The 115,343-nt window shown below is 61.1% G+C and carries 99 protein-coding genes and 1 other annotated feature (2 of these 100 cut by a window edge); of the genes, 53 read left to right on the forward strand and 46 right to left on the reverse strand.

All coding sequences use genetic code 11. The features are described 5' to 3' along the window. The 5 genes from OC537_RS05805 to OC537_RS05825 form a co-directional block, all read right to left on the reverse strand. Positions 1 to 218, reverse strand: partial view of a DUF6236 family protein gene (locus OC537_RS05805; protein ID WP_262110201.1) — the 5' portion only. It extends 646 nt beyond the left edge of the window; 218 of the gene's 864 nt are visible here — the first part of the coding sequence; it begins with the start codon at positions 216 to 218; its stop codon lies off the left edge, out of view. 403 nt (positions 219 to 621) lie between these two features. After that, entirely contained in the window at positions 622 to 1,851 is a 1,230-nt protein-coding gene (locus tag OC537_RS05810; RefSeq protein ID WP_262110203.1) for an MFS transporter, read from the reverse strand. A 64-nt stretch (positions 1,852 to 1,915) separates the two neighbouring features. Then, positions 1,916 to 2,683, reverse strand: coding sequence for an ABC transporter ATP-binding protein (locus OC537_RS05815; RefSeq protein WP_234566932.1), 768 nt, complete (start codon positions 2,681 to 2,683; stop codon positions 1,916 to 1,918). Further along, the gene (locus OC537_RS05820) at positions 2,676 to 3,728 is read right to left on the reverse strand and encodes a FecCD family ABC transporter permease (RefSeq protein ID WP_139746157.1); all 1,053 of its coding nucleotides are present in this window, start codon (positions 3,726 to 3,728) and stop codon (positions 2,676 to 2,678) included. Before OC537_RS05820 ends, OC537_RS05815 begins: the two co-directional genes overlap by 8 nt. A gap of 119 nt (positions 3,729 to 3,847) precedes the next feature. Continuing rightward, positions 3,848 to 4,954: an ABC transporter substrate-binding protein gene (locus tag OC537_RS05825; protein WP_262110211.1), complete on the reverse strand. Its 1,107-nt coding sequence runs from the start codon at positions 4,952 to 4,954 to the stop codon at positions 3,848 to 3,850. A 550-nt stretch (positions 4,955 to 5,504) separates the two neighbouring features. Here OC537_RS05825 and OC537_RS05830 point away from each other — a divergent pair. After that, a complete protein-coding gene (locus OC537_RS05830) occupies positions 5,505 to 8,723 on the forward strand; it encodes an ExeM/NucH family extracellular endonuclease (protein ID WP_262110213.1) in 3,219 nt (1,072 codons plus the stop codon). Between the two features lie 147 nt (positions 8,724 to 8,870). On the opposite strand, the gene OC537_RS05835 is transcribed toward OC537_RS05830, so the two are convergent. Beyond that, the gene (locus OC537_RS05835; RefSeq protein WP_216822100.1) at positions 8,871 to 9,398 is read right to left on the reverse strand and encodes a glycine zipper 2TM domain-containing protein; all 528 of its coding nucleotides are present in this window, start codon (positions 9,396 to 9,398) and stop codon (positions 8,871 to 8,873) included. A 350-nt stretch (positions 9,399 to 9,748) separates the two neighbouring features. Between OC537_RS05835 and OC537_RS05840 the strand changes: the two genes are divergently transcribed. The 4 genes from OC537_RS05840 to OC537_RS05855 all read left to right on the forward strand — a co-directional run bounded on the left by OC537_RS05840 (position 9,749) and on the right by OC537_RS05855 (position 13,505). Continuing rightward, a complete protein-coding gene (locus tag OC537_RS05840; protein ID WP_262110217.1) occupies positions 9,749 to 11,371 on the forward strand; it encodes an acyl-CoA synthetase in 1,623 nt (540 codons plus the stop codon). Between the two features lie 177 nt (positions 11,372 to 11,548). Further along, positions 11,549 to 12,136, forward strand: a complete 588-nt coding sequence (locus tag OC537_RS05845) for a TetR/AcrR family transcriptional regulator (RefSeq protein WP_262110219.1) — start codon at positions 11,549 to 11,551, stop codon at positions 12,134 to 12,136. A gap of 101 nt (positions 12,137 to 12,237) precedes the next feature. Continuing rightward, positions 12,238 to 12,864 (forward strand): CatA-like O-acetyltransferase, encoded by a 627-nt coding sequence (locus tag OC537_RS05850; RefSeq protein ID WP_262110221.1) that lies wholly within the window; start codon positions 12,238 to 12,240, stop codon positions 12,862 to 12,864. A gap of 2 nt (positions 12,865 to 12,866) precedes the next feature. Next, positions 12,867 to 13,505, forward strand: a complete 639-nt coding sequence (locus OC537_RS05855) for a pentapeptide repeat-containing protein (RefSeq protein ID WP_163154908.1) — start codon at positions 12,867 to 12,869, stop codon at positions 13,503 to 13,505. A 352-nt stretch (positions 13,506 to 13,857) separates the two neighbouring features. On the opposite strand, the gene OC537_RS05860 is transcribed toward OC537_RS05855, so the two are convergent. The 13 genes from OC537_RS05860 to hisG all read right to left on the reverse strand — a co-directional run bounded on the left by OC537_RS05860 (position 13,858) and on the right by hisG (position 29,566). Beyond that, positions 13,858 to 14,157 carry a hypothetical protein gene (locus OC537_RS05860; RefSeq protein WP_139746331.1) on the reverse strand — a complete coding sequence of 100 codons (300 nt, stop codon included), beginning with the start codon at positions 14,155 to 14,157 and terminating at the stop codon, positions 13,858 to 13,860. Positions 14,158 to 14,264: 107 nt separating this feature from the next. Next, on the reverse strand, positions 14,265 to 14,555 hold the full coding sequence (locus tag OC537_RS05865) for a hypothetical protein (RefSeq protein ID WP_262110228.1): 291 nt from the start codon (positions 14,553 to 14,555) through the stop codon (positions 14,265 to 14,267). Positions 14,556 to 14,779: 224 nt separating this feature from the next. Further along, the gene (hisIE, locus tag OC537_RS05870; RefSeq protein ID WP_163154902.1) at positions 14,780 to 15,409 is read right to left on the reverse strand and encodes a bifunctional phosphoribosyl-AMP cyclohydrolase/phosphoribosyl-ATP diphosphatase HisIE; all 630 of its coding nucleotides are present in this window, start codon (positions 15,407 to 15,409) and stop codon (positions 14,780 to 14,782) included. Further along, a complete protein-coding gene (gene hisF, locus OC537_RS05875; protein ID WP_163154900.1) occupies positions 15,402 to 16,175 on the reverse strand; it encodes an imidazole glycerol phosphate synthase subunit HisF in 774 nt (257 codons plus the stop codon). The genes hisIE and hisF overlap by 8 nt, the downstream gene beginning before the upstream one ends. Before the next feature lie 176 nt (positions 16,176 to 16,351). Further along, the gene (locus tag OC537_RS05880) at positions 16,352 to 20,320 is read right to left on the reverse strand and encodes a PAS domain S-box protein (RefSeq protein ID WP_262110235.1); all 3,969 of its coding nucleotides are present in this window, start codon (positions 20,318 to 20,320) and stop codon (positions 16,352 to 16,354) included. Continuing rightward, positions 20,317 to 22,476, reverse strand: coding sequence for a PAS domain S-box protein (locus tag OC537_RS05885; RefSeq protein WP_262110237.1), 2,160 nt, complete (start codon positions 22,474 to 22,476; stop codon positions 20,317 to 20,319). Before OC537_RS05885 ends, OC537_RS05880 begins: the two co-directional genes overlap by 4 nt. Beyond that, positions 22,469 to 23,578, reverse strand: a complete 1,110-nt coding sequence (locus OC537_RS05890; RefSeq protein WP_106886828.1) for a two-component system response regulator — start codon at positions 23,576 to 23,578, stop codon at positions 22,469 to 22,471. The genes OC537_RS05885 and OC537_RS05890 overlap by 8 nt, the downstream gene beginning before the upstream one ends. Positions 23,579 to 23,731: 153 nt before the next feature. Further along, entirely contained in the window at positions 23,732 to 24,466 is a 735-nt protein-coding gene (gene hisA / locus OC537_RS05895) for a 1-(5-phosphoribosyl)-5-[(5-phosphoribosylamino)methylideneamino]imidazole-4-carboxamide isomerase (protein WP_139745477.1), read from the reverse strand. Between the two features lie 5 nt (positions 24,467 to 24,471). After that, a complete protein-coding gene (hisH, locus tag OC537_RS05900) occupies positions 24,472 to 25,104 on the reverse strand; it encodes an imidazole glycerol phosphate synthase subunit HisH (protein ID WP_262110242.1) in 633 nt (210 codons plus the stop codon). Then, positions 25,104 to 26,237: a bifunctional histidinol-phosphatase/imidazoleglycerol-phosphate dehydratase HisB gene (gene hisB, locus OC537_RS05905; RefSeq protein WP_163149335.1), complete on the reverse strand. Its 1,134-nt coding sequence runs from the start codon at positions 26,235 to 26,237 to the stop codon at positions 25,104 to 25,106. Before hisB ends, hisH begins: the two co-directional genes overlap by 1 nt. A 12-nt stretch (positions 26,238 to 26,249) precedes the next feature. After that, positions 26,250 to 27,350: a histidinol-phosphate transaminase gene (hisC, locus tag OC537_RS05910; protein WP_262110246.1), complete on the reverse strand. Its 1,101-nt coding sequence runs from the start codon at positions 27,348 to 27,350 to the stop codon at positions 26,250 to 26,252. Beyond that, the gene (gene hisD, locus OC537_RS05915) at positions 27,347 to 28,657 is read right to left on the reverse strand and encodes a histidinol dehydrogenase (protein ID WP_262110248.1); all 1,311 of its coding nucleotides are present in this window, start codon (positions 28,655 to 28,657) and stop codon (positions 27,347 to 27,349) included. Before hisD ends, hisC begins: the two co-directional genes overlap by 4 nt. Before the next feature lie 12 nt (positions 28,658 to 28,669). Then, on the reverse strand, positions 28,670 to 29,566 hold the full coding sequence (hisG, locus tag OC537_RS05920; RefSeq protein ID WP_106886822.1) for an ATP phosphoribosyltransferase: 897 nt from the start codon (positions 29,564 to 29,566) through the stop codon (positions 28,670 to 28,672). 28 nt (positions 29,567 to 29,594) lie between these two features. Then, positions 29,595 to 29,719, reverse strand: a sequence feature (His leader region). Positions 29,720 to 29,904: 185 nt separating this feature from the next. Between hisG and OC537_RS05925 the strand changes: the two genes are divergently transcribed. The 7 genes from OC537_RS05925 (at position 29,905) to rnd (ending at position 37,494) form a co-directional block, all read left to right on the forward strand. Beyond that, positions 29,905 to 30,150 carry a hypothetical protein gene (locus tag OC537_RS05925; protein ID WP_262110251.1) on the forward strand — a complete coding sequence of 82 codons (246 nt, stop codon included), beginning with the start codon at positions 29,905 to 29,907 and terminating at the stop codon, positions 30,148 to 30,150. Positions 30,151 to 30,216: 66 nt separating this feature from the next. Beyond that, the gene (locus OC537_RS05930) at positions 30,217 to 32,127 is read left to right on the forward strand and encodes an ATP-dependent DNA helicase (RefSeq protein WP_262110253.1); all 1,911 of its coding nucleotides are present in this window, start codon (positions 30,217 to 30,219) and stop codon (positions 32,125 to 32,127) included. A gap of 151 nt (positions 32,128 to 32,278) precedes the next feature. Continuing rightward, positions 32,279 to 32,980, forward strand: coding sequence for a tRNA (adenosine(37)-N6)-threonylcarbamoyltransferase complex dimerization subunit type 1 TsaB (tsaB, locus tag OC537_RS05935; protein WP_171276141.1), 702 nt, complete (start codon positions 32,279 to 32,281; stop codon positions 32,978 to 32,980). 67 nt (positions 32,981 to 33,047) lie between these two features. Next, positions 33,048 to 33,566 carry a Slp family lipoprotein gene (locus OC537_RS05940; protein WP_139745484.1) on the forward strand — a complete coding sequence of 173 codons (519 nt, stop codon included), beginning with the start codon at positions 33,048 to 33,050 and terminating at the stop codon, positions 33,564 to 33,566. After that, the gene (locus tag OC537_RS05945) at positions 33,566 to 34,408 is read left to right on the forward strand and encodes an alpha/beta fold hydrolase (protein ID WP_262110259.1); all 843 of its coding nucleotides are present in this window, start codon (positions 33,566 to 33,568) and stop codon (positions 34,406 to 34,408) included. The genes OC537_RS05940 and OC537_RS05945 overlap by 1 nt, the downstream gene beginning before the upstream one ends. A gap of 196 nt (positions 34,409 to 34,604) precedes the next feature. Continuing rightward, the gene (gene fadD / locus OC537_RS05950) at positions 34,605 to 36,281 is read left to right on the forward strand and encodes a long-chain-fatty-acid--CoA ligase FadD (protein ID WP_316044147.1); all 1,677 of its coding nucleotides are present in this window, start codon (positions 34,605 to 34,607) and stop codon (positions 36,279 to 36,281) included. A gap of 100 nt (positions 36,282 to 36,381) precedes the next feature. Beyond that, positions 36,382 to 37,494 carry a ribonuclease D gene (gene rnd, locus OC537_RS05955; protein WP_262110263.1) on the forward strand — a complete coding sequence of 371 codons (1,113 nt, stop codon included), beginning with the start codon at positions 36,382 to 36,384 and terminating at the stop codon, positions 37,492 to 37,494. Between the two features lie 179 nt (positions 37,495 to 37,673). On the opposite strand, the gene OC537_RS05960 is transcribed toward rnd, so the two are convergent. From OC537_RS05960 to dusC, 4 genes are all read right to left on the reverse strand, one after another. Continuing rightward, positions 37,674 to 38,042 carry a TraR/DksA family transcriptional regulator gene (locus OC537_RS05960; protein ID WP_111910584.1) on the reverse strand — a complete coding sequence of 123 codons (369 nt, stop codon included), beginning with the start codon at positions 38,040 to 38,042 and terminating at the stop codon, positions 37,674 to 37,676. Positions 38,043 to 38,123: 81 nt separating this feature from the next. Beyond that, positions 38,124 to 39,089: a DMT family transporter gene (locus tag OC537_RS05965; RefSeq protein WP_262110265.1), complete on the reverse strand. Its 966-nt coding sequence runs from the start codon at positions 39,087 to 39,089 to the stop codon at positions 38,124 to 38,126. 75 nt (positions 39,090 to 39,164) lie between these two features. After that, on the reverse strand, positions 39,165 to 39,992 hold the full coding sequence (locus OC537_RS05970; protein ID WP_262110267.1) for an AraC family transcriptional regulator: 828 nt from the start codon (positions 39,990 to 39,992) through the stop codon (positions 39,165 to 39,167). A gap of 56 nt (positions 39,993 to 40,048) precedes the next feature. Further along, positions 40,049 to 40,993, reverse strand: a complete 945-nt coding sequence (dusC, locus tag OC537_RS05975; protein ID WP_106886814.1) for a tRNA dihydrouridine(16) synthase DusC — start codon at positions 40,991 to 40,993, stop codon at positions 40,049 to 40,051. Between the two features lie 177 nt (positions 40,994 to 41,170). On the opposite strand from dusC, the gene OC537_RS05980 reads away from it, so the two are divergent. The 4 genes from OC537_RS05980 to OC537_RS05995 all read left to right on the forward strand — a co-directional run bounded on the left by OC537_RS05980 (position 41,171) and on the right by OC537_RS05995 (position 45,373). Further along, entirely contained in the window at positions 41,171 to 41,548 is a 378-nt protein-coding gene (locus OC537_RS05980; RefSeq protein ID WP_163136720.1) for a YbaN family protein, read from the forward strand. Between the two features lie 132 nt (positions 41,549 to 41,680). After that, complete coding sequence (apt, locus tag OC537_RS05985) at positions 41,681 to 42,226, forward strand: adenine phosphoribosyltransferase (protein ID WP_042650168.1); 546 nt, start codon at positions 41,681 to 41,683, stop codon at positions 42,224 to 42,226. Positions 42,227 to 42,399: 173 nt separating this feature from the next. Next, the gene (gene dnaX, locus OC537_RS05990) at positions 42,400 to 44,913 is read left to right on the forward strand and encodes a DNA polymerase III subunit gamma/tau (RefSeq protein ID WP_262110272.1); all 2,514 of its coding nucleotides are present in this window, start codon (positions 42,400 to 42,402) and stop codon (positions 44,911 to 44,913) included. A gap of 130 nt (positions 44,914 to 45,043) precedes the next feature. Next, positions 45,044 to 45,373, forward strand: a complete 330-nt coding sequence (locus OC537_RS05995) for a YbaB/EbfC family nucleoid-associated protein (protein ID WP_011706069.1) — start codon at positions 45,044 to 45,046, stop codon at positions 45,371 to 45,373. Between the two features lie 122 nt (positions 45,374 to 45,495). Here the strand turns inward: OC537_RS05995 and ycaC are convergent, their stop codons facing one another. Beyond that, entirely contained in the window at positions 45,496 to 46,122 is a 627-nt protein-coding gene (ycaC, locus tag OC537_RS06000; RefSeq protein WP_111910588.1) for an isochorismate family cysteine hydrolase YcaC, read from the reverse strand. 176 nt (positions 46,123 to 46,298) lie between these two features. Then, entirely contained in the window at positions 46,299 to 47,165 is an 867-nt protein-coding gene (locus OC537_RS06005) for a pirin family protein (RefSeq protein ID WP_262110276.1), read from the reverse strand. Positions 47,166 to 47,262: 97 nt separating this feature from the next. Between OC537_RS06005 and OC537_RS06010 the strand changes: the two genes are divergently transcribed. Beyond that, a complete protein-coding gene (locus tag OC537_RS06010) occupies positions 47,263 to 48,153 on the forward strand; it encodes a LysR family transcriptional regulator (RefSeq protein ID WP_262110278.1) in 891 nt (296 codons plus the stop codon). Between the two features lie 85 nt (positions 48,154 to 48,238). On the opposite strand, the gene OC537_RS06015 is transcribed toward OC537_RS06010, so the two are convergent. After that, a complete protein-coding gene (locus OC537_RS06015; RefSeq protein ID WP_262110280.1) occupies positions 48,239 to 49,561 on the reverse strand; it encodes a YjiH family protein in 1,323 nt (440 codons plus the stop codon). 450 nt (positions 49,562 to 50,011) lie between these two features. Here OC537_RS06015 and OC537_RS06020 point away from each other — a divergent pair, with 450 nt between their 5' ends. The 5 genes from OC537_RS06020 to rplY all read left to right on the forward strand — a co-directional run bounded on the left by OC537_RS06020 (position 50,012) and on the right by rplY (position 57,026). After that, a complete protein-coding gene (locus tag OC537_RS06020) occupies positions 50,012 to 51,082 on the forward strand; it encodes a helix-turn-helix transcriptional regulator (protein ID WP_316044144.1) in 1,071 nt (356 codons plus the stop codon). An 82-nt stretch (positions 51,083 to 51,164) separates the two neighbouring features. Further along, the gene (locus tag OC537_RS06025) at positions 51,165 to 51,587 is read left to right on the forward strand and encodes a CBS domain-containing protein (protein ID WP_106886806.1); all 423 of its coding nucleotides are present in this window, start codon (positions 51,165 to 51,167) and stop codon (positions 51,585 to 51,587) included. 176 nt (positions 51,588 to 51,763) lie between these two features. Beyond that, complete coding sequence (gene hrpA, locus OC537_RS06030; RefSeq protein ID WP_262110285.1) at positions 51,764 to 55,663, forward strand: ATP-dependent RNA helicase HrpA; 3,900 nt, start codon at positions 51,764 to 51,766, stop codon at positions 55,661 to 55,663. Between the two features lie 69 nt (positions 55,664 to 55,732). Further along, positions 55,733 to 56,575, forward strand: a complete 843-nt coding sequence (locus OC537_RS06035; protein ID WP_262110287.1) for a hypothetical protein — start codon at positions 55,733 to 55,735, stop codon at positions 56,573 to 56,575. Positions 56,576 to 56,738: 163 nt separating this feature from the next. After that, entirely contained in the window at positions 56,739 to 57,026 is a 288-nt protein-coding gene (gene rplY / locus OC537_RS06040) for a 50S ribosomal protein L25 (RefSeq protein WP_025326956.1), read from the forward strand. A 118-nt stretch (positions 57,027 to 57,144) separates the two neighbouring features. On the opposite strand, the gene OC537_RS06045 is transcribed toward rplY, so the two are convergent. Genes OC537_RS06045 through selD form a run of 3 tightly spaced genes read right to left on the reverse strand, consistent with a single transcriptional unit; the run spans position 57,145 to position 60,003 of the window. Continuing rightward, positions 57,145 to 57,789 (reverse strand): MBL fold metallo-hydrolase, encoded by a 645-nt coding sequence (locus OC537_RS06045; RefSeq protein ID WP_262110290.1) that lies wholly within the window; start codon positions 57,787 to 57,789, stop codon positions 57,145 to 57,147. Continuing rightward, positions 57,783 to 58,913 carry a tRNA 2-selenouridine(34) synthase MnmH gene (gene mnmH / locus OC537_RS06050; RefSeq protein WP_262110292.1) on the reverse strand — a complete coding sequence of 377 codons (1,131 nt, stop codon included), beginning with the start codon at positions 58,911 to 58,913 and terminating at the stop codon, positions 57,783 to 57,785. Before mnmH ends, OC537_RS06045 begins: the two co-directional genes overlap by 7 nt. A 52-nt stretch (positions 58,914 to 58,965) precedes the next feature. After that, the gene (gene selD, locus OC537_RS06055) at positions 58,966 to 60,003 is read right to left on the reverse strand and encodes a selenide, water dikinase SelD (protein WP_262110295.1); all 1,038 of its coding nucleotides are present in this window, start codon (positions 60,001 to 60,003) and stop codon (positions 58,966 to 58,968) included. 335 nt (positions 60,004 to 60,338) lie between these two features. Here selD and OC537_RS06060 point away from each other — a divergent pair, with 335 nt between their 5' ends. The 3 genes from OC537_RS06060 to OC537_RS06070 all read left to right on the forward strand — a co-directional run bounded on the left by OC537_RS06060 (position 60,339) and on the right by OC537_RS06070 (position 63,690). Then, positions 60,339 to 60,983, forward strand: a complete 645-nt coding sequence (locus tag OC537_RS06060) for a glutathione S-transferase family protein (protein ID WP_262110297.1) — start codon at positions 60,339 to 60,341, stop codon at positions 60,981 to 60,983. Between the two features lie 197 nt (positions 60,984 to 61,180). Then, positions 61,181 to 63,157: an alkyl/aryl-sulfatase gene (locus OC537_RS06065; protein ID WP_262110299.1), complete on the forward strand. Its 1,977-nt coding sequence runs from the start codon at positions 61,181 to 61,183 to the stop codon at positions 63,155 to 63,157. Between the two features lie 131 nt (positions 63,158 to 63,288). Then, a complete protein-coding gene (locus tag OC537_RS06070) occupies positions 63,289 to 63,690 on the forward strand; it encodes a hypothetical protein (RefSeq protein ID WP_244463656.1) in 402 nt (133 codons plus the stop codon). A gap of 85 nt (positions 63,691 to 63,775) precedes the next feature. Here the strand turns inward: OC537_RS06070 and OC537_RS06075 are convergent, their stop codons facing one another. Next, the gene (locus OC537_RS06075; protein ID WP_139434534.1) at positions 63,776 to 64,969 is read right to left on the reverse strand and encodes a class I SAM-dependent methyltransferase; all 1,194 of its coding nucleotides are present in this window, start codon (positions 64,967 to 64,969) and stop codon (positions 63,776 to 63,778) included. Positions 64,970 to 65,256: 287 nt separating this feature from the next. Between OC537_RS06075 and OC537_RS06080 the strand changes: the two genes are divergently transcribed. Continuing rightward, positions 65,257 to 66,789: a flagellin gene (locus OC537_RS06080; protein ID WP_106886798.1), complete on the forward strand. Its 1,533-nt coding sequence runs from the start codon at positions 65,257 to 65,259 to the stop codon at positions 66,787 to 66,789. Between the two features lie 322 nt (positions 66,790 to 67,111). Here the strand turns inward: OC537_RS06080 and OC537_RS06085 are convergent, their stop codons facing one another. Continuing rightward, on the reverse strand, positions 67,112 to 68,542 hold the full coding sequence (locus OC537_RS06085; RefSeq protein WP_106886797.1) for a methyl-accepting chemotaxis protein: 1,431 nt from the start codon (positions 68,540 to 68,542) through the stop codon (positions 67,112 to 67,114). An 85-nt stretch (positions 68,543 to 68,627) separates the two neighbouring features. Between OC537_RS06085 and OC537_RS06090 the strand changes: the two genes are divergently transcribed. Together OC537_RS06090 and OC537_RS06095 are read left to right on the forward strand one after the other, a co-directional pair. Beyond that, positions 68,628 to 68,900 carry an acylphosphatase gene (locus tag OC537_RS06090; protein ID WP_262110307.1) on the forward strand — a complete coding sequence of 91 codons (273 nt, stop codon included), beginning with the start codon at positions 68,628 to 68,630 and terminating at the stop codon, positions 68,898 to 68,900. A gap of 19 nt (positions 68,901 to 68,919) precedes the next feature. Next, on the forward strand, positions 68,920 to 69,660 hold the full coding sequence (locus OC537_RS06095) for a CHAD domain-containing protein (RefSeq protein WP_262110309.1): 741 nt from the start codon (positions 68,920 to 68,922) through the stop codon (positions 69,658 to 69,660). A 63-nt stretch (positions 69,661 to 69,723) separates the two neighbouring features. Here the strand turns inward: OC537_RS06095 and metG are convergent, their stop codons facing one another. Then, on the reverse strand, positions 69,724 to 71,757 hold the full coding sequence (metG, locus tag OC537_RS06100; RefSeq protein WP_262110311.1) for a methionine--tRNA ligase: 2,034 nt from the start codon (positions 71,755 to 71,757) through the stop codon (positions 69,724 to 69,726). 185 nt (positions 71,758 to 71,942) lie between these two features. Between metG and apbC the strand changes: the two genes are divergently transcribed. The 4 genes from apbC (at position 71,943) to OC537_RS06120 (ending at position 76,245) form a co-directional block, all read left to right on the forward strand. After that, positions 71,943 to 73,025 carry an iron-sulfur cluster carrier protein ApbC gene (apbC, locus tag OC537_RS06105; RefSeq protein WP_106886793.1) on the forward strand — a complete coding sequence of 361 codons (1,083 nt, stop codon included), beginning with the start codon at positions 71,943 to 71,945 and terminating at the stop codon, positions 73,023 to 73,025. Positions 73,026 to 73,133: 108 nt separating this feature from the next. Continuing rightward, entirely contained in the window at positions 73,134 to 73,778 is a 645-nt protein-coding gene (udk, locus tag OC537_RS06110) for a uridine kinase (protein ID WP_025326970.1), read from the forward strand. A gap of 63 nt (positions 73,779 to 73,841) precedes the next feature. Beyond that, the gene (dcd, locus tag OC537_RS06115) at positions 73,842 to 74,423 is read left to right on the forward strand and encodes a dCTP deaminase (protein WP_025326971.1); all 582 of its coding nucleotides are present in this window, start codon (positions 73,842 to 73,844) and stop codon (positions 74,421 to 74,423) included. Positions 74,424 to 74,772: 349 nt separating this feature from the next. Continuing rightward, a complete protein-coding gene (locus OC537_RS06120) occupies positions 74,773 to 76,245 on the forward strand; it encodes an inorganic phosphate transporter (protein WP_106886792.1) in 1,473 nt (490 codons plus the stop codon). A 664-nt stretch (positions 76,246 to 76,909) separates the two neighbouring features. On the opposite strand, the gene rne is transcribed toward OC537_RS06120, so the two are convergent. Then, on the reverse strand, positions 76,910 to 80,080 hold the full coding sequence (rne, locus tag OC537_RS06125; RefSeq protein WP_262110319.1) for a ribonuclease E: 3,171 nt from the start codon (positions 80,078 to 80,080) through the stop codon (positions 76,910 to 76,912). A gap of 413 nt (positions 80,081 to 80,493) precedes the next feature. Between rne and rluC the strand changes: the two genes are divergently transcribed. Continuing rightward, positions 80,494 to 81,438, forward strand: coding sequence for a 23S rRNA pseudouridine(955/2504/2580) synthase RluC (rluC, locus tag OC537_RS06130; RefSeq protein ID WP_202619452.1), 945 nt, complete (start codon positions 80,494 to 80,496; stop codon positions 81,436 to 81,438). A gap of 129 nt (positions 81,439 to 81,567) precedes the next feature. On the opposite strand, the gene OC537_RS06135 is transcribed toward rluC, so the two are convergent. Further along, the gene (locus OC537_RS06135; protein WP_262110323.1) at positions 81,568 to 82,149 is read right to left on the reverse strand and encodes a Maf family protein; all 582 of its coding nucleotides are present in this window, start codon (positions 82,147 to 82,149) and stop codon (positions 81,568 to 81,570) included. 163 nt (positions 82,150 to 82,312) lie between these two features. Here OC537_RS06135 and OC537_RS06140 point away from each other — a divergent pair, with 163 nt between their 5' ends. The 16 genes from OC537_RS06140 to OC537_RS06215 all read left to right on the forward strand — a co-directional run bounded on the left by OC537_RS06140 (position 82,313) and on the right by OC537_RS06215 (position 95,495). Continuing rightward, the gene (locus OC537_RS06140; RefSeq protein ID WP_262110325.1) at positions 82,313 to 82,966 is read left to right on the forward strand and encodes an START domain-containing protein; all 654 of its coding nucleotides are present in this window, start codon (positions 82,313 to 82,315) and stop codon (positions 82,964 to 82,966) included. A 288-nt stretch (positions 82,967 to 83,254) separates the two neighbouring features. Then, on the forward strand, positions 83,255 to 83,776 hold the full coding sequence (gene yceD / locus OC537_RS06145; protein ID WP_025326977.1) for a 23S rRNA accumulation protein YceD: 522 nt from the start codon (positions 83,255 to 83,257) through the stop codon (positions 83,774 to 83,776). Between the two features lie 20 nt (positions 83,777 to 83,796). Beyond that, positions 83,797 to 83,964 (forward strand): 50S ribosomal protein L32, encoded by a 168-nt coding sequence (gene rpmF, locus OC537_RS06150; protein ID WP_005300935.1) that lies wholly within the window; start codon positions 83,797 to 83,799, stop codon positions 83,962 to 83,964. A 9-nt stretch (positions 83,965 to 83,973) separates the two neighbouring features. Further along, positions 83,974 to 84,993 carry a phosphate acyltransferase PlsX gene (gene plsX, locus OC537_RS06155; protein ID WP_262110565.1) on the forward strand — a complete coding sequence of 340 codons (1,020 nt, stop codon included), beginning with the start codon at positions 83,974 to 83,976 and terminating at the stop codon, positions 84,991 to 84,993. Positions 84,994 to 84,999: 6 nt separating this feature from the next. Next, positions 85,000 to 85,959, forward strand: coding sequence for a beta-ketoacyl-ACP synthase III (locus tag OC537_RS06160; protein ID WP_005329561.1), 960 nt, complete (start codon positions 85,000 to 85,002; stop codon positions 85,957 to 85,959). Between the two features lie 67 nt (positions 85,960 to 86,026). Then, positions 86,027 to 86,962: an ACP S-malonyltransferase gene (gene fabD, locus OC537_RS06165; protein WP_234678126.1), complete on the forward strand. Its 936-nt coding sequence runs from the start codon at positions 86,027 to 86,029 to the stop codon at positions 86,960 to 86,962. Between the two features lie 13 nt (positions 86,963 to 86,975). Next, positions 86,976 to 87,710 carry a 3-oxoacyl-ACP reductase FabG gene (fabG, locus tag OC537_RS06170; protein ID WP_025326981.1) on the forward strand — a complete coding sequence of 245 codons (735 nt, stop codon included), beginning with the start codon at positions 86,976 to 86,978 and terminating at the stop codon, positions 87,708 to 87,710. A 157-nt stretch (positions 87,711 to 87,867) separates the two neighbouring features. Beyond that, positions 87,868 to 88,104, forward strand: a complete 237-nt coding sequence (gene acpP, locus OC537_RS06175; protein ID WP_005300909.1) for an acyl carrier protein — start codon at positions 87,868 to 87,870, stop codon at positions 88,102 to 88,104. Positions 88,105 to 88,186: 82 nt separating this feature from the next. Next, entirely contained in the window at positions 88,187 to 89,428 is a 1,242-nt protein-coding gene (gene fabF, locus OC537_RS06180; RefSeq protein WP_262110336.1) for a beta-ketoacyl-ACP synthase II, read from the forward strand. Positions 89,429 to 89,495: 67 nt separating this feature from the next. Continuing rightward, complete coding sequence (gene pabC, locus OC537_RS06185; RefSeq protein ID WP_262110339.1) at positions 89,496 to 90,302, forward strand: aminodeoxychorismate lyase; 807 nt, start codon at positions 89,496 to 89,498, stop codon at positions 90,300 to 90,302. After that, the gene (gene mltG, locus OC537_RS06190; protein ID WP_162520022.1) at positions 90,292 to 91,293 is read left to right on the forward strand and encodes an endolytic transglycosylase MltG; all 1,002 of its coding nucleotides are present in this window, start codon (positions 90,292 to 90,294) and stop codon (positions 91,291 to 91,293) included. The genes pabC and mltG overlap by 11 nt, the downstream gene beginning before the upstream one ends. Continuing rightward, on the forward strand, positions 91,293 to 91,934 hold the full coding sequence (tmk, locus tag OC537_RS06195) for a dTMP kinase (protein ID WP_262110342.1): 642 nt from the start codon (positions 91,293 to 91,295) through the stop codon (positions 91,932 to 91,934). Before mltG ends, tmk begins: the two co-directional genes overlap by 1 nt. Beyond that, positions 91,919 to 92,866, forward strand: coding sequence for a DNA polymerase III subunit delta' (gene holB, locus OC537_RS06200; protein WP_106886785.1), 948 nt, complete (start codon positions 91,919 to 91,921; stop codon positions 92,864 to 92,866). The genes tmk and holB overlap by 16 nt, the downstream gene beginning before the upstream one ends. Before the next feature lie 18 nt (positions 92,867 to 92,884). Next, entirely contained in the window at positions 92,885 to 93,664 is a 780-nt protein-coding gene (locus OC537_RS06205; protein ID WP_262110344.1) for a TatD family hydrolase, read from the forward strand. Between the two features lie 287 nt (positions 93,665 to 93,951). Then, positions 93,952 to 94,980 carry a site-specific integrase gene (locus OC537_RS06210; RefSeq protein WP_262110346.1) on the forward strand — a complete coding sequence of 343 codons (1,029 nt, stop codon included), beginning with the start codon at positions 93,952 to 93,954 and terminating at the stop codon, positions 94,978 to 94,980. A gap of 227 nt (positions 94,981 to 95,207) precedes the next feature. Beyond that, positions 95,208 to 95,495 carry a RepB family protein gene (locus OC537_RS06215; protein WP_262110349.1) on the forward strand — a complete coding sequence of 96 codons (288 nt, stop codon included), beginning with the start codon at positions 95,208 to 95,210 and terminating at the stop codon, positions 95,493 to 95,495. Between the two features lie 221 nt (positions 95,496 to 95,716). On the opposite strand, the gene rsmF is transcribed toward OC537_RS06215, so the two are convergent. The 4 genes from rsmF to OC537_RS06235 all read right to left on the reverse strand — a co-directional run bounded on the left by rsmF (position 95,717) and on the right by OC537_RS06235 (position 101,114). Continuing rightward, positions 95,717 to 97,147, reverse strand: a complete 1,431-nt coding sequence (gene rsmF / locus OC537_RS06220; RefSeq protein ID WP_262110353.1) for a 16S rRNA (cytosine(1407)-C(5))-methyltransferase RsmF — start codon at positions 97,145 to 97,147, stop codon at positions 95,717 to 95,719. 128 nt (positions 97,148 to 97,275) lie between these two features. Then, positions 97,276 to 99,828, reverse strand: coding sequence for an MlaD family protein (locus tag OC537_RS06225; protein WP_262110355.1), 2,553 nt, complete (start codon positions 99,826 to 99,828; stop codon positions 97,276 to 97,278). 55 nt (positions 99,829 to 99,883) lie between these two features. Beyond that, positions 99,884 to 100,492, reverse strand: a complete 609-nt coding sequence (locus OC537_RS06230; protein ID WP_025326992.1) for a paraquat-inducible protein A — start codon at positions 100,490 to 100,492, stop codon at positions 99,884 to 99,886. Then, complete coding sequence (locus OC537_RS06235; protein WP_106886778.1) at positions 100,470 to 101,114, reverse strand: paraquat-inducible protein A; 645 nt, start codon at positions 101,112 to 101,114, stop codon at positions 100,470 to 100,472. The genes OC537_RS06230 and OC537_RS06235 overlap by 23 nt, the downstream gene beginning before the upstream one ends. Positions 101,115 to 101,369: 255 nt before the next feature. On the opposite strand from OC537_RS06235, the gene OC537_RS06240 reads away from it, so the two are divergent. The 4 genes from OC537_RS06240 (at position 101,370) to fabA (ending at position 106,059) form a co-directional block, all read left to right on the forward strand. Further along, positions 101,370 to 101,675: a YebG family protein gene (locus OC537_RS06240; protein ID WP_139743885.1), complete on the forward strand. Its 306-nt coding sequence runs from the start codon at positions 101,370 to 101,372 to the stop codon at positions 101,673 to 101,675. A gap of 286 nt (positions 101,676 to 101,961) precedes the next feature. Then, positions 101,962 to 103,239 (forward strand): tyrosine-type recombinase/integrase, encoded by a 1,278-nt coding sequence (locus OC537_RS06245; RefSeq protein ID WP_262110370.1) that lies wholly within the window; start codon positions 101,962 to 101,964, stop codon positions 103,237 to 103,239. Positions 103,240 to 103,443: 204 nt separating this feature from the next. After that, entirely contained in the window at positions 103,444 to 105,420 is a 1,977-nt protein-coding gene (locus OC537_RS06250) for a Lon protease family protein (RefSeq protein ID WP_163136663.1), read from the forward strand. Between the two features lie 78 nt (positions 105,421 to 105,498). Then, complete coding sequence (fabA, locus tag OC537_RS06255) at positions 105,499 to 106,059, forward strand: 3-hydroxyacyl-[acyl-carrier-protein] dehydratase FabA (RefSeq protein WP_106886764.1); 561 nt, start codon at positions 105,499 to 105,501, stop codon at positions 106,057 to 106,059. 84 nt (positions 106,060 to 106,143) lie between these two features. Here the strand turns inward: fabA and rmf are convergent, their stop codons facing one another. The 8 genes from rmf to OC537_RS06295 all read right to left on the reverse strand — a co-directional run. Beyond that, the gene (rmf, locus tag OC537_RS06260) at positions 106,144 to 106,323 is read right to left on the reverse strand and encodes a ribosome modulation factor (RefSeq protein ID WP_005315693.1); all 180 of its coding nucleotides are present in this window, start codon (positions 106,321 to 106,323) and stop codon (positions 106,144 to 106,146) included. Between the two features lie 158 nt (positions 106,324 to 106,481). Continuing rightward, positions 106,482 to 108,128 carry a DUF3466 family protein gene (locus OC537_RS06265; RefSeq protein WP_262110373.1) on the reverse strand — a complete coding sequence of 549 codons (1,647 nt, stop codon included), beginning with the start codon at positions 108,126 to 108,128 and terminating at the stop codon, positions 106,482 to 106,484. Positions 108,129 to 108,136: 8 nt separating this feature from the next. Then, positions 108,137 to 110,047, reverse strand: coding sequence for an ABC transporter ATP-binding protein (locus tag OC537_RS06270; protein WP_262110375.1), 1,911 nt, complete (start codon positions 110,045 to 110,047; stop codon positions 108,137 to 108,139). A gap of 68 nt (positions 110,048 to 110,115) precedes the next feature. Further along, a complete protein-coding gene (locus tag OC537_RS06275) occupies positions 110,116 to 110,346 on the reverse strand; it encodes a glutaredoxin family protein (protein ID WP_262110377.1) in 231 nt (76 codons plus the stop codon). Continuing rightward, entirely contained in the window at positions 110,346 to 112,517 is a 2,172-nt protein-coding gene (gene rlmKL, locus OC537_RS06280) for a bifunctional 23S rRNA (guanine(2069)-N(7))-methyltransferase RlmK/23S rRNA (guanine(2445)-N(2))-methyltransferase RlmL (RefSeq protein WP_262110379.1), read from the reverse strand. The genes OC537_RS06275 and rlmKL overlap by 1 nt, the downstream gene beginning before the upstream one ends. Before the next feature lie 285 nt (positions 112,518 to 112,802). Continuing rightward, a complete protein-coding gene (locus tag OC537_RS06285) occupies positions 112,803 to 113,339 on the reverse strand; it encodes a cell division protein ZapC (protein ID WP_111910623.1) in 537 nt (178 codons plus the stop codon). A gap of 85 nt (positions 113,340 to 113,424) precedes the next feature. Continuing rightward, on the reverse strand, positions 113,425 to 114,435 hold the full coding sequence (pyrD, locus tag OC537_RS06290) for a quinone-dependent dihydroorotate dehydrogenase (RefSeq protein WP_111910624.1): 1,011 nt from the start codon (positions 114,433 to 114,435) through the stop codon (positions 113,425 to 113,427). Between the two features lie 46 nt (positions 114,436 to 114,481). Further along, positions 114,482 to 115,343, reverse strand: the final stretch of a protein-coding gene (locus OC537_RS06295; RefSeq protein WP_262110384.1) for an NAD-glutamate dehydrogenase. Its footprint extends 3,980 nt past the window's final position; only the last 862 of its 4,842 coding nucleotides appear in the window; its start codon lies beyond the right edge, outside the window; it ends in the stop codon at positions 114,482 to 114,484.

Raw genomic sequence — 115,343 nt, forward strand, 5'->3', positions numbered from 1 at the left:
CCTTGAAATCCAACCCTAGGTCGTTCAATGACGCCGCTTTTAATAAGAGTGTCTTCTTCAGGTATGCCCACGTATACTAAATTGTTGCCAGGAATAACCACCTTATCCCAATATAGTACGTAATATCGAACTTCCTCGGGAGTTAATCCTCTTTCCATAGTGAAGCCATTGCCGTGGATGTTGATAATGGCTGGTGCTGCAATAACACCTCGAGTCATATTTTTTCCTTGTGTTTAATGTTTTTAATAATCCGTTTTGCGGTGTTTGTAGCTTATCTTTTCCGAAAGTGTGAAATGGATCTATATCTGCTTCGGCTACCAGCGTCACGGATGAAACCTAATCATGCACGAGTCAAAAAAACATTCCAGTGATATCCCTCTATTATTTGCTATCAATCGCGCAGGTCACCACTATTACCATATGATATATCGGAACCTTTCAGTAACACCCCATGTCCACATCTTCCAACCTCAAACTTTCACAGGGGTTAACCGTCTAGGTATGGTTAGTACAAGTACAAGAGTTAAGGCCCCTCTCTGACAAGACTGCCACCGACGCCAAGCGTATCGCTCCGTTTCGGTGAGGGAATGGGATAAAACCGGGCGGCCTTGGCCGCCCTGTTTATTGATTTGTAGCAGGCTGAACCTGGCCATCCTTGCGCAGCTGGGTATAGAGGCTACACCCTGCCAGCAGGCCGGTGAGGGCCAGCAGCAGCCAGATGGCGGTGGTGGGGCGGGTGCCCGCATCCCCCAGCATAAAACCGATCAGCAGGTTGCCAAAGAGCGCCATGCAGCCCCCGGCGCTGGCATAGAAGCCGTAGTAGCTGGCGAGCTGGTCGGGGGGCGCGTAGCGGGGCAACTGGGCGGCAAAGAGCGGGAAGCAGAGGATGGAGCCCAAGGAGAGCAGGGCCACCTGCGCCAATACCCCCGCCGTCGGCCAGGGGGCCAGCAGGGGGAGAGCCAGATAGCTCAGTCCCATCAGCCCTATGCCGAGCCCCATGGCGAGGGGCACTTCCAGGCGGCGCTCCACCAGGCGGGATGCCGGCAGCTGGAGCAGGACGCCGATCACCGCCGAGAGGGTGAAGACGCCGCCGAGCAGCTGGGTGGCGTCCGGCAGGCTCTGGATATGGGCGGGCAGGGCGAGATAGAGCTGGTGGAACAGGATCTGGTAGCTGCCCGCCAGCAGGGTGAACATCATGAAGGGGCGCTGGCGCAGGATGTCCCGCCATTGGCGCAAGATGGCGCCGCGCGGGCTCTGGTTGCTCACCGGGCGCTTGGGCAGCACCCGGTACTGCAGCACCCCGAGCAGGGCGAACAGGCTAGCCGCCAGAATACCCGTCAGGGCATAGCTTTGCTGGGTCAAGGTCAGGCCGAGCAGGGGGCCGAGCAGCATGCCCGCCTGGCTGGCGAGATTGTGCAGGGCGAAGGCGCGCTGGCGCTGGCTCGGGGTGCCGCATTCGCTCGCCAGATAGGCCTGGGCGCAGGGGGTGAACAGGGCCCCGGCAAAGCCGGTCAGGGCCGCCGCCAGCAGCAGTATGGGCAGGGACTCGGCCCAGCCCAGCAGCAGGAAGCCGGCCGAGCGCACCAGGCAACCCCAGACGATGGCGGGGTGATAGCCGATGCGATCCCCAAGGGTCCCCCCCAAGAGGAAAAGCCCCTGCTGGCTGAAGACCCGCATCCCCATGACCAGGCCGCAGGCCCAACCGGCGAGGCCAAGGCCGCTGCCCATGTGCTGGGCGAGGAAGGGCAGCATCATGTAGAAGCCGAGGTTGAACGCCAGGCCATTGATGATGAGCAGGCGGGCGGCCGGGCTCATGCCTTGCCAGTCCCGCCAGTAGGAGGCGCCGTTCATCTTGCGCGCACCCGGGGGCCTGTTGCGGGCAAGGCCGAAGGCGCTGTCATGGGAAGTCTCGTCATCATTGTCTTCGCAGGGTACGAAGGAAGGGGATACCGCTCTGATCGTGGCTTATCTGCACCGGCACCTGATAGAGGCGCTCGATGAGGTCGGCGTCGAGCACCCGGGCGGGCGGGCCGAAGGCTTGCAGATCGCCCCCCGCCAGCACGATCAGCTGATCGGCAAACTGGGCCGCCAGGTTGAGATCGTGCAGCACCACCAGGGTGATCCACTGCTGCTCCCGGGTTTGCTGGCAGAGGTGCTCCATCAGTTGCATCTGGTGATGCAGGTCCAGGGCGCTGACCGGCTCGTCCAGCATCATGATGCGAGGATCTCGCAGCAGCACCTGGGCGAACAGCACCATCTGCCGCTGGCCGCCGCTTAAGGAGTAGAGGGGGCGATCCGCCAGATGGGCGATGCCAAGGGCCTGCAGGGCGCGGCCGGCCGCCAGTATATCCTCGTCCGCCAGGCGCATGGAGAGGCTGTCGAGGCGCCCCAGCACCACCACTTCGATGACGCTCAAATCCAGCTCCAGCTGGATGTTCTGGGGCATGTAGCCAAATTGCTGGCGCCACTTGGCCTGGGTCATCTGGCGGGCGCTCTGGCCCCCCAGACGGATGTCGCCGGCGGCCGGGGTCAGTTCACCGAACAGGGCGCGCAGCAGCGAGGTCTTGCCGGTCCCGTTCGGGCCGATGATCACATGGACCTGACCCGGGTGCAGGGTGAGGTCGAGCTCCCGCAGCAGGGTCTGCTGGCCGAGGGAGAGGGAGAGTCGGGATATCTCAAGCACGTTTACGCCCCCTGCCGAGGATCAGCCAGATGAAGAAGGGCACGCCAATGAGCGCAGTGACTATGCCGATGGGGAAGAGGGCCCCCGGAATGATGGACTTGGAGAGCACCGAGGCCGCCGAGAGCATGCATGCGCCGCACAGGGCGGACAGCGGGATCAGGAAGCGCTGATCTTCCCCCACCAGCATGCGGGCTATGTGGGGAGCCACCAGGCCGACGAAGCCGATGATGCCGACGAAGCTGGTGGCGGTGGCGGTGAGCAGGGCGACCAGGATCAGGGTCTTCATGCGCAGCCTGTCCACGTTGACCCCGAGACTCCGGGCACGGGCTTCCCCCAGACGCAGGCTGGTGAGGGCCCAGGCGTCCCGGTAGATGAGCAGGGTGCAGATCAGGGTGACGGCGGCGGTGATGATCAGGGCATCCCAGGTGGTGCGCATCAGGCTGCCAAACAGCCAGAACATGATCTGCTGGTTGAGCTCGGGGGAGGAGAGGAACTGCAGCAGGGAGAGCAGGGACTGGAACAGGAACAGCAGGGCTATGCCCGCCAGGATCAGGGTCTGGCTGCTGATGTTGCGCATCATGGCCAGGCCAAACAAGAGGCTGGCGGCAAACATGCACAAAATGAAGGCGCCGGCCGGAATGGCAATCAGTGGCGGCAGCCCGAGACCGCCGGTATAGAGCGCCAGTGCGGCGCCAAGCCCGGCCGCGGCCGCGAGTCCCAGGGTGTAGGGACTGGCCAGGGGGTTGTCCAACAGGGTCTGCATCTGCACGCCGCCAAGCCCGAGGGAGGCGCCGACCACCAGGGCCATCAGAGCGATGGGCAGGCGCATGTCAAAGACGATGGTGCGGGTCATGGAGTCCGCCTGGGCGGGGGAGAGCAGGGCATCGATCACTTCCCCAAGGGGCAGCAGGGAGGGGCCGGTGGCGATGTCGAGCACCAGGGTAATGCACAGCACCAGGGTGAGCAGCGCCAGCCAGTGCCAACGGCGGCGCTCCCGTTGCCGCTGGCGGGTGAGGGTCTGCTGCAGGGCAGCCAAATCATTCATGATAACCATCCTGAAACGGGCGCTCTCAAGGGGCGCCCGCAAGGGTTGAAGAGGGATGACGAAGAGGGACTTTCCCGACTCGGGTCGGGAAAGTCCGGCCCGTCAGGTTCAACCTGCCATTACTTGATACCCAGCATAAAGGTGCCCTGGGGACGAATGGGCAGATAGCTGCGGTAGAAGCCCTGATAGGTGGCCAGGGGATCGAGATCCTCGAACAAGTCCGGGTAGAGCGCCTTGGCCATGAACTCGATGAGGGCGGCATCCATGATGCTGCGGGTGGCGCCGTGATAGACGGCGTAGAGGCGACCCTGCTGCACGGCGGGCAACTCGCTCCAGCCCGGACGGGCGGCAAAGCCCTGCAGACGCTGGCGCACCGTCTCGGCCGAAATATCCTGACCGACCTGCATCGCCTCTGCGCTGCTCACGCTCTCGTAGCCCGCCATCAGGATCACCTCGGGTTTGCTCGCCAGCAGTTGCTCAGGGTGTATGGGGCCCCAGCGTTCGACGAAGGGGGCCGCGACGTTGTCACCGCCGGCCAGCAGGGCCATGGCGCCCCACATGTCCTTGCCATAGGTGTAGCTGTACTCGGCCGGGCCCTTGTCACCCAGCTCGATGTAGACCCGGGGCGGCTGGCGCTTCGCCTGGGCAACCCGGGAAGTGATGGTGTCAATCTTGGCCTTGTATTCGTCGGCCATCTTCTGGGCACGGGCCTCCTGGCCGGTCACCTTGCCAAGCAGCAGGGTGCTCGCCATGTGGCGGGCCAGGGTCTGGGCGTTGTAGTCCACCACCACCACCGGGATGCCCGCCTGCTCGAGGCGCGGCAGATCCGGGGCCAGGGCCTCGTATTGCCATTGGGCCAGGATCACCAGATCGGGTTTGACCGCCAGGGTCTTCTCGATGGAGAAGCTCTGATCCTGCACGTTGCCAAGGTCGGGCACCTTGGCCAGTTGCGGCAGGCTGGCCACATAGAGGGACCAGATGGCGGGGCGGGACTTGACGAACCAGCCACGGGACATGCCCACCAGGCGATCGGCGCCCCCTTCACCGGCCACGGCCAGGTAATCCTCGGGATAGAAACCGAGCACGATGCGGCTCGCAGGCAGGCTCAGGGAGACCTTGCGGCCCATCACATCTTCCACTTCAACGGGGGCGGCGGCCTGTGCCATCCAGCTCATCAGGGCGAGCTGACCAAGCAGCAGCAACTTTGCCAGGGGGTGACGAAACATCTTGTGAAACCTCGGGGGATACGGCCTAAAAAAAGAAGTGAGAACTATTGCTATTCGTGAGCCGAAAAGCAATAAGCGTTTGTCCTATCCCCTCTCTTGTTATTTATGTCATTGCTGAAACCGGTTCCATAAGAGCACATAGCGCAGCTCCAGTGGAGACCATCTCTCTGCTTTCACGGGTCATGGGGGCCTGTAACGCCTATCTGGCTGCACCTGGAACCGCACACTGGCCGCCGCCTCTCTCGCACTTCCGGACCGGGCTCTCAGCCCCGGACTCTACTCTATGTCGAGCCCCTTGGCATGGTACCCCCATGATGTGGCGACGATTTTCTACGCACAGGGGGCAGGCACTGCCCATACGGGTATTGCTCGTCACCTGCACGCAACAATTTGTTGGCATTGTTAGCCAGCTCCCAGCGACTCCGTCGCTAAGGGGGCAGAGTAGGCGCGATCTTGGCCGCTGGCCGAGTTCGACATCTAACAAGGTGCTGCGGCTCGCCTTGCGCGGGGCGCCAATAACATAATCTGCCCATAAAAAAGGAAACTGACCATGTCAGGAAGACACTCTCTGGTGGCGCTCGCGGTCGGGCTGGCGCTCTCAGGACAGGCACAGGCGCAACTGCTGATCAGCGAATACCTGGAAGGCTCTGGCAACAACAAGGCGGTGGAGCTAAGCAACCTCGGCTCGGACTCCGTCGATCTCGCCCAATACCGGCTGGCGCTCTACGCCAACGGCAAACCCCTCACCGATGCCCCCACCAACAGCCTGGCGCTGCAAGGCACCCTGGCCCCGGGGGCCAGCCTGGTGCTGGCCAACCCCTCCGCGAGCGGCGAGATTTTGGCCAAGGCCAATCAGACCAGCGGCAATCTGGTGTTCAATGGCGACGATGCTCTGGTGCTCTATCGCGGCAGCGAGATTGCAGACAGCTTAGGCCAGGTGGGGGTGGATCCCGGCACGGCCTGGGTCTCGGGCTCTGTTTCGACCCTGGACATGACGCTTCGCCGTAAGGCCACTGTCACCACGGGCCGCACTGATGCGACCGGCACCTTCGATCCGGCGCTTGAATACGTGGCGGCCCCCAAGGATGATGCCAGCGGTCTCGGCTGCAGCGGCGATGCACCCTGCGACGGCACCCAGCCACCCGCTTTCGTCTGCCCGGTCGATCAGCTGGTGCCCGTGCCCGCCATCCAGGGCCCGGGCAGCAGCAGCCCCCTGGTGCCGGCCGGCAAGTTTGAATCCGAGCAGGCCTATGCCACTCGCGGCGTGGTGACCCAGGTGGTGAGCGGCCTCTACAAGGGCTTCTTCATTCAGGACGCGCAGGGGGACGGGGATCCGGCCACTTCGGACGGCCTCTTCATCCACAGCACCCAGGTCAACGGCGCCCTGGTGCCGGGAGCCGAGGTGTGCGTCTCGGGCAAGGTCAAAGAGTATTTCAACCAGACCCAGCTCAGTGCCGATCAGCTGGTGATAACCCAGCCGGTGGGGGCCTTGCTGCCGGCGGTGGATCTGGTGCCTGTGGGAGGCGAGAGCCTGAGCCAGCTGCTGGAGCGCCACGAGGGGATGCAGGTGCGGCTGGTGCCGGAATCCAGCCTGGTGGTGACCCGCAACTTCAGCTTCGACTACGACGGCAAGCGCAACAACCTGGTGCTGGCCTATGGCGCGCCCCTCATCAAGTCGACCCAGAAGTTTGCCGCCCTGAGCCAGGAGGCGAGCGACTGGGCCCTGCGCAACCAGCAAAACCAGCTGGTGGTAGAGACGGACGCCAAGGCGCCGGACGGCGTGCTGCCCTGGTATCCCGGCTTCAACGCAGAGGATGGCTACCTGCGTATCGGCGACAGGCTCAACGGGCTTGAGGGGGCGCTCGGCTACTCCTACAACCTGTTCCGGCTGGTGGCCAGCAACCGCATCGACAGCAGCGACATAGATCACAGCGGCTGGGACAGGGTAGAGACGCCGGAGCTCGCCGAGGCGGGGGATCTGCGGGTTGCGAGCTTCAACGTGCTCAACTTCTTCACCACTGTGGTGGGGGGCGATGCCAACCCCACCGGCAGCAACAGAGGCGCCCTGACGGTGCCTGAGTTCGAGCTGCAGCGCACCAAGATCGTCAGCGCCATCACCCGCCTCAACGCGGACGTGGTGGGGCTGATGGAGATAGAGAACAACGGCTACGGCGACAACTCCGCCATCGCCAACCTGGTGGCGGCCCTCAACGCCGCCCAGCCGGACGAGACGGATCACTACGCCTGGGTGGCTTCCCCCGATGGCCAGCCCATAGGCACCGACGCCATCACAGTGGGCCTCATCTACCGACCCGCCAGCGTGACGCCGCAAGGGGCCGCCAGCCTCATAGTGCTGCCGGTGCAGCAGGCCGAGGCCCAGGACGCCAGTGGCAAGCCGGTGGCCATCAACCAGGGGATGCGCGAATCGCTGCTGCAGCGCTTCAGCTCTCCCAAGGGGGATGCGCCCCTGACCCTAGTGGTCAACCACCTCAAGTCCAAGGGCTCTGCCTGCTTCGAGGATTATCCCGACTACGTGACCGCCGACCCGCTGGACGGCCAGGGCCACTGCAACGCCCTGCGGGTCTCCGCCGCCAGGGTGCTGGGGGAGCGGCTCAAGGGGGTGAGCGGGGATCTGCTGCTCATCGGGGATCTGAACGCCTACGGCATGGAGGATCCTATCCGGGTGCTGACCGACTATGATCCGGCCGCCCAGGCGCGCCAGATCCTGAGCGCCTCCTTCACCACGCTGGCGGGCCAGCCTTATGAGGAGAGCGGCAGCGCCCTCGGCAAGGGCTATGGTCTGGTGAACCTCAACACCCGCTTCCACGGCACCGACACCTACTCCTACAGCTATGAGGGGGAGCTCGGCAACCTGGATCACGCCCTGGCCAATCCGAGCCTCGCGGCCAAGGTGATCGGTATCGAGGATTGGCACATCAACTCCGCCGAGAGCAACTTCTTCGAGTACGGCAACAAGTACAGCGGCCAGCTGGCGAAATCCGAGGGGCCCTTCAGCGCCTCGGATCATGATCCCGTGCTGGTGGCCATCCAGTATCCGCTGCCGCCCGCTGGAGTCTTGAGCCTGGAGAGCGCCGCCGCCAGCGTGGAGGAGGGCAGCACTCTCACGCTGTCCGTGGCGCGCCGGGACGGCACTTATGGGGAGGCAAGCGTCAGTTACCGCGTCGCCTACGGCAGCGCCGATGCCAAGGACGTGGCGCCACTCACCGGTACCCTGAACTGGGCGGCTGGCCAGAGCGACAGCCAGACCATCAGCATTCCGGTGAAGAGCGACACCCTGCACGAGGGGGATGAGACCTTCACCCTGGAGCTGTTCGAGGCAAGCGGCGCGGCCCTGGGTGAGCAACACCAGACTCTGGTGACCATCAAGGACAAGCTGGCGCCCTCCACCATAGCCCTGGCGAGCGCCAGCATGACGGTGAACGAAGGACAGTGGTTTGCCGAGATACCATTGGTGCGCAGCGGCGATCTCAGCAAGCCCGCCCGTGCCCAGTTGGGCCTTGAGGGGATCACGGCGCGCTGGGGGCTGGATTTCCTGCCCTGGTTCGGTCAGTCGGTGAGCTGGGCCGCGGGCGAGGGGGGCAGCAAGTCCATCAAGGTGCTGATCCTGGACGACTGGTTCGTGGAGTCCACCGAGCAGTTCAGCGTCAACCTCGAGAAGCTGAAAGGGGCCCAGCAGGGGGCGGTGCAGCAGACCCGGGTCGACATCCAGGACAACGACAAGCCCTGGTGGCCCTTCGGCCGCCACTGATGACAGTGAGCATACAGATGACACAAGGGGCCCGCGGGCCCCTTCTTGCTGGTTGGCGCTTTGGCCTGACTGGCAGTGCTCCGCCTATGAAAAAGGCCCACCGCGTCGGGTGGGCCTTCTCCATGGCAGGGCGCTCCTAACGGAGTATCAACCCTGCGCGTTGCTCAGTACCAGCTTGCCATCCTTGACCGGAATGGTGGTGCCGGGTTTTTGTTCCATTCGCACTACCCCTTCCTGACCGGCGAGGCGGTAGGTGACGTCATAACCCAGGGTGCGGGTGCTGCTGTCCTGCACCGTCTTGCAGCGCTGCTCCGTGGTGGTGTAGGTGTCCCCCGCCTGCATGTTGCCCTGCACCTGGTTGCCGGCATAGCCACCGGCGGCGGCCCCGGCGACGGTGGCGACCTTCTTGCCGCTGCCCCCACCGAACTGGTGGCCCACCACGCCCCCGAGGGCCGCACCGACCACTGTGCCCAGGATCTTGTGTTCATCCTGCACCGGCTTGCGGTGGGTGACGGTGACGTTGCGGCACTCCTGGCGCGGTGTCTTGATGGTCTCGGTCACCGGTTTGCTGGCCAGCACCTCGGCAAACTGGGGCTCTGATGAAAACAGGGATCCGCTGGCTGCCGCCGACAAGGCCAGTGCAGAGGCCACACCGATCCCGATACCTGCCAACATGGATGTGTTCATCTCTTCTCTCCTTACAGTGATTGCCCTTGGGGCCTGGGCTCATTCTTGGCATTTTTGTCCCCGGGCTCAAGGCAATGGCCCTTCGGGTGCGACAGAGGCTGGCTGCGCCAAAAATGGCCCCGGCAAGGGAGCGTCTGTGATTGGCGACAAAAGATGATTGATGGCGTCGCGAGAGTCTGGGGCAGGGGGCGCAGCCCCTTAAGACGTTTCGCTAATACCTGGGCGTGCGCCCCCTTGGTACCCTCGTCGGGTATAAGGATCCGCCGCCTGCCAAGTGCCTTGTGCGCCGTGATCCGCGAGACTCCCCCCGCTTTGTGCCCATATGAGGAAGGAACCCGATGACAAAGCCGCACATCTACGAGACTGGCCTTGGCAAGACGCCCGCCAATTTCGAGGCCCTGACCCCCTTGAGCTTTCTGGCCCGGGCGGCCCGGGTCTATCCCGACTACCCGGCCCTGATCCACGGCCCCTTGCGCCAGAGCTGGGCCCAGACCGAGGTGCGCTGTCGCCAGCTCGCCTCTGCCCTGCGCCTGCACGGCATCGGCGAGGGGGACACTGTCTCCATCGTTGCTCCCAATGTCCCGGCCATGTTTGAGGCCCACTTCGGGGTACCCATGAGCGGCGCCGTGCTCAACACCATCAACACCCGGCTCGATGCAGAGTCCATGGCCTTCATCTTCCAGCATGCCCAGAGCAGGGTGGTACTGGTGGACAGGGAGTTTGGCGCCCTGGTGCGCAAGGCGCTGGCGCTGATCGAGCAAAGCCCCCTGGTGATCGCCATCGATGATCCCCTCTATCGGGAGGGGGAGCTGGTCGGCGAACTGACCTACGAGGACTTTATTGCCGGGGGCAACGGCGACGAGCCCGGCTGGCTGCCGGCGGACGAGTGGCAGGCGATTTCCCTGAACTACACCTCGGGCACCACGGGCAACCCCAAGGGGGTGGTCTATCACCATCGCGGCGCCCACCTCAATGCGGTCAACAATGTGCTCTCCTGGGAGCTGCCCAAGCACCCCGTCTATCTGTGGACCCTGCCGATGTTCCACTGCAACGGCTGGTGCTTCCCCTGGACCCTGGCGGCCACCGCCGGGGTGAGCGTCTGCCTGCGCCATGTGCAGGCGGGCGCCATCTATGAGGCGCTGCACGAACACAGGGTGACGCATTTTTGCGCCGCCCCCATAGTGCTCAACATGCTGAACAACGCCGATCCAGCCCTGAAACTGGGGCTCGATCACCCCATCAAGGCGATGACGGCGGGGGCGGCGCCACCTGCCACCGTGATCGCCGGCATGGAGGCCATGGGGATAGCCGTGACCCATGTCTATGGCCTCACCGAGACCTATGGCCCCTGCGTGGTGTGCGAGCCTCAGCGCAGCTGGCAAGGGCAGGATGCCACTGCGCTCTCCCGGCTCAAGGCACGCCAGGGGGTGGCCTCTCCATTGCAGGGAGAGATGCAGGTAGCCAACCCCGTCAGCGGCGAGCCTGTGCCCCGGGATGGCAAGACCCTGGGGGAGATCTTCCTGCGCGGCAACATCGTCATGAAGGGCTACCTCAAGAACCCGGCGGCGAGCGAAGAGGCGATGGCGGAGGGCTGGTTTCGAAGCGGGGATCTGGCGGTCTGGCACCCGGACGGCTACGTGGAGATCAAGGACAGATCCAAGGACATCATCATCTCGGGCGGGGAGAACATCTCCAGCCTGGAGGTGGAGGACGTGCTCTATCGCCACCCGGACGTGGACGAGGCCGCGGTGATCGCCATGGCGGACGAGAAGTGGGGGGAGGTGCCCTGCGCCTTCGTGAAGCTCAAGGAGGGCCGTGTGCTCAGCCAGGCGGAGCTGATCGCCTTCTGCCGCGAGCAGATGGCCCACTTCAAGGCCCCCAAGCGCATCATCTTCACCCCCCTGCCCAAGACCTCCACCGGCAAGGTGCAAAAGTTCATGTTGCGCAAGCAGCTGGAGTGATCCCGTCGAAGGGGATGCGGACGGGCATCTGAGGGCAGTTCATCTCCTGTGGTCATGTAAATGTGTCGCAGGACAGTCCAGGTCAACGGTGTTGAATAACCCATGTCAACGCCGTTGACTTGCATGGGGGACAAACCTAAAATCGCTCCTCATGACAACTTGGAAAGGGAAGGGAATATGATCAAGGATGCTGTTACCGAGGGGGTGGTGAAATTGAGTGGTGCTGACACAACCAAAGCCTTGATCCTAGATGTTGCCCGAAAACTTTTCTCTTCAACTGGCTACAGAGCGACGTCGCTCAGGGCCATCGCAAAGGAAGTCGGGGTCGATCCCGCATTGCTCATCCGCTATTTCGGCTCCAAGGAGGAGCTTTTTCTCGAAGCGCTGGCCATCAGCGACTTTTGTGAAAAAGCACTCACAGGTTCATTGGATGGCATGGGATACCGTATCGTTCTTGAGCTGATATCCGGCGACATTAAAAATAAAATGAGTTCCTATGTGTCTTTGGTTCAGGCCTCTGACAGCGAGACCATAAGAACCCGTTTACAGGATGTCGTTAGAACTCGATTCGTTGAGCAACTGGCGCAGCGTTTACCCGGGCAGGATGCTGAGTTGAGAGCACACCTTATTTCTGCCCAGACGGGGGGGCTTATCAATTCATTGGCCGTTATTCAGCACGAAACACTGCTGGCAACGCCAATCGATATTATTGCCGAGCATTATGGCGCAGCGATACAGCTCTTGATCGATGGCAAGCCAGCCTGATAACGATTTATTGAGATTGGATTGCTGCTTTAAGCAATATTGATATCACCAGCTTTTGATGTGAAGCTTTTTTAAACCCATTTAAAACAGGCGGTTTCGCTGTGTCAAACTATCTTCTGGTTGATGAAACCAAGTGGGAGCGTGCACTCCATTGCAATATTTTCAAGAATTTCAGCAATCCACTCTATGGCGTGACCGTTGAGCTGGATGTGACGAAATTTATAAACAAAATCCGCAAGCTGGAGACATCATTCACCTTTGCCATGATATTCGTCACGGCCAGGTGTGCAAATGAAATAGAGGCATTTCGCTACCGATTTTTGGATGGGCGCGTGGTGCTATACGATCAAATCAATACTGTGTTTACTTACCTTGACAAGGAAACAGAGTTATTTAAGGTTGTTGACGCCCCATTGACGGATACGCTGCAGACCTATGTGTTGGCGGCGCAGCAGGCCGCGCTTGCACAACAGGCGTATTTTACAGCGCCAGCGGGAGGCAATGTTTTTCAATTTTCACCGCTACCTTGGTTCTCATATACACAACTGTCTCATACATTCTCCGGAGACAAAGAGAACGCCATCCCTCTTTTCAATTGGGGAAAGTATTCCGAGAGAGAGGGCCGTGTCATGCTGCCTTTTTCCGTACAGGTGCATCACTCCTTTGTTGATGGCATTCATATCGGCAGGTTTCTCGAAAAACTGCAAGCAGCACTCAATGAAGGCTGAGCATGAATGACAGAATTATCGCAATAAGGCTCAATATGAAAGATAGAATAGATGACGGCATCGCCGAGTATTACCAAGAAGAGTTCAATGGTCTCAAGTTTGCCGACACCCATATCTACGCAAAAGTATTTGAAGACTGTGTCTTTGTGAATTGCTCCTTCAATGGTGCCCATTTTCAACGTTGCAAGTTCGTTGATTGCGTCTTCAAAAATTCAGATCTGAGCAACCTCCGCGTTGATAGCAGCCGATTTTTAGCCGTGCTTTACGAAGAGTGTAAAATTATCGGGGTTGACTGGACTAAAGCCGAGTGGTCACGATTTGTGGTGCCTGGTCAGCTCATGTTCAAAAAATCTATATTAAATGACTCCTCGTTCTTTGGTCTTAAATTACCTGGGATGATCATGGAGGAGTGCAAGGTAAGGGCAGCGGACTTCAGAGGTGGCGACTTCAGCAAATCCGACTTCTCATACTCGGATTTTACTGAAAGCATGTTCGGCAATACCAACCTGAACGGTACTGATTTCAGGGAGGCGACAAATTACCGTATCGATGTGCGGGACAATCACCTGAAAGGGACTAAATTCACACGACTTGAGGCAATCCATTTGCTGGATGGTTTTGGATTCGAGCTGTTTGATTGAAAGCCAAATGCCAGTCAATGGCTTGTGCCGTGAATATTTTTTAATCATGCGGAGCAATCATCCCGGGCAGAACCATTATTTGACTGTAAGGTCTTGCTCGGATTTAAAAGGGAGGAATAACGCCTCCCTCTTGTTTATTTTTAATATCGCAAAGACTCACCCCTTTAACTGGTCGAGGCAAGCCGGGTGAGCCGTCGGATATCAATACACCGATCATTTGTGATGCCGCTCATGAGGGCGTTGCACCACGTCTTGCAGGGCCCGGCCTTTCGTTCTGCGAAGGCCTGTTGCAAGTTCAACAGGCTCACTGTTTGCTGGGGAAGAGATGGCGGGTCTGTCATACCCTAGCCTATCAGCGGGGAGGATTGGCGCCCCTGATACGTTTGTGCAGTGCCTCCCACAGGCCGGTGATGAAGTAGTAAAGTCCCCCTGCTTCACTGGCCTTGGTGTACTCGGCGAGCGGCTCTATCATGCCGCTCTTGAACTTGTCGAGCGCCTCTTTCTCGTTGGCTGCATCGATATAATCCCCCACCACCTCGAAGCCCTGCTCCAGCAGCTGTGACTTTTCAGGTAAAAAAGAGGGGGAAGACATCAGCAAGAAGGTGACGCTGGCGGGATCCTGTCCCTGACGGAAGAACTGGTATTTGCTCATAGGGCCTCTGGGGGTGAACTGTGCCCCTGCATTATCCATGGGGGCTTTCCCGCCGGACAGGCCCCATTTGCGACATCCCAAGGGGCCTTTATTCAGGTCGGCTTCAGTCAGCGCCTTGGTGGTTTGCCCTTGCCAAACAGCCGGGGGGCATTAAGCAGGGTATAAGCGAAGAGGCTTATGGTGCTGGGGCCGCCATAGGGGCGGCTGGGATCGGCCATGTTGAGCTGATGGGATTCGGCCGCCGTGCGGGCATCAGGGGCCAGTATGGGTTCGCCTATGACCTCGAACCCCTGCGCCAGCAAAACGGCCTTGTCTGCCAGGAAGCTGGCCGACGCCATGTCGAGCAAGGTGAAGGCGGCGGGCGCCTCCGGGGTGGAGAAAACCTGAAATTTGTTCATAGCGCCTGGGGAGGTGAAGGGGGTTCGCCATTATCGCCGCCGGCCCTGGGATGAGCGACTCCCTGTTCAGGGGGGGCAAGCCTTGGTATTCCGGCCCGATCAGGGGAACGGAGCTAATCCCCGAGAAATAGGCTTGAAAGGCGTTGATCCTCCCACGAGGAGGGGGGTGACGCTGGTGCATAAAAAACGGGCCCATCAGGGCCCGTTTTGTCTAATTACAAAGACTACTTGTTGTGGCGCTCATGGAGGCGTTGCACCACATCCTTCAGACCCAGCCCCTCGTTTTGCAGCAGCACCGTCAGGTGGTAGAGCAGGTCAGCGGATTCGTTGATGAGCTCTTCTCTGTCTTTCGCCATGGCGGCCAGGGCTACTTCCACCCCCTCTTCACCCACCTTCTGGGCGATGCGCTTGGTACCCTTGCCGTAGAGGCTGGCGGTGTAGCTGGTAGCAGGGTCCGCCCCCTTGCGCGAGGCCAGGATCTGCTCGAGCTCTGCCAGGAAACCGAGCGGCGGCAGCGGATGACCGTCGAAGCAGGAAGGGGTGCCCAGGTGGCAGGTGGGGCCGACCGGATCGGCGGCGACCAGCAAGGAGTCCTGATCGCAGTCGGTGCTGATGGCCACGAGTTTGAGCACATGGCCCGAGCTCTCACCCTTGGTCCAGAGGCGCTGCTTGCTGCGACTGAAGAAGGTGACCTGGCCGGTGGCCTGGGTCTTCTCCAGGGCTTCGCGGGTCATGAAGCCCTGCATCAGCACCTCGCCGCTCACGGCATGCTGGACGATGGCGGGGATCATGCCGTCACATTTTGCCCAATCGAGGCGGTCGATGAGGGTGGGATCAATCAAGGGATTATTCACGGATGGCGACTCCTTCGTTTTTCAGCCAGCGTTTCAATTCGGGAATGGGGATAAGGCCCTTGTGGAATACGGAGGCCGCCAGGGCCCCGTCCACGTCGGCCTGGGTAAAAGCATCGAGGAAATGGACCATGGTGCCGGCGCCGCCGGAGGCAATCAGCGGCACCTTGCAGACGGCTCGTACCAGCTTGAGCTGCTCGAGATCATAGCCCTGGCGCATGCCGTCCTGGTTCATCACGTTCAGCACGATTTCGCCAGCGCCGCGCTTTTGCACCTCCTTGACCCACTCCAGGGTGGTCCAGCTGGTGGTGAGGGTGCGGCTCTCGTCACCGGTGAACTGCTTGACCTGATACTGGCCGCTCGCCGCATCGAAGTAGGAGTCGATGCCGACCACCACGCACTGCACGCCGAAGCGTTCCGCCAGTCGGGTGATCAGGGTGGGATCGGCCAGGGCCGGGGAGTTGATGGAGACCTTGTCGGCACCAAACTCCAGGATCTGGCGGGCATCTTCGACGCTCTTGATACCGCCGGCGACGCAGAAGGGGATATCGATGACCTCGGCCACCCGGCTCACCCAGCTCTTGTCCACCACGCGGGCGTCGCTCGAGGCGGTGATGTCATAGAACACCAGCTCGTCGGCACCCTCCTCGGCGTAGCGGCGGGCCAGCTCGACTATGCCGCCCATCACCTCGTGGTTGCGAAACTGCACGCCCTTGACCACAACGCCATCTTTGACGTCAAGGCAGGGGATAATACGCTTTGACAACATGCTCATTGCTCCATGTAAAGCACAGTTAAAAAAACTTCGTTCTGCCGGTGACGCAGGATCAGGCGGCGGACGGAAAAGCGGTTGGCATGCTTTCTCTGCTGGATCCTGAGCGGGAAACGGCGCGCTCTTCGGGCGGCGCGGCCCAGGGGGAACCAACACTATATGCATGACTTTATTCAGTGATTCAACCCTTTGTCTCCTTTCGCCTGGCCCGGGGGCAGCGAAGGGCCATCGGGCAGGGGGGAGATAACGTCAGTTGGGGGCTCATCTGCTTCCACGCATTGGCGAAGGGTGAGCAGGGCACCGTCGAAGTTGAATGCCTTCAACTGCCTGGCCAGGGTCTCGCTGCGTGGCCCCAGCATGAGCCGCAAGGGGGCGGCATACTGCTCGAACAGCGGGATCACGGCGGTATCGCTTTGCGCCAGCAGCGTCTCCATCTGGTGTCGCAGATCCCGTTGCCACTGGCTGCCAAGGGGGATGAGCTCCGCCGCAGGGACGGGCGCTTCCTCCCCCAATCGTTCGCGCAGGGCAACCAAGGCCCCGGCGATGGCCGTCATCAGGGCGGGCTGTTCAAGGCCATCCTCCGCGAGCCTCTGTTCCAGCTGCAGGCACTGCTGCGCGAGGTCCGTCATCCCAAGGGTGCTCGCGACCCCGCGCAAGGTGTGAACCAGTCGGGTGGCGGTCACACTGTCACCCGTTTGCAGATGGTGGCCGAGCAGGGCCATGTCCTGGTGATGCTCGCTGGCGAAGTGGCGCAGCAAGGCAAGGTATTTTTCCTGATTGCCCTGCAGTGCCGCCAACCCCTGTTGCAGATCCAGCCCGGGGAAGCCATGCAGGGGGGCGAGGGGGCCTGCCTGCATGTCGCGGGGCAGGTCCTGCTCATCGGGCTCCACCATCCCGTTGCTGGGCAGCCAGCGCTGCAGCGCCTCAAACAGCTTGGCGGGGGTGACAGGCTTGGCGATGAAGTCGTTCATGCCGGCCGATTCGCTCGCCTGCCTGTCTTCCTCGAAGGCGCTTGCCGTCAGGGCCAGTATGGGGATCCGCTCCCGGCCGGGCAGGGCGCGGATGGCGCGGGTGGCGCTGTAGCCATCCATCAGCGGCATCTGTATGTCCATCAGGATGAGATCGTAGGGATGCTGGCGGACGCGCTCCAGCGCCTCCTGACCATTGACGGCGGTCTCGATGACCAGGCCGCTGTGGCAAAGCAGCTCCAGCACCACCTCGCGGTTGATGGCGTTGTCCTCCACCAGCAGCACCCGGGCCCTGTGGGGGAAGAAGGTCTGCGCCAGGCTCTGCGCAGGCGGGAGCGGTTGCGGCGCCTCCCCCTGACCCGCCGAGAGGGCGGCGGTGAACCAGAAACAGCTGCCCTGGCCAAGGGTGCTGTTGACGCCAGCCTCTCCTCCCATCAGGGCGGCAAGCCGACTGGTGATCGCGAGCCCGAGGCCTGTGCCGCCGTATTTGCGGGTGGTGGAGACGTCGGCCTGCTCGAAGGCCTGGAACAGCTTCTCGCACTGCTCCGGACTGATGCCGATGCCGGTATCTTCTACCTCGAAGCGCAGCAGGTAGCCGCCGGCAAGCGGACGGGCCATCCGTACCCGCAGGGTGACAGCGCCCTGCTCGGTAAACTTGATGGCATTGGCGGCGTAGTTGAGCAGTGCCTGGCGCAGGCGGGTGATGTCGCCATGAACCCAGGTGGGCGAGTCTCCCATGTCGACCATGAGGCTGAGGCCCTTGGCGCTGGCCTGCTCGCTCATCAGGGCGCTGACGTTGTCCAGCATGGCGATGAGGGAGAAGTCACCTTGCTCCAGCGCCATCTTGCCCGCATCTATCTTGGAGAGATCCAGGATGTCATTGATGATGGTGAGCAGGTGCTGGGCGGCATTGTCGATCTTCTCCAGCCGCTCGTGCTGGGTGCTGTCCGGGGTGTCGCGCTTGAGCAGATACGTCAACCCCAGGATGGCGTTCATGGGCGTGCGGATCTCGTGGCTCATGTTGGCCAGGAAGGCGCTCTTGGCGCGGTTGGCACTCTCGGCACGCTGATGGGCCTGGGCAAGTTGCAGGGTGCGTTCGTTGACCATCTCCTCCAGGTGGTAACGGTACTGATCCAGCTCCTCGCCGAGCTGTTTCTTCTCTGTGATGTCGGCCTGTACCGCCACATAGTGGGTCACTCCCCCGTTCTCCTGGCGAATGGGGGAGATGGCCGCCAGCACCTGATAGTGTGAGCCGTCCTTGCGCCGGTTGACGAACTCGCCGTGCCAGCGCTGGCCGCGCTTGATGGCATCCCACAGGGCGATATAGGTGGCTCTGGGGGTGAGGCCGGAGCGCAGCAGTGAGGGAGTCTGACCGATGACCTCGTCCTGCCGGTAGCCGCTGATGGCCAGGAAGGCCGCGTTGACATATTCGATGCGGGCCCCGGTGTCCGTGATGAAGACGCCGTCTGGGCTCTGCTCCAGAGCCAGGGAGAGTTGCCTCAGCTGTTGCTCCGCCTGCTTGCGCTCTGTGATGTCAAGATGGATGCCGAGCAGACGCAGGGGACGCTGCCAGGCATCCCGATAGACGCTGCCCTTGCTCACCAGCCAGCATAGGTCACCGTTTGGCAGCAGGATCCGGAACTCGATTTCGAAGGGCTTGTCGCTGACCGACAGTTCGGACAGCAAGGCGTCGATACGGGGCTTGTCCTCCGGGTGCAGGCAAGCCTGCCAGGCGTGAAAGGTCGTGAGTTGTTCGGCGTGGCGGCCATAGAGGCGGGCGCATTCCGGGGAGAAGAAGAGGTGATCATTGACCATGTCCCACTCCCAGATCCCGACGTGGGCGCCCTCCTGGGCCATCAGCAGCCGTTGCTCGCTCTCGCGCAGGGCGCTGCTGATGGACTCGGCTCGGACCCGGGCACTGATGGCATCGTCCATCAGGTTCAGTGCCGCCAGGCGGGCGCGGCGCTGGGTATCGAGCGCCACCTGCTGATTGTGCAGCAACTGCTGCTCGGCCAGCTTGCGCTCCGTGATGTCCTGCACAGTGCCATAGAGCTCGACGACATTGCCGTCCCCGTCCCGCAAGGCGGCCCCACGGGCGGTGACCCAGACTGGGTTCCCCTGCTCGTTGATGACGCAGGCATCGCATTCATAGGGTTGCCCGTTGTGCAGGCAGCGCTCGACGGCCTGGGCTAGGGTGTGCCAACCCTCCTGGGTGAAGTACTTTTTGACCTCGGGATAGACGGCAGGGGGGAGGGCGGGATCACGGCCGTAGATGCGGTAGATCTCCGGGGACCAGAAGTGGCTGTCGTCGCTGACACGCCAGCGCCAGTTGCCGATCTTGGCCAGCCGCTGGGATTCTCGCAGTATCCCCTCGTTGCGGCGCAGGGCCTCTTCGGTCTCCTTGTTCTGCTGATTGTCCTCGATGATGGAGATGAAGTAATCGGGCTCTCCCTCGAGATCCCTGACCAGGGCCACCGTCAGTGTCGTCCAGATGATCTCGCCCCCCTTGCGCAGATAGCGCTTCTCCAGGGTGTAGTGGGGCAGCTCGCCTGCCAGCATCCTGGTGACATAGTGCTGATCGATGAAGAGATCGTCCGGGTGGGTGATCTGCTGGAAGCTCATGCCCATGAGCTCATCGGCACTGTAGCCCAGCATGTCGCACAGGCGCTGATTGACCCTCAGCCAACCGCCATCGGGGGCGACCAGGGCGATGCCGACTGCCGCCTGCTCGAAGGTGACCTGGAAGCGGTTTTCGCTCTGTTGCAGGCGGGATTGGGTGCTGATCAGTTCCTGCCAGCGCTGGATCTCCCGGGCGCGGGAGTGGTGGATGGCGGCGCTGAGCAGGCTGACGAGCACGCCGTTGGCGATCAGGAGTCCCCACTGCACCAGATCCTGACCGGCCGCCACTGTCAGCTCATGGATCGGGGGCAGCAGGAAATAGGTGGTGACCAGGGCAGTGATCAGGGTGCAGAGCAGGCCTGGCAGCAAGCCCCCCAGCAGGGCGCAGATGATGATGGGCAGCATGAAGAGCACCAGCAACGGCCGCTCGCCAAAGGCGATGGGCAGCTGGACCCGGATCTGCAGCATCAGGACGGGCAGCAGCAGGGCCAACAGGCAAACGCCCCAGCGCTGGGTGGCTGGGCGGACGTGCCACAGTTGCGGTCGGTTAATCATGGGTGCTCCTCCGGCGGCATGGGGGCCTGGGGGTAGGGCGGCGGTAGCCCGAGCTGGCGCGAGAGCTCATTGATCTGGTGCTTGAGGGTCAGCATGGCGAGCTCCCTGTCCACCATCACCTTGTTGAAACGCTCCAGCTCCTCGTTTTGCTGGCGCAGCTCCATGGCCTGGCGGGTCAGAGCCTGCTCGACCTGCTCCCGCTCGGTGACATCGAGCAAGAGCCCGAGCACGGCGGGCTGGCCGCGATAGTCGACACGCCGCCCGTACAGCTCCACCTCCAGGGCCTGGCTGCCGTGGTGCAGGGCGCTGAAGCGGGCATGGATGTCGCCACCCTCGTGCTCGCAGCGCAGCACCAGCTCGGCCACCCGTTCGCTGTCCTGTGGGCTTGCCAAGGCGTGCAGTGGACCGACGCCGAGCAGGGCGCCGGGGGAGTCATAGCCAAACAGGTGGGCAAAACAGGGGTTGATGTAGCAGAGCCGGCCCTGCTGGATGATGTAGATGCCGGCGAGGGATTGCTCCACCAGGGCGCGAAACAGTCCCTCCCGCTCCCGCAAATCTGCCTCGGCACGCTTGAAGCCCGTGATGTCGCGGGAGATACCGAAGATGCCGATCACCTGACCGTCGTTATCCTGCAGCGGCCCCTTGGTGGCGAGGAATACCCGATCGCCGCAGGGCAGGGTGAGATACTCCTCCTCGGTTTGCACCCGGTTGTTTTCTATCACCCGGCGGCCGGCGGCCATTAGCATCCGGGCCTGATCGGGGGGGAAGATGGCCAGGTCATCCTGGCCCAGCATCTCGGCGGCCGGCTTGCCCACGAACTGGCTGGCGGCGCGATTGAACAGTATGTATTTGCCCTCCTTGTCCTTGGCGAAGATGGCATCCTCCGAGCTGTCGGCGATGGCGGAGAGCAGTTGCAACGCCTGCAGCCTTTGTGCCTGGGAGTGGCGGACCTGCTCGGTCATCAGCAGTCGGGTGTGCTGGCGCAGCAATATGATGCCGGCGTTGGTGACGAAGAGTACCAGCAGGCTGATGAGACCGATCCAGATGCTCTCCTTGAAGCTGGCCTGGTTGAGCTCGGCCTTGTCTATCTTGGCCAGCAGATACCAGTCCGTGCCCTCGACCGGGTAGACGACGCCAAAGGCCGCCGTGTCGCGATAATCCTTGCCAGAGAGCACCCTGGGCCCTCGTTGCCCGGCATCCAGACGCAGATACTGGGCCGCCAGCAAGGTGTCGTGATGGAGCGGAAGGTGCAGGCGAAGGGCCGAGTCGGGGCGGTAACGTAGGTCGCTCAGATACTGCACCTGATCTGCGCGCTGGCGAAACAGCGTGGCTTCACCACTGCTGTCGGGGATGGGCCAGGGTTTGAGGATCTGGTTTATCCAGTGGCTGCCGCTTATCTGCAGCACTATGACGGGCGCCGGCCCCGCCGCCGTGGTCAGAGGCGCCACGAAGTCGATCCTGGGCTGGCCCAGCTCATCCAGATAGGGTCCGACCCTGAGTACTTTGCCCGCGGTCACCCGGGCCAGGGCATCGCGCAATGTGGCATTCATGATGCCCGCCCCCGGGGTCTGCCACAGGGGCTGGCCAGCCGGATCGAAGAGGGCCGCACCATCGAAACCTTCTGCCGAGATGAACTCCACCAGCCGCGTCAGCCGCTGTGCCTGTTCATCAGACGGCTTGGTCCTCTGAGCGGAGGGTGAGAGATCCCCATAGCGCGGGTTGTCGATGATCTGGCGCAGATCCTGCTCCCGATTGCCCAGCCACTCTGTGATGCGTCGGCTTTTTAGGTCCGCGATGGTTTCGAGCCGGGCGACCTCCTTGTCACGGGTCAGCCCGATATTCTGGGCGATGGCCATGGCAGTCAGGGCCAGAATGAGGCTGTTGAGCAGCAGTATGGGCAGCCACTGACGCCCGGAGAGCCGGGGGCTTGCCGTGGATTGATTGATGCGGCGGCGCAGCATGGTATAGAGCATGAGCGCTGTGATGAGGATAAACAGCCAGCCCTTGATGGTGCTGGCCAGGGCGAACTGGGCCGGGGTGCTGAAGAGCCACTCCACCGCCTTGTCCGAGAGCAGGATCCACAGGCTTGCCACGGCGGCATAGGTGAGCACCACGTTGAGCACATGGGCTCGGGTCAGGGGAGGCTGTTCAGCCATGGGCGACCTCGGCGTCATCCTGATAACGCTCGGCTATGGTGACGAACTGTTCGAAATGGCTGTCGAAGGCCGCCACCACGTCCGGGTCAAAATGCTGGCCGCTGCCAGAGAGGATCAGGGTGCGCGCCTCCTCATAGGACATGGCTGGCTTGTAGACCCGGACGCTGATGAGGGCGTCAAACACATCCGCCAGCGCCATCAACCTGGCCGAGAGGGGAATGGCGTCGCCACAGAGGCCGTCCGGGTAGCCGCTGCCGTCCCACTTCTCGTGGTGCCAGTGAGCTATCTCCTTGGCCAGGGTGAGGAAGGCCAATGGCTGCTCCATATCCCGCTCGGCCTCCTCGATGGCATCGCTGCCGAGCTTGGCGTGGGTACGCATGATCTGCCACTCCTCGGGGGTCAGCTTGCCCGGCTTGAGCAGAATATGGTCGGGAATGCCGACCTTGCCGATGTCGTGCAGAGGAGCGGAGCGGCTCAGCAGATCGATGTAATCCGGCGACAGTGTCTCGGCAAAGCGGGGGTGACCGGCAAGGGCGCTCGCCAGCAGCCGTACATAGGCCTGGGTGCGCAGGATGTGATTGCCGGTCTCGGGATCGCGGATCTCCGCCAGATGGGCCAGCGCCCGGATGGAGACCTGCTGGATCAGATCGTTTTCGGTCATCCGGCGCGCCACCTCGGCCTCCAGGGCCGCATTCTGATCGTGCAGACCATCCCGGGCCTGCTTGGCCTCCAGCTGGGTGCGCACGCGCGCCTGGACGATGACAGGCTTGATGGGTTTGGTGATGTAGTCGACGGCCCCGAGCGACAGGCCGAACTCCTCGCTTTGGGGATCGGCGAGGGCGGTGAGCAGCACCACGGGAATGCGGTGGGTCTCGGGGTTGGTGCGCAGCTGTCTGAGTACCTCATAGCCGTCCATGCCGGGCATCATCACGTCCAGCAGGATGAGATCCGGTCTCGTCTTGCCACTGGCAATGCGCAGGCACTTCTCCCCGCTCTGGGCGGCGAGCACCCTATAGGTGGGTGAGAGCAATTCGGTCAGCACCATCAGGTTCTCGGGAGAGTCATCGACGATGAGGATGGTGGCACAGTGAGATGTGAACATAAGCCTTCCGTGACGTTATCTCGATGAGTCCGAGTATAGAGTCAATTGCTTCCAGATTATAAGGGCTTGCCGCTGCGCCCCCAGAAGAAGAGGTGCCTGTTCCGGCGCTGATGGCCGGACAGGCACCTTAGGGATCACCGGGTGATCCCGTGGTCATTCATCCCAGCAGGCGATGGCCTGCTTCACGTCGAACTTGCCCTCCAGCAGGGCGCGGCCGAGGATGACCCCCCTGACGCCTGTGTCCTTGAGCGCCTCTATGTCGGCCAGGCCGCCGATACCGCCTGAGGCCTGAAACGCCACGCTGGGGTAACGGGCGCAGAGATCCCGGTAGAGCTCGACGTTGCTGCCAGAAAGCGTCCCGTCCCGGCTGATGTCGGTGCAGAGCACGTGCTTGAGCCCGGCGGGAAGGAAGCGTTCGATCAGCGCCTCAAGGCTCACGCCGCTGTTCTCCTGCCAGCCTGCCACCGCAATCTGGCGATTGCCCTGGGCATCGATATTGACGTCCAGCGCCAGCACTATGCGCTCGGGGCCGTATTTTGCCATCCAGCTAGCCACCAGATCCGGGGACTTGACGGCGGTGGAGCCGACCACTACCCGGTTGGCGCCGGCGGCCAGCAGGTCTGCCACGTCCTGCTCGCTGCGCACCCCGCCGCCCACCTGTACCGGCGCCTGGGTCACGGCGAGCAGCTCGGTGATGAGGGCAAGCTGGCGCGCCTTGGCATCCTTGGCGCCGTCCAGATCCACCAGGTGCAGCTGCTCCGCCCCCTGGGCAACATAGTCGTCGAAGCGGGCCTGAGGGCTGCTGCTGTATGCGGTCTTCTGGCCGTAGTCCCCCTGATAGAGTCGGACTACCTGGCCATTGATGAGGTCAATTGCGGGAATGATCATCCTTGTTACAGCTCCAGAAAGTTTTGCAGTAAACGGGCACCGGCACTGCCTGAGCGCTCCGGGTGGAATTGGGCGCCGAAGAAGTTGTCACGGCCGACGATGGCGGTGAAGGGATGGCCATAGTCGCAGGTAGCGAGGGTCGCCTCTGTCACCTCCAGGGCGTAGGAGTGGACGAAGTAGAAGTAGCTGCCGCTTCGGATCCCCTTGAGCAGGGGGTGGGTCTCATCGTGCTCAATCTGGTTCCAGCCCATGTGGGGCAGGCGCAGATTGCCCACCTCCATCAGCCGGATCCTGCCTGGCACTATGCCGAGGCCCTCGATCAAGCCCTCATCCGATCCGTCACTGCCACTCATGGTCTCCTCGGAGGCCTGTGCCAGCATCTGCATGCCGAGGCAAAAGCCCAGCAGGGGCTGCTTGGCGGCGCGAATAAGGGGCACCAGTCCCCGTTCGTTGAGGTTGCGCATGGCGGCCACTGCTGTGCCCACCCCGGGCAGGATCAGCTTGTCTGCCTGCTCGATGTCGGCGGCCTGGCAGGAGACCTGCGGTTTTACGCCGAGGCGCTCGAACGCCATGCGCACCGAGGCGAGGTTCGCACAGCCCGTATCGATGATGACGAGGTTTTGCTTACTCAAACCCATCACAGCACCCCCTTGCTGGAGGGGAGTTCGCTCCCTTCCACCCGGATGGCCTGGCGCAGGGCGCGGCCAAAGCCCTTGAACAGCGCCTCCACCTGGTGGTGGGTGTTGCCGCTGCCGACCTTCATCTGCAGGGTGATGGCCATGGCGTCCGAGAGGGAGCGGAAGAAGTGGGGCACCATCTCGGTGGCCATCTCGCCCACGCTGTCGCGGCCAAAGCCGCTCGGGCAGTCGAACACGAAGTAGGGGCGGCCGCTCAAATCCAGCGCCGTGGCCACGTCCAGCTCGGTGAGGGAGGGGGTATCGGTGGTATGGCGCGGGCGGCCATCGATCACCGCCTGCACCTCGTCCATCGCCAGCACGAAGCCGAAGCGACCTATGCCGCGCTTGTTGCCAAGGGCCTGGCGCAGGGCCTGACCCAGGGCCAGCCCCACATCTTCCACCGTGTGGTGATCGTCGATGTGCAGATCGCCGCTGACTTTCAGCTTGAGGCGGAACCCGGCGTGGGTGGCTATCTGATCCAGCATGTGATCGAAGAAGCCGATGCCGGTGGCAATCTGGTTGCCGCCGCTCTTGTCCAAGTCCACCGCCACCTGGATGCGGGTCTCCTTGGTGTAGCGCTCCACCTCGGCCACACGCCCCTTGGAGAGCAGCTGATCACGGATGGCAAGCCAGTCGTGATCCTGCGGCTGGTAGCGAATGCCGCGGATGCCCATGTTCTCGGCAAGTTGCAGATCTGTCTGTCTGTCGCCAATCACGAAGGAGTTGGCAAAGTCGATACGACCCGAGGCGAGGTACTCCTTCACCAACCCGAGGTTCGGCTTGCGGCAGCTGCAACCGTCGGTGGGGAAGTGGGGGCAGATCAGCACCTGCTCCCAGATTACCCCTTGGGATTCAAAGATGTGCATCATCAAATCCTGAGGGGGCTGGAAGTTTTCCAGTGGCAGGCTGGCAGTGCCCAGCCCATCCTGGTTGGTCACCATCACCAGCACGTATCCGGCGGCCTGCAGCTCGCGCAGCACCGGGATCACCATGGGCTCGAAGCGCAGCTTGGCGAGGCTGTCCACCTGCTTGTCGGTCACCGGCTCTTCTATCAAGGTGCCGTCACGGTCGATAAACAAAAACGGGGTCTTCATCTGGCTACTTCCTTATACGCTGGCGGCAGACGGGTTGCTGGCTGAGGGGGTGCTGTTCGATAGATCACGCAGCACGGTGAGGACGGCGTCCATCTCCCCCTGATAGCCGATGGTGATGCGGATGCTGTTGTCCAGGCCCGGCTTGCTGGAAAAATCACGCAAGATGATGCCGGCGGCCTTCATGGCGGCAAAGACGGCGGCGCCATCGGTGAAGCGCACCAGCACGAAGTTGCCCTTGTCCTCGAACACCTCTTTCACGCAGCCAAGCCGAAGCAGCTCGGCCTTGATGAGGGCCTTCTGCTTGTTGAGCTCCTGCACCCGCTCCTGCATCAACGCCAGCCCCATGGGGGAGAGGGCCTGGGCTGCAATCTGGGCGATGGGCTCGGGGATGGGGTAGGGGGCTATCACCTTGGCCAGCATGGCGATCACCTCGGGATTGCCCAAGGTAAAGCCGCAGCGGATCCCCGCCAGGGCAAAGGCCTTGGAGAGGGTGCGAGTCACCACCAGATTGGGGTATTGGTCCAACAGATCCACCACTGAGCCTTCCGGGCAGAACTCGATGTAGGCCTCGTCCACCACCACGATGGCGCGCTCCCGGGCCTTCTCCAGCAAGGCGATGAGTCCCTTGCGGCCCACCAGATCCCCGGTGGGGTTGTTGGGGGAGCAGAGGAACACCAGCTTCACATCGGAGAGGCGATCCGCGATGGCGGGCCAGTCCGGCTGACGGCTGGCGGTGAGCGGCTGCTCGACGATGCCGACGCCGCAGGTCTCGGCGCTGATGGCGTACATGCCGTAGGTGGGGGGGCAGATGAGGATCTGATCTTCCCCCGTCTCGCAGAAGGTGCGGATCAGGAGCTCTATGGCTTCGTCGGCGCCGCGGCTCACCAGCACCTGATCCGGATTGACCCCGGCGTAGGCGGCGTAGCCGTTGACCACCTCGGCCGGCTGGCACTCGGGGTAGCGATTGAGGCGGTTGCCCTCGATGGTGAAGGGGTAGGCCAGCGGCGCCTCGTTGGCATTGAGCCAGACATGACCCTGACCACCGATGCGACGGGCGGATTGATAGGGGGTGAGGGCCCGCACCACGCGGCGAGCCAGATTGGCGATGCTCATGACAAATCCTTCTGCTGCTGGCTTGAAAGTGCGTTCAATCTGAGGGTGACGGCGTTTTTATGGGCATCCAGCCCTTCCGCATCGGCGATGCGCTGGACTATGGGGCCAAGACCCTGGATCCCCTCGATACTCAGCTCCTGCACCGTGTAGCGGCGCTGGTAATCCGCGAGCCCGAGGCTGGAGCAGGTGCGGGCATAGCCGTAGGTAGGCAGGGTGTGGTTGGTGCCGCTGGCGTAATCGCCGACCGACTCAGGCGTCCAGGATCCCAAGAAGATGGAGCCGGCGTTCTCGAGTCTGTCCAGCAGATCGCGGGGGGCTTGGGTCTGCACTATCAAATGCTCCGGCGCATAGGCGTTGGAGATGGCGCAGGCCTCGTCCAGATTGTCGCAGAGGATCACCAGGCTGCTGCCGAGCGCCTGGGCGGCGATGTCGCGGCGGCTGAGCTGGGCCAGCTGGCCCTTGATCTCGCCTGCAATGGCGTCGGCCAGGAGCGGCGATGTGGTCACCAGCACCACCTGGCTGTCGGGGCCGTGCTCGGCCTGGGAGAGCAGATCCGCCGCCACGAAGGCAGGATTGGCGCTCTCGTCGGCAATCACCAGCACCTCGGAGGGGCCAGCGGGCATGTCGATGGCGGCGCCGCGCCAGTCACGGGAGACCTGCCCCTTGGCTTCGGTCACGTAGGCGTTGCCCGGGCCGAAGATCTTGTCCACCTTGGGAATGCTCTGGGTGCCGTAGGCCATGGCGGCGATGGCCTGGGCGCCGCCGATGGCGAACACCTTCTCGACGCCACAGGCGCGGGCGGCAAACAGTATCTCGTCGCTGGCGGGCGACGGGGTGCAGAGCACCACCTCGCGGCAACCGGCGATGCCTGCCGGAATGGCCAGCATCATCACGGTGGAGGGGAGCGGCGCGCTGCCCCCCGGCACATAGAGGCCGACCCGGCTGATGGGCTGGGTGCGCAGCTCGCACACCACCCCGGGCTGGGTCTCCACCCGCACCACGGGTTGCGCTTGCGCGGCGTGGAAGGTGCGAATGTTGGCGATGGCCGCTTCGATGGCACCCTTGATGCCGTCATCCAGCCGCGCGCAGGCGGCCTCGATTTCGTCCTCGTTGACGCGCAGCTGTTCGCGGGGGGCGCGCTCGAAGCGCAGGCCGAGTTCCCGCAGGGCGTCGTCGCCACGGCTGCGCACGGCGCCGATGATCTCCTTGACCACGGCACCTATGTCCGCCTCGTCATTGAGCGCCGGCCGGGTCAGCACGTCGGCCTGTTGGGCGGGGGAGAGGGTCTTCCAGATCAGGGTCTGCATGATATCCCTTCCTTATTCCATCATCTTTTCGATGGGCAGCACCAGGATGGAGCTGGCGCCGAGGGCCTTGAGCTGCTCCATGGTCTCCCAGAACAGGGTCTCGCTGGATACCACGTGCAGGGCCACCTGATTGGTATCACCGGCCAGCTGCATGATGGTGGGGCGCTCGGCGCCCGGCAGCAGATCCGTGATGGCATCGAGCTTGTCTTTAGGCGCGTGCAGCATGATGTACTTGCTCTCGCGGGCCTGCTGCATCCCCTGGATTCGGGGCAGCAGCTTGTCGATGAGCTTCTGCTTGGCCTCACTCAAGGGGTTGGGAGCCTGCACCAGCACCGCCTTGGAGCGATAGATCACCTCCACCTCTTTGAGGCCGTTGGCTTCCAGGGTGGCGCCGGTGGAGACCAGATCGCAGATGGCATCGGCCAGTCCCGCGCGGGGGGCCACTTCCACCGAGCCGCCCAGCATCACGCTCTTGAAATTCAACCCCTTCTCGTCGAAGAAGCGCTTGAGCAGCCCGGGGTAGGAGGTGGCGATGCGCTTGCCTGCCAGACTCTGCGGCCCTGTGTAGGTGACATCTTCCGGCACCGCCAGGGAGAGGCGGCAGCCACCGAAGTCGAGCTGCTTGAGGGTCTTTACCTGATAGGGCAGATCCTGGGAGGCGCGAATGAGCTGAACCTCTTCCAGCACGTTCTCGCCTATGATGCCAAGGTCCACCACCCCTTCCATCACCAGCCCCGGGATGTCGTCATCACGCACCCGCAGTATGTCGATGGGCATGTTTTCCACGTGGGCGATAAGGCGCTGCTCGCGCAGGTTGATCTTGAGGCCGCAGCTCTTGAACAGGGCCTGGGAGTCCTGGCTCAGGCGACCGGATTTTTGCATGGCGATGCGCAGACGTTGTGTTTCCATTGCTCGATTTCCTTCTAGTCAAAAACGAAAAAACCCTCGGAAGTGTGTGCTTCCGAGGGTTCATGAATCTTGCGGTCCTTTTGGAAGTCACCAGTTAAGTGTCTTCCAGCAGTCAACCTCCTGAAAGACTAGTCGGGATGATGATGGTGATGATGAGTCTTCAGCAGGGTGAACTTCATGTAATCAATCCTTTACAAATAAGATGTCGTAGTTGACGCCTGATTTAAACTACCTGCCTTGACAGAAAATGCAACCTGAAATTGTGATTTGTCCGATTAAAGTGGAGAAAACGGTTTTCTGGTCGATAACTAATCAAGATAGCCTGAGGAGTGATCACCATGCCCAGCCAGGACCTGTTATTCCCCATCTTGCCGCGCGCGCCGTCGACCCCTAGCCCCGACGACATCAAGCGGGAGGTGACCCAGATCAGCCAGAAGCATCAGCTGCGCAAGATTGGCACTGACAACGGCGGCGGCGCCCAGCAGTACCAGCAGGGCCATCACCCGGCCAAGGGTGATCAGCCAAAGGTGCAGGAAGATGATCACAAGCCGGATCCGGACCATCAGATCGATCTCTTCGTCTGAACGCATTATCAGTCCCGCTTTCGCCACGCTTTTGGCATAATGGCCGCTTTTGCGCGGGACCCTCCTTTGACCATCCAGACCCTGTTCAAGCCAGATGGCCCTCTGGCCAGCCACATCGAGGGCTTCAAGGCCCGTGCGCCGCAACTGGAGATGGCCGAAGCGGTGGCGCGCGCCATCAAGAGCGGCGGCCGCCTGCTGGTGGAGGCGGGCACCGGCACCGGCAAGACTTACGCCTATCTGGTGCCGGCGCTGGAGTCCGGCAAGCGGGTGGTGATAAGCACTGGCTCCAAGAACCTGCAGGAGCAGCTCTTCTACCGGGACCTCCCCACCATCACAGGCGCGCTCTCCTACACCCCGCCGGTGGCCCTGCTCAAGGGGCGCAGCAACTACCTGTGCATAGAGCGGATGAACCGCCTCTTGAGCGAATCCCACCTGCAAAAGCCCGAGATCCTCAGCGATCTGGTCAAGGTGAAGTCCTGGTCCACCGCCACCGACAACGGCGATGTGGGTGACATTCCGGGGCTGCAGGAGAACGCCGAGATCCTCGCCCACGTCACCAGCACCAACGACAACTGCCTCGGCCGCGACTGCCCCTATTACGACGACTGCCATCTGGTGGTGGCTCGGCGACGGGCCATGGATGCCCAGGTGGTGGTGATCAATCATCACCTCTTCTTCGCCGATATGGCGGTGAAAGATACCGGATTTGGCGAGCTGGTGCCCGAATCGCAAGTCTATGTGTTCGACGAGGCGCACCAGTTGCCGGAGATCGCCACCAACTACTTCGGCAAGTCGGTGGGCAGCCGCACCATCCTGGATCTGGCACAGGACATCCAGCTCGCCTATAGAGCCGAGGCCCACGACATGGGGCAGCTTGGCAAGGCGGCGGACAGGCTCTCCATCGCCAGCCAGGACTTGCGCCTCGCCTTCGGGATAGACGGGGGGCGCGGCAATACCCGCGATATCCTGCGCCAGTCGCTCTGGGGCCAGGCCCTGGCCCGTCTCAACGACGCCATCGGGCTCTGCTACGAGGTGCTCAAACTCGCGCTCGGGCGCGGTGAACAGCTGGATCACGCCTTCGAGCGAGTCTGCGAGCTGCGCACCCGCCTAGGGGAGGTATTGGCGGTCAACCAGACAGGTTTCTCCTACTGGTATGACTGCTCCCGGCTGCATTTCTCCCTCAATCTCACCCCGCTGTCGGTGGCCGAGCGATTTGGCGCCGAGGTGCAAAAGCCCGAGGTGGCCTGGATCTTTACCTCAGCCACCCTGACGGTGGACAACCGTTTCGATCACTTCAAGGCGGAGCTGGGGCTGGCGGGCAGCGCCGAGCTTATCCTAGACAGCCCCTTTGACTACGCCGAACAGGCGTGGCTGTGCGTGCCGCGCTTCCTGCCGGAGCCCAATGCCTTCGGGCGGGGGGAACAGCTCGCCAATCTGATGATCCCCCTTATCAACAAGACGCCGGGGGGGTGTTTTTTCCTCTGCACCAGCCATCAGGTGATGCGGCAGGTGGCCGAGGTGCTGCGCCGAGAGATAGGCCGCACCGTGCTCTTGCAGGGGGAGGATAACAAGCAGCGGCTGCTCAAGACCTTCGTGGAGAACGGGCGCGCCGTGCTGGTGGCCACCAGCAGTTTCTGGGAGGGGATAGACGTGCGAGGGGCGGCATTGTCCTGTGTTATCATCGACAAACTGCCCTTTGCGAGCCCGGACGACCCGCTGCTCAAGGCGCGGGTGGATGATTGCAAGCTCAAGGGGGGAGATCCCTTCGCCGAGCTCCAGCTGCCCAAGGCGGTGATTGCCTTGAAACAGGGGGTGGGGCGGCTCATTCGTGATCGCAGTGATCACGGCGTGCTGGTCATCTGTGATCCGCGCATGGTCAACAAGCCCTATGGCGCCACCTTTATCAAGAGTCTGCCCGCCATCCCTCGCACCCGGGAGTTAGAGTCGTTGGGGAGTTTCTTTGACCGGGGCGCTTGAGCCTGACAGGCCGCGTACCCGGTGCACTCTGCATTCGACCTGCGATGCTGGCGGGTGGCTAGCGATTGACCGATTTACCATGTTAAGAAAACGGGTGAGCAGATCCCGCTTGCACGTTATGTCATTGACTGATTTATAGAGATTGGAACCCATGACCGAGTTGAAGATCCTGGCCGTTGATACCGCCACCGAAGCCTGCTCCGCCGCCCTGCTGGTGGGCGACAAGCTGTTCTCCCGTTGGGAAGAGGCGCCGCGGGATCACACCCAAAAAATCCTGCCCATGGTTCAGGCTGTGTTAGACGAGGCCGGTCTATCGTTGGCTGAGCTCGACGCCATCGCCTTTGGGCGTGGACCGGGCTCCTTTACCGGCGTGCGCATCGGGATCAGCGTGGCCCAGGGGCTCGCCTTTGGCGCCGGCGTGCCGCTCATTGGCATCTCCACCCTGGCTGCCATGGCCCAGGGGGCTCATCGTCTCGACGGCGCCGAGCGGGTGTTGACCGCCATAGATGCGCGGATGAACGAGGTCTATTTTGGCCACTACGAGCTGTGTGATGGCCGCATGCAGCTGGTGGGGGAGGAAGTGGTGAGCGATCCCGCCGCCCTGATTGACGCGCGCGGCAAGCTGGCGGGCAGCCTGAGCTGCGTCGGGACCGGCTTTGAAACCTATGGCGAGACGCTCAACGCCCTGGCCGACGAGCTGGCGGTGAGCCAGGTGCGCTTCCCGGCGGCGGTCGACATGCTGCCACTGGCTCGGGCCGCCTGGCTGGCGGGGGAGGCGGTCGCTGTGGAACAGGCTACCCCGGTCTATCTGCGCGACAAGGTGACCTGGAAAAAGCTGCCGGGTCGCGAGTGACATCCAACGGCGAGCCGCGACGCGACGCCAACGAGTGAAGGCGGACGGCGCGGACAAGGAGAGGCAAATGATGAAACGCGTGATCATGCTGGGCCTGACAGGGCTGCTGCTAGTCGGCTGCAGCTCGGTACCCAAGGAGCTGGCCTATGAGCCGGAAAGCCAGTTGGTGGCCTATCAACCTGCCCTGCAGGGGATGGAGGGCAAGCCCGCGCGCTGGAGCGGCGTCATCTCGGCGGTGCACAACGAGCAGGATCAGAGCATCATCGAGGTGGTCTACCTGCCGCTCAAAGCCAATGGCGTGCCGACCCAGACGGAGCAGAGCCCGGGGCGTTTTCTGGCCGTCATGAAGGGTTTTGTGGATCCGACGCTCTATGCCAAGGGACGCAGCCTGACGGTGCTCGGCACCCTGGACAAGCCGGTGGACAGCCAGATAGGGGATCACAAGTATCGTTTCTCTGTGCTCAAGGTCACCGCCAGCAAGCTGTGGCCGCCGGTGAAGGAGGTGGAGATCCGCTACATGGACCCCTACTTCTACGACCCCTTCTATGATCCCTTCTGGCCAAGACGCCACTACTCCCGCTGGTGATGATGGAAGAGCGCTTCCTCACCCTGGCCGACGGACGGCGCATCGCCCTGCTGGATAACGGCCGGCAGGGCAAGCCTCTGGTCATTGCCCTGCACGGCTGGCTCGACAACGGCGCCAGCTTCCTGCCCCTTGCCCCCCATCTCGATGAGTGCCACCTGGTCTGCGTCGATCTGCCGGGGCACGGTCATTCGGATCACAAGGCCACCCCCTATGTCTTCGTCGACTGGCTCGACGATCTCCATCAGATTGCCCAGGCTGCAGGTTGGCAGCGCTTCACCCTGCTCGGCCACTCTCTCGGGGCTCTGATCGCCAGCGCCTATGCCGGTGTCTTCCCCGAGCAGATAGTGCGGCTCGTCCTGCTGGAGGGGCTGGGGCCCCTCAGCCAACCCGATGAGGAGGTGCCCGCCCAGCTGCGACGGGCCATTCTCAATCGCAGCCGTACTCGCGAGCGAGCGTCCAGTGGGTTTGCCTCCCTCGACGAGGCGGTGGCGGCCCGCTGCAAGGTGGCTGACATCTCCCCGGCGGCGGCGCGCCTTATCTGCGAGCGTCAGCTGGAGGCGCGGGATGGGCGGCTGCATTGGCGCAGCGATCCCCGTCTGCGGGATCTCTCGCCCATGCGCATGAGCGAAGGCCAGGCCCAGGCGCTGATCCGGGCCATCGCCTGCCCTGTGCTCTTCATCCGTGGCGAGCAGGGGTTCCCGAGTCTGCTGACGCAGTGGCAACAGCGGGGGCCGGCCTTTGGCCAGATTGAAATGGTACAGGTGGCGGGAAATCATCACTTCCATATGGAAAATTCGGCAAAAACCGCCGTTTATATCGAAAACTTCTGTCAGATCCGGTAGGATCGCCGGCTTTGAATCATGTCAGGTTTGCTTTCTCCCTCACACTTCTCGTTGTTAATTTGCTGTTAATCGATGTTGCCTTATGTAACTATGTGCGGCATTAGAGCATGAGCTTAAAACAACTGATTGAAATGGATGTGACAGGGACGGAGGCAACACAGTGAGCGCACAGGTGCTAGTTATGCAGGAGAAGTTCGTGGAAAGAGTCTGGCTGAAGCGTTATCCAGAAGGGGTGCCCGCCGAGATCAATCCAGACCAATACGGCTCCCTGGTCGAGATGTTTGAAGAGTCGGTGACCCAGTTTGCCGACCAGCCCGCCTTCGTCAACATGGGGCAGACCATTACCTATCGCCGGCTGGAAGAGCAGTCCCGTGCCTTTGCCGCCTACCTGCAAAACGAGCTCAAGCTCGGCAAGGGCGACAGGGTGGCGGTGATGATGCCGAACCTGCTGCAATACCCCATCGCCGTGTTCGGCATACTGCGGGCCGGCATGACTGTGGTCAACGTCAACCCCCTCTATACCCCGCGCGAGCTGGAGCACCAGCTCAAAGACTCCGGCGCCAAGGCCATCGTCATCGTCTCCAACTTCGCCCATACCCTGGAAAAAGTGGTGCACGACACCCCGGTCAAGCACGTGATCCTGACCCGCATGGGGGACAACCTCGGCCTGGCCAAGGGCTCCCTGGTCAACTTCGTGGTCAAGTACGTCAAGAAGCTGGTGCCCAAATACAACCTCCCGCACGCCAGCACCATGCGCCAGGCACTGGCCAAGGGGCGCTACCTGCAGTACATCAAGCCCGAAATCAGCAACCAGGACATCGCCTTCCTGCAATACACAGGCGGCACCACGGGCCTCTCCAAGGGGGCCATGCTGACTCACCGCAACATGATTGCGAACGTGGAGCAGTGCCTCGGTGTCTATGGCCCCGTGCTGGAGCTGGGCAAGGAGTTCGTGGTCACGGCGCTGCCGCTCTACCACGTCTTCGCCCTGACGGTGAACTGCCTGCTGTTCATGCGCCTGGGTGGCTACAACCTGCTCATCAGCAATCCCCGCGACATCCCGGGCTTTGTCAAAGAGATCAAGAAGTACCCCTTCACCTGCATCACAGGGGTCAACACCCTGTTCAACGCCCTGGTCAACAACGGCGAGTTCCAGAGCATGGACTTCTCCCGCCTGAAGCTCACCATAGGCGGCGGCATGGCGGTGCAGCGTGCGGTGGCCGAGCAGTGGAAGGTGCTGACCCATACCCCGCTGCTGGAAGGCTATGGCCTGACCGAGTGTTCACCCCTGGTGAGCGTCTGCCCCTACGATCTGGTGGATTACAACGGCTCCATCGGTCTGCCGGTCTGCTCCACCGAGATCCGGCTGGTGGATGACAAGGGGCAGGTGATCACCGAGCTGGGTGCCCCCGGCGAGATGCAGGTGCGTGGCCCCCAGGTGATGACGGGCTACTGGCAGCGTCCCGAGGCCACCGCCGAGGTGATGCAGGATGGCTGGCTCTGTACCGGTGACATCGCCGTGTGCGACGAGCAGGGCTTCTTCAAGATCGTCGATCGCAAGAAGGACATGATCCTGGTCTCCGGCTTCAACGTCTATCCGAACGAGATTGAAGACGTGGTGGCGCTCCATCCCAAAGTGCTAGAAGTGGCCGCCGTCGGTGTGCCCAACCCGGTTTCCGGCGAGCTGGTGAAAATCTTCGTGGTCAAGAAAGATGCAAAGCTGGCGGAGGACGAGATAATTGCCCACTGCCGCAAACATCTGACTGCCTATAAGGTGCCGAAACTGGTAGAATTTCGCGACGAACTTCCCAAGACCAATGTGGGCAAGATCCTTAGGCGCGTGCTGCGCGACGAGGAGATTGCCAAGCAGTAACCGGCATGCACTGCTCTGCAGTCAAGCGCTGTCGTTATGCAAAACCGTGGGTCATGCCACGGTTTTTTCTTTCTGGGTCCCGACCAACGTGCAGGCAAAGATGCAATATCAACTCATTTCACAGCAAGCCGAACTGGAGCAGTATCTCGCTTCCCTGGCCGACGTTCCCCTGGCCATAGATACCGAATTCGTTCGCACCCGTACCTACTATCCCCAGCTCGGTCTGTTCCAGATCTATGACGGCGAACGCCTCGCCCTGCTGGATCCCCTGACCCTGGACCTCTCGGGGCTGTGGCAGCGGCTCGGCCGGGCAGGGCAGATCGCCATACTGCACGCCTCGGGTGAAGATCTGGAGCTCATCCAGCATCAGGCGGGCCACCTGCCCAACCAGATGCACGACACCCAGCTCGCGACGGCATTTCTAGGTTACGGCGTCTCGGTCGGCTTCGGCGCCCTAGTCAAGGAGTTCCTCGGCGTGGAGCTGGAAAAGGATCAGGCCCGCACCGACTGGCTGGCCCGTCCCCTGACCGCGCGCCAGCTCGAGTACGCGGCGGCGGATGTCTTCTACCTGATGCCCCTCTACGAGAAGGTGATGGCCAGGCTGCATGAGAGCGGCAAGTTTGCCTGGTTCGAGCAGGAGTGCCAGAACCACTCCGCCCGCAAGACCCAGGGCAGCGATCCCCGTCAGGCCTACCTCGAGATCATCAACGCCTGGCAGCTGGGTCGGCGCGAGCTGGCCATTCTGCGCGAGCTCGCCGCCTGGCGCCAGCAAGAGGCGGTACGCCGGGATCTGGCTCTGAACTTCGTGGTCAAGGAGCTGCACCTGTTCAAGGTGGCGGAGCGCCGTCCCACTTCATTGCGGGATCTCAACGAGCTGGGGCTGGCCCCCATCGAGATCAAGATCCACGGCAAGCGGATGCTGGACATCGTCGCCTCCGCCCAGCAGAGCGACCCCGAAGGCTGGCCCGAGCCCATTCGCCGACTGGTGGACTTCCCCCAGTACAAGGCCGAGCTCAAGCGCATCAAGGCCATGGTGGAAGAGAAGGCCAAGGCCAGCAACATTCCCCCTGAGCTGGTGGCCAGCAAGAAGATCATCCACCAGTACTTCACCTGGAGCTGGCGGATGAGCGCCGAGGAGCGTGCCCGCGCCGACAAGCCCATGCTGCTGCAAGGCTGGCGTCATGAGCTGGTGGGGCATCTGCTGGCCCAGTAACTTGTCGGGAAGCCGCACTGAAAAGGGGAGTCAATGACTTCCCTTTTTTTGTGTCCGTTGCAGTCCGGCCAGCCGGGCGAACAGGCATGAGCGCCCCTGGCGCCAGGGATCACCTATGGCGGGTAAAGGAAGCGGGGAGAGGAGTCACAGATAAATGGCGGGCACTGAGGGTGCCCTCATCAGAGTTCGTGGGCGTGGAATCCCTTGCGATAACGGGTTTCGCAGCGCGGGCAGCGTTGCAGGCTGGGATCCTGATCCAGCTGGTCGATGGCAAGCGGCTCCTCGCAATCGGAGCAGAGGCCATAGAGACCCAGTTCCATCTGGCAGAGCGCCGCGTCGAGGCGTTTCAGCCGTGCCACGCTCAGCTCCACCTTGGGCAAGTCGAGGCGACTGGTCAGATCCACCAGTTGATCCCGCTCGCAGCTTCCCACTTTTTGGGCCCAGTCGTCACGACGACAGGCCTTGAGCTGAGCAATCAGCTCTTCTCTTGTTTGCGCCCAATCGGTCAGCAGGCGCTCACGCCATTCGGCCAACCGGGCTTGCGTCACTTCACACACAACAGCCCCCAAAGACGAGTGATAAAACTCGGCCAGTATAGGGAAACCCGCGGCTTATCAAGATGACATGAGTCAAGTTAACCGTGCTTTGACGCGTTTTTCCGGCTGGTGTCGCGGCTTGCCGGTGATCACATGGAGCACCCCGACCACCAGGCAGACGACGCCGACCAGGGTACTCATGGGAGGCATGGTGCCGCGTAGCATGAAGGCGTAGAGCAGTCCCGCCAGCGTCTCGAACACGATGAGCGGTCCCACCAGTACGGTCGGCAGGCGCTGGCTCGCCTCGTTCCAGCACAGGGTGCCGAGCCAGGAGCAAAAGAGCCCCACCACCCCCATCAGCAGCACGAAGCGCAGGGGCGTCGGCCCTAAGGGCAGGGGAAAGTCCGGTGCGCTCAGGGCGAGATGACCGAGACTGCCGAGGTAGGCAATGAGTGCCACCGGCAGGGTCACCAGCCCCTGAGCGGTGGCCCAGACAGCCGGGCTGCGGTCCGGGTGCTCGCGCAGCCAGCGGGCATTGCGCAGGGGATACCAGGTCCAGCACAACACGGCGACCACCGCCAGGACGAACCCGAACAGCTGCTCGGTGCGTGCCTCTGTCTGCCAGGTCAACTCGGCACGGTTGACCAGATAGAGGCCGACCCCCATCAGCAGCAGTGCCGGGTAGAGACGGGCGCGGGAGAGGCGGCCGTCCCGTGCGCCATAGAGGCGGTTGGCGGCCAGGGCCGTCACCACCGGCAGGGTGCCGATGATCATGGCCGCCAGCGGTGAGCCGATGCGCAAGATGGCTCCCGACAGGCAGAAGTAGTAGATGAGATTCCCCACCAGGGTGAGGGTGAGTGCCTCGCGCCAGTCACTGACCGAGAGGGCCGCCAGGCGTTTGCGGGCCTGCCAGGCGAGTGGCAGCACTATGAGGCCGAAGGCGAGGTAGCGGCCGCTGGCGAGCAGGGCGGGGGGATAGCCGTCCACCAGCAGGGGGGCGACGAAGATGAGCCCCCACATCAGGCCGGCCAGCAGGGCAAACAAGACTCCGATCAACATTTTCCATATCCGGTAAAGAAGAAGGAGGCCAGCCTAGCAGGGGGGTAAGGGCGGCGTATTGAACCAGATTGCGCTTTAGCGGCCAGCCTGTACCTGTTTCTGGTAGCGCACCGGGGTGGTGCCATAGCGGCGCAGGAAGGCGCGGTTGAGGTGCGACTGATCGGCCAGACCACAGGCGGCGGCCACCTCGGCGGCGGGCAGGCCGGCGGCCAGCCACCCCTTGGCCCGCTGCAGGCGGATGGCCATCAACATCTGCTGGGGGGTGACGTGAAAGCGGGCCTTGAAGCTGCGCTGAAAGTGGTAGGAACTGAGGTTCACCGCCCCCGCCAGCTCGGTCAGGGTAATGGGGCGGGCGAAGTAGGCCTGCATATAGTCGATGGCGCGCCCCAGAGGGTGGGCTGCTTCGCGCGGTGCCGCCAGGGCCCGGGCATGGGGGCGCAGGATCTCGCACACGCCCAGCAGCAGGCCGTCGGCGGCGAGCTCGCTGTCACAGTGCCAGAGGGCGTCCAGGGCCGCCTGCAGGACGGGGGCGGTGCGGGGGTCGCTTCGCACGGCTTCGGCGAAATACCAGCCGCGCTCGCCGCTGATGGCCTCGAGCCGATCGGCGGGCAGGTAGAGCATGCGATAGCGCCACCCCTGCTCGCAGGCCGCCTCGCCCGTGTGCAGCTCATCAGGGTTCATCAGCACCAGGCTGCCGGGGCCTGCCAGGAGCTGGCTGCCGCGATAGCGGAAACGCTCGGCACCGCACTCGATGACACCGAGGCCAAACCCCTCGTGGCTATGGGGATCGAAGATGTGGTGCTGGATGTGGGCGCGATAGAGCTCGGTCGCAGGCTGCCCCGGCAGGGCGCGAAAATCGGCCCTGTCGTGCTGATGGGTAAATGTGACCGGTACTCCCTGCATCCTGACCTCCTGTCATTGAGCCTTCATCATAGGGTGCCGCGCTGCGGCGGCCAAGACTAGGCCCGTGCGGCGCACTCGCGCTCGAGGGCTGTACGGATCTCGTCTGCGGTCTTGATGGTGCGGATGCGGCGAAACAGCTCATCGGCCTGGGGGTATTCCCGCACTATGTAGGAGAACCACTGCTTGATGCGGCTGGGGTAGTAGTCGGCCTTGTCGCTCGCCAGATCCTGCTCGGTGTAGCTCACCATCAGTTGCAACACCTCGGCCCAGCTCATGTGGGCACAGCCGGTTTTCATCACGTTGGCCAGATTGGGCAGGGAGATGGCGCCGCGGCCCACCATGAGGGCGTCGCAGCCGGAGACGCTGGCGCAGGCGAGGGCATCCTTATGATCCCAGATCTCACCATTGGCGGTCACCGGAATGGGCAGGGCGCGGCGGATGAGATCCACGTATTCCCAGTGCGCCGGCGCCTTGTAGCCTTCGCGCTTGGTGCGGGCATGGACGGCTAGCTCGTTGGCGCCCCCCTGGAAGACCGCCTGGGCGTTGTCCATATAGAGCTCCTTGTCATCGTAACCCAGGCGGATCTTGGCGCTCACCGGCAGGTGGGCAGGGACGGCTTCGCGCACCGCCTTGACGATGCGATAGACGGTCTCTGGCTCCTTGAGCAGCACGGCGCCCCCCTTGCTCTTGTTGACCGTGGGGGCGGGGCAGCCGAAGTTGAGATCGACCCCGGGGGAGCCGAGCTCGATGGCGCGTACCGCATTCTCTGCCAGCCATTCGGGGTGCTGGCCCAGCAGTTGCACCCGCACCGGGGTGCCGGCACGGGTCTTGCCATCCTGCTTGAGTTCGGGGCAGAGGCGATAGAACACCTTGGCGGGCAGCAGCTGATCGACGACCCGGATGAACTCGCTGACACAGAGGTCGTAATCGTTGACGGAGGTGAGAACCTCCCGCATCAGGTGATCCAGCACCCCCTGCATGGGGGCCAAAATAACGCGCATAGCTGCTTCCGAAGACAAGGGGAGAAAAAAGAGCGCAGATTGTAGTGGCAATGGGCGGCGTTGTCAGCCGTCTGCCCACTCGATGGGCCTAATCGACTGCCGCCGCATGGGCCAGGCTGTCAGCTTCCGGGCCAACTCTGTTAGGCTAAAGGCAGAGATGCATTCAGAGGAGTACCCATGAAACGCTGGTGTCTGATGGCCCTGGGCTGGCTCGCCTTCGCCACCGGGATAGTCGGGATAGTCCTGCCCCTGCTGCCGACCACCCCCTTCATGTTGCTGGCGGCGGCCCTCTTTGCCCGCTCGTCACCCCGTTTTCACCGTTGGCTGCTGGCACACCCCTGGTTTGGGCCCCCCATCCATGACTGGCAGCAATATCGCGGCATTCGGCGCCATGCCCGGCGCCGTGCCATTATCTTCATTCTGCTCTCCTTCTCGGTGTCGCTGCTGGTGGTGCCGCTGCCCTGGGTGAGGCTGCTGCTGGTTGTCATAATGGTGATCCTGCTCACCTGGTTAATGCGTCTGCCGGTGCTGGAGCCAGTTGCAATGGAGAAGTGAAATCCCTAAGCTATTGCGGCAATAATGCTATGGAGTCGGCCTGTCATTTTTTGCATGACGGGCCTTTTTATTGCCCGCTGGCGGGCAGCGCAAGAGACGCCACGCCTGGGCTCAAAAATAAGCGGTCAAATAATGAATCCGGATACCCTGAAGTTTATCGAAGCGAGCATCAAGACCATTCCCGACTATCCGAAGCCGGGCATACTGTTTCGCGACATCACCAGCCTGATCGAGAATGCCGAGGCCTTCAAGGCCACCATAGATCTGCTGGCCGAGCATTATCGTGATCAAGGGATCACCAAGATCGTCGGCACCGAGGCCCGCGGTTTCATCTTCGGCGCCCCTGTGGCCTTCGCCATGGGATTGGGCTTCGTGCCGGTTCGCAAGCCGGGCAAGCTGCCCCGCGCCATCATCGAAGAGTCCTATGCCCTCGAGTACGGCACCGACACCCTGCAACTGCATACCGACGCCATAGTGCCCGGTGACAAGGTGCTGGTGGTGGACGATCTGCTGGCCACCGGCGGCACCGTCGATGCCACCGTCAAGCTCATTCGCCGCGCCGGCGGTGAAGTGGCCGATGCGGCCTTCATCATCTCCCTGCCGTCGCTGGGCGGTGATGCCCGCCTGACCGCCGCTGGCGTCAAGGTGGTCTCGCTGGTGGAACTCGCGGGCGAGTAAGCCCCCTTGGCAGGCGGGCCTCGTCAACCCGCCAATGCCCCGAACCGGTGCCTGAATGGGCACCGGTTTGAAAATCAAGCGATCCCTCCCACGGCGGCCGATAGCCCATACAGCCCGCCCTCCATTTGTGTTAGCATCCTGCCTCAATGCCTCGTTTTCCAGCATCGAGATCTATGAGCTATCAGGTTCTGGCGCGTAAATGGCGCCCCCATACGTTTGAACAAGTGGTTGGCCAGCAACATGTGCTGACCGCCTTGACCAATGCCCTGGATCAGGGACGGTTGCATCACGCCTACCTGCTGAGCGGCACCCGCGGGGTCGGCAAGACCACCATAGCCCGCATCCTGGCCAAGAGCCTCAACTGCGAGCAGGGGATCAGCAGCCACCCGTGCGGCGTATGCGACACCTGCCGTGAGATCGATCAGGGCAACTTCGTCGATCTGCTGGAGATCGATGCGGCCTCGCGCACCAAGGTGGAAGACACCCGCGAGCTGCTGGACAACGTGCAGTACCGCCCGGCCCGCGGCCGCTTCAAGGTGTACCTCATCGATGAGGTGCACATGCTGTCGCGCCACAGCTTCAATGCGCTGCTCAAAACCCTGGAAGAGCCGCCTCCCTATGTGAAGTTCCTGCTGGCCACCACGGATCCGCAGAAGCTCCCCATCACCATCTTGTCCCGCTGCCTCCAGTTCCACCTCAAGAGCCTGGATCAGAGCCAGATCGCCAAGCAGCTGGAGTGGGTGCTGGATCAGGAAGGTCAGCCGTTCGAGCCCCGCGCCCTGCTGGCCCTGGCCAAGGCGGCCGACGGCAGCATGCGCGATGCCCTGAGCCTCACCGATCAGGCGCTGGCCCACGGCAACGGCAGCGTGCGTCTGGAGAGCGTGCTGACCATGCTGGGCACCCTCGACCACCACCACCTGCACCAGTTGCTGGAGGCCATACTGCGCCAGGATGCTCCGGCCACCATGGCCAAGATCACCGAAATCGCCACCCTGGGGCCGGACTTCGATCAGCTCCACGCCGAGCTGGAAGCCTTGCTCCATCGCGTCGCCATGGCCCAGCTGCTCCCTGCCAGCGTGCAGGAGCAGGGGGCGGATGCGGATGCCTTGCTGCAGTTGGCGGGGGCCATGAGCCCGGAAGAGGTGCAGCTCTGCTACCAGATAGTGCTGGGGGGGCGCAAGGACTTGCCCTGGGCGCCCGATGGCCGCACCGCGCTGGAGATGACCTGTCTGCGGATGCTGGCCTTCTCGCCGCGCCGCGAGGCGGTGCATCCCGCCAATCTGAGCGCCTTGCCCGTCTCCATGGGCGCGCTGCCCGGGGCGGGGAGGGAGGCCGTATCGACCCTGCCGGGAAAGCCGTCAGGGGCTGAGCCAGCCCCGCATCAGGCCGCGACGGCGGCCAGCACGGCCGTGCCCGCAGCCCTGACGCCGACAGCGCCGCTCTTGGTGGTGCAGGCCGATGAGCCGGCTTCCGGCGACGATGAATCGAACGCGACTCTCTTTGCCGAGCAACATGAGCTGCTAGAAGAGGCGCAGCGGATGGGGTACGAGGCGCAGCCGATGCAGCCAGAGTCTCAGCTCGGTGGCGCGCCCCAGGCAGTGGAAGCACAGCCCCTTGAATCCGAGCAGCCGGCATCCTTCCATGAGGAGGTCCTGCCGACGGCGGCTCCTGCCATAACCCCTGAACCCGAGGCAGCCCCCTCGGCGGCCTCCAGCATGCAGAGCCTGCTGGGCAAGCGCAATCTGCTGCGCAGCCGGTTGCGGGGCGACGCCGGGGCGGCGACCAGCTCTGTGCCCCCCAGGGCGACGCCGAGCAAACCGGCTGCGCCCCTGGCCATTCCCGCCGTGCAACCTGTGGCGCCAGCGCCCTCTGTACCTGCCAGGCAGGCCGCTGCGGTGCCCGCCTATTCCGGGCCCATGACGGGCTATGAGGATCTGCCGCCCCTCGATGCCTATGACGACAGCGGCAGCGATTACGAGGAATATCTGAATCAGGGCTTCGGCGACGGGCCGGTCAGCGCTCCCGCAGCGCAAGCGGCGGCGCCAAGGCCGAGTGCTCCGCAAAAGGCCAGTCCCGCCTCGGATGACTTGCCCCCCTGGGATCTGGACGGCGCACCCGCCAGGGCCGCCGCTGCCCCCGTCGCCGCAGCGCCAGTTACGACGCCCCTTGCCGTGCCCGAAAACGTGCAGCCAACGGCGGCTCAGGTGATGGAGACCATCGACTGGGATGAGCTGGAGAGCGACGCCCAGCCGGATGAGGGGGAGGAGGTCACCCGCCTGATCCCCTCTTCTCTGCTGGTCAATTGCGGCGATCCCTGGGCCGAGCTCATCGCCCGTACCGGGGTCGGTGGCCGGCTGCGCCAGCTCGCCATCAACTCTGTGATGACCCGGCAGGGGGAGCTGGTGTCCCTGGTGCTCAAGCCAGAGCAGCGCCATCTGGTCAGCGATAGAGCCCTTGCCGATCTGGCCGAGATCATAGGCCCGGAGTTCGGACAGCCGGTGCGTGTCGAGGTGACCCTGGGCACGGATCCGGCGCGGGAGACGCCGCTCGAGATCGAGCATCGCCTCTATCTGGGGGTGCGTGAGCAGGTGAGCCGGGATCTGGCGGACGATCCCAATGTGCAGTTCCTGCAGCAGCGATTCGGCGCCGTGCTCCATCCCGAGAGCATCGAGCCCCTCAGCCGCTGAGCGCTATGAGTTAAATCCCATGCCGGGACCCGAGTCCCGGTTGAAAAATCTTTTGGCTGCCCCCATATCCGGGGTAGAACAAGCCCACAGCCCGGCGCTGGATGCCGGATTTCAAGACGAGAGACGACCTATGTTTGGTAAAGGTGGAATGGGTAACCTGATGAAACAGGCCCAACAGATGCAAGAGCGCATGCAGAAGATGCAAGAGCAGCTGGCTCAGATGGAAGTCGTCGGCGAAGCCGGCGCCGGCATGGTCAAGGTCACCATGGCCGGCAGCCACAGCGTGCGCCGTATCGAGATAGATCCGAGTCTGATGGAAGATGACAAGGAGATGCTGGAAGATCTGGTCGCCGCCGCCGTCAACGACGCCGTGCGCCGGGTGGAAGAGCAGAACAAGAGCAAGATGGGCGAGCTGACCGGTGGCATGCAACTGCCCCCTGGCTTCAAGATGCCCTTCTAAGGGCTGAACGCCTTTCAAATCTAGAGGCCATGATCCATGGCGATGACGCAGCTGACCGGGTTCCCACCCTGTCAGCTGCGTTTTGTTTTTTCCGTTCCCCGGTTTCCCGGGGCAGGCGTGTATTACTTGCTGCTCTGGACTGTGGTGTAGCTGTTGATCAGATTGCGATAGTCGGGGATGTGGTTGGCGAACAGGGTACCCAGACCCTCCACGTCATTGCGCCAGTCGCGGTGCAGTTCACAGGCGGCCCCAAACCAGGTCATCAGCTGCGCCCCGGCGGATGACATCCGATCCCAGGCCGAGTGACGGGTGATCTCGTTGAAGGTCCCGGAGGCATCTGTGATGACAAACACCTCGTACCCTTCCTCGAGGGCGGACAGGGCCGGGAATGCCACGCACACCTCGGTGACGATGCCGGCGATGATCAGCTGCTTCTTGCCGGTGGCCTTGACCGCCTTGACGAACTCCTCGTTATCCCAGGCGTTGATCTGCCCGGGGCGGGCAATGTAAGGGGCGTCCGGGAAGGTCTCCTTGAGCTCTGTCATCAGCGGGCCGTTGGGCCCGTTTTCGAAACTGGTGGTCAGTATGGTCGGCAGCTCGAAGTACTTGGCCAGCGCGGCCAGCGCCAGCACGTTGTTGCGAAACTTGTCCGGCTCTATGTCACGCACCAGCGAAGACAGCCCTGCCTGGTGATCCACCAGCAGTACGGCAGCGTTGTTCTTGTCGAGTTTGACGTAGGGTTTGTTCATGACTTTTCTCCTGATCTGTGGGCAAAGGAGTTAACGCTGGGGATCCAGCACTTCGTTATGTTGCAGCACCTTGCGGCGCGCTCGATCAACGGCTGTCGGTCGATGGTTTTCAGCGGGTCAGCACCTGGGCGCATTGTCTGCTTGTGCAGCATGCGTTCCTGTTGCCGGCCCGAGGTTCAGCGTCCTATCTGGCCAAAACGGCCACTGTTGTAGTCATTGATGGCCTGCACTATCTCTTCCTGGGTGTTCATCACGAAGGGGCCGTGACCGACTATGGGTTCATCGAGGGGGGCGCCATTGAGCAGCAGCAGCGTCGTATCTTCCTCGACATCCATCACCAGCTGGCTGCCACGGCGTTCCATGACTGCCAGCTCGGCGGTGCGGACAGGGTGGCGGTTGCCGAGGCGAATGGCGCCTTTGAGCACAAACAGCGCCGTGGTGTGTCCTTCCGGCAGCGCGAGCGTCACCAGGTGATGGGCCTTCAGACGCATGTCCCAGACGTTCATCGGGGTGAAGGTGCGGGCAGGGCCGAAGGTATCGCCGAGCTGCCCGGCGATGATGCGAGCCTCCCCTGCGCCCTCTGGCAGTGCCACCCGAGGGATCTCGTCGGCGGTGATGCCCTGGTAGCCAGGGGCCGTCATCTTCTCTTTAGCGGGCAAGTTTACCCACAGCTGCACCATCTCGAAGGCGCCGCCCGTCCTGGCAAATGCCGGGCTGTGGTACTCCTCGTGGATAAGGCCGGATGCGGCCGTCATCCACTGCACGTCACCCGGACCTATGGTGCCGCCGCCCCCCGAGGAGTCTCTGTGGGAGACGCCGCCCTCATAGACGATAGTCACGGTTTCGAACCCGCGGTGAGGGTGCTGGCCGACGCCGAGTTGATGGGTGGTGGCCGGGAAATTGGCCGGGCCTGCATGGTCCATCAGCAGGAAGGGGGACATCTCCTCGGCGATATCGTTGTAGGAGAAGATGCTCCTGACAGGGAAGCCATCGCCGACCCAGTGCCTCTCGTTGCTGCGCTTGATAAATGCCAGTTCTTTCATCTCAATGCCTCCGTTGAATCAATGGAGACAGTGTAGAAAGTAGTCATTTACCGGACTAGATGGTTAAATAAGAAAACACTTTCTAATGAGTTGGAAGATGGACTTCAATCAGGTCGTCGTATTCGTCAAGGTCGTGCAAGCGGGCAGTTTCAGCGCGGCGGCGCGTCTGCTGGGCTTGCCGACCTCCACCGTCAGCCATCGGGTGGCCATGCTGGAGAAGCGTCTGGGCGTCACCCTATTGCAGCGAACCACCCGCAGGTTGCACCTGACCGATGCCGGACAGATCTATTTCGACCACGCCTCGGCCGGCCTGGTGCATGTGCTTGACGCCGAGGCGGCGGTGACCGAGGCGCGGGAAGAGCCCTGCGGGCTGCTGCGCATCACGGCTCCCGTGGATATCGGCAACCAGATCCTGTCATCTATCCTGGGCCAGATGCGCAGCCAGTGGCCCAAGGTCGATGTGGAGCTGGTGTTGATGAACCGCTACGTGGATCTGGTCGCCGAGGGGGTCGATGTCGCCATTCGTACCGGCCCTCTCAAGGATTCGACGCTGATCGCCAAGCAGGTGGGGATTGCGCGCTGGGCCCTGTTTGCCAGCCCGGATTACCTCGCCAGCGCCGGGGTGCCAGATGCACCTCAGGCGCTGCGGCAGCATGCCTGCCTGCAGTTCACGCCACTGGGCAAGGAGGCCTGGGTACTTCACGACGGGGCCGCCAACAGTGTGACAGTCTCTGTGGCCCGGCAGACACTGATCAACGATGTCGGCCTGATCATGACCATGGTGCAGGCGGGTGGTGGGGTGGCACTGTTGCCCTCCTACCTGTGTCGCCAGGCCTGCGAAGAGGGGAGACTGTTGCCTCTCCTGCCCGAATGGCATGGCAAGGCGGATCCCATTCATATCGTCTATCCCAGGCAGCGCTTCATGGCCCCCAGGCTGCGCGCCTTCGTGGATCTTGCCACGCTGACCCTGCGTCAATGGCTCGAATGACGGGTCGCCGAGGTGGTAATTGCGGCCAGCCCCATAAATAAACAAAGCGCCTGATGGCGCTTTGTTTATTTGATATCACGTCAACCTAGCTGAGCCAGCCTATCGCCATGGCCAACCGGCCGCACAGGGCCGCCAGCAGGATGCCAAGCAGGGTGCGCAGCAGCCAGATCACCACCAGTTGCCCCAGGCTCACCGGGATCTTGGTGGCCAGGATGCAGGGGATGGAGGCGGAGAAGAAGAGCACAGAACTCACCGAGACCACGGCGGTCACATAGCGCACCAGCAGATCCGCATCCTTGAGCAGGATGGCGGGCAGGAACATCTCCGCCAAGCCAGCCGAGAGCGCTCTTGCGGTCTCCAGCGGCTCTCCCAAGTCCAGTAGCCAGGTGAGGGGCCACAGCAGCCAGCCCAGCAGATCAAACAGCGGCGAGTGCTGGGCCAGCAGCAGCCCCAGCAGGCCGACGGACAAGATGGTAGGGACCACGGCGGCGGCCATGTAGAGGCCATCCTTGAGGTTGTCCTGCAACTGCCGCAGCACGGGATCCGCCTGGCTGGACTGGGTGAGCCCGGAGGCCAGTGCCGCTTGCCAGCGACTCATGCCCTCCGGCAGCGGCTCGTCGGTCTCGCCCTGGTGCGCCATGGTACTGATGGGGGGGACCCGCGCCAGGATGGCGGTGATGACGAAGGTGATGACCAGGGTGGACCAGAAGTAGAAGTTCCAGTGCCCCATCAGGTTGAGGGTCTTGGCCACTATGATCATGAAGGCGGCGGAGACGGTGGAGAAGCCGGTGGCGATGATGACGGCTTCCCGTACCGTGTACTTGCCCGCGAGGAAGACCCGGTTGGTGATGAGGAGGCCCACCGAGTAGCTGCCGACGAAGGAGGCGACCGCATCGATGGCGGAGTGGCCAGGGGTGCGCCAGAGGGGGCGCATCACCGGCTGCATCAGCACGCCGATGAGCTCCAGCAGGCCGAAGCCGAGCAGGAAGGTGAGGGCCATGGCGCCTATGGGCACTATGAGGCCCACCGACATGGCCAGCTTGTCAAAAAGAAAGGGCAGGCGATCCGGCGTCATCAGCCAGGCGGGGCCCCAGTCGGCCACATACATGATGGCCAGCCCCAGCCCGAGCAGCTTGAACAGACTCAGCAGTCTGTCGATGGGGCGGGCGCGCCAGCGACCATCCAGCAGCGGGCTGATGGCGCCATAGGCGATCAGCAGCAGGATCAGCCCCAGGGCGAGCGGGCGCTGCGCCATCAGGAAGCCCGCCAGGTGATCCACCAGTATGGTGCTGCGGCCCGCGAGCTCGAAGGGCACGAAAAAGATGGCGATGCCGAGCACACTGGTCAGCAGCAGTTTGATGCCAGCCCCTGAGCGGGCAGGGGCGGTAAGTGCGTGTTCAGGTTCCATTTCCTCTCCTTGTGATCCACATGGTTCAACTCCCTTGATGACCTAATTTGTATATACAATATCGACGCAAGCCCAAAATGGAAACAACAAATACACCAAAAAGCAACATTTGATGAAAATGGAATCCGTATGACGCTTTTCTGTGGAGGAGTGCGATCGCGGCACTGTGGGCCACTGTCTGGTCTGGACAGAGCGGCCGCGCAAGGGACGTCATGGCAAGAGAGGCAAGGAGGCAGGAAGGAACCAGGCCAATAAAGCTTTTCCATAACGACCAAAAAAGCAGAAAACCTGAGCCCGGATTTAAACATTTTCACGGCATTCATCGAGGGAGGCTTTCTTATAACTATTTATGAAATGCTCATAAAGCCTTTGTTCATTTGACTACTTTTCGAGTATCTCATTGCGGAGTAAGATGCCACTTCAATAAAAATAAGAATTAGGAGTTCGGGTGTGAAGGCATTAGAGAAAGAAAGGATATCGCCCTATATCAGCCAGTTATACGAGTGCGGTATTAATGATTCTGACATTAAGTTGGTGGTGGACCAATTTCGCGCCGACCTGTCCGGCAGTTCATCCCTGTTTTTATTGCGGGATGATGACAAGAGCGACGGAATAAAGCTCTTTTCCAGCGGTTTGACCGAGGCCCAGCAGCATTTTTATGTGCAGCACCATCGCCAGGATGTGTGGTTCAATCATTATCTGGACAAGGGCTGCCAGGGGATCGTCAGCGCCAATACCATCTCCAGCTCGGTGGGACTGCTGGCCAGCTTCGGTGCCCAGTTTGCGGCGGGCGGTGTCTGTCGGGTGAAGGGGCGGGGTCTCAGCACCCTGTGCAGTTACCGCGGCGCCGCTCAGGATGACTTCAACAGCCGGGATCTCAGCTCCTTGACAGAGATCTATTCTGGTCTGGCCGCCTGGAGCCAGCATTATTGGAACCTGCTGGCCCTGGAAACCCAGAACTATCAGCTGCAGCAACTGGTGAAAAACCATAATAAGCCCAGCGCCATCATAGATGACAAGGGGCATATTCATTATTCCAATGTGGCGTTCAACCGCATCGCCGATGAAAACGTCGAGCTGCGGGCGGTCAATGGTATTTTCTCTTTGCAAAATAAGGAGCAGCAACGCCAGCTCAAGGAAACCTTGAATGGCTTTGCCTATTTGCTGCCAGGCGCCAGCGCCTATATGTCCATTCCCCGTCAGTCCAATCTCAGGCCCCTGCTGATCCAGTGCACCCTGATGAGCGGCCTCAGCCGCTTCGAGCGCTATGTGGAAGTGGTATTGCGCGATCCCGAGCACTCCTTCAACCCGGACATAGAGGCACTGGCCAGCCTCTATCCCCTCACCATTGGCGAAAAGGAGCTGCTGGTGCTGATGAGCAAGGGCTACAGCAGCAACGACATCGCCGAGTTGCGCGGTGTCAAAGTGGAAACAGTGCGCTCCACCCTCAAGGGGGTGTTCAAGAAGACCGACTGCCACAGCCAGAACGAGCTGCTGCTGTTGCTGCAATCCATCTCCTGATAGGCACCAGCTATGCTTGGAGTGAGCCGGGCATAGTGCCTGGCTCGCGCCTCCCGTCGGGAGGCCTGTCGGGGGAAGCGTCATGGAATCACTCAAGGCAAGGGATTATATGCAGACCAAGCCCATCACGTTCAGCGCGGACATGATGGTGCAAAATGCGGTCACCAAGTTTCTCAACAGTCATCAGCTCGGCGGCCCCGTGGTGGACAGCCTGGGGCACCTGATTGGCTGGGTGTCCGAGCAGGATTGCATTGCCGTCATGTTGAAAGAGGCCTATCACTGCGAACAGGTGGCCCAGGTCAAGGATGTGATGCGCAAGGAGGTGCTGGCCGTGGGGCCAGACACCAGCATCCTGGATCTGGCGGAGATGATGATGGGCCAAAAGCCGAAGATCTATCCCGTGGTGGAAGAGGGTCGCCTTCTTGGGGTGATCAGCCGCCACAACGTGATGCAGGCCATTCACGCCCAGCTTGGTACTTGCTTCGTGCATCAGGCCAGGGTCTGATCCGGTTTTGCCGGATCATCGGGAGCAGGCCGGGGGCCTGCTCTTTTTATTGCCCGCCGCGCCATTGAACCTGGCAGTTGCCGCTTTAAGGCTTGCACCGCCCCCGCTCGCTCTTTAGGATCGCTCCCAGCTTATCGATATGGCCCCTCTGGGCACTTATTTAAGGAATTCCTACCTTGTCTCTCTCTATCGAGGCGCTGCGCCGCCGTCTCTCTGCCTGCATGAATCTCGATGCCCGTCGCCTTTCCAGTCGCCTGCACGGGGTCAAGAAATTGCCTGAGGGCAAACAGACCGCCATGCTGGAGACCATAGCAGCCGATCTGGATGTCGCGCAGGCGCGCTATCAAGCCCGTCTGGCGGGCGTGCCCAGGGTCACTTACCCGGACAACCTGCCGGTCAGCCAGAAGCAGGCGGAGATCGCAAAGGCGATCAGTGAGCATCAGGTGGTGATCATCGCCGGTGAAACCGGCTCGGGCAAGACCACCCAGATCCCCAAGATCTGTCTCTCGCTCGGGCGCGGGGTCAAGGGCTATATAGGCCACACCCAGCCGCGGCGCCTCGCGGCCCGCACGGTAGCGGCCCGTATTGCGGAAGAGATGGAGTCAGAGCTCGGCCAGTACGTGGGCTACAAGGTGCGCTTTACCGATCAGGTGAGCGAGCAGACCCACATCAAGCTGATGACTGACGGTATCCTGCTGGCGGAGATCCAGCACGACCGCATGCTCACCCAGTACGACACCATCATCATCGATGAGGCCCACGAACGTAGTCTCAACATCGACTTCATCCTGGGCTACTTGAAGCAACTGCTGCCAAGACGCCCGGATCTCAAGGTGATCATCACCTCGGCCACCATAGATCCCCAGCGCTTCTCCCGCCATTTCAACCAGGCGCCCATCATCGAAGTCTCAGGCCGCACCTATCCGGTGGAGGTGCGCTACCGCCCCCTTGCCAGCGACAAGAGCGAGGGGCTGGAGGAGCGCGACGAGCTGCAGGGCATCTTCGATGCAGTCGAAGAGCTGGCCCGAGAGGGGCTGGGGGACATCCTCATCTTCATGAACGGCGAGCGGGAAATTCGTGACACCACCGACGCCCTGCGCAAGCTCAACCTGCGCGACACCGAGGTGCTGCCGCTCTACGCCCGCCTCTCCAACGCCGAGCAGAACAAGGTGTTCCAGCAACATGCCGGGCGGCGCATAGTGCTGGCCACCAACGTGGCGGAGACTTCACTGACGGTGCCGGGCATCCGCTACGTCATCGATCCGGGCACAGCCCGCATCAGCCGCTACTCCTGGCGCACCAAGGTGCAGCGCCTGCCCATAGAGCCTGTCTCCCAGGCCAGTGCCAACCAGCGTAAAGGTCGCTGCGGCCGGGTGGCGGACGGTATCTGTATCCGCCTCTACTCGGAAGAGGATTTCAACGGCCGTCCGGCCTTTACCGACCCCGAGATCCTGCGCACCAACCTGGCGTCCGTCATCCTGCAGATGCTGGCGCTCGGCCTTGGCAACATGGAGGCCTTCCCCTTCGTCGAGCCGCCGGAGTCGCGCCACATCAAGGATGGCCTGACCCTCTTGAAAGAATTGGAGGCGGTCAAAGAGCTGCCCGGCACCCGGGAGCAGGAGCCCAAGCTGCAGCTGACCGAAACCGGTCGCCAGCTGTCTCGCATTCCCCTCGATCCACGGCTCGCCAAGATGGTGATCACGGCGGCGCAAACCGGCTGCCTGAGCGAGGTGATGGTGATCACCGCCGGCCTCAGCATCCAGGATCCCCGCGAGCGGCCCATGGAGAAGAAGCAGGCTGCCGACGAGCAGCACAGACGCTTCGAGGACAAGGATTCCGATTTCTTCGCCTTCGTCAATCTGTGGAATTACCTCAAAGAGCAGCAGGATCTCCTGGGCAGCAACCCCTTCCGCCGCATGTGCCAGAAGGAATTTCTCTCCTACCTGCGGGTGCGCGAGTGGCAGGACATTCATTTCCAGCTGCGCCAGACGGTGAAAGAGCTTGGCTTCAAAGCCAACCATGAGCCTGCGGATTTCAAGACGGTGCACTGCGCCCTGCTGACGGGGCTGCTCAGCCATATCGGCAACAAGGATCTGGAAAAGCCGGAGTTTCTCGGCGCCCGCAACGGCCGCTTCCACCTCTTCCCGGCCTCGGGTCTGTTCAAGAAGCCGCCCAAGTGGGTGATGGCCGCAGAATTGGTGGAAACTTCCCGCCTCTACGCCCGCATCAACGCCAAGATCGAGCCGGAATGGGTAGAGCCCCTGGCGGCGCACCTCATCAAGCTGCACCACAGCGATCCCCACTGGTCGAAGAAAAACGGCGCCGTCATGGCCAAGGAGAAGGTAACCCTCTACGGCCTGACTCTGGTCAACGAGCGCACCATCAATTTCAGCCGCATCGATCCGGCCCTGTGCCGCGAGCTCTTCATTCGCCGCGCCCTGGTGGAAGGGGACTTCGAGACCCGCCACCGCTTCTTTGGCGAGAACCGCAAGCTCTTGGCCGAGGTGGAAGCGCTGGAGCATAAATCCCGTCGTCGCGACATCCTGGTGGATGACGAGGATCTGTTCCGCTTCTACGATGCCCGTTTGCCGGAGGAGGTGATCTCCGCCCGTCACTTCGACAAGTGGTGGAAAGAGGCGCAAAAGCAGGATCCCGAGCTGCTCAACTTCGAGAAAGAGATGCTGATGAAGGGGGATGCGGCCCACATCAGCGATCTCGACTACCCCAACTTCTGGCAGCAGGGGCGCCTCAAGCTCAAGCTGACCTACCAGTTCGAGCCGGGGGAGGCTGCCGATGGCGTCACCCTGCATATTCCGTTGCCGCTACTCAACCAGGTGGAGGTGAAGGGGTTCGAATGGCTGATCCCCGGGCTGCGCCATGAACTGCTGGTGGCCCTCATCAAGTCGATGCCCAAGCCGATGCGCAAGAACTTCGTGCCGGCCCCGAACTACGCCGATGCGCTGCTCGCCACCCTCAATCCCGAGCAGGGGCCGCTGCTGGACGAGATGGAGCGTCAGCTGCGCCGCATGACGGGGGTCACAGTGCCCCGGGAAGCCTGGGACTGGGCATCGGTGCCCGATCACCTGAAACTCACCTTCCGGGTGCTGGATGACAAGCACAAGCCCATCGCGGAAGGCAAGGATCTGGAGGCGCTGAAGGAATCCCTGCGCGGCAAGGTGCAGGAGACCCTCTCCCAGGTGGCGGACGACGACATAGAGCAGTCGGGCCTCACCCTGTGGAGCTTTGGCGAGCTGCCCCAGGAGTACAGCCAGAAGCGCAGCGGCTTCGAGGTGAAGGCCTATCCGACCCTGGTGGATCAGAAAGACTCGGTCGCCATCCAGCTGGTGGAGAGCCCGGTGGCCCAGCAGCAGTTGATGTGGGCGGGCCAGCGCCGGCTGGTGCTGCTCAACGTGCCGTCCCCCATCAAGTATCTGCAGGAGAAGCTGCCGAACAAGGCCAAGCTGGGGCTCTACTTCAACCCCTTCGGCAAGGTGGCCGAGCTCATCGACGACTGCATCGCCTGTGGCTGTGACAAGCTCATGGAGCAGCACGGCGGCCTGGCCTGGGACGAGGCCGGTTTCGAGTCGCTCAAGGAGTTTGTCCGTGCCGAGCTCAACGACGCCGTGGTGGAAGTGGCCAAACAGGTAGAAGCCGTGCTGACCCTCTCCCATGAGATCAAGAAGCGGCTCAAGGGCAAGATGCAGCTTGACACCGCCTTTGCCATGTCGGACATCCAGTTGCAGCTGGGCAACCTCATTCACAAGGGGTTTGTCACCGAAACCGGCTGGCAGCGGCTGCCTGACTTGTTGCGCTACCTGCGCGCCATCGAGCGGCGCCTCGAGAAGCTGGCCATCGATCCCAACCGGGACAGGGTCCATATGCTCAAGGTGCAGAGCGTGGAGAGCGACTACAAGGCGCTGCTCGCCAAGATCCCCAAATCCCAGCCGATCCCCCCCGAGGTGGCCAATATCCGCTGGATGATTGAGGAGCTGCGGGTCTCCTTCTTCGCCCAGCAGCTGGGGACGCCGTACCCCATCTCGGATAAACGGGTGCAGAGCGCCATAGCCCAGTGCTAAGCTGCTATCTATCTGTTTTATTGGATAGAGTGAAAACAGACCGGGTTTGAAGGGAAGGGAGGCCGTCATATGCTGGGGATCTGGTTGGGGGTTGCGCTGGTCAACATCAGCGGCTATCAGCCCATTGCGGAGCAAACCTGGGTGCAGCTCAACCCGGACTACTACCCGGTGCACAGGGCCGTGCCTCCCATCTTCGTGGCCTGGCGGGGCAACCAGTTCCCGCCGCTCGAACAAAAGAAGAAGAACGGCCACTGGCAGATCCTGTTTCCCGCCCGTCTGGTGCCCCCCTTCGATCTGTTCGAAGGGGAGGCCCAGCTCTCCAAGGCCTATCTGGCCAGGCTCAAGCGCATCGATGAGATGGCCTATGGCATGGCCCCCCATTCGGCCGTGCAGCCCGTCGCCAGTGGCTCTCTCTCCCCCGAGGATCAGGGAGGGGCGGCCTTTATCGCCGAGTTCTCCTTGCCGGGTTCGAATGCGGGGAGGGGGCGGATGCCCCAGAGCGAGCCGCTGCTGGCCAACCTGATGGGGCGGGCTGCGCCCATCCCCCTGGGGGCTTCCGCTCAGATCGGTGCCGTGCAGATCGTGGCCCTGGGCCAAGGGGCCGAGGGGACCACTCTCACCCTGTCCGCGACAGCTGCGGGAGGGGCATCGCGAGTCTGTCACCAGGTGGCGGCGGGGGAGACGCTCTGGCGCATCGCCAGCCAGCTCCAGGCACAGGTGGGCAGCGGGTCTGATACCTACAGCTATCTGCTGGCGCTGGTGCAGGAGAATCGCCCCGGGATGGGGAAGGGGATAAGGGTACAGACAGGCCAGCGCCTTTACTGCCCCAAGGCCGAGACCCTGGCCCAGTTCGACGCCATGAGCCCGGCCCAGCGCCAGCAGCAGTTTGCCCGTCTGGAGCAGGGGCGCTGAGCCGCGTTCGGATAAGATCTGATGCCGCTGAGGGGAGGGGCGGATGGCGAGTCGCTCGTCCCTTGTATCCACCCTGGGCCCATGCTAGTATTCGCGCTCGTTTTGCGAGGTGCTGACCGGTCGCAGTCAACACCATATATTCATCTTAAAAGAGATAACCACTATGTCTTTCGTATTCCAAGCTGAAGTCCGTTCTGACCTGGGGAAAGGTGCGAGCCGCCGCCTGCGTCATGCTGACCAAGTTCCTGCCATCGTTTACGGTGCAGGCAAAGAAGCCGTGTCCGTTACCCTGGACCACAAAAAGCTGATCCTGGCCCAAGAGAAGCCGGAGTTCTACTCCTCCGAGCTGACCCTGGTCATCAACGGCGAAGAAGTAAAAGTAAACGTCAAGGCGATCCAACGTCACCCGGTACGTTACAAGCTGGTTCACCTGGACTTCGTACGCATCTAATTGCGTCAGTCCGGTTGAATGAAAAGCCACTCCTCGGAGTGGCTTTTTGCATTCTGGCGTTCTTGCCGCAGCCATGAAAGAGGGCGACCCCGGGGTCGCCCTCTCGTCTTTTTCCTCTCTACCAGACCGGCTGGCTGAGGTAGGGATTGCTCGCCTTCTCGCGACCAAAGGTGGAGCTGGGGCCGTGGCCGGGCACGAAGACGATGTCATCCCCAAGGGGCAGCAGGGTCTCGGTGATCGACTTGATCAGGGTGGCGTGATCCCCGCGGGGGAAATCGGTGCGGCCTATGCTGCCGGCAAAGAGCACGTCTCCCACCCAGGCGAGTCGCTCGGCCTGGCAGAGCAGCACTATGTGCCCCGGGGTATGGCCCGGGCAGAAATAGACCTCCAGCTCGCAGTGGCCCAGCTGCACCTTGTCACCTTGCTCAAGCCAGCCATCCGGTGTAAAGGCCGGAGCATGGGCGAAGCCGAACATCTGGCTCTGCTGGGGCAGCATGTCGAGCCAGAAGGCATCTTCCTTGTGGGGCCCGGTGATGGGTACGCCGGTCTGCTCGCGCAGCTGGTTGGCGGCCCCCACGTGATCCAGATGACCGTGGGTCAGCAGTATATGGGTCAGGGTCAGCCCCCGTTTGGCGATGGCCGCCAGCAGTTTGTCCGCCTCGCCACCCGGGTCGATCAGCGCCGCCTGATGGGTCTCGTCACACCAGATGAGGGAACAATTCTGGGCGAAAGGGGTGACCGGGATCACCTCGAACTTCAACATGTGGGACTCTCCTGAGGGGTCTGACGGGCGTGCTGCTCGGCGAAGTAGGCGAGGCAGGCCTGCTTGTCACCGCGAAACTGGATCCGCTCGCGTTTGTTGTTCAGCTGATAGAGGTACATGGGGTCATAGTAGCGGGTCAGCAGCAGGCGGATCCAGGCGAGGTGCAGCGCCGTATCCCCCGTGCTGGCCTGCTCCTGGAGGGCGGCCTGCATCAAGCCATCCAGCTCCCGGTGATCCTTGTCCCCGAGGCGGCGCTTGAGCCGGGCCAGGGCATCGGTCAGGTAGCCGGCAAACAGCGGCCAGCCGTCCTCAGCGCCATACATCTCCAGGTAGCGTTGCCAGAGATCCTGCACGTAATCCACCCGGATCTGCTCGGCTCGCTCCTCCTGGGGCACCTCAACCACCACCAGGGGGGCCTGGCACATGGCCTCATAGAGGTTAAGAGGCAGGGCGCAGCGACCGATGAGGCGGCTTTCGTCTTCCACCACGAAGGCGTGTTCGCCCTGGTGGCGGCGCTTGAGCAGCTCTATGGCCAGCCGGTTCTCGAAGTTGATGTTGCTGGGCTGGCCTCCCGGCAACTGGCCAAAGGAGGATCCCCTGTGATGGGCGTGCCCTTCCAGATCCACCGACTGGGCAATGTTGGCCAGCATGTGGGTCTTGCCGGAGCCTGTCATGCCGGTCAGCACGTGCCAGTGGCACTGGGCGCTGGCGCTCTCCTGGGTATCGATGAGAAAGCGGCGCAGCTCCTTGTAGCCGCCGGCCACCCGGGGGCGGATGACCCCCGCCTCGGACAGCCACTGCTGCACCGTCTGCGAGCGCAGGCCGCCGCGAAAACAGTAGAGCAGGGCATCTGGCTGCTGGCGCAACTGCGCCAGCCATCCTTCGATACGCGCGGCGCGCACGGCGCCCCCTACCAGCTTGTGGCCGAGTTCAATGGCCGCCGCCTGACCCTGCTGCTTGTAACAGGTGCCCACCTGGGCGCGTTCGTCATCCGTCATCAGCGGCAGGCTGACGGCGTTGGGAAAGGCCCCTTCCTGGAATTCGACGGGGGCGCGCAGATCGATGAGGGGCACATCCTCCAGGAAGATGGCGGCGAGATCCCTGGCCAGTGGCAGCTCACTCATCGCGCATTCCCCCGGCAGGCCGGTGCCGTCTTGGCAACAAACCGCAGTGCACTCATTGGATGACCTCGATAAAGCGCGCGCCATCCAGTGCCTGCAAGCGGCCAATGGGGGAGAGGCTCAACCCGGCCTGCTCGGCAATGGCGAGGAATTCGGCCTCGGTTTCCTGGCCGACGGCCACCAGCAGGCCGCCACTGGTCTGGGGATCGCACAGTATGTTGCGGGTGCGATCACTCATGGCATCGAGCTTGTGGCCGTAGGAGTCGTGGTTGCGCAGGGTACCGCCCGGCACGCAGCCCTCGGACAGGTAGTGATCCACCTCGTCCAGCAGGGGCAGCGCCTTGAAGTCGAGGCGGGCACACACCCCTGAGCCTTCGCACATCTCCAGCAGGTGGCCCGCCAGCCCGAAGCCGGTGACGTCCGTCATGGCATGCACGCCGGGCAGGGCCGCAAACTGCTGGCCAATCTTGTTGAGGGTGCACATGGCCTCGGGAGCCAGCTGCTCGTGCTCGGGCTTGAGCTTGCCCTTCTTCTGGGCCGTGGTGAGGATGCCGATGCCAAGGGGCTTGGTGAGATAGAGCACATCACCCACCTTGGCGGTGTCGTTCTGCTTGATGGCATCGAGCGGCACTATGCCGGTCACCGCGAGGCCGAAGATGGGCTCGGGGGCATCGATACTGTGGCCACCGGCGAGCGAGATGCCCGCCTCGTGGCACACCTGACGACCGCCGTCGATCACCTGCTGGGCCACTTCAGGCGCCAGCGTGTTGATGGGCCAGCCGAGGATGGCGATGGCGACTATGGGTTTGCCGCCCATGGCGTAGATGTCGCTGATGGCGTTGGTGGCGGCGATGCGACCGAAGGTGAAGGGATCGTCGACGATGGGCATGAAGAAGTCGGTGGTGGAGACTATGCCCTGACCGTTGCCGATGTCCACCACGGCGGCGTCATCCTTGCTGCTGTTGCCGACGATCAGGGTCGGATCGTCAAAGCCCGGGATCTGGCTCTTCAAAATGGTGTCGAGCACCTTGGGGGAGATTTTGCACCCACAGCCAGCGCCGTGGCTGTACTGGGTCAGACGAATGGAAGACATGCTTACCCCTCTTGGTTCAAACTCATGTCGGCGCGCGTGACGCGGCGCGATAACGGTGTGACCTGTGTGAAGGGTCCACCAGAGACGGGTGATCCGGATGGGCGGCGGGCCGGCAGGGCGTGCCGGGTGGCATTGAGAGTCTGGCCCCCAGGGTCGCGCCAACGGAGTCACGGGACGGCGCATTATGCCACAAAGAGCGTGAGGATTCCGAACCCCATTGACGGCAAGAGGGCCAGGGGACTCCAGCCTTATCGGGACTGTGGGTGGCCCCGGCGGCAAAGGAGGCCAGATGGGAATAGACTGGCAGGGTGCCACCCACACAAGGAGTGATCCCGATGAAACTCTATGCCCATCCCTTTTCGTCCTACAGCCAGAAGGTACTGATCGCCCTCTACGAGAATGACGTCCCCTTCGATTACCTCAACCTGGAGGCGGCAACGGTGAAGGCCGAACTCGCCAGCCTCTGGCCCCTCAAGCGCTTTCCTGTGCTGGTGGATCAGGGGCGCACCCTGATAGAGAGCAGTACCATCATCGAATATCTCCAATGGGCGCATCCCGGCCCCCATTGTCTGGTGCCTGAGAGGGAGGCGGGGATCGAGGTTCACATGCTCGATCGCCTGTTCGACAACTATGTGATGACGCCCATGCAGAAGGTGGTGCTGGACAGGATGCGCCCGGCGGGGGATCACGATGGCTACGGCGTCGCCCAGGCCCGGGAGCTGCTGGACAAGATCTACCCCTGGCTGGACCAGCGCCTCGCCGGACGCACCTGGGCGGCAGGGGAGGCGTTCACCCTGGCCGATTGCGCCGCCGCCCCCTCGCTCTTCTATGCCGACTGGGCCCATGAAATCCCGCACTCACTCACCAGGCTGTGTGCCTACCGCGCCCGTCTGCTGGGCCACCCCTCCATAGTCCGGGTGGTGGATGAGGCACGGCCCTATCGCCACTACTTCCCCCTGGGGGCACCGCCCCGTGACTGAGATGAGCCTTGCTCATGGGCGACGTGGGGCCGGCGTGATCACAGGGGTACGCCCATTGATTGATTCAACGATAAGTTAACGGAAACAAAGGGTTGTCATTCGATTCCAGTCCACTATATTGGTTGAGCAGTTATCATTTCGTTACCAACTCGTATTGGTACGATCAACAAACAGGTTAATCAATTGAGGATTCATGCATGAGACTGACCCAGATTGCCAAGAGTGTTGCATTGGCGGGTATGCTCGTCACCGTGGCCATGCCAGGCTTTGCTCAAGAGAGCCCCAAAGAGGCGACGACAGCGACCAAAGCGGCCAATGATGCCCTCTACAAGCAGCTCCCTTTCGCCAACAAGACAGATTTCACCAATGCCCACAAAGGCTTTATCGCCGCGCTACCAGATGCAGTGATCAAGGGCGAGCAAGGCAATGTGATCTGGGATCCGACCAAATACGCTTTCATCAAGGAGGGGGACAAAGCACCCGATAGCGTCAACCCCAGCCTCTGGCGCCAGTCGCAGTTGATCAACATCAGTGGTCTGTTTGAGGTCACGGATGGCATTTACCAGGTGCGCAACCTCGATCTGTCCAACATGACCATCATCGAAGGCAAGGATGGCATCACCATAGTGGATCCCTTGATTTCGGCGGAGACAGCCAAAATTGGTCTGGATCTCTACTACAAGCATCGCGGCAACAAACCGGTCAAGGCCGTGATCTACACCCACAGCCACGTCGACCACTATGGCGGCGTCAAAGGGGTAGTCAATGAAGAGGACGTCAAGTCCGGCAAGGTCAAGGTCTATGCCCCCGAGGGCTTCATGGAGGCGGCCGTAGCCGAAAACATCATGGCAGGCAACGCCATGAGTCGCCGCGCCAGCTACATGTATGGCAACCTGCTGCCGCCTGATGCCAAGGGGCAGGTGGGGGCCGGGCTTGGTACCACCACGTCCGCCGGTACCGTGACCCTGATTGCGCCAACGAATTACATCACCAAGACGGGTCAGAAAGAGAGTATCGATGGCCTGACCTATGAATTCATGATGGCACCGGGCTCCGAAGCGCCAGCCGAGATGCTCTGGTACATCGAAGAGAAGAAGGCCATCTCTGCGGCCGAAGATGCCACCCATACCCTGCATAACACCTACTCCCTGCGTGGCGCCAAGATCCGCGAGCCGCTGCCCTGGTCCAAGTATCTGAATCAGGCTCTGACCATGTGGGGCGACAAGGCTGAGGTGATCTTCGCCCAGCACCACTGGCCTACCTGGGGGAACGAGGAGGTCACGACACTGCTCAAGTCCCAGCGCGACCTCTATCGCTATATCAACGATGAAACCCTGCGAATGATCAACCACGGCTATACCCGTGACGAAATCGCCGCCAAGTTCAAGCTGCCGGACAACCTGGCCAACACCTGGTCAAGCCGGGGCTACTATGGCTCCATCAGCCACAACGTCAAGGCGACCTATGTGCTCTATCTGGGCTGGTTTGACGGTAACCCGGCCACCCTGGATGAGCTGCCGCCGGTGGAGGCCGCCAAGAAGTATGTCGATTACATGGGGGGAGCCGACAATATCCTGAAAAAAGCGAAAGAGGATTTTGCTCAAGGCAATTATCGCTGGGTGGCTCAGGTCGTGAGCAAAGTGGTGTTTGCCGATCCGGATAACCAGGCGGCTCGCGCCCTGGAAGCCGATGCCCTCGAACAAATGGGTTATCAGGCCGAATCCGGCCCGTGGCGCAACTTCTACCTGACTGGAGCCAAGGAGCTACGCGGGGGTGTCACAAAGCTGGCTACCCCGAATACCGCCAGCCCGGATACGGTGCGTGCCATGTCACTGGATATGTTCTTTGACTACCTGGCAGTGCGTCTGAACAGTGAAAAGGCGGGCAATGCCCATGCAATGCTGAACTTCGACTTCGGTGATCAAGGAGGGAAGTACAAGATCGAGCTGGAAAATGGTGTGCTCAACAACACCGCCAATGCCCAGGACGAGAAGGCCGATGCGACCATCACGCTCTCGCGCGATGTGCTCAATAACCTGCTGCTCAAGCAGACCACCTTCGAACAGGCGGTGGCTGCAGGGGACATCAAGATCAACGGCAATGCCGATAAACTCAAGGAAGTGCTCAGCTATCTGGACAACTTCGAGTTCTGGTTCAACATCGTTACCCCATGATCAAGCCATTGGCTCGACTCCTGCTCTGCGCCCTGGTCCTGGGGGCTTCCCCCACGACCAGGGCTTGCGGCTACGACATGGCCTGGGATAATCCCTTCCAGCTCAGTTGGCCAGGCTCGTTGGACATCGCAATGGCGACCTCGGCAGCCATCTCGACGGACAAGCTGAACCCCATCCCCGCCATCATGGGCAAGGAGGGGTTTTCCCGCAGCTACCAGTGGCTCAATCAACTGAGAGCGAGTCTGAAAACGACTGGTATTCCGGGCAATGTGTCCATTCTGCTGGTGGATTCAGGGCTCTGGTCCAGGTTGAGGGGCAAACAGACACTGTTGTTGCAGAGTCACACTCAGGGGCCCGTCGAGGGTGACAGGGTGGTGCTGCTGAGCGAGGCTGCCATTGATGCCTTGCTGGCGGGACGTCTCTCGGCGAGCGACGCCGTGGCGTTGGGAGTGATGCGGATCGATGAGGATGCTGGTGGTGTCTTGTTGCAACGGCTGGACCAGGCCCTTGCAAGGGAGATCGCCCGTCGTTGATACAACCGATAACGAAAAGGCCGCCCGTTGGGCGGCCTTTTTATTGGCGACATTCATGCAATGCAGATTGGTGTCGTCGCCAGGATCAGCGGGCGCGCACCACCAGCCCCTTGAGGTAGAAGCCTTCCGGGTAGGCGGTGCCAATGGGGTGATCGGAAGCCTGGGAGAGCAGCTCCAGGATCTGGGCATCGCGACCGGCATCGAGGGCCGCATCGGCCACTATCTTCTGGAACAGGCTCTGCTCCATCAGGCCGGAGCAGGAGTAGGTCAAGAGCACACCACCCGGCGCCAGCAGCTGGAACGCCAGCATGTTGATGTCCTTGTAGCCGCGGCAGGCACCCAGCAGCTGGGCCTTGCTCTCGGCAAACTTGGGCGGATCCAGCACGATGACATCGAACTTCTCGCCCTTCTCGCGGTATTCCCGCAGCAGCTTGAACACGTCGTGGCGCACGAACTGGGTGGTGCTGGTATCCAGACCATTGAGCTCGGCGTTCTGGCGGGCTATGTCCAGGGCATTCTGGGAGAGATCGACGTTGACCACCTCACGGGCGCCGCCCTTGAGGGCGTAGACGCCAAAACCGCCGGTGTAGCAGAAGCAGTTGAGCACCCGCTTGCCTTCGGTGTACTTGGCGGCGGCCTGGCGGTTGTCACGCTGATCCAGATAGAAGCCGGTCTTGTGGCCGTTGCGAATGTCCACCAGGATCTTGACGCCGCCGTTCTCCTCGATCACCACAGGCTCGGTCGGGGTCTCGCCATGGATGACGCCGGTGCGCTCTTTGAGCCCCTCCTTCTTGCGTACCGCCACGTCGGAGCGCTCATAGATGCTGCACTCGGGGTAGAGGGTACGCAGGGCCTGGGTTATCAGCTCGCGCTGGAACTCGGCCCCGGCAGACAGAATTTGGCACACCAGGAAGTTGGCGTAACGGTCTATGGTCAGGCCCGGCAGGCCGTCGGATTCGGCGGCGCAGAGGCGATAGCCGGTGAGGCCCTGACGCTTGATCAGCGGGTCCCGGGACTCCTGGGCATACTTGAGGCGACGGATGAAGAAGTCGAGATCGACGGTTTCATCCTTGTCGAAGGTCCAGACCCGGGCACGGATCTGGGAGCTGCCTGACCAGGCGCCCCGGGCGAGCCACTTGCCATCGTTTGAGTAGATCTCGACGGTATCGCCATCGATGGGGTTGCCCTGCACCTTGTCGATCCCTTTGGAGAAGATCCAGGGGTGACGGCGCAGCAGGGATTTTTCGCGGCCTTTGACGAGATAGATGGAAGCGCTCATGGGAGTTGCCAGATGGTCGAAAGAAAAGGGGCCACATTCTATGTGCAACGGCCTCGCTAAGCCAGAGTTTGCTTGCAGGGTTAACAATCCGGGGTCAATAGCAAGGGAGATGCGTAAGGAATCGTTCAAGGTGCCAGCAAGGGTGGCAATGCCGGCCATTGTGCTTGGGAACGCTGAAATTATTAATATTTTTCATCTTGTCAGTCAGTTTTTCATAAAGATTCATATGGTGATGTCGATAGTGTTTAAAGACCAAATTGAATCTTATCTTCTCCGGTGGGCACATAATGTCACTCTCTGTTCGTACCAATGTTTCTGCGATGACGGCACAGCGCAATCTCGGTGGTGCATCGGGTACTTTTGACTCTGTATTTAAGCGTTTATCCTCGGGTCTGCGTATCAACAGTGCAGCAGATGATGCGGCGGGACTTCAGATTAGCAATCGTCTGACAAGCGAAATCAATGGTACCAATGGGGCTATTCGCAATGTCAACGATGCCATCTCCGTGATCAATGTGGCCGATGGAGCAATGGATGAATCGATGAATCTCATGCAGCGTATGCGGACGCTTGCTCTGCAAGCTGGCAGTGGCATCAATTCGGCGGATGACCGTGCCGCACTCAATGCTGAATTCCAGCAGATGCGTCTGGAAATGGATCGCATCGCGACCAAGACGACCTTTGCCGGGCAGAATCTATTGGCCGGGACATATAAAGGGATATTTTCTATCGGGGCTTACGCTGACCAAAGTATGGTCATCACGGATTTGAATGCACAGACCAAAAATCTGGGCGAGGTGGTCTGGCAGTCCCGCAGCCCAGCCAGCAGCAAACCCGGCGCTCACAGCATTGATGGTTTACAGCTTGGTACACAACCTATCACGCTCAATGGCGTGACGTTTGACAAGAACTATCCAACGCTAGAAGCTTTTGTCTCCGACATCAATAGCACCAGCTTCCCCAATAATCAGGGCCCGGTGGAGGCTCTACAGCATCCATTTTCAGTAAGGTCGTTCATCGATCTGTCCACTCTTCCTTCCTATATCGATATCGAAGGACAGACAGTGGATTTGACAACCGGCATCGACATGACGGGCTGGGATCCTGTGAACCCGACATCGGAGAATAGTTGGCTGATGGCGGAGGTCGTTCATCGGATCAACCTGGCTGCACAATCTGCCGGTCTTGGTTTCTCCGTCAGTGGTTCATATAACAACAACCCTGCCAACAATCAGCTCACCATCAATAGCTCTCAGGGGAGGAGTCTTACCCTGGCAAATGGCACCACTCATCCACCCCAGCCACCCCAGCCAGCGCCTCCAGCCCCCCCAGTTCCACCTATCTCCGCCAACCCGTCACTCTCAGCCTTGCTCACGGATGTGAGCAGCACGACTTATATTGGACAACTTGAGCTCAGCTCATCGGGTACTCAGTATTCCAATATTGATATGGAAGGTAACACCTTGGGCTCCCTCGGCTTTTTCCTTCAAGATAAGCAGAAATATACGGTCGACAACATAGACGTACTGAACGGGAGCAACGCCAGTCGCGCCATCAGGACACTGGATGCAGGGATGAAGCAGCTCGGTGCACAGCGCTCCCAGATTGGGGCTCAGGCCAACTCACTGGAGGCGAGGGGGCGTTATTTGAGCACGAGCAATGAAAGCCTGAGTGCTGCTCGCTCACGGATCCGGGATGCCGACATGGCGAGTGAGTCTGCGCGCATGGTTCGGACTCGAATCATGCAACAGGCCAGTACCAGCATATTGAGTCAGGCCAATAGCCGCCCCAAATTGGCGCTGAGTTTGTTGCAGTCCTGATTCAGCCGATTAAAAAGCTGTAATACCCTAACTTCATTGGTATTGCTCTGGTTGTGAGCCTGATCGCGGCACAGTGACCTTAGTGTAACGTTTGGTGAGAGGCGATATCCAAAACGTGGGCTTAGTCAGGTGGTCAGCCACGATCAAGATCTCCAAAGATTCACGACTAAGGCGTCTGAAGACGCTCGGCCGAGCGGTTGAACAAAATACTGGGGATTGGGGTTGCTGCAGGAGCTAAAAAATTCCCCGATGCGGAACATCGGGGAATTTGAGTGACTCAGGGCAAGTTAAAAGAATGCAGGCCTATCCTAACTCAGAGCGTTCAGATCCGCAGGCCCGTCATGGCCTGGCCGAGTTCGGTGGCGGTGGCCTTGAGGCCAGTGGTGCCAGCCACCGAGGCGCTGGCGGACTCTTCCACCCGGCTGGCCTCGTGGCGCACCTGATCCAGGTTGCGGGTGATCTCTTCTGCTACCGAGCTCTGCTCTTCGCTGGAGGTGGCGATCTGGGTGCTCATCTCCAGCACGGCGTCGCTGTGGCTGCTCAGCTTGTCGATGTCCTGGCCCACCTCGGTGATGAGCTGCTGGCTGCTGGCGGCGCGCCCGACCGTCTTCTCCATGATGTCGTTAAGCGCCCCTGTGCCGGCCTGCAGCTCTTCAATCATCTGCTGGATCTCCACAGTGGCCTGCTGGGTGCGGCTGGCGAGGGTGCGTACCTCATCGGCCACCACGGCAAAGCCGCGGCCCTGCTCGCCGGCCCGGGCGGCCTCGATGGCAGCGTTGAGCGCCAGCAGGTTGGTCTGCTGGGAGATGGCGTTGATGACGTTGACCACCTCGTTGATGCGGTTGGCATTGTGGGTCAGCCGCTCGACGGCGCCGGAGGCGTTGCCTATCTCGTCTGCCAGGGTACGGATGGCGGCAATGGTGCGAGCCACCCGCTGGGCGCCGTTGGCCGCCTCTTCGCTGGATTGGCGGGTCTGCAGCAGGGTGTCGTTGGCGTTGCGGGCCACTTCGCGGATCGCCGCAGACATCTGCTCCATGGCAGCGGCCAGGGAGTCCATGTGCTGGCGCTGGGCGCGGGCCAGGGTCTCTCCGTCACTGGCGTGCTCGCGGAACTCGTCGGCGGCCATGGTGAGCGCCTCGGCGGACTCCTCCACCAGTTGCACTATCTTGTGCTGGCGATCGGTGAATCTGTCTATGCTGCCAGCGAGGATGGAGAACTCGTCCCGCACCGGGAAGAAGTTGAGGCGGAAGGTGAGATCCCCGTTCGCCACCGTCTGCAGCGCCTTGTTGGTGGAGTAGAGGGCCCCCGAGACGAAAGTCATCAGATAGTGGGTGATGAGGGCAAGCAGGGCGGCAAGCACGGCTATGATGGTGAGGGTCGTCCCCTGTCCATCCCACATGGAAAAGTTGCCGGCGTCCAGGGTGCCGCTGACGAAACCGGCCTGGCCGGCCTGGGCACTATATTGAAAGCGATCCCCCTGCTGGGTCAGACCGGTGCTGCCGGTAGGCGCCAGGGTGAGCTCGGCTGGCAGGGTGAGGGTGGGCTGCTGGGTGATCAGCTGGGCCGTGGTCTCTACCCGTTGCTTGAGTTGATCCAGCCGGATCTGCATCTGCTGATCATGGCCGTCTGCCAGCAGGTACCAGGTGAGAAAGGCGATGAATAACAAGGGGCACCAGAAGGTGATGAGGAATTTTTCGCTGATCGTGAGGTGAATGAGATAACGGTCAACCCACCGGAATTTAACTTCTTTCATAATGGTATTGCGTCCTGCAAGGGGGAGAGAGTGTCGTGCTCATTATCGCCCTGGGGGAAAATTTCTTAAGGGGAAGGTGTGATAAATGGGAGAGCAATCGTTTGTCGTGCGGGTGTGGGGCCAGGTACAGGGGGTGGGGTTTCGTTACTTCACCCGGGAGCGGGCACTGCAGCTGGGGCTGAGGGGGCATGCCTACAACCTGGAAGATGGCTCTGTGGAGATCCTGATCGCCGGCCCTGAGCAGAAGGTGCAGATGATGCTGGGCTGGCTGGAACACGGGCCCCGAACGGCCACGGTGACCCGAATGGAGTGCACCCGGACATTGCCCCCCACGGGCTCCGGTTTTCATACCAACTGAGCAGGCAGGAGGCTGGCAGATGATGGATCAGGGCAAGGGGCTGGAGCAGGCACGCCGTCTCATGGATCAATACTGGGCCGCCACCCTGGCCCTGCGCCAGCGGGCGGGATCGGAGGAGGTCCATGGCTACCGGATTGCGACTCGTCGCCTGCTGGCCCTGCTCGCCCTCTGGCGTCCCCTGATCCATGAACCCGGACTGGAGCGGCGACTGATGCGCGCGGTGGGCAGACTCTCCGCCCTGCGGGATGCCCAGGTCTATGCGGCGCACTTTGGCGGCAAGCCCCTCCCTGAGGCCGCCCCCCGGGTGCCCATGCTGACGGTGCGACTGGCGCGCTGGCTGGATCGATTGTTGCTGGTCCCTGCCGACTTCAATCCCTCGCCGCTTTATCAGATGCATCTGGCGCTTGGTCTGGCGGATTGTCTGGCCGAGCCCGGGCTGGAGCACTCTGCCGGCAACAGACTGCGGCTGCGTCACTGGCACAGGCTGCGGCTGGTCCTGAAGCAGACCCGTTATGGGGTGGAGCTGCTGGTGGGGCAGGGGGAGGGCGATCCGGCCTGGCTCTCCATGCTGATCGAGTGGCAGGACAGGTTGGGTCAGTTGCAGGACGCCCGGCAATGGCACAGGCGGCTGCGTCGCCAGACGGGGCGGAACAAGCAAGTGCGCGCCCTGCGGGAGGCGATACGATGCCAGTTGCACCAGCTGGACTGCCGGCAGGCGGAGCTTGTTGGTCTGCGGATGGCGTTGCAGCGCCAAGGCTAGGGAGAAAGAGGAATAAAAAAGAGAGGCCCTGGGCCTCTCTTTTCATTTGGGTATCGGCTGCGCTTACTTGACGCGCATGCCTGGCTGGGCGCCTTCCTGGGGCTCCAGGATCCAGAGATCCTTGCCGCCCGGGCCTGCGGCCAGCACCATGCCTTCGGACATGCCAAAGCGCATCTTGCGCGGGGCCAGGTTGGCCACCATCACGGTCAGCTTGCCTTCCAGATCTTCCGGGTTGTAGGCGGACTTGATGCCGGCGAACACCTGACGGGTCTCACCGCCGATGTCGAGCTGAAGTTTCAGCAGCTTCTCGGCTTCCGGCACCGCTTCTGCCTTCTTGATGAGGGCCACCCGCAGATCAATCTTGGCAAAATCCTCGTAGCTGATGGTTTCGCTGATGGGGTCGTCTGCCAGCGGGCCAGTCGCTTTTGGCGCCTGCTCCTTGGCCAGATCTTCCTTGGATGCTTCCACCATGGCTTCCACCTTGGCGGGCTCGATGCGGGAGAAGAGCGCCTTGAAGGGGGCCAGCTGGTGGTTAGTCAGCGGCTGGGCCACGCCATCCCAGGAGAGGGTCTCACCCAGGAAGGCTTCGGCGCGCTCGGCCAGGTGCGGCATGACGGGCTTCAAGTAGGCCATCAGCACCCGGAACAGGTTGATGCCGACGGAACAGACGTCCTGCAACTGCGCATCCGCCCCTTCCTGCTTGGCGATGACCCAGGGAGCCTTGTCATCCACATAGCGGTTGGCCTTGTCGGCGAGCGCCATGATCTCGCGAATGGCGCGGCTGAACTCACGAGCCTCGTAGGCATCGGCGATGGAGGCGCGGGCGCTTGCGAACTCGGCGTAGAGCTCGGGTTCGCTGCAGCTGTCGGCCAGCTTGCCGTCGAAACGCTTGGCGATAAAGCCGGCATTGCGGGAGGCCAGATTGACCAGCTTGTTGACCACGTCGGCATTGACCCGGGAGACGAAGTCTTCGAGGTTCAAGTCCAGATCGTCGATGCGGCTGTTGAGCTTGGCGGCGTAGTAGTAACGCAGGCACTCGGGATCCAGGTGCTTCAAGTAGGTGGAGGCCTTGATGAAGGTGCCCTTGGACTTGGACATCTTGGCGCCGTTGACGGTCACATAGCCGTGCACGTTGACCTTGGTCGGCTTGCGGAAACCTGCCCCTTCCAGCATGGCCGGCCAGAACAGGCAGTGGAAGTAGGCGATGTCCTTGCCGATGAAGTGATAGAGCTCCGCCTCGGAGTCCGCCTTCCAGTAGCTGTCGAAGTCGATGTCACCGCGCTTGTCGCACAGATTCTTGAAGGACGCCATATAGCCGATGGGGGCATCCAGCCAGACGTAGAAGTACTTGCCCGGGGCGCCCGGGATCTCGAAGCCGAAGTAGGGGGCGTCGCGGGTGATGTCCCACTGCTGCAGGCCGGATTCGAACCACTCTTGCATCTTGTTGGCCATCTCTTCCTGGATGGCGCCTGAGCCGCGCACCCACTCAGAGAGCCATTTTTCAAACTGCGGCAGATCGAAGAAGAAGTGCTCGGAGTCCTTCATCACCGGGGTCGCACCCGAGACGGCGGATTTCGGATCGATCAGCTCGGTCGGGCTGTAGGTCGCGCCGCAAGCGTCGCAGTTGTCACCGTATTGCTCCGGGGACTTGCACTTGGGGCAGGTACCCTTGACGAAGCGGTCCGGCAGGAACATGGACTTTTCCGGATCGAACAGCTGGGAGATGGTGCGGATTTTTATCTTGCCGGACTCTTTGAGGCGGCCATAGATAAGCCCGGCCAGCTCGCGGTTCTCGTCGCTGTGGGTCGAGTGATAGTTGTCGAAGCTGATGTTGAAGCCGGCAAAATCTCCCTGATGCTCCTGTGATACGGCAGCGATCATCTCCTCGGGAGTGATCCCCATCTGCTGCGCCTTGAGCATGATGGGGGTACCGTGCGCGTCATCGGCACAGACGAAATGCACCTGATGGCCACGCATTCGCTGATAACGAACCCAGATATCGGCCTGGATGTGTTCCAGCATGTGGCCAAGATGGATGGAGCCGTTGGCATAGGGGAGGGCGCAGGTTACCAGCATTCTACGAGGATCAGTTGCCATAATACGTTCTTGATGTGCCTGTTGGGATGATACAGTGCCGAGCATGTTACCCGAATTGGGGGCGGCCTGCCTAGGGTTGTGGCCCGCAGGCCCGCAGCGGACGGCATGATGAGAACGTCGGCAAGCCACTGATTTGTGTGCGGTAACCCTTCACCTCAGGATAACGACAACATAATGGGGAGTTAATGGTGATTGATTCAGTAAAACAGATCCTTGCCGAATTTAAGCCGGCTGGATGGGGCCAGGATCTGGTGGCGGCCGGTTTTGTGCGTGCCATCGAGCAGCATGGGCAGACCCTGACCATCAAGCTGGTGCTGCCCTTTGCCGGCCAGACCCTGTTTGAACAGATGAAAGAAGCCTTCGATGCCCATATCAGGGCCGCCACGGGGGCCGCCATCGTCGACTGGCAGTGCGACATCGAGGTGGCGAGTATGCCTCGCGCCCAGCAACTGGCGGCGGTACAGGGCATTCGCAACATCCTGGTGGTGGCCTCCGGCAAGGGTGGGGTGGGCAAGTCCACCACGGCCGTCAACCTGGCGCTGGCCCTGCAAAAGGAGGGGGCGCGGGTCGCTATTCTGGATGCGGACATCTATGGCCCCTCGATCCCGACCATGATGGGGACTCTCAAGGAGCGCCCCCACAGCCTGGATGGCAAGTTGATGGAGCCTGTCATGGCCTGTGGTCTCAAGACCAACAGCATCGGCTACCTGGTGGCGGAGCAGGATGCCACCATCTGGCGCGGCCCCATGGCGAGCAAGGCGCTGGCGCAGATCCTCCATGAGACTCGCTGGGGAGAGGTGGATTACCTGGTGGTGGACATGCCCCCAGGCACAGGGGACATCCAGCTCACCCTGGCCCAGCAGGTGCCGACCACGGCCGCCCTGATCGTCACCACACCGCAGGATGTGGCGCTGGCGGATGCCCGCAAGGGGATCGCCATGTTCAACAAGGTCAATGTGCCCGTGCTCGGCATCGTCGAGAACATGAGTTATCACGTCTGCAGTGCCTGCGGTCATCACGAGGCGCTGTTCGGTACCGGCGGCGGCAAGAAGATGGCAGAGCAGTATCAAGTGGCACTGCTTGGTCAGTTGCCGCTGCACATCGACATCCGCCAGCACATGGACGATGGCTGTCCCACCGTGTTCGGATCACCGGAAGGAGGACTGGCCGAGGCCTATCTGAAACTGGCCCGTCGGGTGGGGGCCGAGCTCTATTTCAGCGGTAAACCGATTGCGACCCCGCTCTACACGGTGGCGCTGGACGAATAATCGGCTGTCGGCCGGTTGCAACAGATTTAGGGTGGGCATGAACCACCCTTTTTTATATAATGGATCGGTTTAAACAATCCCCAGTGCTCTTCTCTTTAGGTATTTTCAATGTCTGATACTCAACATTCGTGTGTGATCATCGGTATTGCTGGTGCGTCCGCATCCGGCAAGAGTCTTATCGCTCAAACCATCTACGAAGAGCTGGTGGCCGAGCTGGGCGCAGGTCAGATTGGTGTGATCACCGAGGATTGCTACTACCGTGATCAGACCCACCTGACCATGGAAGAGCGGGTCAAGACCAACTATGACCATCCCAATGCCCTGGATCACGATCTGCTGGTGCAGCATCTGACCCAGCTGGTGCAAGGGGATGCCGTCAATATCCCCCAGTACTCCTATACCGAACACACGCGCTTGAGCGAAGTCACCGCCTTCGCGCCGCGCCGGGTCATCATTCTGGAAGGCATACTGCTGCTGACCGACAGTCGTCTGCGTGAGCTGATGGATGCCTCCATCTTCATGGATACCCCGCTGGACATCTGTCTGCTGCGCCGTCTGGTGCGTGATGTGCAAGAGCGTGGCCGCACCATGGACTCCGTCCTCAAGCAGTATCAGAAGACGGTTCGCCCCATGTTCATGCAGTTCATCGACCCGTCCAAGCAGTATGCAGACGTGATAGTGCCCCGTGGCGGCAAGAACCGCATCGCCATCGACATGCTCAAGGCGCGCATCCGCCACATGTTGATTGGTTGATATGAAACAAGCCGGGTGATGCCCGGCTTTTTTAAATGAAACTTTTGTCAGGAGAGTCGCCGAATGCGTCTTTGTGATACCGATATCGAACGCCATCTGGATGAAGGCAAGATCGTCATTGAGCCGAGGCCCGGTGTTGAGCGGATCAGTGGCGTCAGCGTCGATGTGCTGCTCGGCAACGAGTTTCGCGTGTTTCGCGATCATACCGCCCCCTATATCGATCTGAGCGGTCCGAGCAGCGAGATGGCCGATGCCATCGATCGGGTAATGAGCGACGAGATCCACATCCCGGACGGCGAAGCCTTCTATCTGCACCCGGGTCAACTGGCGCTGGCGGTGACCTACGAGTCCGTGACCCTGCCTGCGGACATCGTCGGCTGGCTGGACGGGCGCTCCTCCCTGGCACGGCTCGGCCTCATGGTGCACGTGACCGCGCACCGCATCGATCCGGGCTGGTCCGGTCGCATCGTGCTGGAGTTCTACAACGGCGGCAAACTGCCGCTGGCGCTGCGCCCCAAGATGAAGATAGGGGCGCTGAACTTCGAGATGCTCTCCGGCGCCGCGGCCCGCCCCTACAACAAGCGGGAAAACGCCAAGTACAAGAGCCAGCAAGGTGCGGTGGCCAGCCGCATCAACCAGGACTGATGTCCGCCTTCATGCTGCTTATATAGAGGGTGCTTCGGCACCCTTTTGCTTTTCTGCGAAGGGGAGGGAGCGTGCAGTAAGGCGGCCAGTGAGGTGGGAACCTGATGGTAAAACGCGTGTAAAATCGCCAACTTGGCGGTGAGTTGAGGGGTGCTTGGTGTTGATTGACACCTACCCATGAGGTGTAAACGGGCTTTAATTAATCCATGACAAGTCCCATTCCAGCAGGGCCTAAGACATTTTCTGACGGAAAGCCCTTTTTTTTTCTTACTGAAATATTTCAACAACGGGTATGGCGCACCGAGCCTTCTGGCATAATCCGCCGCAACTCATAAACAGGTTCGTTTTTATGTTTGAAATGTTTAGTGGTTTGGGTTTGTGGTGGTCAATAGGTTTGGTATTGGCCGTTTTTTTTGTGCTGGCCTATGAGTTCATCAATGGCTTTCACGATACCGCCAACGCGGTAGCAACGGTTATCTATACCAAGGCCATGCCCGCGCACACCGCGGTAGTGGCTTCCGGCCTGTTCAACTTTGCCGGGGTCATGATGGGGGGATTGGGGGTGGCCTATGCCATTGTCCATCTGTTGCCCATCGATCTGCTGCTCGGCATGGATTCGACCCAGGGTCTGATCATGGTGTTCTCCCTGCTGTTTTCAGCCATTGTCTGGAACCTGGGAACCTGGTACTTCGGCATCCCGGCGTCCAGCTCTCACACGCTGATCGGCTCCATTCTGGGGGTAGGCGGTGCCTATGCCCTGATCAGCGATCAACCTCTGAATGAGGGCATCAACGTCGGCAAAGCCATCGACATCATGCTCTCCCTCATCATCTCTCCCACCGTGGGCTTCATCATTGCCGCCTTGCTGCTGTTCGCGATGAAGCGAGTCTGGCTTGGCAGCAAGATCCACAAAACTCCGGAAGAGCGACTGCTGGTGGACGGCAAGAAGCATCCGCCGTTCTGGGCTCGTGTGACCTTGATTTGTTCTGCCATGGGGGTGAGCTTCGTGCACGGCTCCAACGATGGCCAGAAGGGCATAGGTCTGGTGATGCTGGTGCTGATCTGCATGGCGCCCGCCTACTTCGCACTGGACATGAACAGCCGCTCCTACGATCTGGACAGAACCCAGGATGCCAACCAGCGCATCATGGAGATCTACCAGCGCAACCAGGAGCAGGTGTCCACTGTCGTGAACTTCAGCGTTCCTGCCCATGCCCAGGAAGAGTTGATGACTCATTGCGAGGCTGGTGAGGCCCTCGAGGCCATGGCCACCCTGGACAACCGTCTGGGCCAGGTGCGTACCTACGAGCAGATGAGCCTGACCGATCGCCGCGAGGTGCGTCGTCTGCTGCTCTGTATCGACGACACTGCCCGCAAGGTCTCCAAGCTGCCGCTGCCGGCCAAGGAGCTGACCGATCTCGCCAAATGGCGCAAGGACCTGACCGCCACGGCCGAATACGCGCCGACCTGGGTCATCGTCTCCATCGCGCTGGCGCTGGGTTGCGGCACCATGGTGGGCTGGCGTCGTATCGTCTACACAGTGGGCGAGAAGATAGGCTCTTCCGGCATGACCTATAGCCAGGGCATTGCCGCCCAGATCACTGCTGCTGCCTCCATCGGGGTAGCCAGCATGACCGGCATGCCGGTATCCACCACCCATATCCTCTCTTCCGCGGTGGCGGGGACCATGGTGGCGAACAAATCGGGCCTGCAGAGCCAGACCATCAAGACCATCTTGCTGGCCTGGGTCCTGACCCTACCGCTCACCATGCTGCTCTCCGGTGGACTCTTCCTGATCAGCAACAATCTGTTTGGTGGCTGACAGCCAACGCATAACATCAATGACAAAGGGCCTGCGGGCCCTTTTTTCATGGCTGGGATCAGGCCGCTGCTAGCAGTCATGCGCGACAACCGGTAGAAACATGCCTTATATGCCATCAAACAAGAATGCTCATTCACTGATAGTTCCCTGCCAGTCTGCATCTCCCTCATTCAAACCCCTTGTCAGCAGAAGTGTGTGGCCGCAGCCCATCTCGCCTGTCAGGGGTCAGAGGCTACTAAGCCATCGTCTCACCCTCTCATCAGGGCTTCAGCTCTCGCCCTTCATTCCTTGAATCCAGCCGCTCATGACGCAGCGCCGGTGTGACTGGCCATGATCCCTGGCCGTGTTACGGACGCCTTGTTTGTCCCGTGACGGGCTGAGCTTTTCACGATAAGCAAGAGGGCCTGTATGGGGGCGGGAGCAAGGGCGACGCTCCCAGGCATGGTCCCTAGGGTCTTGGTTGCCGCAGGGCAAGAGACGAGGGGGAGGCCGGCAGAGAGGGCCGGCTCCCTAGTCTGCCTTGGGCATGCCGTTTATGTCCCTGCAGATGAGGAAGAAGAGGAAGGGGATCGGACAGGGGACTGAGGGGCAGACCCAACTGTCAGACAAAAAAAAAGAGCCACACAAGGTGTGGCTCTTTTATCAGACCAGACAAGCTAGGGGATCAGGGACGACCCGCCGGGCTGGTTGCTACATTGACGGCGGCAGTGCTGCCACCGTGGCGGCCTGAGCTCGCGACTTCGCTACGCTCCAGCGGGGCCTGCTCAACCGGCTCACGGGGGGCCGGGGCGGGCACTGCTGCCGGCGTTGCCATGGGCGCAGAAGCCTTGCGGGCACGGGCCAGTACGCCAGCGCCTTTGGCAACCTGTTTGGTGGCCGGGGCGACGACAGGCTCGGGCTGTGCAACCACAGGGGCGACAGGCTCGGCGGCAGGAATCACTTCCTCGGCTTGCGGGGCAGGAGCCGGCTCCACCACAACGGGGGCGGCTTCGACCACAGCCTGGTCAGCGATGCTGGCCTCGACCACGACCGGAGCTTCCTCGATAACAACCTCGGCTACCGGCTCGGCAGCGACAGGAGCTGCGTCGATGGCTACCGGGGCCGGCTCGACGACGGCAGGAGCCGCTTCGATTGCAACAGGTGCTTCAACCACCTCGGCAACCACAGGGGCGGCTACCTCGGCCACAGCCGCTTGAGCCTGCTCATGGGCCTCTTCGGCCACGGCTTCGGCGACCACGTGCTCGGTCAGGGCGGCAGAGGCTTGCAGCGCGGCGGCAACGGCCTCGGCACTCGGGATGGTGATGACAGGCACGGCGGGCTCTTCCACCTTAACCTGAGCAGCATCCGCCTGAGCGGCTGTGGTCAGTTGCACTTCGGCCTGAGGTTCATCATCACGCTGGCCACGGGCATCTTCGTTGATGCGCTTGCGACGCTGGCCTTCGATCCGCTGACTGCGCGGAGTACGGCGAGAGCGGCGCTGACCTTCGGTCTGCTCCTCTTGCTCACCGACCACGGCCGCAGTCTCGACCAGATCATGGGCCTGCTCGTCTACCGGCAGGGCAGGGGTGTCGGTGGCGGCGACATCGACCCGAACCTGCTTGCGCAGCTGGCGACGTTCGCGGCGCTCGGCCACTTTCTGCTCTTTTTCCTGACGCGGCTCGGCGCTGACGGCGGCAGTCTCGACGGTTTCTACCGCTTCAACCACGACCTCGGCACGGGGCTCGCGCGGAGCACGGGGTTCGCGAGCCGGGCGCGGGGCGCGGGGTTCACGTTCCTGACGGGGCTCACGGGGTTCGCGGTCCGCACGCGGCTCGTTGCGTGCTTCGCGGGGCTCACGTTCCATGCGCTGTTCGCTGCGCACTTCACCACGGGGTTCACGCTCCTGACGGGGCTCGCGCTCTTTACGCGGACGACGGTTGCGGCTCTCGCCACCCTCGCGGTTGGCTGCGCCTTCACGCTTCTCGCCGGCGTCGGCCGGGTTGCGGTTGCTGCGGTTGTCGTCGCGACGACCACGCTGGCCACGGCTGCGGGTTTCGTCACGTTGATGACGGTGACCCTCATCCTTGCGCGCTTCCCGTTGTGCGGCCGGCTTCTCGGCAGCGGCTTTCGCTTCAGCCGGGGCTGCGTCTGAGCCGAACAGACCGGAGATGGCCTTGAACAACTTGCCAAACAGACCCGCTTCGGCGACGACCGGTGCTGGTGCTGCGACGGGGGCCGGGGCGGCAACAGGGGCAGCCGGTTGAGGCGCCTGGACGAAGCCTTGCAGCAGCGGCTGCTCACGCTCGATGACCTGAGCTTGCTTGGGCTGGTAGACCGGCTTGGCAATCTCGGTTTTCAACTCGTAGCTGGCCGCTTCCGGGATCTCGTTCTGACGGATGCGGGTCACTTCGTAGTGCGGGGTTTCCAGATGCTGGTTCGGAATGATGTAAACACGGACATCATTGCGCTGTTCCAGACTGGCGATGGAGGCACGCTTCTCGTTAAGCAGATAGGCGGCAACATCGACCGGCACCTGGCCGTGAACCTGCTCAGTGTTGTCCTTCATGGCCTCTTCTTCGATGAGACGCAGGATGGACAGGGCGAGAGATTCATTGTCACGGATGACACCCTGACCCTGGCAACGGGGGCAGATGTGGCTGCTGGACTCGTTGAGGGAGGGACGCAGACGCTGGCGAGACATCTCCAGCAGACCGAAACGGGAGATCCGGCCCAGCTGGATGCGAGCCCTGTCCTGATGGACAGCTTCACGCAGACGGTTTTCCACTTCGCGCTGATGGCGAACCGGGGTCATGTCGATGAAGTCGATGACAATCAGGCCACCCAGATCGCGCAGACGCAATTGACGGGCAATTTCGTCGGCTGCTTCCAGGTTGGTCTGCAGCGCCGTCTCTTCGATATCGCCGCCCTTGGTGGCGCGGGAGGAGTTGATATCGATGGAGGTCAGCGCTTCGGTCGGATCGATGACGATGCTGCCGCCGGAGGGCAGGCGCACTTCACGCTGGAAGGCAGACTCGATTTGGCTCTCGATCTGGAAGTGGTTGAACAGGGCGACATCACCCTTGTACAGCTTCACTCGATTGAGGAAATCGGGGCGAACCAGCTCGATGTGCGACTTGGCACGCTCGAAGATGACCGGATTGTCGATCAGGATCTCGCCCACATCGCGACGCAGATAGTCACGAATGGCGCGCACTATGACGTTGCTCTCCTGGTGGATGAGCACGGGCGCGGAGCGATTCTGTGATGCCTTGTGGATGGAGTCCCAGTGGTTGAGCAGGACGTTAAGATCCCATTCCAGCTCTTCCGGGGATTTGCCCACACCGGCGGTACGCACGATGAGGCCCATGCCGTCTGGCACTGTCAGTCCGCTCAGGGCTTCTTTCAACTCGGTCCGCTCGTCACCCTCGATACGACGGGAAATGCCGCCAGCACGGGGGTTGTTCGGCATCAGCACCAGGTAGCTGCCGGCCAGACTGATGAAGGTGGTGAGGGCCGCACCCTTGGTGCCACGCTCTTCCTTGTCAATCTGGACGATCACTTCCTGGCCTTCGCGGACCACTTCTTTGATGTTGGGACGACCCTGATAGGAGTAACCGGAGGGGAAATAATTGCGGGCGATTTCCTTTAACGGCAGGAAACCGTGGCGCTCGGCGCCATAGTCAACAAAAGCAGCTTCAAGACTGGGTTCTACGCGGGTGATTTTACCCTTGTAAATGTTCGCTTTCTTCTGCTCGTGTCCCGGACTTTCAATATCCAAATCGTAGAGCTGTTGTCCGTCAACCAGCGCTACGCGCAACTCCTCTTCCTGAGTCGCGTTGATTAGCATTCTTTTCATTGAGTTCTCATTATTTTGTCATTTTGATTCCTCCACAGGATCCTGCCGGTGCCGGCCTCGGGTCTTCAGCATGCTTGGGCAACCTCCCGGTTGGGACATGCATGAGGCGCAAACTAAGGGCACTCTGGTTCAGCCTTCTCGAGAAGGCATGAATTAAGGATACCGGTGTGGAGACAATTAAATCGGTTCTGTTTGCGTTCTCCATGCGTTGTACCTCGCACCCGGGAACCGTCATGTTCTTGTATACACGGTGTTTCGGGATTGGGTGGCATACTTTTTGGCCACTTAGTACAAGGCTTGAACACAATGACAAAACCTTGTTTATTATCCCATTTAAACCACTTTTATAGCAAGACGCCATTTTTTAACAAAGCATGCAGCCAAGGGCTGCCGGCGGTGTTAAAATCCGCGCCATGACACAGATACATCAACAAGTGCAGCTGCTCACCATCGAAGCTGAGCATGAAGGGCAGCGCATCGACAATTTTCTCAAGACTCAGTTAAAGGGCGTCCCCAAGAGCCTGATCTATCGCATCCTTCGCAAAGGAGAGGTGCGCGTCAACAAGAAACGCATCAAACCGGAATACAAACTCTGCGCAGGCGACGAGGTGCGGGTGCCCCCCGTACGCGTGGCCGAGAAGAACGAATTGCCCTCTGCCAACCTCGGCAGCATCCAGCGTCTGGAGAGCCAGATCCTGTTTGAAGACGAGGCCATGATAGTGCTGAACAAGCCGTCCGGCATGGCGGTGCACGGCGGCAGCGGCTTGAGCTTTGGTGTCATCGAGGGGCTGCGCGCCCTGCGCCCGGAAGCCCGTTTCCTGGAGCTGGTGCACCGACTCGACCGCGACACTTCCGGCGTGCTGCTGGTCGCCAAGAAGCGCAGTGCCCTGCGCAGCCTGCACGAGCAGCTGCGGGTCAAGACAATGCGCAAGCAATACCTGGCGCTGGTGCGCGGTCAGTGGCAGTCCCACGTCAAGGTGGTCAATGCGCCGCTGCGCAAGAACGATCTGCAATCCGGCGAGCGGGTGGTGCGGGTCAGCAGTGACGGCAAGCCCTCCGAGACCCGTTTCCGGATTGCCCGTCAATTTGCCGAAGCCACCCTGGTAGAGTGCAGCCCGATCACAGGTCGCACCCACCAGATCCGGGTTCATACCCAGCACGCCGGTCACCCCATCGCCTGTGATGACAAATACGGTGAGGCGGCCTTTGATGAGAAGATGCGGACCCTGGGGCTCAAGCGCCTCTTCTTGCACGCCTGGAAGCTGAGCTTCACCCATCCGGCGGATGATCGCGAGATGCAGGTGGAAGCGCCGCTCGCCCCCGAGCTCGATGCCTTCCTGAACAAGCTGGCACGCTGATGCAACGCATCCGACACGCCATTTTCACCCTGATGGATTCGGTGGGGCGGGTCGTCGCCTGAGTTGATGAACACCAAGACAACAATGGGAGCCAAGGCTCCCATTGTTGTATCTATGGCCTTTTCAGGCTCAAGGCAGATTGAGGCCGTGGCGCGCCAGCAGCTCGATCAGACCGATGAGGGGCAGGCCGATCAGGGCGTTGGGATCCCGCCCTTCCAGCCCCTTGAACAACATGATCCCCATACCCTCACATTTGAAGCTGCCGGCGCAATCGAGGGGCAGCTCAGCCGTCACATAACGGCGCAGGGCTGCCTCATCCAGGGAGCGAAAATGCACTGTGAAGGGTTCCACGAGCTGCTCGGCCCGGCCGTTTGCGACATTGAGTACGCACAGGCCGGTATAAAAGGTGACGCTCTTGCCCTGGGTCATCATCAGCTGCGCCACCGCGTTATCCACTGTGCCCGGCTTGCCGAGGATGCGCCCGTCACAGACACACACCTGATCCGAGCCTATGATCAACCCCTGATCATGTTGGCGGGCGATGGCGCTCGCCTTGGCATGGGCCAGGCGGCTGACCAGTGCCTCGGCCGACTCCCCGGCCAGCGGGGCTTCATCGACCTCGGGGGAGGCACATTGGAACGGCAGGCCGAGTTTTTCCAGCAGCGCCTTGCGATAACGGGAAGTGGAGGCGAGGATCAGGGGCGTGTGCATCTGTTGATGATATCCATTTATAAATCAATTGGTTGATTCTAACTGTGGCAGAATGCTCACGCAAACTACCCCGAACACCAGCACGCCGGCGTTGGTTTACAGCAACATGCATGCTGGCGGCCCGAAAACGGCGTAACCCCAGTTGATGCGGCAGGAGTGCGACATGACAAGATACGGTGTGCTGGCCCTGATGCTGCTCTCCCTCGCGAGCTGGGGGCAGGAGTGGCAGCCCGAGAAGGGGGAGGGCGGCGTACAGCTCTGGACCCAGGCCCGCCCACCATCCCCCTTCCTTGCCTTGCGCCTGGAGATGCGGGTCAAGGCGGATCCCATGGCGTTGCTGACCGTGCTGAGAGACACCGCGCGCCATCGGGAGTGGCTGCCATCCAGTCGCGAGGTGCGGCTGCTGGCAAAATCCGGCCCGGATGACGATCTGGTTTACACCCGCTTGGCGTCCCCTTGGCCGGTGCAGGACAGGGAGCTCATCACCCGTTCGCATCTGATCAGGCGGGCCGACTGTGCGCTGGTGCTGGAGGTATGGGCCGAGCCGGACGCCCTGGCACCCCGCCCGGGTCTGTACCGGATCCGGGAGAGTGCCGGTCGCTGGGAGGCGTTGCCACAACCCGATGGCAGCACCCTGATCAGGCTCGAAAGCTATACCAACCCGGGCAGCCATTTGCCGGGCTGGCTGGTCAATCCGATGACCATCAAGGCGGCGCTGGGCAGCTTTCAGGCCATACGCCGGTTGATGGAGGCCCAACCCGGAGCCGCGCCTCAACAGCTGTTGCTCGGTGGCGGGGGCTGCCCTGCCGCGCCCTGAGTCCTGCAATGGTGGCTCTCGGGAACGGACAGCCAAGCCATGTGTCCGGTGAGCGGGGGCACTTGATGGGGGAGGGGCGTGCAACGGCATAAATTGCTCACTGACCCCGAGATCCTGGCCAAGGGGGATGTCCGCACAGGATCCTGTGCGGGATCCCGCTATTTATGGCATAATCGGCCACCGATGAACACAAGTTACTGCATGCAGGGGCTTGTGCAGGTAAAATCATCGGCGGTAAGGACTTTTTCCTTTGACTATCCCTTGTTGGACCTATAATATTCGCGCCCTATGCAAAAGGTGAAGTTGCCCGTTAAGGTTGATCCAGTCCGTAATGCCTTGAAGCTACTCGATTATGTCGGGATAGTGGAAAAGTCGCAGATGCCCAGACTGGAAGCATCAACCGAAGGCTTGCGAAGTGATGTGGACGTCACTCTGCAGTTTGGCAAAGATGTCCAGAAGTTGACCGTTATGAAAGGCACTGCCCATGCCAAGGTTGACCTGGTTTGCCAGCGTTGTGGAGAGGCTTTCGAGCACCTTTGTGAAGCTAGTTTTATTTACACTCCGCTGTTCGAGAGAACAAACGAGGAAGAGCTGCCGGAAGCTTATGAGCCCATTGAGTTGGACGAAAACGGCGAGATAGATCTTCATCAAATCCTGGAGGATGAACTCATCCTCTCGTTGCCTCAGGTGGCCATGCATCCCATGGATGTCTGCCCCAGAGGAAACATGGAAATGACTTGGGGTGACATCGAGCCTGCTGATGAGCGGCCGAATCCCTTTGCAGTTCTTGAAGAGCTCAAACGTAAGTGAATTTTAGGAGTTAGCCTACCATGGCCGTACAACAGAACCGTAAAACCCGCGCCAAGCGTGGCATGCGTCGTTCCCACGATGCGCTGACCACTGCAGCCCTGACTGTTGATCAGACCAGTGGCGAAATTCATCGTCGTCACCACGTGACTGCCGATGGTTTCTACCGCGGTAAAAAGGTAATCGCTTAAGGATTGCCTTTGTCTACGCAAACTGTCGCGCTAGACATAATGGGGGGAGATTTTGGCCCCTCTGAAACAGTGCCTGCCGCCGTGCAGGCACTGTCTCTTCTGCCTCAACTAAATCTTGTTCTGGTCGGTGACCAACACCTGATCGCACCTCTGTTGCAGCAACATGGCTTGCTGACTCATCCCCGCGTTCGTCTCTTACATGCATCCCAGGTCGTGGGCATGGGCGAAAAGCCGATCGTGGCGCTGCGTACCCTGAAAGACTCCTCCATGCGGGTTGTGCTCAATCTGGTGAAAGCCGGTGAGGCCGATGCCTGCGTCAGTGCCGGCAATACCGGCGCCCTGATGGCCATGGCCAAATGCGTGCTCAAATCCCTGCCGGGGGTCGACAGACCCGCCCTCATCAAGGCGCTGCCGACACTGAGCGGCAAGCGTACCGTGATGCTGGATCTGGGGGCGAACGTGAGCTGCGATGCGGACACCTTGCTGCAATTTGCGGTGATGGGCTCAGTGGTGGCCGAGCAGGTCGAGGGGATAGCGTCCCCCCGGGTGGCGCTGCTCAACGTGGGGGAGGAGGAGATCAAGGGCAACGACCTGGTACGCCACAGCGCCGAGTTGTTGCGCCAGTGCGCCGCGCTCAATTTTGTCGGTTTCATCGAGGGGGACAGGATCTTCAGCGGTGACAGCGACGTCATCGTCTGTGACGGTTTCGTCGGCAATGTGGCGCTCAAGACCGCCGAGGGCGTGGTGCGGATGATGGCCGAACTGGCCGGATATCCTCGCAAAAAACGCAGTTTTCTTGGTCGACTCGCCGGATTTATGTTCAAACGGCGTTTTTCTTATCTGAACCCCGACCAGTATAATGGCGCGAGTCTGTTAGGATTGCGCGGCATTGTGGTAAAAAGCCATGGGCGGGCCGAGCGCCGCGCTCTGTGTCATGCGATTCTGCTGGCCGCACAAGAAGCCAAACACCAACTTCCATTGCAAATTGCAGATCGCCTTGAATCTGTCTTTTCCGACAGGGATTTATAAAACTCTATGCATAGCAAAATTCTGGGTACTGGCAGTTATCTGCCGAGTTCGGTTCGTACCAACGCCGATCTTGAGCAGATGGTTGAAACCAGTGACGAGTGGATCGTGGAACGTACCGGGATCCGTGAACGCCGCATCGCCGGGAGCGACGAGAGCGTCGCCACCCTGTCTCATCAGGCGGCCTTGCGGGCGCTGGATGCCGCGGGCCTGACCGCTGCCGATCTGGACATGATAGTGCTGGCGACCACCAGCGCCGAGAACGCCTTCCCTGCCGCTGCCTGCGAACTGCAGGGGCTGCTCGAGGTACCGGGGATCCCGGCCTTTGACGTGGCGGCTGCCTGCGCCGGTTTCACCTATGCGCTCTCCATTGCCGATCAGTTCGTCAAGTCCGGCGCCGCTCGCCACGTCCTGGTGGTCGGTGCCGACGTGCTCTCTCGCATGTGCGATCCGGAAGACAGGGGCACCATCATACTGTTCGGGGATGGGGCCGGTGCCGTGGTGATCGGGGCAAGCGAGACCCCGGGTATCCTCTCCACCCACCTGCATGCCGACGGCCGTTATGGCGAACTGCTCAAGTTGCCGCAGCCTCGTCGTGGCATGCCGGGTGCCGAGCTCGAAGCCTACATGTATATGAAGGGCAACGATGTCTTTAAGGTCGCGGTGACGCGCCTGAGCGAGATCGTGACCGAAACCCTGGCTGCCGCCAACATAGATCCGAGCGAGCTGGACTGGCTGGTCCCGCATCAAGCCAACTTCCGTATCATCAACGCCACCGCCAAGAAACTTGGCATGGGGCTCGACAAGGTGATCCTGACCCTGGATCGTCACGGCAACACCTCCGCCGCCTCCGTGCCCATCGCCTTCGATGAAGGGGTACGTGACGGCCGTATCAAACCGGGCCAGCTAGTATTGCTGGAAGCCTTCGGCGGCGGTTTTGCCTGGGGTTCGGCGCTGGTTCGCCTCTGATACCAAGCGGCGCCGCGAGTCTCGGGCGCCCGCTTACCGATTTCGTCTTACCTTAAAGGAATCAATGATGACCCGATTTGCCATTGCCTTCCCGGGACAAGGCTCCCAGAGCGTCGGCATGCTGGCGGAACTCGCCGAGCAACACGCCGTGATTAAAGAGACCTTCGCCGAGGCGAGCCAGGTGCTGGGTTATGACCTGTGTGCCTTGGTGCTGAACGGTCCCGCCGAGGATCTGAACAAGACCTGGCGCACCCAGCCGGCACTGCTGACTGCATCCGTTGCCCTGTGGCGCCTGTGGCAACAGCAGGGCGGGGCAACCCCCGCCGTCATGGCCGGTCACAGCCTGGGCGAATATTCCGCCCTGGTGTGCAGCGGTGCCCTGGCGTTTGCCGATGCGGTCAAGCTGGTTGAACTGCGTGGTCTGGCCATGCAGGAAGCCGTGCCGGAAGGCACAGGTGCCATGGCCGCCATCATCGGTCTGGACAACGACGCCATCGCCGCCAACTGCGAGAAAGCGGCGCAAGGCCAGGTGGTCTCTCCGGTCAACTTCAACTCCCCGGGCCAGGTGGTCATCGCCGGTCACAAGGAAGCGGTCGAGCGCGCCAACGTGCTGATGAAAGAGTCCGGCGCCAAGCGTGCACTGCCGCTGCCGGTCTCAGTGCCGTCCCACTGCGCCCTGATGAAACCCGCCGCCGAAAAACTGGCCGCCGCGCTGGATGGGATCGAGATCAAGGTTCCAACCATCGCAGTCATCAATAATGTCGACGTCTCCTGTGAACAGGATCCGGCCGCCATCAAGCAAGCCCTGGTGCGTCAGCTGTTCAGCCCGGTCCGTTGGACCGAGACGGTAGAGCGGATGGCAAACGACGGCGTCACCCTCGAGATCGAGATGGGACCGGGCAAGGTGTTGACCGGGCTGGCCAAGCGCATCGACCCGCGCGTGGAAGGCATTCACGCCAACGATGCCGCCTCTTTCGAGCAGGCGCTGGCCCAAGTCAAATAAACAGGAGCAAGTCATGAGTTTTACCGATAAAGTTGTGCTGGTAACCGGCGCCAGCCGCGGCATAGGCCGTGCGATTGCCGAAACTTTTGCGGCCCGTGGCGCGAAAGTGGTGGGAACCGCGACCAGCGAGAGCGGTGCCGAGGCCATCAGCGCCTATCTGGGTGAGCAGGGCTGCGGCATGGCACTGAACGTGACCAGCCAGGAATCCATCGAAACCGTCTTTGCCGCCATCAAGGAACGCTTTGGCGACATCGACATCCTGATCAACAACGCCGGTATCACCCGCGATAACCTGTTGATGCGGATGAAAGATGACGAGTGGAACGAGATCATCGACACCAATCTCACCTCCCTGTACCGTCTGAGCAAGCCGGTGTTGCGTGCCATGATGAAGAAGCGCCATGGTCGCATCATCAGCATAGGTTCAGTGGTCGGTACCATGGGCAACGCCGGTCAGGTCAACTATGCTGCCGCCAAGGCGGGCCTGGTGGGCTTTACCAAGTCATTGGCCCGTGAAGTGGCTTCCCGTGGCATCACGGTGAACGCGGTGGCCCCCGGTTTCATCGAAACCGACATGACCAAGGCGCTCAATGAAGAACAGCGTGCCGGCATCATGAATCAGGTGCCTGCCGCCCGTTTGGGCGATCCGAAAGAAATTGCTGCCGCTGTGGTATTCTTGGCGTCTGACGACGCTGCCTATATCACCGGCGAAACCCTGCATGTTAATGGCGGGATGTACATGGTGTAATCAATTTGTCGTGAGATCTGTTCAAATTTGCGATAGTACGCCGAAGTTTGGCGAATTTCGTGGTTTGACCAGCGGCAAGTCACTTGCAAACTCACGTCAATTGAATACACTACCCCAACCAGACGCAATAGCGTATTTTTAAAGGAAAATTCAGGTCATGAGCAACATCGAAGAACGCGTAAAGAAAATCATCATCGAACAACTGGGTGTTAAAGAGGAAGACGTCAAGAACGCTGCCTCCTTCGTCGACGACCTGGGCGCTGACTCTTTGGATACCGTTGAACTGGTAATGGCGCTGGAAGAAGAATTCGATACCGAAATTCCTGATGAAGAAGCCGAGAAGATCACCACTGTTCAAGCGGCTATCGACTACATCACCGCTAATCAGGAATAAGTTCCTGTTCTGAAAGAAGCGGCCCAAGGGCCGCTTCTTTTATGTTTACTCCCTTTCAAAATACCTCTCGGAGACTAGCTCAGTGTCAAAACGCAGAGTCGTGGTAACCGGCCTGGGGATGCTTTCCCCTGTGGGCAACACTGCCGAATCCAGCTGGCAAGCCCTGCTCAACGGGCAGAGCGGCATTTCTCTCATCCATCACTTTGATGCCAGCGAGTTTGCGACCCGTTTCGCAGGCCTGGTCAAAGAGTTCGATCCCGAACAATACGGCATCAACCGCAAAGAAGCCCGCAAGATGGATCTCTTCATCCAGTACGGCGTGGCGGCGGGGGTGCAGGCACTGGATGATTCCGGCCTCGTCATCAACGAAGAGAATGCGGAGCGGGTCGGCGTGGCCATCGGCTCCGGCATCGGCGGCCTGGGTCTCATCGAGCAGAACCACAGCAGCCTGATCAACGGCGGCCCGCGCAAGCTGAGTCCCTTCTTCGTGCCATCCACCATCATCAATATGGTGTCCGGTCATCTCTCCATCATGAAGGGGCTGCAGGGCCCGAACATCGCCGTGACCACGGCCTGCACCACGGGCACCCATGCCATCGGCATGGCCGGCCGGATGATCGCCTACGGTGATGCGGACGTGATGGTCGCCGGCGGCACCGAGAAAGCCTCCACCCCCATGGGGATGGGTGGCTTTGCGGCGGCCAAGGCGCTCTCTACCCGCAACGACGAACCGCAAAAAGCGAGCCGTCCCTGGGACAAGGATCGCGATGGTTTCGTGCTGGGTGATGGCGCCGGGGTCCTGGTGCTGGAAGAGTACGAACACGCCAAGGCCCGTGGCGCCAAGATCTATGCCGAGCTGGTTGGCTTTGGCATGAGCGGCGACGCCTACCACATGACGGCGCCTCCCTCTGATGGCAACGGTGGCGCTCGCGCCATGAAGAATGCCATCAAAGATGCCGGCATAGCGCCGCAGGCGATCGGTTACATCAATGCCCACGGCACTTCCACCCCGCTGGGTGATGTGGCCGAACTGCGTGGCATGAAAGAGGTGTTTGGCGAACATGCCAGCGCCCTGATGATCAGCTCCACCAAGTCCATGACCGGTCACCTGCTGGGTGCGGCGGGGGCCATCGAGGCGATCATCACTGTGTTGGCCCTGCGCGATCAGGTGGCACCGCCCACCATCAACCTGGACAACCCGGATGAGGAGTGCGATCTGGATCTGGTGCCTCATGTGGCCAAACCCGGCCAGTTTGAATATGCCCTCTCCAATTCGTTTGGTTTCGGCGGCACCAATGGCTCCCTGATCTTCAAACGCGTATAATTCGCTTTGGGCGAAATGCTAAGGCCCGATACGACCGTATCGGGCCTTTTTTATCGGAGGGATCCCCTTGCTGATTAATGGAATACCGACAGAAGCAGTGTCCGCCAGGGATAGAGGGCTGGCATACGGGGACGGCCATTTCACCACCATGCTGGTGAAGCAGGGGCAGGTGATCTGGTGGCCGGCACACCTGGCCAGGTTGCAACATGCCTGCGCCAGACTCGGATTTGCGGAGCTTCCCTGGGATACTCTGGCCGCCGAAGTGGCGCAATTGGCAGCAGGGCAGACGCAGGCTGTCGCCAAGATAGTGCTGACCCGTGGCAGTGGGGGACGGGGCTATGATGGCGCGGGATGCAACACGCCCACCCGCATCGTCTCCCTGGCACCATACCCGGCCCACTACCTTGGCTGGCAGCAAAATGGCATCGCCGCCCTGATCTGCCAGCAACAGCTCGGCGATGCTCCCATGCTGGCAGGGCTCAAGACCCTGGGTCGTCTGGAACAAGTTCTGCTCAAAAGCGAACTTGCCGCGCGGGGCGGAGTCGAAGGTATAGTATTGAACAGCCGTGGATTTCTGGTAGAAGGAGTCAGCGCGAATCTGTTTTGGCGTCGTGGCAAGACGGTGTTCACACCGGATCTCTCCCGCGCAGGGATAGATGGGATCATGCGCAAGCGCGTGATCATGATGCTTAAACAGATGGGCATTGAACTGCGTGTCGTGGAGGCTCCTCTGGAGTCACTGTGGCAGGCCGAAGAAGTCTGGTTGACCAATACCCTGATGGGCATAGTGCCGGTCACCAGCATTGGGGATGTGCATTATCCCAGCCCGGTATTGATCCGCCGTTTACAGGAGCGTTTGGTCATTGAAGTTTAATCGGCTCTACACCCTGCTCGCGGGGGCAGCCCTGACCGTTGCCGTCGCCGGGGGTTATGTGTATTACAAATGGCAGCAGGTGGAGACGCTCACCAACAAGGGGCCGACGCGCCTCTTTACCGTCGAAAAAGGCGCCCATGCGGCGCGCCTGATTGCCGAACTGGGGGAGGGGGAAACCAGCCCCTGGGCGGTGCGGCTCTGGCTGCGTGGCCACCCCGAACTGGTTGCCATCAAGTCGGGTACCTATGAGATCAAGGAAGGGGCCCCGCTCAAGGAGACCCTCTCCCTGTTTGCCTCCGGCAAGGAGTTTCACTTCAGCCTGACCTTTGTCGAGGGTTCCCGTTTCGAGGACTGGTTGAAGCAGCTCTCGAGCGCCCCTTATCTTGAGCGGCTGACCGTGGAGCAGAGCGAGACTGAGCTGGCGCAGGAGCTTGGCATCGACAACGGCAAGCTGGAAGGTTGGTTCCTGCCGGAAACCTACGCCTATACCACCCATGCCAGCGACATCTCCATTCTGCGCCGCGCCTATCAGGACATGAAGGCCTTCCTGCAGGAGCGCTGGGAGAAGCGGCAGGCCAATCTGCCCTATAAGACGCCCTATGAGGCGCTCATCATGGCCTCCATCATCGAGAAAGAGACGGGCCAACCGGATGAGCGGGCACAGATCGCTTCTGTGTTCGTCAATCGGCTGCGCCTTGGCATGAAGCTGCAGACAGATCCCACCGTCATCTACGGGGTGAAGGACAGGTACGATGGCAACATTCGCCGCAGCGATCTCACCGATGTGAATCCCTACAACACCTATGTGATCGATGGTTTGCCGCCCACCCCCATCGCCATGCCGGGCAAGGCCTCCATCGAGGCGGCGCTCAACCCCAAGTCGACCGACTATCTCTATTTCGTCGCCAAGGGGGGCGGGGCCCACTATTTCTCCAGGACCCTCGATGAACACAATAGAGCGGTTCGCGAATTCATATTGAAGAAACCCTAATGTCTAAATTTATCGTGATTGAAGGACTGGAAGGGGCAGGGAAGAGCTCCGCGGTGCGCTATGTGACCGACTATCTGCATGCCCATGGCATCGACAGGATTGAGTGCACCCGTGAGCCGGGTGGCACCCCTCTGGCGGAGCGGATGCGCGCCATCGTCAAGGAGGTGCACGACGAGCGCCTCACCATTGAAGCCGAATTGTTGCTGATGTATGCCTCCCGGGTGCAGCTCGTGGAGACCCGGATCAAGCCGGCCCTGGCTGAGGGTCGCTGGGTGGTGGGGGACAGGCACGATCTCTCCTCCCAGGCATATCAGGGGGGCGGTCGCGGTATCAATGCCCAGCTCATCGGCGCCATCAAGCAGGCGGTGCTCGGCAACTTCAAGCCGGATCTGACCCTCTACCTCGACATCGATCCCGGCCTCGGTCTGCAGCGGGCCCGCCATCGCGGCGAGCTGGATCGCATCGAGCTGGAACAGCTCAGCTTCTTCGAGCGCACCCGCGCCCGTTACCTGGAACTCGCGGCCAAGGATGACAGCATACTGGTGATCGATGCGAGCCAGACGCCGGATAGGGTCAAGGCCGCCATCGAGGCCGCACTGGACCATTACCTGTCGAACGAGCGCCTATGTATCCCTGGCTGATCCCGGATTGGCAGGCCCTGAGCCAGACCGCCCAGGCCGGCCGCCTGGGGCACGCCTGGCTGCTGCTCGGGGATCCCGGCCTTGGCAAGGAGCAGCTTGCAGAACGATTGGCGCGCCTGCACCTCTGCCAGCAACCGGATCGCGGTGAACCCTGCGGTCACTGCCACGCCTGTCAGCTGCTGGACAAGGGTCATCACCCGGATCTCGGCACCATAGGTGCCGACAGCAAGAGCATAGGGGTCGAGGCCATCCGCGAGATCTGCGGCCGCCTGCAGAGCACCTCCCAGCTGGGGCGCGGCAAGGTGGTGATCATTCCGGACGCAGAGCGGATGACGGAGTCCGCCGCCAATGCCCTGCTGAAAACCTTGGAAGAGCCGGCCGGCGACAGTCTGCTGCTGCTGATCGCCTCCAGGGTTTCCCGCCTGCTGCCCACCATCCTCAGCCGTTGCCACAAGCATGTCTGTCAGCTTCCGACAGAAGGGGAGACACTGCGCTGGCTGAGTGAACAGGGTCATCAGGCCACGCAGGCCCAGGTGCGGATCTGTCAGGGGGCGCCGCTTCGGGTGCTCAGTTACATCGAAGAGCAGCAGGATGGGGCCAGACGCATGCTGCTCGAGAGTTTCGTCTCCCTGTCGCAGACGCCGACCCGGGCGGCGAGTGTCTGTTCCCAGCTGGCGGAGGAGAGTCAGATCAGGTTGCACTGGTTGCAACTCTTCCTGTGTGATGCCCTCAAGATCCAGGCGGGCTGTGGCCATCATCAGCTGGCGATGCCGGATCTGACTGCCCTCAGCGAACAACTGGCCGAGCGCCACTCCAGCGAAAGATTGCTGGAGGCAGAGCAGCAGCTGGTGACGCTCAAGGCCGCCTGCCAGCCGGGTCAACTCTCCAATCCCACCATCCATCTGATGAACTGGCTCAATCGCTGGTTATGACAAGATACAAGGTTGTCTATGTTACTCGTTGATTCCCACTGCCATCTCGACCGCCTCAGCTATGGCAGCAAGCAGACCGACATGGCCGATGTCCTGGCCAAGGCCGCGAAACGGGATGTGGGATATTTTCTCTGCGTCAGCGTGACCCAGGCGCAGTTCCCGACCATGCTGGCGGCGATCGCCCCTTATCCCCAGGTGTTTGCCTCCTGTGGCGTCCACCCGCTTAATCAGGATCCCGGTGTGGATGCCCCCTTGCTGCTGACCCAGGCGGCGGATGAAAGAGTGGTGGCCATAGGCGAAACCGGGCTCGACTACTTCTATTCGCCGGAAAACAAGGAGGTACAGCAAGCCTCCTTCCGGGAACACATCCGGGTGGCCCGGGCCCTGAACAAACCCCTGATCATTCACACCCGGGATGCCCAACAAGACACCTTGCAGATCATGCGTGAGGAGGGAGCCGATCAGGTGGGGGGCGTGCTGCACTGTTTCACCGAGTCTCTCGAGATGGCTCAGGCCGCCATGGAGATGGGGTTTTATATCTCCATCTCGGGGATAGCCACCTTCAAGAATGCCACGGCGCTGCAGGCCGTGGTCAAGGCATTGCCACTGGAGCGATTGCTGATCGAGACGGACTCTCCTTATCTTGCCCCTGTTCCTCACCGGGGGAGGGAGAACGAACCCGCCTTCGTGCGAGACGTCGCGCAATTTATTGCGGATCTGCGGCAGATACCCTTGGCCGAATTGGCAGAGGCCACCAGCCACAATTTCTTTGAGCTATTCAAGATGGCGAAGAAATAATCATAAAGAGCCCCGTCTGTCGGGGCTCTTTATTTAAAATCATCAACCTGACCACCCCCACCAATATCAATTACCTACATCGTTATCTCTCACCGAAATATCAGGTTCGGACTCATCTTCTGGAAAACGCCAGTGACGGATACGAAGTGATCCTGCTCATAATCCCGGGAGGTTGGAGGTATTAAATCAATACTCTATAAGTATCGATAATATTCATTATCGATACTTGATGGATCTGAAAGATCCTGTAAGATCCTCCTAAACTCCATATCGAATCATAGACTTACGTGGCCTATCCAACCATTTCACAACCTGCTCAGCAGTCATTGCAGACTGTGTTCGATCCTGCGCTCAATAGTCGTGCCCGGCGTTTCCTGCGCAGTGCAAAAGCGGATTCCACCCTCAATGCCTATCAGGCTGATACCCGTATTTTCGTATTCTGGTGCCAGTTACATGGGCTGGATCCGCTGCAAACCAGTCATCACGACATAATGAACTTTCTGGCGGATCAGGCCGACGGCATATTGGCGGACTGGGTATGGCTGGATAAAGAGGAGGGGAAGGGGGAGCTGCGTAACGGGGAGCCTCGAAAACCGGCCACCCTGGTGAGGCGGCTCGCCGGTATCCGCTATGCCTTCAAGCAGAAGGGCATTCATCCCATGCCGACCGAGCATGCGGAAATAAAGGAGATGATGCGGGGCATAGTGCGCCTCGGTGATAACCGCAAGCGCAAGACGGGAGCCCTGACCCTGCAGCCGCTGAGCAGGGTACTCGATGAAATAGATACCTCGAATCTGGCGGGGCTGCGGGATCACACCTTGCTGCTCTTGATGTTCAGCGGCGCCCTGCGCCGTTCGGAGGCGGCTCGCATCGAGGTGGGCGATCTCGACTTCGTGGGGCAGGGGATCCGGCTTCGGCTCAAGCCGAGCAAGCATCAGCTCCATGAAACCGAGATAGCGCTCATTCCCGGCAAGCAGTATTGCCCGGTAACCGCACTCAGCCGCTGGTTGAAAGCAAGCCGCATAAGCCAGGGGCCACTGTTTCGTCGCATGACCCGCTGGGGGCAGCTCACCGCAGAGCCACTCGGGCCCCAAGGCATCAACCGGATGATCAAGCGGCGAACCGGCCAGGTCATCGACGATCTCTATGTCAGTGGCCACAGCCTGCGCCGAGGCTTCATCACCTCGGCGGTAACCGCGGGCAAGCCCATGAACAAGATCATCGAGGTGACACGGCACAAGGACATGCGTACCCTGCAGGAGTATTTCGACGATGCGCACAAGTTCTCCGATCATGCCCTCGCAGGCTTGCTGTAAGATAACCGCGCCACGGTGTTTTTTATGTTAAATACCATCTGATTGATTTGATGATATATTTATCGCCCCCCGAAGCAGTGCCGGTGAAGCGTCAGTACCATGAAGCGAAAAAGAGCCAGGCACAAGCGGTGGCTCTCACCCCTTTGCAGGGGAGTGTCATTCCAGCGATCTCCTGTCGCGCAGTGGTGAGAGATAACAAGTTCCACTCTCTTAGTTAGCAAGGTCGTATGAGCCAGGAAATGAAGATGAATGTGGCGCAAGACAATGCCGAGCGGCAACGCCAACACGTGAAACGCAAGCAGGAAACCCACAGCAGGCTGCAATGCTGGATCAGCAATCGCCACGCCGAGCGGTTGCAGGAGCTAGGTCAGCATCTGGAAGACAACCAGGCTTCCCTCATCGAGCAGGCGATCGACTTGCTCTATCAGCACGAGCTGGTGCCGCAATATGTTGAAGAGCACAGTGACCAGCACACTCACCATGAAGAGCAATCCAGGTCGGACACCATAGATTGAGCAGAGTGAGCAAATCGTGGGAATAAAAAAAGCCAGGTACGAATTCCTTGTACCTGGCATAGGGGAATTGGCTCCTTGCAGAGCCGTGCGCTAATTGATATGCGGATTGCCTTAAGCTTAGACAAGGCGCGAGGCATTTCAAGAAGTGACTAAAAGTTCAACCAGAGTGTGGGTTTTCCAGACTCGAACAGGTGTCTGTCCTTGAAATGGCCGCCGACATCTCACTCATTGAACAAGTTGTTGTCCCGCACCAACTCACGGGGCAGGGCATTCTTGATGCGACTCCCCACCCATTTCCCCATACCAAGCGGATGCCCCTGATAGCGGACGATCACTTCCCCCGTTCCCGGAGCCAGCTCGGGCCAGACATCCCGTCCCATCATGAATTCACGCCCGTTGGCGGCATCCAGCTCGACACATCCCCGGGTGGCCAGACTTCCGTAAGCCAGCGCCCATTCATGGGTGAGGCGATAACCCTTCTTGAAGGTTTCCGCCAGCTTGATGCCGATGCGATCGAAGCGCAGCTTGCCCTGCACCTGCTCAAAGGCGTGAGGGAAGAGCCAGATCTCGTCATTGCGGCCACACAGCTGGCCGCGCGGAACTATCCCGAAGCTCGCCTCAATCTCGTGCAACATGGGCTCGGCCTCTTTCGCCGGCAGCGGGGAGAAGGGGAATTTGCCGAGCTTGCCCGGCTTGAACATGGTATTGGGCACTGAGTGATGCTTGCTGATCCTGGCAACGAAGAAGCCCTCGCTGTCGAAGATCTGGGGCCAGACATGCAGGTAACCCTCTGGGGTACAGGCCTGCCCGGCACCGGGGAAGAGGTCGGCCAGGGAGTCGACACTCAGGGCGTCGCCGAACTTGTCTCGCAGCGACTGACAGACCGCCTGATTCTCCTGCAGGCTCAGGGTGCAGGTGGAGTAGACCAGCACGCCGCCGGGTTTGAGGGCGTGGAAGGCACTCTCCAGCAGGCCTTGTTGCACAGTGGCAATCTCCTCGATGCTCTCGAGACTCCAGTTGCGCAGGGCATCTTCATCCTTGCGCACAGTGCCTTCCCCGGAGCAGGGGGCATCGAGCAGGATGGCATCGAAGGTTTCCGGCAACCACTGGCCAAACACCTTGGCATCGAAATGGGTCATGCCCACATTGGTCACGCCACAGCGCTGGATATTGGCGCTCAGCACCTTGAGCCGGCTGCTGGAAAACTCATTGGCGACCAGCATGCCCTGGTTGTCCATCAGGGCCGCTACCTGGGTGGTCTTTGAGCCGGGCGCCGCCGCCGCATCCAGCAGCATGCCATCGTGCTTTATCCGCTCGCTGGCAAAGAGCGCCGTCACCGGCAGCATGGAGCTCGCTTCCTGGATGTAGAAGAGGCCGCACAAGTGCTCGGCGCTGTTGCCAAGGGGCACGCTCTCGTCGGCACGGGTCAGCCAGAAGCCGGTCTCGCACCAGGGCACGGGTTCCAGCTGCCAGCCCAGTGGCGCCATGCGTGTCACGAAGTCGGGCACAGAGATCTTGAGGGTGTTGACCCGGATGCTGCGCCGCAGCGGCCGCCGACAGCTCGCCACGAACGCATCCATGGAGAGATGGGCCGGCATGATGTCCGCGATATGACGCAGGAAGTGTTCGGGAAGGTAGGTATTGTCGTGCACAGTGCCGTCTCGCTGACCCAAAAGAGGGGCGACATAGTACCACAGGGGTCGGAATATTCTGAATGGGCGATGGGCAAAACGAACAAGCCCGGCGCTGGGCCGGGCTTGAGTCAAAGGGTCAGGGAACATCAGGGCTGGATGCGGGGGCTCCACTCCAGCCACTCCTTCTCCGCCTTGCCATAGAGCGGGTAGTGGTGGCCGGCCTTGACGGTCGGCCCCATCTCCCGCTCCGGGGTGTTGAAGGCGATGCCGCCGGTCAGCAGACTCTGCACGGTTTCCACCTCTATGGTGCCGCCGGTCAGGCCGATGTCGGCCTTGACCCCGGACACGTTCCAGAAGCGGCTGTTGGCGCGCACCAGGTGGGCATATTCCTGAGCGACGTTCACCTCGATCAGCACCTCGCTGCCATCCCGGGCCAGCGCCACCCCGCTGACGCTGCCCACCACCATCTTGCGAAACAGCAGGGGGCTGCCGACGCTGATGCCGCTGACGGAGGGGCTCTTGAGGGTCAGGGCCAATCCGATGGGGGTGCTCTGACTCAGGGGGAAGCGCTCCTTGCCCGCGCCCTGGCCCGGGCTTGCCTCCACGAAAGCACCCTTGATCAGGGTGTCGAGGTGGGAGACGCCCCCCAGCCCGAGCTTGGCCTGCACCAGGGTGTAGCGCGCTCCGCTCTGCAGGAAACGGGCGGCGTACTGCCCATCCAGCTCGGCCCTGAAGCTCACCTGACCCAGGGTGGGATCCAGTTCAATCTGCTCCACCTTGCCGATGTCCACCCCGCGATAACGGATGGGACTGCCCACCCCGAGCCCGGGATTGCTGTCGGCGGTCAGGGTCAGGGTGCGCACCTGGGTGCTGGCCTGCTCCTTGCTGTCAAACAGCTGATGACTGCTGCGGCCGGTGCCGAGCCGGTCAAATTCGATAGCGCCGCGAAGCAAGGTGGCGAGGTTGCCCATCTTGACCTGCACACCGTCGAGCCGGATCTTGCCGTCGATGGCCGCCTTCTTCCAGAACTGGGGCTGCTGCTTGAGCAGGGGGGCGTAGACGGCGTCTATCTCCAGGGTGATGGCCACCCCGCGCTCCTCGGCTTTCAACGCCTTGACCTTGCCCGCTTCCAGCCCCAGATAGAGGACGGGGGAGCCTACGCCTATCCCGTCAGCTTGCTCGGCGCGCAGTGTCCAGCGCTCGGGCCTTGCATCACGGCTGCCGAGCAGGGCCAGCTCCTGGCTGGGGTAGAGGCGGTCGATACGCGCCCCCCCGGTGGCTTGGACCAGCTTGATCCCGCCTGCCAGCCAGGCACTCGCCGGGCTGGTCTCCACCTTGAGGCCGCTCAGATCGGCCTGCACCTGCAAGGGGGAGGCGCGATAGAAACGGGCCCGCTTGAGCAGATGCTGATAACCCTCGTTCACCACCAGGTTGACGCTGGCATTGCCGCTGCCATCCAGGGTCAGCGCCCCCAGCTGGCCTATCTGCAACCCCTTGAACCAGAGCGGGGCGCCCTCGTTCAAGCCAGCCAGATCGTCCGCCTGCAGGGTCAGCTTGATGCCATCGCGCTGCTCCTGGCTCGCCAGCGCCATGGTGCTGACCTTTTCACCTGCCACATAGTCGAGACGAATGGCCGGTCCGGCCAGCAGGCGATCCGCGTGCTTGACCCCGGTGGGGGAGAGGGAGACAGTCTCCCAGACCAGACGGCTCTTGCCGGTCATTCGAAATGCCTGCTCGGGGTTGATCAGCGCCGTGACGACCCGGCCCTGCTCGGTCAGGCGAATGGGGTCTATCCTGCCAATCTCTATCCCTTCATAGAGGATGGGCATGCCTTCCTTGACTGGCAGATCTCCCGCCTGGATGGTGATGCGCTCGCCCCGAGCCGCCTCGGCCAGTCCCTTATAGAGGGTGAAATTGAGCCCCTTCTGCGCGACGGGAGACTCCTTGGGAGAGTCGAACGCTATGCCGCCGCTCAGTATGGAGGTGAGGCTGCCCGCCTCCACGCTGACACCGGCCAGGCTGAAGGAGCCCTTGATGCCGCTGATGTTCCAGAAGCGGGTATCCACCTTGACCAGGTGCTCGAAGCGCGGCTCTATCACCAGATCCAGGATCACATTCTGGTTATCCTCTCCCAGGCGGGTATTGATGACGCTGCCGACCTCGAGCCCGCGGAAGTAGATCCTGGCACCTATGCCGACCGACCCCAGGGAGTCGGCGGTCAGATGCAGGGTGCGCCCCTGGGCCTGATAGCCGGGGGGAGGGCCGTCCAGGGCATCGAACTCGTCCTCCAGCGGGTTGTTGTCCCGACCGGGTTGCAGGTTGATGTAGTTGCCGGAGACCAGGGTATCGAGACCCGAGATCTCGGTGAGGGAGGCCTTGGGGCTCACCAGCCAGAAGTCGGAGCCCTTGCGGATGAGCGGGCGGGCGCGGCTGTCGACCTTGGCGAGCACGGCTATCTTGCGACCGTCCTGTGCCAGCTCCAGATCCTGGACCACCCCTATGGCCACCCCCTGATAACGCAGTTGGGTCTTGCCCGGCAAGATGCCGTTGCCCTGGGCAAAGTTGATGCGAATGAGTTGACCGCTGCTCGTCCACTGCTGGTAGATGAAACCACCCGCCAGCAAGAGGGCGATGAAGGGCAACAACCAGACTGGGGATAACCAGCGATGTTTCTCAATGACGGGTTCTGCCCCGATCATACCGACTCCTTAAATTGGCTGTGATGCACAGCACATCCGATACAGAAAAAATGCATTAACGGGCCGCCTTGTCCCACAGCAGACGGGTGTCGAGCATCCGGGCCGACATCATGGTGAGGATCACCACGCCGGCGAAGGCGGTTGCCCCTGGCCCTGCCCGCACGTTGAGCAAGACACCGCGATCCACCAGGGCCACCATCAGCGAGATCACGAACAGGTCCAGCATGGACCAGCGACCGATGAAATCGATGATGCGATACATGATGAGCTGACGCTTGCGCCGCACCGGCTTGCTGCGCTGCAACTGCCAGCAGATCCAGCCCAGCCCCAGTATCTTGCCGATGGGGACTATGATGCTCGCGGTCAGCACTATGGTGGCGATGCCCGACATCTTGCTGCGATAGAGCGCCATGATACCGCTGAAAATGGTATCGGACTGCAGTAATCCCTTGTTGTAGAAGTGGGTGATGGGCAGCAGATTGGCGGGCAGCAGCATGAAGGTGGCGAGCGCCAGCAGGCCCCATGACCAGGCGAGCGAACGGGGGATCCGCATCTGCAGGGGGCTGTGGCAGCGAGGGCAGCTCATGGCACTTTGGTAGCGCACCAGCAGGCCGCAGGTGTGGCAGCGGCAGAGCCCGAGTTCACGGGCGCTGGTCGGTATCATGATCCGGCTCCTGCGAGGCGTTGTGCAGCGGTATCCGCTCCCAGTAGGGGGCGGGGTCGAAGAGAATGAGCAGCGTCATGTTGAGCAGCATCAATATTCCGAGGCTGAGCAGACCGCCCCCCAGACGCACGTCGGCGATGTCGATGAGCTTGAACAGGGCGACCATCAGGCTGACGATGTAAACCTCCAGCATGGCCCAGTGTCGGAACACCTCCACGGCTTTGAGCGTCGGGGCCAGCATGTGCCAGCGCTTGGCAAGGCCGGAGGCAAGCGCAAAGATGCCGAGCAGCAACCCCGCCGGCGCCAGCACGGCGCACCAGAGCACCAGGCTCGCCACCCAGAGTTCCCCCTCCTCAAACAGCATCAGAATGCCTTTGAGCAGGTTGGCATCGGAGTTGACCCCGGCCAGGCGCAGGTAGAGCAGGGGTTCGAAGAAGGCGGAGGGGAGCAGCAGGAAGCCGGTGATGGTGAGGGCCATCAGCTGGGAAGGACGGAAAGCATAGCGCCCATAGAGATGCTGGTGACAGCGCGGACAATGGGCGTGACGACGCAGGGGCAGCAGCTTGCGTTCGATCAGCAAGTCACACGCCGGGCAGACGATCACGGAGTGGGGATCCGACATACGATTCAACCTGTTGAAGGAATTGATAAAATTTACCCTAAATCGCCCTCGCTGTCTTGCCGGAGCGAAACCTCTGGCCAAGAAAAGATGGCCTGGCGGCCAACCCGCTGGGCCATAGAGAGAAACACTGAACACGGTTGCCGGACCAGGGGGAGCTGATGCGGTGATGGGCGCGGTGGCGGATCCTGAGTGTTATTTGCAACACTGTATATTCATACATATACTTGCAGTCACTATCATGAGGAGGACGCCACTATGGCCGTTGAGATCAAGTATGTTGTCGTGCGTGGGGGAGTGGAGAAGATGACCTTTGCCAGCAAGAAAGAGGCGGATGCCTATGACAAGCTGCTGGATACCGCCGATGAACTGATGACGCTGCTGGCCGGGGCACCGGTTCAGCTGGCACCCGAGCAGCAGGAGAGCCTCGCTTTTTACCTGGCCGAGCAGCGAGATCTGCTGCAAAACGTGCTGCGCGGTGGCAAGGGGCAGGGGATCAGCCCCAAGGAAGAGAAGGTGGATACCGAGAAGCCCAAGGGAAAATCCCTCAAGAGCGTGGCCTGACAGAATAAGGGCGGGGCAGGGCGTCCAACCCTGGCTTCCGCCCCACAATATTCAAGAAGAGTCCATTTTCAGTCATTTTTGTCGCTATTTACCCCGAGAAATTTCCAACAAGACTGCATAGTCATTGAATAAATACCATATACCATTGTCCGCGGTGTGCCAGGGAAGCCTTGACGACTCATACCCGGGCCATCTGGCATCCCCTGATGCCGATAACCCCATTTATCGGCATCAGGATTGCGCGGCGCCGAGCCAGCTTCACTCAACAAGACTCACAAGCACCATCATGACTCATCCGTCACTGCCACCCGCCATGCCGTTGTTCGATAATCTGCTCCATCTGGAGGCGGGCAATCCCCAGGTCAACCAGTATCTGGCCACTCTCAGCCTGGGCAATGTACCCGATGCCGGCCTCGTCTATGAGCTGGCCGTCGACTGGCTGCTGGAGCAACGCCACAGCGAGAACAACTACAAGACCTACCGCAGCGAGCTGACCACCTTCCTGCATTGGTGTTTCTGCGAGGTGGCCATCAGCCCAAAGGATCTCACCAGGCGCATCATGATGCGCTACCTCGACTACTGCCAGGCTCCGCCACAAGGGCTTATCGCATACCGAAATGTGGCCCAGTTCGTGCTCGACAAGGAGTGGGGAGAGCGGTTGCCCAACCCCTTGTGGCGACCGTTTCTCGGCAAGCGGGAACTGGGCCGCGAGCTGCCATACCGTCTGAGCGAGCAGGCGATGAAGACCAAGCTCGCCATACTGTCGGCCTTCTTCCAGTTCCTGATCCAGGAGGAGTACATGGACCGCAATCCGGCGCTCCTGCTGCAACGGGTGAAGCGGCCGGACAGCCAGGATGCCGGTGAAGAGGCCCAGTCCTTTACCGAATTGCAATGGTCCTATGTGATGCAGGCAGCCGAGCGGCTGGCAACCGAATGCCCGGCCCAGCATGAGCGCAGCCGGTTTCTCATCTGCCTCATGTACGCCTGTTATCTGCGTATCTCCGAGGTGGCGGCCAGACCGGGCTTCAGCCCCGTCATGAGCCAGTTTCGCCGCGACAGCAAGACTGGGGTCTGGGGCTATGACATTCCACGCAGCAAGGGCGGCAAACGCCGCACCGTGGCCGTCTCCCAGGCCTTGTTGGATGCACTGGCACGTTATCGCACCTTTCTTGGGCTCTCGCCGCTGCCAGCCCCGGGCGAACAGACGCCGCTCTTCGTGCGCCACAAGGCGGCGGCCCATGGCCGGGAGCAAGGCGAGCTCAACGCCAATCTCGGGATCCGCCAACTGCGGGATCTGGTGATTGCTGTCTTCGAGCAAGCGGCCAGCCTGGCCGAGCAAGATGGCTTTGCCCAGGATGCCGCCGAGATGCGTACCCTGACGCCGCATTCCATTCGCCATACCGGCATCACCCACGACATCAACCTGCATGGCCGGCCACTGTCACACGTACAGGCAGACGCGGGACACGACAGCATAGACACCACCTCCAAATACCTGCACACCGGCAACAGCGAACGCCACGAGAGTGCCAGCCATAAGCCGCTGGATCGCCTACATGAATGAGTGCCCGTGTGCAGACTGCGCAAAGTTGCTACCCAGCGTATCTGCCAAACGTTATATGGCGGGAAAATATGCCCGCCAGTCGCCTTCATATATAACCGCGCATAATGTATATTATGTTAAATGATGTGTGCTTGTTTCCTGTTACCGCCAATTGAACTGTGTATAATGGAAACAATTGATCCTATCCCCGACCGGATGTCTTAAGTGGCTGAATTAACATCAGAACAATTAAAACCCGCTTTCACGATTGAGCAGTTCCCCACGCTCAGCGAGCTCGAACCCATCCCTTTTGCCGCCCTGCAACCCAGAGCCATTTCTGGCATCAAGCGACTGGCCAGTTTTGATGGTGACTGCCCGGTCATGCTGCTCAACGGCTTCCCGGGTGCGGATTATGAGAGTGTCTGCCAGACCTTGATCGCCTCTTCCAATGGCAAGGATGGCGACCTTTTCGATCTCTGTTACACCGAAAACCTCAACAACCCGTTCAAGCCTATCTGGCTGCGCCTGCAACCCGGTACCGGGTTCGAATTCTGCGAGATGGTTGGCGAGCTGCTCAAGCTGATGAGCCATCACCTGGATGCCGAGCGCCTGGTCACCCGGATCATCCGCAAGCAGGAAAATGACCCCAAGATCGTGGACTTTCTCTCCGATCTGGCGGCGCACGTGGCTCAGGGGCTCGAATTCCAGCACCCGGTGCTCATCAACCTGCTGATCCATCACGAAGAGCAGCAAGCCCCCATCATCTATGGTCGGGACCTGAACTGGGACACCCTGTTTGGCTCCATCAACTACCAGACGGAACAAGGCTCGGTCTATGCCAACCAGCATCTGCTGGAGCCGGGCCTGCTGCGGGAAGCCAACGGCGGCTATCTCATCCTGCAGCTCGACGAGCTGCTCGATCAGCCCCATCTCTGGTTCAAGCTCAAGAACGCCATGCAAAAAGGCGAGCTGGACTGGAATGCCTATCAGGAAGGCAAGACCCTGACCCCCTTCTTCACCCCCGAGGCCACGCCTATCCGGTTCAAACTGATCCTGGTGGGCGACCGGCTGGAAGTGGCCGAGTTCCAGATGCTGGACAGAGACATGTCCGAGCGCATCTTCCTGCGCGCCGATCTGGTGTCCGAGGTGAACATCGAAGAGGACTTACCCGAGTTCTTGCAATACCTGGCCTGGCTGCGGCTGCGCTGGAACCTGCTGGACTTCACTCCGGGTGCCCTCCTCGCCCTGTGTCGCCATGCCAGTCGTCTCTGTGACCATCAGGAATGGCTCTCCCTCTCGGAGGTGCAACTCAGCGCCATCATGCGCATGGCCGACAGCCTGGCCCGCGAGCTGGAGGCCGAGAAGGTGACCGACGAGCACATACTGCTCGCCCTGGAGGAGCAGGATTACCGCCTCAACTACCTGGTGGAGCAATCCGATCAGGGGGTCATCGATGGCCAGATCCTGCTACAGACCGACGGTGAAGAGGTCGGTCAGATCAACGGCCTCTCCGTCATTCAGGTGGCCGGTCATCCTTATGACTTTGGTGAACCGGTGCGATTGACCGCCACAGTGCATCTGGGGGATGGCGACGTGGCCGATATCGAGCGCAAGGCAGAGCTCGCCGGCCACATTCATGCCAAGGCGATGATGATCATCCACGGCTATCTCTCCAACAAGTTCGGCGCCGAGAACCCCTCGCCGCTCTCGGCAAACCTGGTGTTCGAGCAGTCCTATCACGAGATTGACGGCGACAGCGCCTCCCTGACCGGTCTGTGCGCCCTGCTCTCTGCCCTCGCCCGCCAACCCATCTCCCAGCGCTTCGCGGTGACCGGTGCGGTCGATCAGTTCGGCAACGTGCAGGCTGTGGGTGGCGTGAACGAGAAGATCGAAGGCTTCTTCCGGGTGTGCAAGATCCATGGCATCACCGGCAAGCAAGGCATCATTTTGCCCGGTACCAACGCCCAGCAGCTCAACCTCTCCGATGAGGTGATTGCCGCCGTCGAAGCGGGCCAGTTCCATATCCACCCGGTGGATCACGTGGAAGAGGCCATCGAATTGCTGACCGGCTGTGTGGCCGGCGAGCCTGACATGCCGGACACCCTGTTTGGCCGGATCCAGGACAGACTGGATGAACTCAATGGCACGGCCCCCAAGAGTGGCGTGCTGCGCAACCTGCTGGGCCGTCTATTCGGCCTCTAAATAAAGTGATCGGAGTTGTTTAGCGAACAACTGTAAGCTAAATTGGCCCGGCTTTGACCCATATGAAGGATAAACAGCGTGACCCTAGATAACGACACCACTAATACCCACCTCTCCCTGTGTGAACAAGGTAAAGAGTCGTTTACCCGCGAAGAGCTGCTTGCCTGCAGCCGTGGCGAATTATTTGGTGAGGGTAACAGCCAACTGCCCGCCCCCAACATGCTGATGATGGATCGCATCGTCAAGATCACTGACAACGGTGGCGAACACGGCAAAGGCGAAATCCTGGCCGAACTCGATATCACTCCGGATCTCTGGTTCTTCGACTGCCATTTCCCTGGCGATCCCGTCATGCCGGGCTGTCTGGGTCTGGATGCCATGTGGCAGCTGGTCGGTTTCTTCCTGGGCTGGAAAGGCGGTCCGGGCAAGGGACGCGCTCTGGGCGTGGGCGAGGTGAAATTCACCGGCCAGATCCTGCCGACCGCCAAGAAAGTGACCTACAAGATCACCTTCAAACGCGTCATCAACCGCAAGCTGGTGATGGGCATTGCCGACGGCGTGGTCGAGGTGGATGGTCGTCCCATCTACAGCGCGACCGACCTGAAAGTGGGCCTGTTCAAAGACACCACCGCATTCTGATCTGCTCTGACCCGGTCAGAGAGTGACAACGTAAAGGGGCCGCCATGGCCCCTTTCCTTTTTGCAATGAGTGATGAAGTCTCGGTTACTTCATGAAGAGGCCTGAGCCTCGCCCCTCCATGGCGTCGCGCCAACCACCAAGCCAGTGCCCTCTGGCATCCAGGCATTGGTACGGACACGCTTCTTTCTGTTTGCCGACTACGCCAGCCTGATAACCACGAGCGCGTGCTCTTTCCAGACGGTCCCGTTTCTGTCTCTTCATCATCTACGACCCTCTTCGTGGAACAAAAAAGCGACCAAGTTTTCACCGGGTCGCTTTCATCTTTACCCCAGGGGGGAAGCAGGGTCAAACAAAAAATTCCATGCTATTCAGACGTTGTGACACAAGATACTGAACTGCATTAATTTTTGATGACACATTTTTTATCGCTGGTAACGGCGCAGCCAGGCGAAGGGCAAGGCCAGCAGAGTCAACCAGAACAGGCTGCCACCACCACCATCTTCACCATCCTGACCGGTCTGGTTGTTGACCGGGGCATTGCTCACCACATATTCAGCGGGCTTGTTGCCCTGATAGTCCGCCACGGCCGGTGTCAGCTTGACGGCGACCACGGTCGCGTTGGTGCGCAGGTTCAGATCGCTCTCGCTATTGTAGCGATAAGCGGTGGCGGCTATGGTGCCATCACTGCTGATGCCGCTGGCGTAGGCGATGTGGTAATACTTGCCATTCTGGGCACACTGCTTGGCACCGGCATCATCCAGACCACAGATCAGGTCGTTCAGGTACCAGTTGTTGCTCGGGGACGCCGCATTGAGCAGGAAGGCTTCCTGCATGCGGTTGGTGCCGTTGGCCACAGGCTGGGTCTGATGACGGGAGTCACGCCAGCCAACCACCATGTTGTGATCGTTGATGGCCGCGCCCTCGGAGCCGGAGCCAGAGAGCGGCTTGTCCTGCAGGGGGATGCTGGCCGCAGAGCTCGGATTGTTCAGATTGAACAGGAACATCTCGGTCGGTCGGTTCTGACCCTTGTTGATGCTGTAACGCTGGTTACCAATCACATAGCCATTCTCGTTGACAGACACAGCCCAGCTATTTTGCAGCACGCTGTCATCCTTGCCCGGCTCACCATCGGGCAGCGGGATGATCTTGGTGGCCCCCACTGTGCCGGCATCGAGATCCAGGGTCCAGTAGCTGGCCAGGTTGCGGCCGTCGAGATCCCCCGACCCTACCTCACCGGTGGAGCTGTAGCCCACGCCGTACAGGGTGCCGTTGAATGTCGCCGCACCAAATGCAGACGCGGTCTGCAGCACTTCGTCGCGCTGACGACCATAGTCGCTGGCCTGTATCAGCTTGTTGAAACCGCCTGAGCTATCGAGCAGCCAGAAGCTGGCCTGGGTATCGACCCCGGGGCAGTAACGGAAGTCACCATATTCATCGTCATTGCCGGCGAAACACCAGTTATAGAAGTCACCACCCACATTGTGGCGGTACTTGCCACTGGCGGCTGTCCCTGTCACCAGGTACTGACCGTTGTCCAGCTTCTTGATGCTGGTCGGGACGCTCAGGCTGTGGGTGCCGGCGGCATCTTTCAGCTCGACCGGGTTGCCGTCATTGACGATGGCAAAGGCGGTGCGCAGCTTGCCGTCCATCTTGTAACCCGCCCGATCGGTCGGGGCATCCCCCAGGGCCGTTACCAGGCCATCGGTCTGAGTGGTGGCAACATAGCCGATGCCGCTGCGCTGATCGACACCATCGAGGAAATCGCGGCGCCACTGGTAGGCAAAGCCCGGATTCTCGTCCCAGAAGGAGTCACAGACGGAGCTTGAAAGGAAGCAACCCTGCTCGAAGCGGAAACGATCGACCAGGAAGTCGGCAGAACGCACGGTCGAGAAGTACTCGGCCATGTTGTTCTTGGTATTGATCCCGATGAGTCCGCTGCCATCGGTACTGATCCCGCTGGCATATCCTTTGACTTCGTCATCGACAATGGTGAAGAAGGAGCTTTGTGCCGCCTGCGCGTTGAGGCTGGCGCCGACCAGGATGGCCAGCATGGATAATTGCTTTTTCATCTACTTCCTTAGTCTTGATGTTTCAACGCTTCCAACTCCTCCCAACGGGAGAAGGCGTGTTCCAATGCGGCCTCTGCCGCATGCAATGCATCCAGTTTGGACTGGGTCTGCTCCGCCGGCAGGGAGAAGAAGCCGGGATGGTTGATCTCCGCCTGCAGGGCATCGAGTTCCGTTTCCAGCTGCTCCAGCCGGGCTGGCAGATTATCCAGCTCCAGTTGCAACTTGTAAGAGAGTTTGCGTGTTTTTTTCGCCGGCTCCGCCGCCAACGCGACAGGCTCTGCCACCTTGGCCGCGGCCGCCTTGGTCGCCTGTTGCTGACTCTGCTGGGCCCGGGTGGCCATCATGTCGGCATAGCCGCCCACATAATCGCTGATCCGCCCATCCCCTTCAAACAGCCAGCAGCCGGTCACCGTATTGTCGATGAAGCGACGATCGTGGCTGACCAGCAGCAGGGTGCCCGGATAATCGGTCAGCAGCTCTTCCAAAAGTTCCAGCGTTTCGACATCCAGGTCGTTGGTTGGTTCATCCAAAATCAACAAGTTACTGGGTTTGAGGAACAGCTTGGCCAACAGTAGACGGTTTTTCTCGCCCCCTGACAAGGCCTTGACCGGGGTCCGCGCCCGTTTGGGTTCAAACAGGAAGTCCTGCAGGTAGCCGAGGATATGGCGGGAGCGGCCGCGCACCATCACTTCCTGCTTGCCCTCCCCCACGTTGTCCACCACAGTCTGCTCGGGATCGAGCTGTTCGCGGTACTGATCGAAATAGGCCACTTCCAGGTTGGTGCCGCCCTTGACCAGCCCGCGGCTCGGCTCGAGCTGGCCCAGCAAGAGCTTGATGAGAGTCGATTTGCCGCAGCCGTTGGGGCCGACCAGGGCAATCTTGTCGCCCCGCAGCACCTGCAGATCCAGCCCCTGGAACAGGGTACGATCGCCAAAGTCCAGGCCGAGCCCTTCGGTCTCGAACACCAGCTTGCCGGAGCGGTTGACGTCGTCCATCTGCAGCTTGGCCTTGCCCTGCAGCTCACGGCGCTGGCTGCGCTCCATGCGCATCGCCTCGAGGGCGCGCACCCGGCCTTCGTTGCGGGTACGGCGGGCCTTGATGCCCTGACGCACCCACACCTCTTCCTGGGCCAGCTTGCGGTCGAACTCGGCGTTTTTCAGCTCCTCGACCCGCAACCACTCCTCCTTCCCTTGCAGGTACTGATCGTAATTGCCGGGCCAGGAGGTGATGGCGCCCCGATCGAGATCGATGATCCGGGTCGCCAGCTTGTGAATGAACTCCCGATCGTGGGAGATGAAGACGATGGCGCCGCGAAAATCCTTGAGGAACTCTTCCAGCCAGTTGATGGCGTCTATGTCCAGGTGGTTGGTCGGCTCGTCCAGCAGCAGCAGATCCGGGTCACAGGCGAGCGCCCGGGCCAGGGCCACCTTGCGCAGCCAGCCACCGGATAAACTGTCGAGGGTCACGTCGGGATCCAGCCCCAGCAGGGTCAGCACCTGGCTGATGCGAGTCTCGAGCTGCCAGCCGTTCTGATAATCGAGCTGCTCCTGCAACTCGCTCATCTTGCGGATGTTGGCGTCGGAAGGATCGTGGCCCAGCTCCAGGGAGATGTGGTGATACTGCTTGAGCAGCTCCCCCACTCCGGCCAGCCCTTCGGCGGCATAGTCGAACACGGTCAGCTCGCTCGAGGCGGGAGGATCCTGCTCGAGACGGGTCACCTTCAAGTCCTGCTGCAACACCAGACGGCCGTCATCCAGGGAGAGCTCACCGGCGATGACCTTCATCAGGGTGGACTTGCCCGCCCCGTTGCGCCCCACCAGACAGAGGCGCTCGCCACGCTCTATGGTCAGCTCGGCGTTGTCGAGCAGCGGGAAATCACTGAACGACAGACAAGCGCCGTGCAATGTCAAAAGTGCCATGTTTGTTCCTTGTTACTTATGAAAAAACGGGCGGCAGACTCTGCCCCCGTTTCATCGTCAAATCAGCCTCACCCCTGACGGGCAAGCCAGCCCTTGAGCTGTGCCAGGGTGAAGGGCCAGCCCAGTTCGCCGCCGGCGTCATCCCGCAGCACAGGGATGCGCACCCGGTAGGCCGCAAGCCACTGCTCGTCCTCCATGATGTCACACTGGCGAGTACTGGCGGCAAGGCCAGCCTCCTCCACCAGCGCCCAGGCCTGTTCGCACAGGTGGCAGCCGTCGGTGTGAAACAGGGTCAGCATCAGGCCTGCGTCTCGGCGTGGGTGATGATCCAGCAGTTGTGGATATGCTGGTTGCGTTCAAAATCCTTGGGCCGGGTCTTGCCGGTGATGTTCTGGGCCTTGAGGCCGGCGGCCTCGAGACCAGCCAGATCCATCTTGAAGTGGCGCTTGTTGTTGGAGAACACCAGGGTGCCGTCCGCCGCCAGCAGGCGTTTGAGGTGCTGCATCAGCAGCAGGTGATCCCGCTGCACGTCGAAGCTCTCGTCCATCCGCTTGGAGTTGGAGAAGGTGGGCGGATCGATGAAGATGAGATCGTACTGATCTTCGGCCTCGGAGAGCCACTTCAGGCAATCTGCCTGGACGAACTTGTGCTGACGGCCCACCAGCGAGTTGAGCCGCATGTTGTCCTGCGCCCAGTTGAGGTAGGTGTGGGACATGTCCACAGTCGTGGTTTCGCTCGCCCCGCCAAGACCCGCGTGCACGGTGGCACTGCCGGTGTAGGCGAACAGGTTCAGGAAGCGCTTGCCGCGGGCCATCTGACCCAGCATGCGACGGGTCTGACGATGGTCGAGGAAGAGGCCGGTATCCAGGTAGTCGTAGAGGTTGACCCACAGACGGGCGCCGTACTCCTGCACCTCCATTCTGTGCTGCTCTTCGGAGAGCTTCTGGTACTGCTGCTTGCCTTCCTGACGCTCGCGCACCTTCAGGATCACCTTCTCGCCGTCCATGCCGGTCACCTTGATGGCGGCCTGCACCATGTCGAGCAGACGCTGACGGGTCTTCTGGGCGGGAATGTCCTTGGGCGCGGCGTACTCCTGCACCACCAGGTAATCCCGATAGCGGTCGATGGCGGCGTTGTATTCCGGCAAGTCGGCGTCATAGAGGCGATAGCAGTCGATCCCCTCCTTGCTGGCCCACTTCTCGAGGGTCTTCAGATTCTTGCGCAGACGGTTTGCGAAGTCCTGGGCCACCTCTTTCTGGGAGGCCACGGAGTCGAGCGCTATCTGGTAGTTGCGCAGCTGACACTCCAGCGCCCCGTTGAACAGGCGATATTGCTTGTCGGCCCGCAGGCGCAGGCAGCTCAGCAGCTCAGGCGAGGCAGACAAAATGGTGACCTTCCAGCCCTGGAAGCTGCGGCGCAGGGCATCGCCCAGGGCCTGGTGCACTTCCAGCAGGGCCGGGAACTCCCCCAGACGCTCGCCATAGGGCGGGTTGGAGATCAGCATGCCGACTTCGCGGGCCTCCCCTTCTGCGGCGGCTTGCGGCAGCGGGTTCTCAAGCGCGGTCACGTCGGCCTGTTTGAAGGTGATGAGGTGGGCCACACCGGCCGCCTTGGCATTGTCGCGTGCCTTCATCAGCACACGAGGGTCGGCATCGCAGCCAAACAGCTTCACTTCGCAGCGCTGCATGCCACGCTTGGCGCGCACCTGGGCTTCCATCATCAGGCTCTGCCACAGATCGCCATCGTGTTGCAGCCAGCGATCGAAACCGAAGCGCTCCCGGCGCAGGGCCGGCGCCATGTCGGCGGCGATGAAGGCCGCTTCGATCAGCAGGGTGCCGGAACCGCACATGGGGTCCATCATGGGCTCGCCGGTCCAGCCGCTGCGCGCAATCATGGCGCAGGCCAGGTTCTCTTTAAGGGGCGCTTCGCCTGTGCCCTGACGGTAGAAGCGCTGATGCAACGCCGGGCCGGACAGGTCCAGGGTTATGTTGGCCTTGCCCTTGCCCAGGTGCGCCATGATGCGAATGTCCGGCGACTTCTTGTCGACGTCCGGGCGCACATGGCCGCGCTTGGTGAAGCGATCAACGATGGCATCCTTGATCTTCAGCGCGCCGTACTGGGTGTTGCGAATGGCCGGGTTGGTACCGGTGAAGTCCACGGCTATGGTGGCGGTACCGGGGAAGTGCTCTTCCCAGGGAATGGTGTGGGCACCGAGATAGAGATCCAGATCGTCGTTCATCTGGAATTCGGAGAGCACCAGCACGATGCGGGAGGCGAAACGGCTCCACAGGCAGGCCTTGTAGCCGATGGCCAGTTCGCCTTTGAAGTGGACGCCGGCCACGGTCTCACGGACCTGCTCCGCGCCCAGGGTGGTCAGCTCGACGGCCAGCAGGTTTTCCAGCCCCTTGGGGCAGGTTGCAAAAAATTCTTTCATCACGCTCACGGGGATGCCATAAAAATAGTGCCGCATTATACCTTATCGGCCCGCACTCGGCATCCGAACCTTGGGGTTCGCGCGAATATAAAGGGGCTGGCCGGCGCAATGGCTACCATTTTTTGCTCTTGTCACCGGCACAGAGGGCGCGGGCTCGATGAGGCAACTCAATATCCAGTGCAGAAGGGCGTGCGCCGAACGGCGACGAATTGACTCAAGGAAGGTGCCGCAATGGCATGGGAGAGACGAGCGATAAATAACCAGCGTCGGTTATTCCGAGGGCGTATGAATATCAACCAAAAATAACGTGCAGAGTCAGCATCAGCTGACCTGTCGATATTGTGCCTGGGCACGGGTCCTGGTCTGCATCCGGTTATTCATCACCTTGATCACCGCGAACCTTGGCAGGATCTTGCTGGCGGTCAGCACCAATTCCTCGGTCAGGTTCAGGCAGACGCTCGCCTGTTCCCCGGCCTCGATGACCATGAACTCTCCCCTGCCATGGGATGTCTGCATCCACACCAGGGAGCCCATATCCGGCGAGCAATGAGTCTGCTGTTCATGAAAGAACCAGCTTTGTGGCATCAGGGGTTTATAAAAGCGGCTGACGGCGATGGCATTGAGTACCAGCTGAACCTGATGGGGAACACTCCAGTCGAGTTCGGCGGCCTTGTCCATCAACTGATAATAGAGGGCGGCATCGTCGACACAAAAGGGCTGGGTCGTGAAGGAGCTGGGGACGAGTTGTCGTCCCTTATATTCGGTGGCGAATATCATGCGATCGGATAAATCCAGCATCAGACGATCATCCTGAGCATCGTAATGCCACTGCCAATTGTCATTGGGTTGGATACACATGGAGTTGCCCTTACTTAAGCCGTCCCTCGACTTTATTCCATGTCGAGAATTTGAGCAACTTTAAATAAGGGCAAGCGGTTATCTTTTAAATATGGGTAACTATCTCTTTGACCAGACTCGGGCCCTTATAAATAAAGCCACTGTAAATCTGGACCAGACTGGCACCCGCCGCCAATTTCTCCCGGGCAGCCATGGCGCTGTCAATACCGCCCACCCCAATAATAGGCAGGGCCCCATTGAGGGCCTTGGCCAGCTGGCGGATCACCTCTGTGCTCTTATGCTGGAGCGGACGGCCGCTGAGACCACCGGCTTCACCGGCATGGGGCATGTCATAAATCATGTCACGCTCCAGGGTGGTATTGGTGGCGATGACGCCATCGATCCCGTTTTTGATCAAGGAGGCGGCTACCTGATTAATTTCATCCAGGCTGAGGTCGGGGGCAATTTTAACGGCGAGGGGGACGTACTTCTTATATTGCGCGGCCAGCTCCTGCTGCCGAACCTTGAGGGCAGCCAGCAACTCATCGAGCGCCTCGCCATATTGCAGCGAACGCAGTCCCGGGGTGTTGGGAGAGGAGATATTGACGGCGATATAACCGGCATGATCATAAACCTTGTCCATGCAGATCAGATAATCGTCCTTGCCCTGCTCTATGGGGGTGTCCTTGTTCTTGCCGATATTGATGCCGATCACTCCCTGATATTTGGCCTCTTTCACCTTGGCCACCAGATGATCGACACCCTTGTTGTTGAATCCCATCCGGTTGATGATCCCTTCCGCCGGAATTACCCGGAACAACCGCGGCTTGTCATTTCCGCTCTGGGGCTTGGGGGTCACAGTGCCTACTTCAATAAAGCCGAACCCCATGGCACCAAATGCGTCGATACACTCCCCGTCTTTATCGAGGCCGGCAGCCAGTCCCACCGGATTGGCAAAATTAAGCCCCATGACAGTGACGGGGCGTTGGGGGAGTGAATGACGGAAGAAACAATCGAGCGGTGTACCGAGAAGGCGGGGCAAATACTTGATGGAGAGATCGTGTGCCTGTTCCGGATTGAGTTTGAACAGAAAATGCCTGGCGAGGGGGTACAGCATGTTTGCTCCTTAAAAAAGCCCCGGCAACTGGCCGGGGCTTTTGGGGTTATGCCGAGGTTCGGCAATTCAACTGGAGCAGGTTCAACTCTCGCAAGGCCACCGAGAACTTGGCGAACTCGTGAGTACTCGTGGTCTTGAAGTCGGCCAACATATGGGTCCAACGGGACAAGAGTTGCTCATGCTCCGAAATCCAGTCGGCCAGTATGGTAGCGCATTCCCCCTGCTCTTTGCACCCTTCCAGTACCACTGAGGTGAGGCTGCGTTGCTGCCAGTCCAGATCCTCGCGGAAGGAGGCCCTGGCCATCGCCTGCCAATGGTTGCCCACTGGCTGATGGTTGATCTGCTCGAGGAACCAGTGCAGATCCAGCTTGGCGCCGAGGCGGTAGTAGACGTTGGCGGCGCGCACTATGTCGGTCTTGTGCTCCGCGGCAATCTGCGCCAGATCCAGGCTGGAGAACAGGCTGCTCATGTGGGCGACCTGACGGGCGATGGCTTCCGGCACCTGTTTGGCCACCAGCTCCGCGACCTTCTGCTGATGCTCAGCCACTTCGCTCTCGTCCATCACCTCGTAGAGGTGCTCCCCCAGGGTCTCGAAGGCCGGACGGAAGAAGGCGATGTTCTCGCTGATGCTCCAGCTGCGGTTGCGGGCACGCAGGAACCAACGGGTGGCACGACGCACTATGCGGCGGCTGTAGAACATCAGCTCGAGCTGGGTGTTGGCATCCACCAGGTTGTCGCAACCCTCGATGTCGCGCCACAGGGTCCCCAGGCCGAACACCTCACGGGCCATGGCGAAGCAGCAAGCCACTTCGGCCACCGAGGCACCGGTTTCGTCCTTCATCCGGCTGGCGAAGTTGAGCCCCATGTCGTTGACCAGCATGTTGGCCACCCGGGTCGCGATGATTTCG

The organism is Aeromonas sp. Marseille-Q5825, from assembly GCF_946892685.1.
In the GTDB taxonomy this organism is placed as follows: domain Bacteria; phylum Pseudomonadota; class Gammaproteobacteria; order Enterobacterales; family Aeromonadaceae; genus Aeromonas; species Aeromonas rivipollensis.

Excerpts from the sequence above, each read along its gene's own strand:
- OC537_RS05810 (WP_262110203.1), bottom strand. The coding sequence starts at position 1,851 with ATGAACGGCGCCTCCTACTGGCGGGACTGGCAAGGCATGAGCCCGGCC.
- OC537_RS05820 (WP_139746157.1), bottom strand. The coding sequence starts at position 3,728 with ATGAATGATTTGGCTGCCCTGCAGCAGACCCTCACCCGCCAGCGGCAA.
- OC537_RS05825 (WP_262110211.1), bottom strand. The coding sequence starts at position 4,954 with ATGTTTCGTCACCCCCTGGCAAAGTTGCTGCTGCTTGGTCAGCTCGCC.
- OC537_RS05830 (WP_262110213.1), top strand. The coding sequence starts at position 5,505 with ATGTCAGGAAGACACTCTCTGGTGGCGCTCGCGGTCGGGCTGGCGCTC.
- OC537_RS05835 (WP_216822100.1), bottom strand. The coding sequence starts at position 9,398 with ATGTTGGCAGGTATCGGGATCGGTGTGGCCTCTGCACTGGCCTTGTCG.
- OC537_RS05840 (WP_262110217.1), top strand. The coding sequence starts at position 9,749 with ATGACAAAGCCGCACATCTACGAGACTGGCCTTGGCAAGACGCCCGCC.
- OC537_RS05845 (WP_262110219.1), top strand. The coding sequence starts at position 11,549 with ATGATCAAGGATGCTGTTACCGAGGGGGTGGTGAAATTGAGTGGTGCT.
- OC537_RS05855 (WP_163154908.1), top strand. The coding sequence starts at position 12,867 with ATGAATGACAGAATTATCGCAATAAGGCTCAATATGAAAGATAGAATA.
- OC537_RS05860 (WP_139746331.1), bottom strand. The coding sequence starts at position 14,157 with ATGAGCAAATACCAGTTCTTCCGTCAGGGACAGGATCCCGCCAGCGTC.
- OC537_RS05865 (WP_262110228.1), bottom strand. The coding sequence starts at position 14,555 with ATGAACAAATTTCAGGTTTTCTCCACCCCGGAGGCGCCCGCCGCCTTC.
- hisF (WP_163154900.1), bottom strand. The coding sequence starts at position 16,175 with ATGTTGTCAAAGCGTATTATCCCCTGCCTTGACGTCAAAGATGGCGTT.
- OC537_RS05880 (WP_262110235.1), bottom strand. The coding sequence starts at position 20,320 with ATGATTAACCGACCGCAACTGTGGCACGTCCGCCCAGCCACCCAGCGC.
- OC537_RS05885 (WP_262110237.1), bottom strand. The coding sequence starts at position 22,476 with ATGGCTGAACAGCCTCCCCTGACCCGAGCCCATGTGCTCAACGTGGTG.
- OC537_RS05890 (WP_106886828.1), bottom strand. The coding sequence starts at position 23,578 with ATGTTCACATCTCACTGTGCCACCATCCTCATCGTCGATGACTCTCCC.
- hisA (WP_139745477.1), bottom strand. The coding sequence starts at position 24,466 with ATGATCATTCCCGCAATTGACCTCATCAATGGCCAGGTAGTCCGACTC.
- hisH (WP_262110242.1), bottom strand. The coding sequence starts at position 25,104 with ATGGGTTTGAGTAAGCAAAACCTCGTCATCATCGATACGGGCTGTGCG.
- hisB (WP_163149335.1), bottom strand. The coding sequence starts at position 26,237 with ATGAAGACCCCGTTTTTGTTTATCGACCGTGACGGCACCTTGATAGAA.
- hisC (WP_262110246.1), bottom strand. The coding sequence starts at position 27,350 with ATGAGCATCGCCAATCTGGCTCGCCGCGTGGTGCGGGCCCTCACCCCC.
- hisD (WP_262110248.1), bottom strand. The coding sequence starts at position 28,657 with ATGCAGACCCTGATCTGGAAGACCCTCTCCCCCGCCCAACAGGCCGAC.
- hisG (WP_106886822.1), bottom strand. The coding sequence starts at position 29,566 with ATGGAAACACAACGTCTGCGCATCGCCATGCAAAAATCCGGTCGCCTG.
- OC537_RS05925 (WP_262110251.1), top strand. The coding sequence starts at position 29,905 with ATGCCCAGCCAGGACCTGTTATTCCCCATCTTGCCGCGCGCGCCGTCG.
- tsaB (WP_171276141.1), top strand. The coding sequence starts at position 32,279 with ATGACCGAGTTGAAGATCCTGGCCGTTGATACCGCCACCGAAGCCTGC.
- OC537_RS05940 (WP_139745484.1), top strand. The coding sequence starts at position 33,048 with ATGATGAAACGCGTGATCATGCTGGGCCTGACAGGGCTGCTGCTAGTC.
- OC537_RS05945 (WP_262110259.1), top strand. The coding sequence starts at position 33,566 with ATGATGGAAGAGCGCTTCCTCACCCTGGCCGACGGACGGCGCATCGCC.
- rnd (WP_262110263.1), top strand. The coding sequence starts at position 36,382 with ATGCAATATCAACTCATTTCACAGCAAGCCGAACTGGAGCAGTATCTC.
- OC537_RS05965 (WP_262110265.1), bottom strand. The coding sequence starts at position 39,089 with ATGTTGATCGGAGTCTTGTTTGCCCTGCTGGCCGGCCTGATGTGGGGG.
- OC537_RS05970 (WP_262110267.1), bottom strand. The coding sequence starts at position 39,992 with ATGCAGGGAGTACCGGTCACATTTACCCATCAGCACGACAGGGCCGAT.
- dusC (WP_106886814.1), bottom strand. The coding sequence starts at position 40,993 with ATGCGCGTTATTTTGGCCCCCATGCAGGGGGTGCTGGATCACCTGATG.
- OC537_RS05980 (WP_163136720.1), top strand. The coding sequence starts at position 41,171 with ATGAAACGCTGGTGTCTGATGGCCCTGGGCTGGCTCGCCTTCGCCACC.
- apt (WP_042650168.1), top strand. The coding sequence starts at position 41,681 with ATGAATCCGGATACCCTGAAGTTTATCGAAGCGAGCATCAAGACCATT.
- dnaX (WP_262110272.1), top strand. The coding sequence starts at position 42,400 with ATGAGCTATCAGGTTCTGGCGCGTAAATGGCGCCCCCATACGTTTGAA.
- OC537_RS05995 (WP_011706069.1), top strand. The coding sequence starts at position 45,044 with ATGTTTGGTAAAGGTGGAATGGGTAACCTGATGAAACAGGCCCAACAG.
- ycaC (WP_111910588.1), bottom strand. The coding sequence starts at position 46,122 with ATGAACAAACCCTACGTCAAACTCGACAAGAACAACGCTGCCGTACTG.
- OC537_RS06005 (WP_262110276.1), bottom strand. The coding sequence starts at position 47,165 with ATGAAAGAACTGGCATTTATCAAGCGCAGCAACGAGAGGCACTGGGTC.
- OC537_RS06010 (WP_262110278.1), top strand. The coding sequence starts at position 47,263 with ATGGACTTCAATCAGGTCGTCGTATTCGTCAAGGTCGTGCAAGCGGGC.
- OC537_RS06015 (WP_262110280.1), bottom strand. The coding sequence starts at position 49,561 with ATGGAACCTGAACACGCACTTACCGCCCCTGCCCGCTCAGGGGCTGGC.
- OC537_RS06025 (WP_106886806.1), top strand. The coding sequence starts at position 51,165 with ATGGAATCACTCAAGGCAAGGGATTATATGCAGACCAAGCCCATCACG.
- OC537_RS06035 (WP_262110287.1), top strand. The coding sequence starts at position 55,733 with ATGCTGGGGATCTGGTTGGGGGTTGCGCTGGTCAACATCAGCGGCTAT.
- rplY (WP_025326956.1), top strand. The coding sequence starts at position 56,739 with ATGTCTTTCGTATTCCAAGCTGAAGTCCGTTCTGACCTGGGGAAAGGT.
- OC537_RS06045 (WP_262110290.1), bottom strand. The coding sequence starts at position 57,789 with ATGTTGAAGTTCGAGGTGATCCCGGTCACCCCTTTCGCCCAGAATTGT.
- mnmH (WP_262110292.1), bottom strand. The coding sequence starts at position 58,913 with ATGAGTGAGCTGCCACTGGCCAGGGATCTCGCCGCCATCTTCCTGGAG.
- selD (WP_262110295.1), bottom strand. The coding sequence starts at position 60,003 with ATGTCTTCCATTCGTCTGACCCAGTACAGCCACGGCGCTGGCTGTGGG.
- OC537_RS06060 (WP_262110297.1), top strand. The coding sequence starts at position 60,339 with ATGAAACTCTATGCCCATCCCTTTTCGTCCTACAGCCAGAAGGTACTG.
- OC537_RS06065 (WP_262110299.1), top strand. The coding sequence starts at position 61,181 with ATGAGACTGACCCAGATTGCCAAGAGTGTTGCATTGGCGGGTATGCTC.
- OC537_RS06070 (WP_244463656.1), top strand. The coding sequence starts at position 63,289 with ATGGCGACCTCGGCAGCCATCTCGACGGACAAGCTGAACCCCATCCCC.
- OC537_RS06075 (WP_139434534.1), bottom strand. The coding sequence starts at position 64,969 with ATGAGCGCTTCCATCTATCTCGTCAAAGGCCGCGAAAAATCCCTGCTG.
- OC537_RS06080 (WP_106886798.1), top strand. The coding sequence starts at position 65,257 with ATGTCACTCTCTGTTCGTACCAATGTTTCTGCGATGACGGCACAGCGC.
- OC537_RS06085 (WP_106886797.1), bottom strand. The coding sequence starts at position 68,542 with ATGAAAGAAGTTAAATTCCGGTGGGTTGACCGTTATCTCATTCACCTC.
- OC537_RS06090 (WP_262110307.1), top strand. The coding sequence starts at position 68,628 with ATGGGAGAGCAATCGTTTGTCGTGCGGGTGTGGGGCCAGGTACAGGGG.
- OC537_RS06095 (WP_262110309.1), top strand. The coding sequence starts at position 68,920 with ATGATGGATCAGGGCAAGGGGCTGGAGCAGGCACGCCGTCTCATGGAT.
- metG (WP_262110311.1), bottom strand. The coding sequence starts at position 71,757 with ATGGCAACTGATCCTCGTAGAATGCTGGTAACCTGCGCCCTCCCCTAT.
- apbC (WP_106886793.1), top strand. The coding sequence starts at position 71,943 with ATGGTGATTGATTCAGTAAAACAGATCCTTGCCGAATTTAAGCCGGCT.
- udk (WP_025326970.1), top strand. The coding sequence starts at position 73,134 with ATGTCTGATACTCAACATTCGTGTGTGATCATCGGTATTGCTGGTGCG.
- dcd (WP_025326971.1), top strand. The coding sequence starts at position 73,842 with ATGCGTCTTTGTGATACCGATATCGAACGCCATCTGGATGAAGGCAAG.
- OC537_RS06120 (WP_106886792.1), top strand. The coding sequence starts at position 74,773 with ATGTTTGAAATGTTTAGTGGTTTGGGTTTGTGGTGGTCAATAGGTTTG.
- rne (WP_262110319.1), bottom strand. The coding sequence starts at position 80,080 with ATGAAAAGAATGCTAATCAACGCGACTCAGGAAGAGGAGTTGCGCGTA.
- rluC (WP_202619452.1), top strand. The coding sequence starts at position 80,494 with ATGACACAGATACATCAACAAGTGCAGCTGCTCACCATCGAAGCTGAG.
- OC537_RS06135 (WP_262110323.1), bottom strand. The coding sequence starts at position 82,149 with ATGCACACGCCCCTGATCCTCGCCTCCACTTCCCGTTATCGCAAGGCG.
- OC537_RS06140 (WP_262110325.1), top strand. The coding sequence starts at position 82,313 with ATGACAAGATACGGTGTGCTGGCCCTGATGCTGCTCTCCCTCGCGAGC.
- yceD (WP_025326977.1), top strand. The coding sequence starts at position 83,255 with ATGCAAAAGGTGAAGTTGCCCGTTAAGGTTGATCCAGTCCGTAATGCC.
- rpmF (WP_005300935.1), top strand. The coding sequence starts at position 83,797 with ATGGCCGTACAACAGAACCGTAAAACCCGCGCCAAGCGTGGCATGCGT.
- OC537_RS06160 (WP_005329561.1), top strand. The coding sequence starts at position 85,000 with ATGCATAGCAAAATTCTGGGTACTGGCAGTTATCTGCCGAGTTCGGTT.
- fabD (WP_234678126.1), top strand. The coding sequence starts at position 86,027 with ATGACCCGATTTGCCATTGCCTTCCCGGGACAAGGCTCCCAGAGCGTC.
- fabG (WP_025326981.1), top strand. The coding sequence starts at position 86,976 with ATGAGTTTTACCGATAAAGTTGTGCTGGTAACCGGCGCCAGCCGCGGC.
- acpP (WP_005300909.1), top strand. The coding sequence starts at position 87,868 with ATGAGCAACATCGAAGAACGCGTAAAGAAAATCATCATCGAACAACTG.
- tmk (WP_262110342.1), top strand. The coding sequence starts at position 91,293 with ATGTCTAAATTTATCGTGATTGAAGGACTGGAAGGGGCAGGGAAGAGC.
- holB (WP_106886785.1), top strand. The coding sequence starts at position 91,919 with ATGTATCCCTGGCTGATCCCGGATTGGCAGGCCCTGAGCCAGACCGCC.
- OC537_RS06205 (WP_262110344.1), top strand. The coding sequence starts at position 92,885 with ATGTTACTCGTTGATTCCCACTGCCATCTCGACCGCCTCAGCTATGGC.
- OC537_RS06215 (WP_262110349.1), top strand. The coding sequence starts at position 95,208 with ATGAGCCAGGAAATGAAGATGAATGTGGCGCAAGACAATGCCGAGCGG.
- OC537_RS06225 (WP_262110355.1), bottom strand. The coding sequence starts at position 99,828 with ATGATCGGGGCAGAACCCGTCATTGAGAAACATCGCTGGTTATCCCCA.
- OC537_RS06230 (WP_025326992.1), bottom strand. The coding sequence starts at position 100,492 with ATGATACCGACCAGCGCCCGTGAACTCGGGCTCTGCCGCTGCCACACC.
- OC537_RS06235 (WP_106886778.1), bottom strand. The coding sequence starts at position 101,114 with ATGTCGGATCCCCACTCCGTGATCGTCTGCCCGGCGTGTGACTTGCTG.
- OC537_RS06240 (WP_139743885.1), top strand. The coding sequence starts at position 101,370 with ATGGCCGTTGAGATCAAGTATGTTGTCGTGCGTGGGGGAGTGGAGAAG.
- OC537_RS06245 (WP_262110370.1), top strand. The coding sequence starts at position 101,962 with ATGACTCATCCGTCACTGCCACCCGCCATGCCGTTGTTCGATAATCTG.
- rmf (WP_005315693.1), bottom strand. The coding sequence starts at position 106,323 with ATGATGAAGAGACAGAAACGGGACCGTCTGGAAAGAGCACGCGCTCGT.
- OC537_RS06265 (WP_262110373.1), bottom strand. The coding sequence starts at position 108,128 with ATGAAAAAGCAATTATCCATGCTGGCCATCCTGGTCGGCGCCAGCCTC.
- OC537_RS06270 (WP_262110375.1), bottom strand. The coding sequence starts at position 110,047 with ATGGCACTTTTGACATTGCACGGCGCTTGTCTGTCGTTCAGTGATTTC.
- OC537_RS06275 (WP_262110377.1), bottom strand. The coding sequence starts at position 110,346 with ATGCTGACCCTGTTTCACACCGACGGCTGCCACCTGTGCGAACAGGCC.
- rlmKL (WP_262110379.1), bottom strand. The coding sequence starts at position 112,517 with ATGCGGCACTATTTTTATGGCATCCCCGTGAGCGTGATGAAAGAATTT.
- OC537_RS06285 (WP_111910623.1), bottom strand. The coding sequence starts at position 113,339 with ATGTGTATCCAACCCAATGACAATTGGCAGTGGCATTACGATGCTCAG.
- pyrD (WP_111910624.1), bottom strand. The coding sequence starts at position 114,435 with ATGCTGTACCCCCTCGCCAGGCATTTTCTGTTCAAACTCAATCCGGAA.